Here is a 115,343-nt window from a genome sequence, read left to right on the forward strand (position 1 = left end):
CTACCTTTTATAGTATATGTATCGAAGTTGTTCCTCCCTAATTTATAAGACATTCCCCAGTGTCTTAAAGCAACTTCCATCCCTAATTAAATTGACATAAATTGTCCCCTTCCCTTGACCATCCTATGTGATGGTCTATTTTATTTTCCAAACACAAAATCAGTCTATCTACACTTAAACAAAAACGAAAAATTCAGAAAATATTGTCAAATTAGGTATTTTTTCGGTATAATTACTTTAGAAAGAAATTTCGCAAAAACAAAAGGGGGGATTTTATTGAAACAAACAAAAGCAATCTTAATCGCATTATTTCTAGGTCTAGTTGTTGGACTCACTCTAAATTTAGCTGCTCCATCTATCTTTGAGCCACTAAATCAATTTGTGTTCAACCCAATTGGTCAATTGTTTATTCGACTTATTAAAATGCTAGTTGTTCCTGTTGTGTTCATTTCTATCGTACTTGGTGCTGCCGGCCTTGGAGATCCGAAACAACTTGGAAGAATCGGTTTAAAATCAATTTCATTCTTTCTCGTAACAACTGCGGTTGCCATCTCTATAGCGGTTACATTTGCACTTATTATAAAACCAGGAGCTGGCGGTAATTTTAAAACAGAAGGTCTTAAGTATGAAGGTGCAAAAACTGAAACATCTTTCGTCGACACATTGCTAAATATCGTACCAGATAACCCAGCAAAAGCGATGGCTGACGGAAACATGTTACAAATCATTGCCTTTGCCGTATTGATTGGACTCGGTATAGCTATTTTAGGAAAACGAGTTCAAGGTATCCATTCATTACTTGAACAGGGCAACGAATTAATGATGTATCTTGTTAATCTCGTTATGAAATTAGCCCCAATTGGAACATTCGGTTTGCTCGCTTCATCCGTTGGTAAAATGGGGCTTGCAGGCGTCGCTGCGATGTTCAAGTATATGATTGTCGTTATGTTAGTACTCATTATTCACGGGGTCTTTGTATATGGCGGCTTATTAAAGGTATTAGCAAAAGAAAGTATTGTTCGTTTCTTTAAACATTTCGGACCAGTAATGGCAATTGGATTTAGTACATCTAGCTCTAATGCATCGCTTCCATTTGCAATGAAAACAGCACAAGATAAACTTGGCGTTCCAAAAGCGATAAGCTCATTTGTACAACCACTAGGGGCAACTATTAATATGGATGGTACTGCCATTATGCAAGGGGTAGCCACTGTATTTATCGCTCAAGTATACGGAGTTGAACTTACATTACCGCAATTAGCTATGGTCGTATTAACTGCTGTACTAGCTAGTATCGGTACTGCTGGTGTACCTGGTGTTGGACTTGTAATGCTTACAATGGTTTTAAATCAAGTAAATCTACCAGTAGAAGGTATCGCTTTAATTATCGGTATTGACCGTATTTTAGATATGTCTAGAACAGCTGTAAACATTTCTGGTGATGCAATTTGCGCAATGATTGTCGCAAAATCAGAAGAAAAATATAATACGGATCAATCGGCAGCATCTTAAATCAAAAAAAGGAGTGATGAATTTCACTCCTTTTTTGATTTACTCCCTTTTTTAGAACGATATTCTTTCCCTTTATTATTATTACCAGTTTCAAATTCAGTGCTAAATTCCTGATTAAACTGGCCGGACTTTGGTGATCCTTGATTACCGCTCCCTTTACTACCGTTACGATTCGTCATATTTCTCCCTCCCTTCCTTGTATTAGTAGTATGGCGCTCTATCTTTTTTCATACACATTTTATTTTTTAACATCTATTACACATGAAAGAAGACCTTCCATATATAAGGAAGATCTTCTCTTTCATCACGTAAGCGTTTTCTTGTTTATAATCACTTAAATAAGTTTTTTGGAAATCGAAATCATTACATTCATTTCATCTTCTGAAAGTGTAGAGAATCTTTCTTGTAAATATTGTTTTTTCGCATCTTCCATTTTCGCAACTAAATCTTTCCCTTGTTCTGTAATCTCTAAATACACAACTCGGCGATCTGATGTAGAACGTGAACGAGTTACAAAACCTTTATTAATTAATTTTTCTGTAACAGCTGTAATATGACTATTCGACACATTTAATTCATTTGCTACACGCGATACCATTTCTTTATTCGTACGATTTAATATTCTCAGGACGATGAATTCATTCCACGGTATGTAACCACCGAATATTTTTCCGATATCATTACGCAATGTGCGAAACATAGCAAACACATTTGTCGATAGTTCTTCCATTAATTGCTCTCGATTTTGAGACAACTTTGACAGCTCCTTTTATTTCATTTAGTTAAATAAAAACCTTATTAATAATTTTACATGAAATCTTACTTTTTGTCACCTTATTTTCCCATAATTCGTAGTTTTTTAATATGTATTTCATGATAAAATGAAGTTAACTTCCAGAAAAAGGGGGTATCTTAATGCATGAGGAGGAGAAATTCTCAAATCTCAGCCTAAAAGATAAAACGATTATCATTAGTATTATTGCTCTTTTTCTCATTATAATTTTTGCATTTATATTTTTTGTATATGTAGGAATCTTTCAAATTACAGGTATAGAGTATAGTTCACGTATTGCGTTACTTCTCTTTTTTTTATTAATCACTTTCTTAGACAGTATTACATTTTTCATCTTCAGTTTCTTCAAAGCGCTGCTATATCCACTGACACAAAACATGCCAAATTGGATTTCTATTACTCTTTTCTCATTCATTGAAATTACACTAGATTGGTTCGTCATTCATACTGCTGATGATTGGATAGAAAGCGTACAAATGTCCAACATAGCTGAATTATGTGTCGTACTATTCTTTTTCCTCTTAAATAAGTTATTAAGTGACGAGAAAGAGTAAGAATACAAGCTTTTCTATATAAAAATTGGTACAATGAAAGCAAATCTTACTAAAGAGGTGTTAATTATGAACTTACAACAATGGGCTGATAAAGGTATGTCCTTTGATACATATGTGAATGAAATGCAAGTAAACCAATACGAGCTACTACACATTTACAATAACTTTTTAATTCCAAATGAATTACTTCCTGTATTAGAAGAACGTCAAAATGACGGCTGGCGTGTTATCGTATTAACTGCTGATTGGTGTGGCGATGCTCTTTTATGCGTACCTGTTATGAAACGAATTTCTGAAGTTGCAAATATTGAAATGAGTTTATTAATTCGCGACGAAAACTTAGAATTAATGGATCAATATTTAACAAATGGAACAGCACGTGCGATTCCAATCTTTATTTTCATTGATAAAGATGGAAATGAACAAGCCGTCTTTGGACCACGCGCTCCAAAAGTACAAGAATTAGTAACTTCAATGCGCGCTACATTACCCGAAAAAGAAGATCCAACATTCGAAGAAAAACAAAAAGAAATGTATGCTAATTTCCGTGCTACATTAGCTGATGATACTTCTCTTTGGGAGCATGTAATGGAAAATATGGTGGAAAAAATAGTAAAATAAAAAAACCTGCCGAGCTCGGCAGGTTTTTTTATTACATAATGAAGAAATAGAATACCGCAGCTAAAATAAAACGATAATAAGCAAACGGTGTTAGTTTCACACGAGATAATAATTTCAAGAATGAAACAATTGCAAGCATCGCAACAACGAATGCAGTTACAAATCCTGTTACAAATAGCGTTATATCTGCTGAGCTTAATACATCCCAGCTTTTAATTAAATCTAATCCACTTGCAGCTACCATCATCGGTACCGCTAAAATGAACGTATATTCAGCTGCCGCTGTATGCGACACGCGAGCTAATAAACCACCACTGATTGTAGAACCAGAACGAGAAAATCCTGGCCAAAGAGCTAAACATTGAAACATTCCAATTGTAAATGCCTGTTTATATGTGATTTCATCTAACGTTCTTGCTGTACTTGGTTTCGAAAACTTCTCAGCAACAATCATTAAAATACCACCGGCTACTAAGCTAATAACAACTGGTCCTGGGCCAAATAAAACCTCTTTAATAGTGCTATGGAATAACACGCCAAGTATCCCAGCAGGAATCATCCCGATAATAATATGTAATAAATTTAACGATGGTCCGTCTGTTACTTTACCTATTCCAACTAACGACCATAGACGCTTCCAAAATATAACAACAACTGCTAAAATCGATCCCAATTGGATAACAACTTCAAAAACTTTCGCTCTCTCATCGTCAAATCCAATTAAATGTCCTGTTAAAATCATATGTCCTGTTGATGATACTGGTAGAAACTCTGTTAACCCTTCAACAGCACCCATGATTAAACCAATTAACCAATCAGCCACAAGTAGTGCCTCCTTAATAACAAATAATATGTAATTTTTTCACACCTTATCATAATACCTTATCCCTTTTCAAAGTGCATCCTTTTTTTATTGGTTTTATATGTTGTAGGCGCGTATTTCTTTTCTAATCTTTGATTAAATTGTATGATAGTAAGAGTTTGTTTTTTTATATGGAAAGGGGATTTTATGAAAGAAACTACTTCATTCTCACAAAAGTTAAAGCAATTTGTATTACTATTTTTTCCGATTTTCGTAACGCAAATGTCATTATTTGCGATGAGTTTTTTTGATACAACGATGTCAGGACATGCAAGTCCAACTGATTTAGCAGGTGTTGCAATTGGAACAAGTATATGGATTCCAGTTAGTACGGGGTTAACAGGAATTTTAATGGCTACTACTCCCATTGTTGCACAGCTCGTTGGATCCAAGAAAAAAGAGGACGTTCCCCACGTTGTCATACAAGCAGTTTATTTAGCAATTTGTGCTAGCTTCGTTGTTATCCTCATCGGTTTTTTCGTCGTTTCACCTATTTTAAATGGCATGCGCTTAGAAGAACCTGTGGAACGTATTGCAGCGCAATTTTTAAGTATTATCGCAATAGGAATTATACCTTTATTCACTTACACTGTTTTACGTGGATTTATTGATGCATTAGGAAAAACTCGAACAACGATGATTATTACATTATTATCATTACCAATTAACGTAATATTAAATTACCTATTAATTTTTGGTAACTTCGGTTTCCCAAAGCTTGGTGGTGTCGGAGCAGCAATTGCTTCCACTGCAACATATTGGTGCATTTTAATTATTACAGTCATTATTATTCAGACGAAAGAGCCTTTTGCCTCTTTCAACATTTTCAAACAATTATACCGACCTTCTCTTTCGAGTTGGAAAGCATTCTTAAAACTTGGCGTCCCTATCGGATTTGCTATCTTTTTTGAAACGAGTATTTTCGCTGCGGTAACGCTCATGATGAGTAATTTTAGTACGACAACTATTGCAGCTCACCAAGCAGCTATGAACTTTGCTTCCTTGTTATATATGACTCCGCTAAGTTTAGCAATGGCAATGACTATTGCGGTCGGATTCGAAGTTGGAGCAAAACGTTGCGATAATGCAAAACAATACGGATTGATTGGAATTGGATTAGCCCTTGCCTTTGCTTTATTATATTCGATTCTTCTCTACTTCTTTGATGATCAAATTGCTTCTATTTATACGACAGATGCAAAAGTTCATCATTTAGCAAAAGAATTTCTTATCTTTGCAATTTTATTTCAAATTTCAGATGCAATTGCAACCCCTGTACAAGGAGCTTTGCGTGGTTATAAAGATGTAAATGTTGCTCTAATTATGACTTTAATTGCTTATTGGATAATAGGTCTACCACTAGGTTACATATTAGCGACGTATACAGAATGGGCCGCGAAAGGCTATTGGATCGGCCTTATTATCGGTCTAGCATTTGGCGCTGCCTTCCTACTTATCCGTCTTTTTCAAGTACAACGAAAATATACAACACAAAACAGCCGCTAATAATAAAGCGGCTGTTTTCTTTATGCATATTTTTTCTTGTAACGTATAATATAATGAAAAAGAAAGGTGGGTACATATGGACGACAAAGAAAAAAAGCAATCATTCGATGAAGAATTTGCCCCTGAAATTTCACCTGGATATCGGCAAGATGTACATAAGCCACCTAAATATAAAAACACTTCGTTTTTAATGGGCATTACCATTTTCGCTGCTGTATTACTCATACTTATCATTTTCGTTTATTTTTGATGAAAGGTGGCCTATTATATGAAGAAACAAGATTCCAATCGTTCAAAAAGAACTATTAAAACACAAAAAGGATATGCAGGAGATTCTGTTCATACTCTTAAACAAGTCGAGCAAGGGAATTTATATATTGCTCAAAAAGAACTTGGTCAACAAAATGAAAATCTTTAAAGGCCCTTTATTCCTTGAGGGCCTTTTTATTCCGCATTAAGTAATACACCCTCAAATGTTCTATTGAGCAATGAATTTCCTTTATTGTACGCGCTGCTTTTGTTCTAGCACCATAAAAATATTATTAACCTTTACAATTTTCACTTCATAATTCAATTTCATTTCGCTTCTCTTACCATTTTCAGTACCCGCAACGTACGCTACAGCTTGATAAAGAAAACTCTCATCGGTCTCTTCACGTATCTCCTCGCTTGTAAATTTATACTCTAAATCTTGAAAACGATTTGGATAATAATTTTCCATTAATTGTTCATACCCTCTATTTAAAAATATTTCTTCACCTTTTCGTTTCACATCTTCTTTATTATTAAACTCAAACACTGATAGTTGTTCAGTCACAAAATGCTCTCCTACGTTTTTCATTTCATTATGAGTTAAATTTTCTATACTTTTGTTCTTTAACTCCTTATTTAACTCGTACTGATCAATCGGTTTAAAGGTAGCAAAAACCTCCTCTTTATATGACCAAAACAATACAAAAGCGATACATAGAGAAATGATTAACAGTCTTTTTTTCGTAATACTCCCGCCCTTCTTCATAATAATAGATATATTTTAACATATAGAAAGAAAATTCTGATATCATAAAATAGAATAACTTAACTCAGAAACGAGGAACAATTATGGACTCTTACAAACATTATATAAAAGAAGCTTTGCCTAATCTTTCTATACATTCATATAAACAAAATGAAGAAGGATGGGATAATGTAGCAGTTATAGTAAATGATGAGCTACTGTTTCGTTTCCCGCGAAAACAGGAATATGCGATGCGAATTCCGTTAGAAAAAGAACTATGCGCAATTCTCACTCAATCACTACAAGAAATCGAAGTTCCACAATATCACCTAATTTATAAAAATGAATCTGATGAGGTTCCTCTTTGTAGTTACTATACTCTCATTCATGGTGAACCATTAAAAACAGAAACAGTTGCCACGCTGGAGGATACAGAGCTGAAAGCAATTATTACACAATTAGCTACTTTCCTTGCTGCTCTACATAGTATTCCTCTAAAAAGTGTTACAGCGTTAGGATTCCCTATTGAAAAAACACTTACCTACTGGAAAGAGCTACAAACTAAATTAAATCAGTATGTTACTAACAATCTTACTTCGTTCCAGAAATCAGCCTTAAATCGTTTATTCGAGAATTTCTTTGCCTGTCTAGCTACATCTAAATTTCAAAATACAATCATTCACGCTGATTTTACACATCATCACATTTTATTTAACAAGCAGAACAAACGCATTTCAGGTGTTATCGATTTTGGTGATGCGCAAATTGGCGATCCTGCTTTTGATTTTGCAGGACTATATTATGATTTCGGAGATGAGTTTACTACATCTGTATATGAACAGTACAGTACACTTATTTCTCATCATGATCCATTACTCATTCATCGTATTACTACCTTTTATCAATACAGTCCTTTACTACATAATATTATTTATAACTTTGAGTCAGAGAATGAACTCGAATTCATTACAGGCACAGAACAGCTAAAAACGATATTACAGGGATGAGATTACATTCTCTCCCTATATACTCTCTCCTCATACATCATTAACTTTTTATCCATTTCAACAATAACTTTATACAATTGAAACGCCTGTAAAATTTGCAGTTGAATTTCAAAAGGAGCATTTTGTTCTTTTAACCATTGAAATACTTTTGTTTCATCTTTCATTGATTATTCCTCCCTTTATTCTGCTATTTGTGGGTAGCCCGATTAATGAGGGCTGATAATCAGTGGGTGATTGACAAAACCCCCACTGATTAAAGTTTCACTTTATTAAAATCTGCTACAAATATACCGTAAATGATGAAAAGCTTTTCATGTCAATAACAAAAAAGGATGCAAAGTTGCATCCTTTAATGAACTATATTTTTCTTCTGTTTCGCTTCTGTCTTTACTTCTTCCCCTTGGCATTCACTACGAAACGCACAACTTATACACTCAGAACGAAAATGACGCTCTGTATAATGCTCAGGTTGCTCTAACATTTCTTTCATTCTAGATAAATCAGCCATTCCAGTTATAATATCTTCCTGTTTCGGAATGTACTCATACTTAGTTCCTTCTATTAAATTAATAACTTCAATTTTTCCTGGAAGAACTCCGAAAGCTTTATAACTGAATACTGTCATTAGCTTCTGACAAAGAGCAAGCATTTCCTCATCTGCATCGACAACATACTTTTTAATTACAAACGACTCAGCACTCCACTCACCAACTTCAAATGTCAATGACATGTGGACACCTAACTCTTCCATATATGTTTGAAACTTCTCGTATAAAAACAATGGTGGTGTCTGACTATCATCCTTTTCAACGAACTGTAATAAGTGATCCGTTAGCTTCGCTAATACAATATAGTACTCCGTCTTCGAAGCAAACATATCAATCCTTACTTTTTTCCAATACTTTTCTATTAATATTAAAAGTACAATTTTCGTTTGTTGACCCGCAGGTAGCGTGTAATACTCGTTAATAATTTGATTGACAATCATTTGTGCTATTTGTTGCCATTCAAATGAAGAAGGTTCTCTTCTTTTTATGTGACGAAAATAAAATTTATGCGGACAACGCATAAAATCATACAAATGATAATCTGTCATCGTTTTGATTGAGATTTTCTCATGCACTTGCTCTTCATCTCCCTTCTGCCATTAAGAAAGGTGTTTTACAAATTCAGCTCCAAACTGTAAACATTTTTCTACATCTTCATCTTCTGGCGTTAATTCTACTTTTAGTCCTTCTAACACAACTGCTGCCCCGCGCTCTTGTAGCTTTTCTATTAAAATGTCAACTGCCACTCCGTATTTCGGATAAGCCGAATCACATGATCCGAATACTGCCGCTTTTTTCCCAGTTAAATCAATAGAATCCATTGCATCATAAAAATCTAAGAAATCATCAGGAAGATCGCCATCTCCCCAAGTGTATGCACCTAAAATAATTCCATCATACTGTTCTAATATAGAAGCTTCTGGTGAATCCATAATATCAATAACTTCAATTTCATTTTCTGTTTCACGAATTACGCCGGCAATATGGTCAGCCATTTCCTCTGTATTTCCACTCATACTTGCAAAAATCATTACTAACTTACTCAACTGAACCTCTCCCTTTACTTTGTATCTCTTTTTCTGTTTGAATGCTCTTCTTCTCATCTACATATTCAGACCGAATTACATTTCTTTGCCATTCCATATACTGATCAACATCTTTATTTTTATCTTTTAATCCCCTCCGCAGAAGGTGAAAATTCTTTCTCATTAACATGTCGCATCCATCCTATTGATAATAATTATCAATTCCAACTATATTTAGATTAATTGACATTGATTATCAATGTCAATAACTATTTTTAAAAAAATGATTAAAATGTACAAGCTTGTCCGTTAGCTATTCATATACTATGAATGAGCATAGTTCTTTCTCAGCCCTCTCTGACGGAAAGAAATAAAAGCAACTGCAATAGAGTGCAGTTGCCTTTTTTTGTTTTTCTATGATTTTAGTAATCTTATAGTCGTCTCTAAAAATAGCTCCACTCCACAAATTAATGCTGATTCATCCAAGTCAAATTTCGGATGATGATGTGGATAACAAGTATATATATTTTCATTACCTGTTCCTAATTTAATGAAACAACCAGGTGCTTTTCTTAAATATGCTGAAAAATCTTCTCCACCCATAGAAGGTTCAAGCTTCACAACACGCTCATTCCCAAACAAATGTAGTGCACTTTCTTCTACTATTTTCGTAATATATTCATCATTAATAACCGGATCATATCCATATCGATACGTATATGTATACGATCCTCCATGTGCTTCTGTAATTCCTTTCACAATTTTCTCGATTTTCCCTTCTGCTTCCACCCTCAATGCTTGATTAAATGAACGAACAGTTCCCATTAAAGTTGCTGTACTAGGAATAATATTGTCAGCCGTTCCCCCATGAAATTGTGTAACTGAAACAACCCTTTGCATAAAAGCACTTGTATTTCTTGATACGATATGTTGTAGATTTGTAATAATCTGTGCTCCGATAGCAATAGGATCTATCGTTTCTTCTGGTCGCGCCGCATGTCCTCCTTTGCCTTGAATCTCAACTGTAAATACGTCTGGAGCTGCCATCATCGGTCCATATGCAATTCCTATCTTTCCACTCTCAAGTCCTGACATAACATGTAAACCTATTACATAATCAACACCGTCCATTACACCTGCCTCAACCATTTCTTGTCCCCCGCCTGGATACACCTCTTCTGCGTGCTGAAAGAATAGACGAATCTCACCTGCAAAATCTTCCTTTATATTTGATAACACCTCTGCTGTGCTTAATAAAATAGCTGCGTGAGCATCGTGCCCACATGCATGCATCATTCCTTTATTCACAGATGTATAAGATTTACTTGTCTCCTCTTGAATTGGCAAAGCGTCTATATCAGCTCGAATCGCAATTACTTTCCCTTGCTTCACACCTCTTTTAATTGCTAGTACACTATATTTCGTCGGTCTCGTTACTTCAAAAGAAGAAAATGAGCATAATGTATCATATATAAATTGCGAAGTTTCTTTTTCATGAAATGATAATTCCGGATACTTATGGAAATGCCTTCTCCATTTCACAATATTTTCTTCCGAAATTAGATTCTTCCACACCCTATTCATGATAATTTCCTCCTTTTCAAAAGAACTAGAAATTTAAAAGTTTACTCCGTCTTAAATGATTAATAAAAACAAACACTGTATTTTTACGTATTCTTATAGTCCACTTTTATGTATTCACACAATCCACTTTCTATTTACATGTCAAACCCATTACAAATTCATGCTGAATGTAATATAATTGCTAAGTTAGGGATTTTCTTTTTTAGTATTTAGTGCTAATATCAGAAAAGAGCCTTTTGACTTATTTTTACCTAAAATGTGGGATTTTGTTTTTTTCACAATAATGTAGGACATGATACCTACAAAGAGCTATTATTTCATTAAGAGAGGGAAAGACATGGAAAGATTAAAAGAGATATGGTCTCGACCACTCACACAATGGGTTGCAAAGACGGTTTATTATCTTGCAATTTTATTTGCATTACTTTGGTTGTATGGATTCCATGATACAAACACAAGTACATTTATTTACAATGAATTCTAGGGTGGGAACGTTATGAAGTTATTAGAACAAATTGAAAAGTGGGCTGCAGAAACGCCTGATCAAACCGCTTTTGTTTGGCGAGATGCGAAAATTACGTACAAACAATTAAAGGAAGATTCTGATGCGTTAGCACATTGGATTTCTTCTGAGTATCCAGACGATCGTTCACCAATTATGGTGTATGGCCATATGCAACCTGAAATGATTATTAACTTTTTAGGATGTGTAAAAGCTGGACATGCTTACATTCCTGTAGATTTATCTATCCCAGCTGATCGTGTACAACGTATTGCTGAAAATTCTGGTGCGAAATTACTTTTATCGGCAACAGCAGTAACTGTAACTGATTTACCAGTTCGCATCGTAAGTGAAGACAACTTAAAAGATATTTTCTTTACTCATAAAGGGAACACTCCAAATCCTGAACATGCGGTAAAAGGTGATGAGAATTTCTACATTATTTACACATCAGGAAGCACAGGTAATCCGAAGGGGGTTCAGATTACTTATAACTGCCTTGTTAGCTTTACAAAATGGGCTGTAGAAGATTTCAACTTACAAACAGGGCAAGTATTCTTAAACCAAGCACCTTTCTCATTCGATTTATCTGTAATGGATATTTACCCATCATTAGTAACAGGTGGTACACTTTGGGCAATCGATAAAGATATGATTGCGCGTCCAAAAGACTTGTTTGCTTCTTTAGAGCAATCGGATATTCAAGTATGGACTTCCACACCTTCTTTCGCTGAAATGTGTTTAATGGAAGCATCTTTCTCTGAGAGTATGCTACCGAACATGAAAACATTCTTATTCTGCGGCGAAGTGTTACCAAATGAAGTGGCTAGAAAATTAATTGAACGTTTCCCTAAAGCAACAATTATGAATACGTATGGTCCAACAGAAGCTACTGTCGCTGTAACAGGTATTCACGTTACAGAAGAAGTGCTTGATCAATACAAATCACTTCCAGTTGGCTATTGTAAATCAGACTGTCGCCTTCTTATTATGAAAGAAGATGGCACGATCGCACCTGATGGTGAAAAAGGTGAAATCGTAATTGTCGGTCCAAGCGTAAGCGTTGGATATTTAGGAAGCCCTGAATTAACAGAAAAAGCATTTACTATGATTGACGGTGAGCGCGCCTATAAAACAGGCGATGCTGGCTATGTTGAAAATGGTCTTCTATTCTATAATGGTCGTCTTGATTTCCAAATTAAGCTGCATGGTTATCGAATGGAATTAGAAGAAATTGAGCATCACCTTCGTGCGTGTTCTTACGTAGAAGGAGCAGTTATCGTTCCAATTAAAAAAGGTGAGAAATACGATTATTTATTAGCGGTTGTTGTTCCTGGAGAACATTCATTTGAAAAAGAATTCAAATTAACATCTGCAATCAAAAAAGAACTCAATGAGCGATTACCAAACTACATGATTCCACGTAAATTCATGTATCAATCTTCTATTCCAATGACACCAAATGGAAAGGTAGATCGCAAAAAATTATTGAGTGAGGTTACAGCATGACCGCATATGGATCATTTTATTTTTTCGCTATAGTGGGCATTTTATTAATACCTACTATCATAGCTGGATTAAAAGGTAAAATGTTGCGCAAATATAATGCCGTTTTAACATTAGTCATGATTGCTATTATCTTCTCAGATAAACCAAAGCAAGCAATGATGCTAGCTGCATTTATTATTTGGCAATATGTCCTTATTAAAGGCTATTTAATTTTAAGAAAACAAAATAATAGTACATTCACATTTTGCATAGCTGTTATTTTATCGATTTTGCCTCTTATTTTGGCAAAAATCGCGCCGTTTGCATCGTTTTTACCTGAGTTAAAACTTGTTGTTTTCCTAGGTATATCTTACGTAACATTCAGAGCAGTTCAAATGGTATTTGAAGTTCGTGATGGTTTAATTAAAGAGCTTTCTTTCTTTAACTTCTGGGAATTCGTTTTATTCTTCCCTGCGATTTCAACAGGACCTATCGATCGTTACCGAAGATTCCAAAAAGATATTCAAAAGCCACCTAGCGCTGAAGAATATCAAAATTTACTATATACAGGACTAAATCGTATTTTCCAAGGTTTCTTGTATAAATTTATTATTGCTTACTTAATAAAGCAATATTGTATGGATCCAGCATTCGCTCAACACGATACAATATTTTCAAATATGATTTACATGTATAGCTATAGCTTATATCTATTCTTTGATTTTGCTGGTTATAGCTCTTTTGTAATTGGTGTAAGTTATATGATGGGAATTAAAACGCCAGAAAACTTCAATAAGCCATTCCTTAGTCGTAATATTAAAGACTTCTGGAACCGCTGGCACATGAGTTTATCATTCTGGTTCCGTGATTTTATTTACATGCGTTTCGTCTTTTTTGCAACGAAGAAAAAGTTAATTAAGAACCGTTACACTATTTCGTATATCGGTGCATTTTTAAACTTCTTCATTATGGGAATTTGGCACATCCAAGGAAGCGCTGTTGCGCAGTATGTTATTTATGGTCTATACCATGCCGCACTGTTTATTTTATTCGATATTTTTGAACGAAAAAACAAAAAGCATAAGTTTTGGCCAAACAATAAATTTACACACATCCTTGCGATTGTAATTACGTTCCACGTTGTATGTTTCGGTTTCCTAATCTTCTCTGGACACCTTAACAGATACTTTTAATGCACCCTTCTTATTCCATTAAGAAGTTGCACATATAATATATTTCGGATATAAAGGAGATTTTAAAAATGGCAGAATTCAAAGAGCAAGTATTAGATATTTTAGAAGAAGTATGTGAAAACGATATTGTGAAAGAAAACTTAGATGTTCAATTATTTGAAGAAGGTATCCTTGATTCTTTCGCTGTAGTATCTTTATTAGTTGAATTCCAAGAGCGTTTAGATATTGAAGTTTCTATTTCTGATTTTGACCGTGACGAGTGGGCTACACCAAACATGGTTATTAAAAAGTTGGAAGAAATCCGATGAACAAAGCAAAATTTGGTCCGATGCTTTTAGCATTGGCCCTTTTTGCTGTATTCTTACTTATTCCAACGCGCTTCCTACTTCCACTTTTAAGTGATGAAAAAGTAGAACAAGCTGCTACTTCTTTAAAAGAAGAAAAAATTCAAAGTATGATTTTACAGCAAAAGATGTTAGCAGATACAAAATATCTTCCGATGTACGGTTCATCGGAATTCGCACGTATGGATGCTTTCCATCCATCTAATTATTTTAAAGTAAAGCCTGAAGGATTTACGCCATTCCTTCTTGGACGCGGCGGAACACAAGACCTTGTACATGTATTAAACTTCGCATCTACAATGGATCAATTGAAAGATAAGAAAATGGTATTCGTTCTTTCTCCGCAATGGTTTGTACCACAAGGTATTGACGAAACGCACTTTGCACCTAACTTTTCAAAACAACAAGGTTACCACTTCATTTTCAACAATGATTTAAAACCTGAAATGAAAAAACAAATTGCAAAGCGTTTATTAAACTTTGAGATTGTAAAAAAAGAAACTTTATTAAAAATTTCGCTTGAAGGTATCGCTTATGATGATACGAAGTATAAAGTAAAAGCACTTGCTGCTAAACCTTTCGCTTATATTTATCGTAACATTTTAGATCGTAAAGATTTATTTACAGCTATGTTTAATATTAAACCGCACAAAGAGAAGCTCGATCCTTCATTAAAACAAATGAACTGGGAAGAGGCTCGTAAACATGCGGATCAAACAGGTGCAGCAGAATCTGGATCTAATGAATATGGTATCGAAGATGGTTACTTCAATAGCAAAATTAAGAAAAAATTAAAGCAACGTGAAGGTTACTTAAAAAATGATGCTTATGACCAATCGCCAGAATATGAAGATTTACAAATTGTACTTGATTTATTAAAACAATCTGGTGCAAAACCACTCTTCATTTCTGTTCCTGTCAAAGGTCCTTGGTACGACTACGCTGGCTTCCCGAAAGAACGCCGCGAAGCATACTATAAGAAAGTTCATGAGCAAATTGAAAAAGCTGGTTATCCAATTGCCGACTTCTCAAATCATGAATACGATAAATACTTCTTAAAAGATCATATGCACTTAGGTTGGAAAGGCTGGGTTTACATCGACGAAGCCATCCAACAATTTTATAAAGCAAACTAACGAAAAGACCGCTTGAATTACTCAAGTGGTCTTTTTGTATATATTTTGTAATTGCTCGATTGCATTCGCCGCTTCTTTCATAACTCGCTCCACTACATGCTGAGCTGATTCGATTCGTGCCAATGATGCTGCCTGTCCTGCCCAAAGTGACATATATTCTTCCTTATTTTGCTTCGCTGCCTCTTGGCGTATTTTAGAAGTTAATACGTTTTGCACTGGATATACCGGAAGCCCTTCTTCTTTTCCTTCATGTCTCTCTATAAATTCATTCCGAATACCGCGTGCATATTTCCCGGAAAACGCACGAGTTACAGTTGTGCTCGTATCTGTACTATGTAAAACCGCTTCTTTATACACATCGTGCGTAATACTCTCTTCACTTGTTAAAAAGGCTGATCCCATTTGAACACCTTCTGCTCCTAGTGCCAATGCCGCAACAAGCCCTTGTCCGTTCATTACACCACCTGCTGCGACAATTGGGATATGCGGAATAACCCCTACTAACTGAGGTATTAACGCAAAAGTACCAATCATAGCATCTCGTTCTTTCCCAATAAACGTTCCTCTATGCCCTCCTGCTTCGCTACCTTGCCCAATAATAATATCTACTCCTAGTTCAGCAAGTACTTTCGCTTCCTTCACATGGGTAGCTGTTCCGATAACTTTTATTCCACTTCTTTTTAAATCATTTATTTCTTCTTTTTCTAACGTTTGAAATGCAAAGCTAACGACCGGTACTTTTTCATCTAATAGCACTTGTAATTGTTCCTTATAGCTTTTTGGAAGCTTTAACGTTCCTTCTACTTCTATACCTAATTCTCTATTCACTCCGCTTAGTAATACTTTCGCCTCATTTACCTTCTCTTCTTCTATTTCTATCTCTTTCGTTACAAGTAAATTAACACCGAAAGGCTTATCTGTTAGTTCTCTTATTCTATAAATCGCTTCACGAATTTGTTCTGGGCTCATATAGCCGGCTCCAAGCGTCCCTAATCCTCCACTATTACTTACTGCTGCAACAAGTTCTGGCGTCGTAATCGCGCCTGCCATACCGGCTTGAACAACGGGATACTCAATTTTTAATATGTCTGTTACTCGACTTGTAAACATCATTTCCCCTCCTATTTCCTTTATATCTTCTTTATTTGATAAGCTTTCCCCTGTTTTTGCAAGGGTTGAACTTCATATAAAGCGAATATATTGAAAGAGAAGGAGGCTGAGCTTAATGATTTATCCAAATGCATTAAAACAAGGTGATACAGTAATGATTATTGCACCATCTGGTCCACCTACAATCGAAAGTGTATTAAAAGGTGTGAATGTATTACAAGAGATGGGGTTATCCGTAATAATCGGGAAGAGTGTTTACGAGAAATATGGATTTTTAGCCGGAAGTGATCAAGTTCGGCTTGACGATATACATGAAGCATTTACAAATAATGAAGTGAAGGCAATTTTTTGTGCACGAGGTGGTTATGGAAGTGCTCGTCTTCTTCCTCACATTCAATATGAAGTTATTAGGCAAAATCCAAAAATCTTTTGGGGATATAGCGATATTACAGCTTTACATACTGCTGTTTCACGTTATGCAAAGCTTATAACATTTCATGGTCCGATGATTGAAGAACTAGGAAAAGGTATTGATTCCCTATCTTTATCCTCTTTTAATCAGCTATTCCATCCGTATTCAACCATTTTATCTGCATCAGAATGTATCGTACCTAGCTCTCACAGTACAGTTACAAGTACGTTAGTTGGAGGAAATTTAGCTGTGTTAACAAGTATAATTGGCTCACCCTACGAGATAATTACGAACAATACACTTTTATTACTTGAAGACATTGGTGAAGAACCGTACCGCATTGACCGTATGTTAAATCAGCTACTTTTATCTGGAAAGTTTAATGAATGCAGGGGCGTTATTTTCACAAGTTGTCACGACTGCACTCCTTCAAAGCCCTCTCAATCATTGCAAACAATATTATATGAATATTTCGCGCCATATCATATACCTGTCCTATTCGATTTACCAATTGGACATATAAGTCCAAACATCGGTATTCCACTTGGAGCTACAGCGACAATAAACACGAATAATAAAACAGTCTCTATTTCTTCTGGTATAGCCACTTCATATTCAAATTAAAAAGTAAAAGGAAAAGCGATTACGCTTTTCCTTTTACTTATAATAATTAAAAATTCGTCCAGATGCGATATCTGCAATTTCTTCTGGAATAAATGTTTTACTTATATCAGTGCCAACATTTAATACAGCTGTAGCATCTTTCTCAATGCTACCAAATAACTCTTTCCCACGTATCGTAATAAGGGGCGTTCCTTCTGGCAACACATCTTTTACAAATTCCATTTGTGTAAAGAACGGAACGATCCATCTACCTTCTCCTTGGAAATGACGCAAACGAAGTATTCCTTCTGTTGCCCCGTTCTCTGCTTCTAGTGAACCAGCAACATAAAACTCAGTAGATAAGAGCAATTCATAAAATTCCTTTTGCTTCTGTTTATCATCCCCTGCTACAACAAGTACCTCTTCTAATTTCTTTACTGAAATTTGCTCCATATGATGCCACCCCTATTTTCAAAATGATTGTACTTAGATTATACGAAATATTCTTATTTTTTTCTACATAATTCGCAATTATTTTCTTAAAATAATTTTAACACTTCTTTTGTCGTCACAATCGTAGCAAACTCTTCATGTAAATTTACAAGTGTCATATTGTGAATATCTTCTGCACTATACTCTTTACCATCTAAACCTATACGGTTAAAAGTAGCCGTTGCATCACTCACTAAATATGTTGTAAATCCTAAATTCCCTGCCATTCGTGTCGTAGTTTCCACGCAATGATTTGTCGTTAATCCTACAACCACTACTGCATTACATTTGTTCTTTCTTAATTGCTCTTCTAAATTTGTCCCAATGAACGCGCTGTTAACGAATTTCTGAATAACCACTTCACCAAGTAGTGGTTGCACTTCTTCTTTAAAGTTTACCGTTTCCGCTCTCTCATAAAACATTGACTGAGCATTTTCTTTATTTACATGTTGAATATGAAAAACTGGTCGTTTCCTTTTTCTCCATTCTTCTAACAAAATTCTCATGTTTTCTTCAGCAAAAATATTATTTCTCTCGCCCCAATCTGGTAATTGAAATGCCTTTTGTACATCGATTATGATAAGTGCTATTTGATTTGTCATCATTTCCCCCTTAATTTGGCTGTAATTGAAATAGAAAACCAAGTTGTTGTGACGCAGTAATAAAGCAAACATAGGCGCAAAGCTCTACAATTTCTTTTTCTGTCCAATATTGTTTTAAAGCGTGAAACATAGTATCATCTATTGCTTTTCGGTCATGAACAAATGTATGCGCAAAAGTAACAGCTACACCAATCTCCTCTGCCTTTTGCACATCATCAGGTCTTCCCTTTGCCATACAGTACGGACATTCATTCCCATACGCTAATGTTCTTCTCACTTGCTCCTTCAACTCTGCTGAAAGAGTTCCTTTATTGTACAGTGTATCTTCTAACGTACTCCACGAGTGTAATATATCCGAATTATGCCCTAATAACTTTTGAAACTTTGTATCTCCTACATTTGATAATGAAATTCTCTCCATCATTTCCCCTCCTATTTCCTTCTGTTTTATTGTAAAATAAATAACGTTCACTTTACATTTCATATGAATCTTAATTTATATTTTCCCTTTACAAAAATCATTATTTTACTGGAGGTATATTTACAAATGCAACTAGACCGTGTTGATCGAAAAATTTTAAATGAATTATATAATGATAGTCGCCTTTCTATGCGTGAATTGGCGAAACGAGTAAACTTATCTGCTCCGTCTACTGCAGAACGTGTTCGTAAACTTGAAAGTGAAGGCGTTATTCAAAAATATACAATCGATATCGACTATAAAAAAGCAGGACTAGTTTTAGATTGTATTTTAGAAATCACTTTAAAAAATGGTGATACAACACGTATGCAACAGTTTATTCAGTCTTATCCATCTGCAAGTTTTTGTTACCGAGTAACAGGAAGCTTATGCTACATTGTAAAAATTTCTGTTCCTTCACTCGTTGAACTTGAAGAATTTATCAATGATGTTTCTTCATATGCAACGACAGTTTCTCATATCGTATTATCAGAAGTATCTCTTACTCCTGATATTGAACATATCTTCCCAGAAGATTAATTTATTTTTATTCATAAATTATAAAAAAACCCCTTACAATAAGAATAAAAATAATATATTATGTATTAAAATACATAATATTCGAGAAAGGGGCTTTACATTGAAAATCTGGTTTTATGAAAAAACGGCACAATTAGATGACTTGCTTGGTATTTGGGACAATGTTCCGACCATCCCGCGAATTGGTGAAAAAGTGGAGATTTTAAAGACAGTCCGCACTGTTACAGATATTAAATATGTAAAGAACGGTAATAATTTTCGTGTAGAAATTATTACAAATTAAAAAGTAGCTCCTAAGAGCTACTTTTTAATTATCTATTATGTGCTTTCTTTATAACGATTTTATCTTCTTCTACAGCTACTGTTACATAATCATTTTCTTCTAACCGAAGCTTATTTACAGCCTCATCTGGTAACTCTATGGCCATCAATCTATCGGTTACGATCACTTGACTATACACTTCATTTTCTTGTGATGAATTCACTACTTTTTGCTCATTTATAAAACGTACTGGTGGCACGCCAACTTCTTTTACTGTACGCCATTGTTTCCAAACATACGGAATTAACCATAGTAATCCAACAACTGTAAGACCGATACCAATCCATAAATTACTTTGCGCTTGTAATTCAGTAATTGAGATTGTACCACTTTCTTCTCCACCAAAAAATTGCATACTTGTTGCAATCAAATTATTTAGAGCGTGCACAGCTATATTCGTCCATATATTTTTTGTCGTTATGTATAAAAGACACATAACGACACCAAACATGAACGCACCAATAACATCAAAATGTCCTAGGCCAAAAATAATTGAAGATATAATTACAGCTTTTTTAATTCCCCATTTATGAGCCATTCGCTGTAAGAAAAATCCCCTAAAAATAACCTCTTCCATAATAGGTGCTAACACACATGCTGAAATGAAAGTAAATATCGTCATATATACGTTACTCGTATTAATAACATTTCCGTCTTCTAGCATAGTAACTAAGAAATTCGGTAACGTATGTGCTAATATGTAAAATTGAATCTGAGATATGCCAACTGAAAAAATCATCCCCATTATCGTTGCTAATACAATTAATCCCCAAGATAAACGTCCTGGCTTATCAAAAAAACTGTTAAATACAATATTATTTTTATTTGTTTTTACGTATAGCCAAAGTAACGGAAATACAAAAAATACAGTTATTTGTGAAATAACCTCCATCGTATTCTCAGAAACATTTGCTAGACCTAATGGTATCATTATAAGGAACACCCCTATAATCATCCATCCAAAAAAGCTACGTAGCCTTATACGTGAAAATGCATAGTGCATATAGAACACCTCCAAAGATAGTAAAAGTAAATGGTCGGATAACTACATTATAATATGAATATAGTTGAAACTCTTCCTATTTTTCTCAATTACTTTCAAACAACATAGCTCTTAAAATACCATATCGCTGTTCTTCAAGTTGCAATCCAAGTGAAATTTATGTAATAAAAATCCCCGTTTTTACAAGCGGGGATTTCTTTTATTATAATACGTCACGTTTTTGGAATAATGCACTTGATGCTACAAGTAACACAACAAAGTATGCAGCTACAAGTAATAATGAAGTTGTAAACGTAAATTCTGTAAATGTTGGTTCCATTCCACCATTGATTAATTTATTACTATCGTAAGCTCTTAAATCCAAATGGTTGAATACTACAAACTTCGCTACACCTTTTGCAAACATTATTAATACCATATTAATTGCACCTTGTAAGAAGAATAGGAACATCGTAATAATTAATGGTAATACAGATTTTCTAAAGACATTTGCTAGGAAAAATGCAAGTGTTGCAAAAAAGAACGGTGAAAGTAGTTGATATAAAGTGGACTTCATAACGATTCCTAATGTTAATTCTGTTTTACTACCATCCATTACAATACCGCCAATAATCATTGCAATTAGCATACCAGCTAATACGATAAATAACATTGCTAATAACACTGTAATATATTTAGAAAATAAAACTGCAAGTCTTTTTCTTGGACGGATTAACAATTGTTTAATTGTACCTTTTTGGAACTCATCAGTAAGAGTACGGGCAGCAAGTGTAATCCCAAAAATCGTTGTAAATAAAACAATTAAGCCAATCTCTGAGTTTGCATAATCTAAATATGATCCCTTAAACTCATCACCTTTTCCCCACTTCAACATTGCTAAAGTACCTAAAATTTCGAGTGCCGCAATGACACCCATTAAAATATACATACCTTTTTTCGCATGCAACTTTAAAAATTCATTTTGAATTAATTTAAACATTACGCTTTCACTCCCCCAGTAATCGCTAAGAACTCATCCTCTAACGTTTTATTTTGAACAGTAACCCCGTATACAAGCACATCAGCATGAACAAGTTTTTTTACAAGTTGCGGAATGTTGTCTTTTGTTACAGATGCTACAATTACATTCCCTTTTGTTTTACCTTTAATGATTTCATTTGCTTTCTGAACTTCATCTACTTCAAACGCTACAACGACTGCCTCATCATGTTTCACTTTTTCATGTAAGTTGTACTCTTGTACAAACTCACCTTGTTTAATAATAACGACGCGATCACACATTAATTCAATTTCACTCAATAAGTGACTTGATACGATTACAGCAATATTCTCTTCTTTCGCTAAACGTTGTAAATAATCACGAATTTGGCGAATACCAGCTGGATCTAATCCATTTGTCGGTTCATCTAAAATTAAGATTTTCGGCTGATGCAGTAATGCCTGTGCAATTCCTAAACGTTGTTTCATACCAAGTGAATATGTTTTCACCTTTTTATGAATCGCATGCTCTAACTCAACAAGCTTTACAATCTCAGCAATGCGCTCTTTACTAATTGGTGTAATGGCCATGTTCGCAAAATGCTTTAAGTTTTGCATTCCTGTCATATAATCATATAGTTCAGGATTTTCTACAATCGCTCCAATTTGCTCTAGTGCCTTTTCACGCTCCGAGCGAATACTATGTCCACAAATTGTAATATCGCCCTCTGTCATTGAAATAAGACCTGTCATCATACGGATCGTCGTCGTCTTACCGCTACCGTTCGGTCCAAGGAATCCGTATACTTCTCCTTCACGAACCTCAAATGATAAACCACGAATAATTTCCGTTCCACCAATCTTTTTTCGAACATTCTCTAACTTTACTACTACGTTTCCCAATGCTGATTCCTCCTTTAGACTTCTAGTTTTTTATCGACTATGTGACCTGTAACTACTAGTAATATAATTGTTAATAAACAATTAAAAAATAGATTTAAAATTGTAACCTCTGTACCAGAATAAAATGATGTATTTAAAAAACCATTTTGATCTATAAATCCAATATTATTTATAGCAAACACATACTTTTCTATTTGCTGAAAAATATACGTTATTCCTCCATTAAATGCGGTAAAAATGACGAATAAAACTAAACAAGCAACTTTATTCATAGATGATTTCACATTTAATAGTTTTACAATTACTATAATGAAATAAATAGAAACTAGCATATTAAGAAAATCTAGTCCCCATAAGAAAATAGATAACATATGATGTAATATTCCATAATTATATAAACTGTTTATTGCTTGCTGAATACCTAAATTAGTTTTTCCATTGTAAATATTTAAAGAAAAATAGTATAGAAAAATGATTCCTATTCCTAGCAAAATCATAAAGAGTAGTACACAGAATAAACTATTTGCACATATATACTTTTTTGCTGAAATAGAAGTATAACGTAGCATAGAGTTTTTTAACATTTTCCGAAAAGACGATATACCTGTTAAAAGAATTGCAAATCCATTTATACCTAGTACGATAAAGAATATAATAATAATTATATCTTGCCTACCTGAAATTCTAACTCCTGAAACTCCTTTCATATTAAATAAAAGAATTAATGAAACTGTAATAAAACCAAAGTAAATAATGGCTATCTTTCTCTTATTACAATTATATAGATAAAGAAAAAGCTGACTCATTTCTCATAGGCCTCCTTAAACAGCTCATGTACTGCTTTACCCTTTTGAAATCGTAGTTCTTCCACATTTTCATGCAATATTATTTCTCCATCTTTCAAAAAGATTACTTCATCGAATATATTTTCGATTTCTCTTATTAAATGAGTCGATATAAGTAGCGTACAATCTTCACGATAAAATTTAAGTATTAACTCAAGTACATGTTCTCTAGAAACAAGATCAATCCCGCCCAATGGCTCATCCAGTACATATAGCTTCGCTTTTCGAGAAAACGTTAAAATAATCTGCAGCTTCTCAACCATACCTTTTGACAATGCTGTAATTTTTTCTTCTAACGGTATTTTAAATTCTGCAATCGTATCTACCGCTTTTTGAATATCGAAGTCTTTATAAAAATCTCGGTAGAAAAATAAAGCGTCTTTTACAGTCATCCAATCATCAAAGATTGGCTTATCGGACATAAATGAAACAATTTCTTTCGTCTGTAACCCTACCTTTTTACCGTCTATTGTAATGCTACCTTCAGAAGGGTGTTGCAAGCCTGCAATCATTTTCAATAACGTCGTTTTCCCGCTCCCGTTATCTCCAACAAGCCCAACGATTTTCCCTTCCGTAATCTCTATGTTTAATTCACGGATCACTGCTTTTAATCCGTATCTCTTCCATAAGTTTTCTATTTTCAATAGCTCTGTCATTGGCTCTCCTCCCTCTTATCATGTAATGAAGAACGAAGAATTGTAAGAATTTCTTCTTCTGAAAAACCTAAATTGTCCATTCCATCTATAAAAGAATGAAGTAATTCTTTCGCCATCTCTTTTCGCAGCTCCATAATTTTCTCCCCTTCATTCGTTACATACCGTCCCATTCCTCTACGTGTGACAACAACTCCATCCCGTTCTAGCTCTTGAAATGTACGCTGAATCGTATTTGGATTCACTTGTAATTCACTCGCTAATTCACGGACAGAGGGAATTTTATCACCAGGTAATAAATGTCCTGTTACGATCTCTTTTTTTATGTATTCCATTACCTGAATGTAAATTGGTGTATTTGGAGAAAACTCTATTTTCATTTCTTCCCTCCTTTTGTATTAGTGTACTAGTTAAATAATACACCGATACAAAAAGTTTGTAAATACCCATTTAATTACAAAAAAGTTCTATCCGTTAAACGAATAGAACTTCCCAAATATAAATCGCTATACAAAAATAATAGTGTTATGTAAACAAAATTATAAAGAAAAACTGTCTTATCAATGAATAAGACAGTTTTTCTTTATAATCCTATATTAAAAGTTAAACACGAAATCATCGTCAGCTAACTTTTCAACGTTCGTTGCTTTTACGTAACCATTTCCTTTTACAGAGAAGAAATCATGGTTTTTCGTATCTGTACGTAAACCATTTAAAACAATTGGGTTAATTTCTTCTTCTTCAAACTTCGGCTCAAGTCCTAAGTTCATAAGCCCTTTATTCGCATTGTAACGAACGAAACGATTTACATCTTCTACAAGACCGATAGAAGTGTAAATTTCTTCTGTATAGGCCATTTCAATTTCATATAGTTCCATTAATAACTCTTGTGTTTCTTTTTGCACTTCTTGTTGCTCTTCTGCAGAAAGTTCTGCGAAGATTTGTTGTGCTAAAATACCGACGAATACGCCGTGAATTGACTCATCACGAATTATCAAGTTGATAATCTCACCACTTGCTGTTAGTTTTCCTTGACCAGCTAAGTAAAGTGGATAGAAGAATCCGCTATAGAATAAGTAACTTTCTAAGAACACACTTGCTACCATTGCCATGTATAACTCTTTTTTTGTTACTTCAGGCTTTAATAAACGACGATAGTAACTAGTAATAATACCAGCTTTTTTCTCAAGTAACGGATGATTGTCTACCCAGTCAAAAATATCATCAATCTCTTCTTCTGTAGCTAATGTTGTGAAAATGTGACTATAACTTTTCGCATGTACTTCTTCCATAGCTCCCATGAAAGCTAATACACTTTTCGCTTGTAAATTTTCAAGATGAACCAGTACAAGTGGCATTCCTTCGCCACCTTGTTTCGTATCTAAAAGTGTTAAACCACCTAATACACGCTTATAAGCAATTTGCTCTTCTTTCGATAATTGCACCCAAGTATTTTTGTCAGACGAAACCGCAATTTCTTCTTCTGTCCAAAACTGAGCGATGTTTTGCTTCCAAAACATTAAACTAAAATCATCTTCTTTTTTGTTCCAGTTTACCGCACGCATTAAATCGCCCCTTCTCTAAATATGATAACTAAGCATGAGCAGGGTTCAGAAAACCCTGCTCATCATGTCTCACTTTTTATATTAAACGGTACAAGCCACACACTCTTCCACGCTTAATTTACGTGTTCTCGTATAATACAGACTCTTTAAGCCTTTTTTATGTGCATAGATGTAGTAACGTGCTAATTCACGTGTTGAAATATCACTATTAACGTAAAGAATTGTACTAATTCCTTGGTCAATATGTTCTTGAATTTCTGCGATTAAATCAATTAATTTAAACTGATTCATATCGTAAGAAGATTTATAGTACCAGAACGTATCTTTTGATAAATACGGCATTGGATAATATGTTGTCGCATTCGCATATGTTCTTGATTCGATTTGACTTACGATCGGCATTACGCTTGAAGTTGCATTTTGAACGTAACTGATTGATTGTGTTGGAGCAATGGCAAGACGATATGAGTTGTATAAACCATTCTTCTGCACTTGCTCTTTTAAACTTGTCCAATCTTCTTTTGTTGGAATATGAATTCCTTCAAATAGTTGCTGAACTTTTTCAGTTACTGGGCTGTAATCTGTCGTTTCATACTTTTCGAAGTATGTGCCATTCGCATAATCAGATTTATCGAAGTCCTTAAATGTCTCGCCTTTTTCTGTAGCGATTTCCATACTTTTCTCAATAGAGTAGTAATTTAACATCATAAAGAATGTACGAGCGAATTCTTTCGCTTCTGCACTTTCATAAGCGATTTTATTTTTTGCTAAATATCCGTGTAAGTTCATTGCTCCAAGTCCAACTGAATGAAGCTCGTCATTTGCTTTTTTCACAGTTGGTGCATTCGGAATAATCGTCATATCAGAAACAGCTGTTAAAGCTTCCATTCCCGCATGAACTGCTTCACGAATTTCTTTATTTTCCATTACGTTTACGATATTTAACGATCCTAAGTTACAGTTAATATCACGACGGATAATGTCATCTGTACCGTAATCATTTATTTCTGAAGTTTCTTGAAGCTGGAAGATTTCTGTACATAAGTTCGACATCTTCACAGTTCCAATATCCTTCAATGGATGTTGATTATTTGCATTTGATTTAAACATTAAGTATGGGTAACCAGACTCAAGCTGAATCATAGCGATTTTAATAAGCATATCACGTGCACTAATATCTAGTGGCTTCTTCTTCACTTTCGGATTGCTCATTAATTCATCGTACATTTCATCGATATCAATGTCATCTAAATGCTTTCCGTATTCTTTATACACCGTGTAAGGCGCGAAAACATGGAAAGGTTCGTTTTTCTCAGCAAGCTCAAAGAACTTACTTGGAACGATAATTCCGATTGATAGAGACTGAATACGGCTCTTCTCATCGGCATTTATTTTTTTTGTATCAAGGAATTCAATAATATCCCAATGGAAAATGTTTAAATATACTGCACCGGCACCTTTTCGTTGGCCAAGCTGATTCGCATATGAAAACGAATCTTCAAGCAATTTCATAACAGGTACTACGCCACTTGCAGCGTTGTCGATACCTTTAATTTGCTCACCGCGTGCGCGTAGCTTAGATAAGTTTAAAGCTACTCCCCCGCCGATTTTCGATAATTGCATCGCAGTATTAATGTTAAAGCCGATCGAATTTAAGCTATCGTCCATCTCTAACAAGAAACAAGACACCATTTCTCCTCTTCTGCTTCTTCCCGCATTTAAAAAGGTTGGTGTCGCTGGTTGGTAGTTTTGTTTTACAATCATGCTTGCGAATTGTCTTGCCTTCGAAACATCACCGCGTCCTAAGTATAATGAAACAATTGCTACACGATCTTCATAGCTTTCTAAGTATTGTTTTTGATCATTCGTTTTTAACGCATAATCTTTGTAGAACTTAGATGCTGCCATATAAGATTGGAACTCGAAGTTTTCACCATAAGCGATGTTATATACTTCCTCTACTTCCTCCAAGCTATACTCGTCCAGAACGTTGTAATAGTAATCATGTTCTTTCATATACTCCATTCGCTCTGCCACGCTATTAAAAGGAACGGTATTCTCTCTAGCTTCTTCCATAAAGACTTCTAATGCCTCTTTATCTTTATGAAGCTGATAAAAACCGTCCTGCATTTGCGTGATTTCATTATTCAGTTCAATGTGTCGCAATCTCCCGCACCCTTTCCTTAAAATATTCTACATCGTTATTTGTTCCAGATAACTCAAATTTTGATACAATAGGCACTTCATATTTAGTAGAAATCTTGTCAGCACTTGCACCGAACATGTCTCCCCAGTTACGATTGCCGCTTGCAGATACGCCTTTTAATTTTTCATTATTGCGCTCTAAAAAGTCTAAAACACGTTCTGGTACATTGCCAAAACCTGTTGTATACGTAATAAGAATAAAGTCTTCATCTATTACTAGATCTTCATCAATTTGAACGGCCGGCATATTTAATTTGTGAATGAAACGCTTCACGTTTCCTGTCATAGAATCATATGCAACTAACATTTCCGACCCTCCCTCTCAAATCTATATTCTCTATATGTTGTTCTTGATTTCTCTATATATTGTATTACGTTTCAAAATAAGACACAAGATATATGTATAAATTCTTTCTTTTTTTAACTTTTACTTTTCGACATGATAGCCGTTTTTTTTCAATACAATGACTATGAAACAACATTCTAAAACTCATGTCAATAAAGTGCTTTTCAAAAAAGTTGTCAACGAATTTAACCTTATTTTTAAAAAAGTTAACAATATATTTTGTCATAAAACGTTAGATGCTGAAGAAATATATTTCTCCAGCATCACGCAAAAAAGAACAGATATGAAACTATAATCTGCTCTAAAAAACGATTACATTTATCAAATTTACCTTATTAAATATATTATACATATACTTTCGTTTCTCGTTACATACTAAAAGATAACTATTATAGAAAAAGATTATTATTATGGAACTTCAATTTATTTATGAAAAGTTTATTCAGAGTGCTCAATGCGCAAAATATCTTTTACAAATATATGATGCGGATTTTCATCTTTATCAATCATTGTACATACCGGAGCCTCTTCATCAAAGTATACAATCATTCCTTCTACGTACTGATATGTATGTCGAACTTGTACAGTTACTTTAATTTCTACTGCTTCTTCATATGCTCTTTTTATTTTCTGAAGCATTTTTGCTGAACATTTTCGTTTCTCTGGATACATAACCATTCCCATAAATCGATTGCCGGCTCTATCTTTCCACATATAATCCCAATGTGGTAAAATGCCTTGTTTAAAATCGCCCATAATTCCCCTCTCCTTTATCTTTTATTTATCCCGCATTAAACGTCCGATTGGTGAAAGGCTACTAATCAGTGAGAGATGCCCTGCTGATCAAAATTCCTCTTTATGAACGTGGCGTTTCTGAATATGTATAAATCACTTGCCCGCCTCGCTGTGCGTTACCAATGAAATGCTTAAAGTCTTCTCTATTTACAACAACTTCTCTGAACGTATAAAATACATCTTTCGTAACAACATACTCCTTTATTTCACCATTTTTTAGCTGATCTAAAATTGTATTTGCTAATTCTTTATCCATGTATTTCACCTCTCTGCAATATTTTATTTTATCGTATATTCTATAGGTCAACAACTGTAAATTTATCCCGCTATTTGCAGGTAGTGCGATTGGTGTTGACTACTAATCAGTCGTGGAATGAACAAAAAATCTTACTGATTAACGTTTCACTTTATCTCGTTGTTATGTCATGATTTTATTTTCGTTATTTCGCAAACAATATCGTTTTACTATATGTCCACTAAATATCATATACTAACATAGCTACTTCTCTATATCAAACATTTCGGCATTCAATTATGCAAAGTTCCATACCACTATGCTACAATATACAAATAGAACTAGGAGGGATACTATGATTCGGAAAGCAAAAAAGACAGATGCAATGGCAATAGCTCCTTTATTGTATAATGCTCTGCATGAAATTGCTGAAAAAATCACAGGTAGCACAGATGAAGCAGAAGTATTACTAGGACTTGAGACATGGTTCTCAAAAGAAAATAACCGTCTGAGCTACGAAAACTGTTTTGTCTATGAACAAGACGAGAGTGCAGTTGGAGTTATTGTCGCTTATCACGGTAGTGAAGCAACACAGCTTGACGCACCAATTGTACATCACTTAAGAGAATTACATAAAGATGAATCAATTACGTTAGAAAAAGAAGCTGAGCTTGATGAGTATTACATTGATACACTATCAGTTTCAAGTGCACACGGCGGAAAAGGTATCGGTTCTAAATTAATTGAAGCTGCCGAAATCTATGCAACTGAAAAAGGGCATGAAAAAATCGCTTTACTTGTTAATTTAGAAAACACACGCGCCTATTCACTATACGAAAAGTTAGGTTATAAAAAAGATGAAATTGTTATGCTAGTAGGCGAACCTTATGCTCATCTCGTAAAACCATTAAACGTCAAAATTTCTGTATCTTAAAAAGAAAGCACACGATTTATATAAATCGTGTGCTTTTATGTTAAATTCGTATTTAATATATTTCCATCCATCGCCTCGTGAAACGTATATGTTGTACATCCCCATGGCTTTCTATGCAAAATAGGCGAACCAAACCATCCCATTGCCCTCAGCTCCGTTCCAATCATCGAATTAAAATAATTATGACCTACAAGAGCAATACTTCCATGTACGAGAGCATAACGATGTAATACGTAAGCTGCTTGCCTTGCCCTCTCTCTTACTTCCTTATAAGATTCAACATTTTTATGGTAACCAAGTATCCATAATGCTCGTCCAATACACATCCATACGTTAAGTTTACACTTCAACCATTTTGGCGCATAAAAGCTCGCCGGAACTGCCGCTTCCCTAAAAAGAGAATTTTGTATAAAACATAAAGAATCCATTAATTCAGCTGCTGACTGTACAGCACACTTTTGATCACTCGTTACAATCAATTTCGCTACTTCAACCGCTTCTCTTGTTTCCAATGGTATAGGTTGTTTTTCTGTTATAGTATGTAAGTCATATCCTTTTATCCATTCATGAAAGGATGTAACCGTCATTGGTTCTATAGTACAATCTAAGCGACCATGACGAATAAAAGAAATCTTCATTCTTTTCACTCTCCATTCATCACTTATGAACTCTATTATGCACTAGTTCTAAACATCATACCACGCAAGAAAATAAAGTTATATACCTTTACATCTCCCCACCACTATCATGTGTTATCGAAGCATGGATACCATCCATCCCATCAAAATATGTACTCGTATCATATTGACGAATCTTTTTTAAATGCATATAAGAAAATAAAAATAAAATTAAAGCTATAACACTCCCCACAAATTCAAACATCATTTTACCGCCTCTAATTTCTCCCACTTCAGCAGGGTATTCTACTTTTTCATTATACCTCGATATAAAGATTCTCGCATTTTTGCTATTTTTTTCAAAAAACATGGATTTTCTACATATTTTCTTACAAAAAGTGAATATTTTTCGAATTTTTACTTTGGAAACATTTACAAAGTAGGAAATATGGTTCAAAATAGGAGGAAATAAAAAAACCCAAATTTATTCTTTTTTTGGGAAAACTGTAACAAGGAGAGTTGCTTATGCAGATCGCAGAAACTGGAGATATCATCGAATTTAAAGGTGGAATGCAAGGCCGTGTTCAAAAAGTAAATCAAAACTCTGTTATTGTTGATATAACAATTATGAAGAATTTTAGAGAACTAGATATGGAACCTCTTACAGTTGTAAGTCATAAAAACTATACTGTCATTAATCAAAATGCATAATATAATAGAAAGAAAGGGCCTGTATAGTATACAGGCCCTTTCTTTCTATTAACGATTATCAATTGTTTCCGGATATAGATCGTGGTTCATCATGCGGTAATCAGCCATTTGTTCATACTTCGTCCCTGGGCGCCCGTAGTTACAGTATGGATCAATTGAAATGCCACCACGTGGTGTGAATTTCCCCCATACCTCAATATAACGTGGATCCATTAATTTAATTAAATCGTTCATAATAACGTTCATGCAATCTTCATGGAAATCACCATGATTGCGGAAACTAAATAAATACAACTTTAAAGATTTACTCTCTACCATTTTTTGCTCTGGAATATAGCTAATATAAATTGTTGCAAAATCTGGTTGTCCTGTTTTCGGGCATAAACTTGTAAATTCAGGACAATTGAATTTTACAAAATAATCACGGTTTGGATGATTATTATCAAATACCTCTAATATTTCTGGGCTATATTCAAATAAATATTTTGTATTTTGATTCCCTAGTAATGTTACATCTTTTAAATCTTCATCTAATCTTCCTGTCATTTTAAACATCCCTTCTCGTTATACGCCGCGTTTATTTCCCCATACTAATGCATGAAGCTGAGGCAATACTTTTGCATCATTCATCTCTTTACAATTTACGGCTTTATCAATCAGCCATTCATACTTATCTAATAATTTTTTTATAAGCATCGCATCATCCACTGTTTTTGTATCATCGTTTCCTACTTGTAAGAAAAATGGTACCTTTGGATAACGTTCGTGCATCTTAACTGCATATTCAAAATCATGATCATCGAATACTACTACTTTTAAACTAATATCTTTTCCTGCTAGTTTCTGAATAATAGCATCTAACCTCTGAAAATCTGTTTTCATCGTTGAACTTGGTGGTTTTGGAGAAATTGTTATCTCATCAATTTGAAGTAACCAATCTTGCCATTTACTCCCTTGCGTTTCAATTGCCGTTCGCATTCCATTTTCTTTTAATATAGAAAGAAGAAACTCAATATTTTTCAATAATGCCGGATTTCCACCTGAAATCGTAACATGAGAAAAATTTTCTCCTCCAATTGCAACAAGCTCATCCCAAATATCTTCTGGTGTCATCTGTCTAATTTGATCTTTAGCTGATCCATCCCACGTAAAAGCAGAATCACACCAAGCACAGCTATAATCACAACCAGCTGTACGGATAAACATTGTCTTTTGCCCTACAACCATTCCTTCACCTTGAATAGTCGGACCGAATATTTCTAAGACAGGGATTTTACTCATCAAGCATCCACTCCCGTCTTACTTCCGCATAACTAGTCGGCGTCTCAAATAAACGAACAAATTCAACGCGAGCTCCTTTATATTCGTTCACTCGATTTTCTTTTGTTAGTGCTTCTGCCATCTTTTCATAAATCCAAACGACCATATTTTCAGCAGTCGTATTCATTGCAGGTAACGTTTCGTTTAAATAACGATGATCTAGATAAATTTCTATTTCATTCTTCCAAATTTCTTTTATATCTCCAAAGTCAATTGCAAGACCTATTTCATTTACATATCCACTAATTCCAAATACAACTTTATATGTGTGACCATGTAAGTTTTTACATTTCCCTTCATAACAGTGTAAATGGTGTGCTGCATCAAATGTAAATTCCTTGCTGACCATTACTCTTTTATTATGGTATTTGAGTTGTTTACGCTGAATATCCTTGTCCATTTTTTGCAAATTCTCTACGATGCGAAATCCAAAAAAGTTATCCATTAGTTGTTCGCTCCTTCGCGTTCTTGTAGGTACGTATCTAATCCTGCTTTACGAAGTTGACATGCTGGACATTCACCGCAACCATCACCAATGATTCCGTTATAACATGTTAATGTTTTTTCTCGAACAAACTCAAATGCTCCAAGTTCATCTGATAATTTCCATGTTTCAGCCTTATCAATCCACATAAGTGGCGTGTGAATGACAAACGGGTAATCCATAGATAAATTTAAAGTAACATTTAACGATTTCACAAACACGTCACGGCAGTCTGGATAACCACTGAAATCAGTTTCACATACACCCGTTACAATATGACGTGCTCCAACTTGTTTTGCTAATACAGCAGCAAATGATAAGAAGAGTAAATTTCGTCCATCTACAAATGTCGATGGCAATTCACCTTCTTCATGTGTAATCTCCATATCCGTTCTCGTTAACGCATTTGGAGCAAGTTGATTTAATAGACTCATATCTAGTACCGTATGCTTTATTCCTAGTTCTTTTGCAATTTCCGCTGCACAATCAATTTCTAGCTTATGACGTTGATTGTAATTAAACGTTACAGCTTCTACCTCTGCAAACTGCTCTATTGCCCAAAATAAACATGTCGTACTATCTTGTCCTCCACTAAAAACAACAACTGCTTTTTCTTTTTTCATTTCACTCATTCTCCTTCTCTACTATAAATAAGAAGAAAGAACGTTCTTGAACTGTCACAATAAAAAAACAAAACAATACCTAAGGATATTGTTGTTTCCATAGTTTTTTATAGAGGGAGTTCGCGAACCTCTCCCGCGCGGTGCACGGAATTTCTTCTTTCATTGACACAGCTTATTGTAACATATTGTATACTAGCGTAAAAATTTCTGATTTTTCAGCTATTTATTATTTCATTTCTTTCATTTTATAGTATGATTAATTTAATATAAGAAGAGAGGAGGCATCCCACTGAAATCCTTTATTATTTATCTCTTTTTAAATATATTATTCATCCTGATTACAATGCTCGTATATCATTTATTTTGGAATCAAAAAGGGAAACGCTCTCCTAAATTAAATTCAGCTATATTCATTGTACTCTGTTGCCTCGCTACCGTACTCTGTATTACATTTGCAGCAAAAACAAATAATGGTTTTCAATTTGATATGCGCCATATTGTATTAATTGTCGGTACATTAACGGGAGGGCCTATTGCTGGTGGTTCTATCTTAGTTGTATTAAACATATATCGCTTATTATTAGGTGGGGTAGGTGTTTTCCCATCTCTTATCGGTTCTGTTCTTCTATTTATTGTTCTATTATTAACATATAAATTTTTCAATCGAACTTCTAATCGTATAAAAATAACACTTGCTATTATCTACAGTCTCACATACGGATTTAGTTGGATACCATTCTTCCTTTCAAAGGTTACAAATAAGACTGATTATATACCGCATATTATTGTGTATGAATTATGTTCAATGCTTGGTACGATTCTAATTTTATATTTACTACACATATTACAAACTCAAGTTCGTCTCCAAAATGAACTTATAAATGCTGAAAAGTTTCATTTAATTGGTGAAATGGCAGCGTCTATCTCTCATGAAATTCGCAATCCATTAACTTCAACGAAAGGGTTTTTACAACTGTTACAATCAGATACATGCACTGAGCAGGAACGAAAATTATATATCGACATTGCCATTAATGGCATCGAACAAGCAAATCATGTTCTTACAGATTATTTAACCTTTGCTAAACCAAGCATTGAAAAAGAACAAATATTACAGTTAGAAGAAGAATTACTCCATGCATTGTCGCTAATTACACCGCTTGCTAATTTAACAAATGTACGTACTCATTATATAAAGCAAAGCACTTCTTTTTTTATCGCTGGAGAAAAGCAAAAACTAAATCAATGTTTATTAAATATTTTAAAAAATTGCATTGAGGCTATGCCAAAAGGCGGTGATCTTTATTTCACATTAGTTCCTGATCATAAGCATATTCAGTTATATATAAAAGATACAGGAGTCGGTATGGATTCAGAACAAGTAAAACGTCTTGGTTCGCCCTTTTATTCAACGAAAGAAAAAGGTACTGGACTTGGAATGATGGTCGTATTCAGTGTTGTTCAAGCTATGAATGGAAAAATTGATATTATAAGTGAAAAAGGAATCGGTACAACCTTTTTATTAACTTTTCCACTCATACAAAAAACGTGATGAAATACTCATCACGTTTTTTCTGTTCCTTCAACTAATTCAGCAAAAGCTTTCACTTTTCCGTGCGGTTGTTGATTTTCTTTACGTGCTTTCCAGGCGCGCTCTTCTTCTCGCTTCTTCTTAGACATGTTTTTTCAACTCCTTCTTTTCTTTCTTATTTCTCCATGTAGTATTCCAAAATAAGAAAGAAAACTATGCACGTATCAAAAAAGAAGTGGTTTCCCACTTCTTCCACTTTAGCGTTGCAAAATTGCATGTTTCGCCTCTTTTAACTGCGTAAGATGTCTTTGTTCATGCAAATCAAGAAATTGAACCCATTGATACAAATTCAGATCATTAAAAACAGGATGCTTTAATCCATTTTCAAATAAATCTTTTTCATCTATAACACTATGAAGCGCGTGTAATAGTTCTTGGCGTGAATGTTCTAGCAATTGAATTCCTTGCTGTTTTTTCATTAAAGTTTCTGTTGGTTGCATTTGCTGAGGAGCTTCTCGTTTATGTGTGCGATCAAGCGTAAGTTGGAGGTCTTTAAATGGAGTCATGTTTCTTTCATTTTTTTGTAAAGCATATACAAGGGCAGACGTGACAGATTGTTCAACTAAATGCAAGTGGTGTAAAATTTGAATAATACTCCATTTATCACGGCGTGGCTTTACATTCACTTCTGTGTCATTTAACATTTCAATTTCTGATAATAGCGTGCTTCGAGTAGCCTGTAATGAGTTTACTAAACTTTCTAAACTTACATCCATATTAGATTGAAGCATACTTGTTCCCCCCCTTTTGTTGGTGAAAAGAGGTGCTCCTTATTAGAAACACCCTTTAGTATTCTGAATTTTCTTTTATTATCTCATCATTTTCCCATTATGTCGATGTTAAACATGTGAAAAAAAGCGCATGTTTTTTACAATTTTGTGTCGTCAATCGCATGTAACCATGCTTCAATTTCTGTAATAACACTTTTCACACAGCCTTCAGCAAATGGTGATGTTAAATTTGCAACCTCTACTAATTCTAAGAACGATTTACTTCCACCTTGTTGGCACAGATTCACATAATCTTCCCACGCCTCTTGTCTATTATCTCTTGCACGTTTCCAAAATTGTAGCGCACAAATTTGAGCAAGCGTGTAATCAATATAATAGAACGGTGAGCTATAAATATGCCCTTGACGTTGCCAAAAACCACCGCGCTCTAAATAATCATTCTCCTCATAATCACGATGTGGTAAATATTTCTTCTCTATGTTACGCCATGCTGTCTTACGCTCTTCAGGTGATGCTTCAGGATTTTCATATACATAATGTTGATATTCATCAACAGATACACCATAAGGTAAAAACAGAAGTGCTGAACTTAAGTGAGAGAAGTAATATTTATCTGCATCTTCTTCAAAGAATAGCTTCATCCATGGCCATGTAAAGAATTCCATACTCATAGAGTGGATTTCACACGCCTCATATGTTGGCCAATTATATTCTGGAATTTCAAATTTACGACTTTCATATACTTGGAAAGCATGACCTGCTTCATGTGTTAATACATCAATGTCACCAGATGTTCCATTGAAGTTTGAGAAAATAAATGGCGCTTTATAATTCTCAATATATGTACAATATCCGCCACCAGCTTTTCCTTTTTTCGCAACTAAATCTAATAAATCATTATCTAGCATGAAATTGAAAAATTCATCTGTTTCAGCCGATAACTCTTTATACATTGTCTTTCCATGATCAACAATCCAATCCGCATCTCCTTTTGGAGTTGGGTTACCTGTAGCAAACTCAAAGTTTTCGTCGTAATAAGCTAACTTCTCTACACCGATACGTGCTTGTTGTCGCTTTCTTAATTCCGTTGTAACGGGAACGATATAATCTAGCACTTGCTGACGGTAATTAGCCACCATCTCCGCATTATAATCTGTACGGTACATTCTTGCATATCCAAGTTCAACAAAGTTTTTGAAACCTAAAGATTTTGCGATTTTCGTTCTCACTTTAACAAGCTCATCATAAATACGATCTAGTTCTTCCTCATTTCCAGCTAAAAATCCGTAGTATGCTTCACTTGCTGCTTTACGTTCGCTTCTTTCTTTTCCTTGCATAAACGGAATCAGTTGCGATAACGTTCTTTCTTCTCCAGCAAAGTCAATTTTTGCAGATGCTAATAACTGTGTATATTGCGATGATAATTTATTTTCTAATTGTAAATCTTTCACGACTTCATCTGAATATGTTTTTAAATCACATTCTGCTAGAGCAAATAATTGTTTTCCATAATACGCCTCTAATTCTTCACGAAATGGAGAATTAATGAGTGCCTTATAATATTTTGTACCATATCCTTGTACAACTGGAGAGAATTCATCAAAGAAATCCTGCTCCTCCTTATAAAAAGTATCCGTCGTATCAACAGAATGGCGAATGTAACAAAGGTTTCCCATTGTACCAAAATCGTTGCGAATCTCATTAATTGAATGAATGACTTGTTTTTGTTCTTCTACAGTTTTTGCGTTATCAAACTTCTCTAAAGCAACAGTAAATTTCTCTTTTAACTCTTCAATATTTGGGCGTTTATATTCATAGTCTTTAAATGACATGAACGAGCCTCCTCTCCATTACATACCTTTATTATAATTCAATACGTATTCTTGAATTCCCTCTTAATTTTCAACAAATTTCGGCAGTGATTGCCCTGAGCTCATTACAAATAAAAAAGCCTTGGATTTATTTATCCAAAGCTCCTTTGGAACATATTATTTTTCATACTTCCCAATTTTTTTTAATAAATCAAGTAATTCATCTTTTTCATCTTTCGTTAACATTTCAAAAGACTGATGTATAACTTTCTCATGCCCCGGAAAAATAGAAGCAATAAAGTTCTCGCCAGACTCAGTTAATTGCGCGTAAATAACACGTCTGTCATTCGGACATGGAATTCTCTTTACTAATCCCTTTTTCTCCAGCTTATCTACAACATATGTAATGCTGCCACTAGCTATTAAAATACGCTCACCAATTTGCTGAAGTGGTTGACCGCCTTTATGATATAGCAGTTCTAATACAGCAAATTCAGTTGGATTTAACCCGTTACTTTGTATAGATTTATTTGTAGTATCCATAACAGAACGATGTACACGAGATAATGCAATAAATACTTTTAAAGATTGAGAAATATCTTCTCGTTCATTATTTGATGTCATACAAATTTCAACCCTTCACTTAAATTCTCAGCAATAAAAAGAAAATGCCAGTTCATACTTCCTGTGAATTCCGAATGAGCATTCACTCATCCATTTCCTCTCCCCTAATATATTAAGAATCATTCTTGAATAAAAACATGACAATTTTAACATAGTTTATATATAATGATAATAAAAAAAGAAGGAGTACCACATTTGAAAGTCAAATTCCAAAGCATAATTGTATATATATTGCTTGTTATCCTACCGACAATAGGGATTGGTGCTACATTTTATTCGTATCATACATATAAAATGAAACAGGAAAACAAATTATCTGCTCATACAGTTCTCTTTTTATATAGAGATTATTTGGATCATCATCTTGGTGAAGCAATTTCTGCTTTAGACATGCTTGCAAAAGTTGTAGGCACCGAGACTGGTAATATAAATGGTATTAAACAAATTGTACATGATACAGATGGAAACGATGCACGCTTTTCTGGTCTATATTACGCTACACCAGAAGGAGTCATTACAATCGCATCTGAAGATGAATCAGAGCCTATAGATGTTTCAGACCGTAAATATATTCAAGACGCGCTCCAAACTAAAAAAACCACTGTATCATCAGTCATTACTGATCGCGTTCTTGGACATAAAGCTATTATGATTGCTGCCCCCATATTTAATAAACAGAAGGAGCTCTCAGGATTATTATTAGCTAGTTTACGCTTTGATTACATTTCATCTTCTTTAAATGCCATTAAACCACAATACCATTTTGAGGTAACTGATAAACATGATGTAGTTTTTCTAACCGATGATAATAACGACACAAGTGATACGCATTCTAATATGCTTACTACCCCACTCCAAAGATTAAATTGGAAGGTCTCTGTTTCTCCATTACCTATTCATCAAAAAACCTTATACCAGTGGGTTGCAATAGAGTGTATAGCTACTTTATTTTTAATGTCTATTTTATTTTTACTTGCTCAATATATGTTGTTAAAACGTCAAACAAAAATTGAAAGGCAACAAAATGAACTACAAAAAATTGAATTAGTTGGAACTTTTGCAGCGAGTACAGCACACGAAATCCGTAATCCTCTTACTGGAATTAAAGGACTCGTCGCTCTATTAAAAGAGAAATATAAAGATGAGCAAGATCAGTTCTACTTTTCCGTAATTGAACAAGAAATAGAGCGAATCAATGAAATTGTAAGTGAATTTCTTATTCTCGGAAAGCCAACCGCCATCATCGAACAAACGTATGATGTAAGAAAAATTCTAAATGAGGTAGCATTAATTATTCAATCTGAGGCGAATTTACATAACATTGTATTCCATTTACATTTGCCAGACCATCCTGTTCATATCCGTTGTTCGAAAGACCATATGAAACAAGTGGTTTTAAACATTACAAAAAATGCAATTGAGGCCATGACTTCTAGTGATACACTAACCATTGTAGTAAAAAACAATGAAACACACGCACAATTGCAGATTATAGATACTGGAAAAGGGATTCCGCAACATATTCAAAAACACCTCTTTCATCCGTTCTTTACTAATAAAGATACTGGAACAGGTCTTGGACTTGTCATATGTAAACGAATTGTAGAGATGTATAATGGGCATATTTTTATTGACAGTACAGAAAACGAAGGAACAACAGTTCATATCGAAATTCCGTTACACATAGTATAATTATCCTTATCCTATAAGGGTAATTATACTTATTTCATAAAACCAGCCACAAGCATTCGCCAAAAATTATTTGATTTTCCTTCATACCCGATTTGGAAAATAGGTATTTTTATAATTGAAAACCATTTCGGTGTTTGTTTTTCTTTATAACATTGATATTGTAAAATAAGCTTGTCCAATTCTTGACTAACTTGAATTGTCTCCCTGCTATTTAGCCCACTTGTTAATCCTAGTTGAATCATTTCTTCACGTTTCATATGAATATCACGTGAAAGCTTTTCTAATGTGTACTTCCTTTTTACAGTAAACATCCATATCCCCCTTATTATACTTCCATGCTCTTAACTTCACTTCTCCATTGACTTTTTTAACTACTTAATCATATGCAAATTTGAAGAATCAGAAATTTTAACATTTTCTCCCTGTAATTTACAAATCTTTACCCTCACTTTGAGAATTATTACAAATTATTCTATCTTTGTAAATACATTCGCAATAATAGACATTTTTTTCATCTTGTTTTTTTATAAATGCTACGTAAACCGTGGATTCTTAATTTTCCACCTACTTTTCTTCGACATTTTTTGTTTAATTTATATAAAAAAGCAAAACATAATGATGATTGATAAAGTGAAACTTTAATCAGTGTTTTTTGTTCAGCCCCCACTGATTATTAGCATTCACCAATCGGGTAGGCAGTGAATCTCCCACCTATCCAGCCCAATGTTGAGGTGGGAGTCTTACTCCCCACAAATAGCGGGATAACAATAGAAAGGAAATATTTATATGCGAAAATATACGATTGCATTATTCATCATTGTTTTGTTTTTACCGTCCTTCTTATTTCCTATTCAAGCAAATGCTCATACGAATAAAGTTGCTATTGTCATTGATGATTTCGGAAATAATATGAAGGGGACTAATCAAATGTTATCACTTCCCATTCCACTCACTGTTGCTGTTATGCCTTTTCTTCCTTCCACAAAAGAAGATGCAATAGCTGCCCATAAGAAAGGCCATGAAGTTATTATACATATGCCAATGGAACCTATAAAAGGTAAAAAAGAATGGCTTGGGCCGAAAGCAATTACAACTGATTTAAGCGATGAAGAAATAAACAACCGACTTGAACAAGCGATTCAAGAAGTACCGCATGCAATTGGAATGAACAATCATATGGGGTCAAAAGTAACAGCGGATGAAAGAATTGTTCGCCTTATACTTGCTGCTTGTAAAAAACACGGTTTATTTTACTTAGATAGTAAAACGAATCCTAATAGTGTCGTCCCAAAAATCGGAAAAGAATTAGGAGTTCCTATTATTGAAAACCAACTATTTTTTGATGATGTGTATACAGCAGGACATATTTCAAAACAAGCCCAATTACTCATCAAAAAAATTCAAGAAAAACCTATTATGGTAGCTATCGGGCATGTGGGCCCTCCAGGTGAAATTACATCACGCGTTATTGAAACTTCTATCCCTAAAATTCGTGAGCATGCAGACTTTATTTTCTTATCTGATCTAGCATTATCCCCGCCTCCTGTTTCAAAATAAAGTTCATTACTCACATAAAGTAAAACTTTAATCAGCCCTCACCAATTGGGCTTTTATGGGCAATCCGTCCCCCCACTTAACTTCTTTACTTGCGCTGAATTTTGAAGCGCGGATTTTACTGCCCACAAATGGCGGGACAAAAAAGTACCTATCTATATATAACAGATAGGTACTTTTTTTAACTTAAATATAATCTACATGACTCACTCTGAATCCTTTTTTCTCTATTTTTCCGATTAATTGCTTTAATCTTGTTTCATCTAACTCATCTGATATATTTACAATAACGCGGCGGATATATTGATCACCGTTATCTAACGTAAATAGGCCACCGATATTATATGCTTTTAACAATGTCCCAAGCTCTTTAATCGTTCCCTTACAATCTTGTGTTGCAATTGTTAATATATAACCACCTGTTCGCATACCAAATGAATCTTCAATAACATCAAATATATTCGAATGCGTTAACATACCGACAAATTCATTATAATCATTTAGCACGGCTAAAAACGGAAGCCGACGAATTACATAAAAAGCTCTGAAGAATGAATCCTTTTCAAAAATAAATGCATTGGAATCATCAAGCATATCCCCTGCACTTACATGCTCTAATCCGCTATTGCATTTTTTTTCTAATAAATCTACTTTATAAATAATCCCCGTGAATTTCTTCTCATCTTCTGCTAATACCGGGATGGCTCGAAATCCCGTTTCGTTCATCATTTGCAGTGCCTCTTCACCAGAATCATTTATCTTGCAAAATGTTACTTGCTGCTTTGGCAGAAAATGATATTTAACTCGCAAAATATGTTCCTCCTTACATGTCAACATGTAATCTATATATAATAAGGAGACCTATATTTTATGAGTGAAATTATTTTTAAAACGCTTTCATTTGTTTATTAACTTGTAGCCATATCACATCCATTTTTATATAACAGAGCTCCTTGCACCCTTAATCATTAATAACTTTACATGATAGTTCATTAAATATTCTATACCCTCTAGCCATTTTTTCGCTTCTTCTGGCGTTTTTCCCCACACAATCATGCCGTAATTATGAACAAGAACTACTCCTCCACCTTCAATGAAATTCGGAACATTGCTTTCTAATAAATCAGCGAATTTTTTTTCATCTTCTACAATTGGAATTGTCATTTCTGTTATACCTTCTTTTCCGAAAACACGCTCCACACTGCGTTTATCGAACGTTACTTCTCCTTCTTCCCCATATAACTCTGATATTAAATGACTATCTACAGTCTGCACTTGTAAAATACATCCTGCACTACTTTTTTTATAAATATCCGCATGCATAAATGACTCTGCAGCTGGTTTTTCTTCATTTTCAAATACTGACTCGCACATGCAATTTACGACAATAAAATCTTCTTCCGAAAATAGCCCTTTATCTCTTCCCTCAACATTTACTAAAAATGTTAACGGCTCTTTTGACGTACATAGCGATAAGCTAATTTTGGTACCATAAAACCAATCACGAAGTGCCAATTCAGATTTCACATCTTTTAATTCATTCCATTTCTTCAGAAAAAATAACATTTCGTCACCCCCGACATAATATTCATATAAGGTTCGAATCCTTTCTATGTAAAAGGAATATTTTTTGATTATTCTAAAAATTTAATTGAATTATCACATGAGAACGCTTTTTTGTCAATATAGTTTCGTGGTTCTTCTTTAAAATAGGCTATTCATATGTCTATACTCCTATCTATTTCATTTTGCACATAAAAAATACGCTATTCTTTAATTAAAGAATAGCGTATTTTCCTCATTTTTTATTCCGCATTAACGGGCAGCCCGATTGGTGAGGGCTACTAATCAGTAGGGAATGAACAAAACCCCCACTGAATAAAGTTTCACTTTATTTCTTTATTGCATTATACAAAAACTGTGCGTATTGTTCACGTGTTACGAAATTATCTCCTAAAAAATTCCCTTCCCCGTCGCCTTTTGATATTTTATTATCCACTAAAGCTTTCACATATCCTTTCGCCCAATGGCCATTTGGTACATCTTTAAAATTCTCTGCACTATTTTCATTTTCTTTTAACTGAAATACTCTTTGTAGTACTACTGACATTTCATATCGAGTTAATACTCCATCTGGACGGAACATACCATTTCCATAGCCTGTCATAATTCCAGCTTGAACCACTGCATCAATAGCCGTTTCATACATATTTCCTTTCGTATCTGTAAATGCCGTTTTTTGTTCTAGATTATTTTCTAATTTTAAATACCTTTGTATTAGAAGTGCTACTTGTCCACGAGTAATGTTATCACCAAATCCAAATTCACCATTTCCATAGCCTATAAATAATTTTTCTTTCGCTAAGTAATTAATTGCTTCTTCTGACCAATGTCCCTTTGGTACATCTTTAAATTCTACCACTTCTGTTTTCTCATCTTCTTTAGATGTATTACCGTCTTTACTTTCTACTACATTTTGAATAACAGATCCTGTAAAGAAGATTCCTGTATCCGCGAATGGATCTTTCACACCAAATTCATATACTTTCTCACCTGGTGTACTCCATTTCACTACACCATTACTATACGTACCATTATCGCTCTTCAGACGGATTTTCGTAGAAATCTCACCATCTTTTTCATATATAGGTACTTTTACTTCTTTATTTACTTCTGTTTCCTCTAAAAATACTTTTTGATTTTGGACATTAATATAAGCCGTCTTACTTAGTTCTATAACTGGTCGGACATCACGGATTTCATTTGCAACAAAACTTAGAAATACTAATTTTTTTAAATTACTAACTGGTGATAAGTCTGAAATATAATTCGCTTCTAAATCAAGCTTTTGTAAGTTTACTAAACTTGATAATGGAGTAATATCCTTTAACTCATTGTTAGGTAAGTGTAATTGTTTTAACTGTGTCATCTTACTTAGAGGAGTAACATCTTTTATTTCATTTTTCCCGATCCACAATTCTTCTAATTGCTTCATTTGCTCAATGCCAGATAAATCTTTAACTTTATTACGTGTTAATACTAAGTCTGTTAAAGGTAATGAATATAACGCTTTAATATCTTCAATTTGATTACCTGCTAAAGTTAAGTATGTTACATTTTTTAAAGCGCTTAATGGAGCAACGTTCTTAATTTTATTATTTGCTAAATTCAAGTAATCTAGTTGTTCCATTTTCGCTAATGCTGTTACATCTTCTATTTGGTTGCCTGATAGATATAAACTTTTTACATTTTTCATTTCAGTTAGTGGTGCAACGTTTGTAATTTTATTATTACTTAAATCAAGAGATTCTAAATTATCCATCTTAACAAGTGGCGTTACATCTGCAAATTCATTACCACGCAAAGCTAAATGATTTAATTGCTTTAAGTTCGCAAAGAACGACGGGTCTTTTATCTTCGCATTCGCAACTGTTAAAGATTTTAAATTTGGCATATATTTTAATGCACTATAATCAAGTATCTCATTTGTATTTAAAAACAAATCCTTTACTTGTAATAAATCTTCTTTCGTAATTGGTGTATTTAAATCTTTTCTATTAAATACTTTTTTATTAACAAGCTCTCTTAATTTGTTATCTGTTATCATATTTTGATTATCAACTGGATTATCCGTTTCCGTATTTCCTGAATTAGAGTTATCATCTGGTTTCTCTGTTTCTTTGTTACCTACAGTTGGATCTTTAATTTCAAATTGAACTTGATATTTGTGATCATATCCAATAGCTGGAATAAGTATATGCATTTGCATATTGTGCTTCTTCTCAAACTCGCCAATTTCAAATTGAACTACTTTCGTTCCATTCTTCCTCTTATCTTCTGACAAAACCTTCACATCATGAAATACACCAGGCTGGTTTTTATCTTCTATTCTAAGATATTGAAAATAATCGCTATCTTGCATTGTTACAGTGACAATTTTTTTGCCAGCTGCAATCGTTACTTTAGGATCTTTTATATATTGAGAAACCATAGATGGCTCGTCTTTTTGGTCCTTATATATTTTAATTTCAGTATCATACGTGCGATCACTCGCTGCTGCTACCGATTGATTTGCTTCAACTTTTAATGCCGCTAATGCTGGAGTAGAATACGTAGCAAATGGAATTGCTAATGTTGTCGCTACTACTAGCGCCTTCATATAATTTTTTTTCAAAATAATATCCCCTATCATATACAATTTTTTATAATTGATAACCCTTATCAATTACCCACAAATAAATGATAATGAATATCATTATCATTGTCAATGAGAATATTACATTAAATTTATATTTTTAAAGATAAAAAATAAAAAGCCCTTTATTCAAAGGGCTTTTTTACCTATCGTATGAAGAATTTCACTTTTTTCCTTCTCATTGATGACACCAATTTTTTGCAAAATATTCGCGTACAATACAAGTTTATTATATATTCGTTCTGACATGTTCTCCCTTCTTTCCTTCGACCAACTTTTTTTGTATTGGTAAATTATATGAAAGAGATGAGAAAATGTGTCCACTTTTTGCATAAATGCAAATCTTTTATTTTACGATTTGCAGACAATAAAACTCCCTCCTAAAAATTAGGCGGGAGTTTAGGCACTTTCACTTTATTTAACAAACTGTCCACTGAATATTATGCTTCATAAGTTCTTCTTCAAAACTATATGGCATTTTTTTATCACAAATTACATGTTGAATACGTGAAAATGCTGCTATACGATAATTCCCTTTCACGCCTACCTTCGTATGATCACATAAAATATATGTCTTCTCAGCTAATTTCATCATCGCCTCTGACAATTTCGCTTTCTCTAATTCAAAGCTGGAAACTCCAAAACTAGGTAATAACCCATCAATCGAAACGAACGCTTTATGAAAATGGAATTGCTGTATTACTTGCTGAGAAATAGACCCTGATACACGCGAATGCTTTGGAGATACTTTTCCACCTATAAATAAAACTTCACCGTGAAACATCTTTTTATTAATAGAAGAAATTAATTGTGTTGCGACTGGAAATGAACTTGTTACAATCGTTAAGTTTTTACGATGAACAAGGTATGGAACCATTTGAAGCGGTGTACTTCCATCATCAATTGCAATGACATCACCATCTTCTACAAATGTCGCTGCTTTATAACCAATTCTTTTCTTCTCTTCTATATGTAACATTTCTCTTTCTAACATTGGCGCCTCTACCCCAGCGCCTGGAAGTTGAACAGCTCCACCATACACTTTTTTCAGCTTCTTTTCACGATCTAATTCTTCTAAATATCGACGAATCGTTTCTGTTGATACAGCAAATTCTCTCGCCAATTCTGAAACCTTTACTTTTCCTTTAAATTCTACCTTTTCAAGAATGGTTCGCTTTCTTTCTTCTCCTACTACAGACATAGATTCACCTCATTTATATCTCCCTCATAAGCTTCCTTGCTTATACAAAGTTATAATTTTCTTTATAAGTAGAAACTTCTTCATGAATATGAATACCGCGCTTTGCTAGTTCATCAAAAATTAATTGTGGATTTTCAAAAGCTTCTTCAGGCGTAACAACACCCACCCTACTTACATTTCCAGTTGCAATTAACTCTGCAGCAATCCCAAATGGAATACCGACGTTTCTCGTATACGCCCTTAATTTTTCCCATCCTACAACAGAACCATCAGATAACGGATGTGTATGATATAACACATGTCTTTGCTTCTCATTATTTTTCATACCTATTACTTCTACATGAAGTGCATAACCATAAAGCTCTGTTTCTTGTCCTTCTTTCGATTGCAATAAATACTGCGAAATACAATCCATAATGCCTATTTCTTTCCCGTTTATTTCAATCTGATCATTACGCAATATGCCGTAATCATATAAAGCACGTACAAGTTGCATATTTTGCTTCGGCCAAGTTCCTCTCGTCTCTATCAGTTTGACACCTTTATTTTCTAGTGCCTTTGCTAACGTAATCGTTTCAGAATGCGGAATGATATACTGCGTTTCCTTACCATAAGGCGCTGGCAATTCTATTTCTCTCGGACGCGCAAACGGAAGTACTTGTTTAAATTCACCATCTTCATACACTGTACGCGATGGTAAATGTGGATCATATTCATATGTCGTTGTCTCTGTAATTGAAGCAGAAAAAGCAATCGGACGATACGAACCGTGACTTACGCGGACAGACTCTACAGTATCCAGTTGATTTGCTGCATGCATTGCCATCATTTGCGTTACACCTGGCGTCATGCCAAACCCAGGCAAACATGTTTTTTCATTTTGAACAAATATAGCATGCGATTCATTTTCTTCACCAAATCCATTTAAGTTCACACCGTGGCAGCCTGCTTCTGCAATACAGCGAGTCGACAATCTGTTTAGCTTTATCGTCGTACCATCCAATACAATGTCATAACCTTTCATTTTTGCAACCGTATCCTCGTGATTCGTTACATCTACTTTTACAAAATCAACACGAGGATCGTTGAGCCATTCTACTACTTTACGGCCTTCTTCCTCGTTAAAATCGGCTACAGTAATCGTCTCAAAAGATGAAAATTGAACTAAATCCAAAATAGCTTCACGACAAATTTTACCTGCTCCACCTAAGCAAAATACTTTCACCCAATAACAACTCCTTTAGCAATACTATCAACTAAGCGATTAATATCTTCTTCATGTACATCACCGATATTTCCAATGCGGAACGTATCTACTTTCGAAATTTTCCCAGGGTAAATAACAAATCCATAACGCTTTAATTCGTTATATAACTGTTGAAACTCAAACCCCTCTTTTGGATAAATGAAAGATGTAATAATAGGAGATTGATATTTCTTATCTACTAGTGGCTTAAATCCGATTTCTCCCATTCTATTCACTAGTAGTTTTTGATTGTTGTAATATCGATTGTAACGTGCTCTTACTCCACCTTCTTTTTCTAACTCAAGTAGCGCTTGATAAAAAGCATGTACAACATGTGTAGGTGAAGTAAAACGCCATTTCCCATTTTGTTTTTCCATCGTTTCCCACTGATCATATAAATCAAGAGATAAAGAGCGTCCTTGCCCTTTACACTTCAATAATTCATCACGTTTTGCGATTACAAATCCGAATCCAGGAACCCCTTGAATACACTTATTCGCACTACTAATTAAAAAATCAATTTGTAAATCAGCAATGTCTATTTCAATCCCGCCGAAACTACTCATCGCATCAACAATTGTAACCTTTCCATACTGCTTTCCTAATTTACATACATCTACAATTGGATTTATAATGCCTGTCGTTGTTTCACAATGAACAACTGCAATATGCGTAATCTCTTTATCTTCTTCCAATAACTTTTCTACTTCTACAATATTAGTAGGTTCCCACTCTTCTGTTTGGCTGACCACTACATCAATCTGTAACATCTCTGCCATTTGTACAATGCGCTTACCGTACGCACCATTTGTACAAACGAGAAGCTTCCCATTTCCCTGAATAACAGAGCCAATTACTGCTTCAACTGAAAACGTACCGCTTCCTTGCATTAACACTGTTGTATATTTCTCTTCTTCCTTCGTCGCTAACGATACAAGTTTAGCTCTTACTTCTTGCACCATCGTATTATATTCAACATCCCACGTACACCAATCGTATAGCATAACTTCTTTTACTGATTTTGTTGTCGTTAATGGTCCTGGTGTTAATAATAAGTAGTGATTTTCATTCATGATCCCGTACCCCTTTTATGAAATAATAAGTTCTTGTTTCTCGATATGTTCCATTACGTTTTCGAGCTCCTGCATCGTTTCAATCGTAAAATGAGCCCCATTTTCAACAAACCGATTACGAACTATTTCTATTTTTTCACGAAGCTCTACCGAATCCATACTCTCCACTTCCTCTTCCGTTAAACCGAGCTCACTACTTCCAAGAATTACACCAACTGTCCACATTCCAGCATTTCTACCTTCTTTCATATCTGATACTGTGTCCCCTACCTTTATCATATGGTTCATCGGATACACACCAAGTTCCATTGCATTTTTATAGCACATCCATGGGTATGGGCGGCCTGCTGGAACATCATCTGGCGTAACAAGAAAATCAGGTTTATATCCTTGTAACGCTGCTTCCTTTGCTACAATTTCCATCATTTCTCTCGTATAGCCCGTTGTTGAACCGATTTTAATGCCTCTCTCACGTAAAGAAGCGATTACTTCTTTTACCTCATCAATCGGCGTAGCATAACTTGGTAAAATAGAAAAGAGAATTTCTTCAAACTCTTCATACATCTCATGGATGTCTGCTTCTGTTGGTAATTGACCGAAGACACGCTTCCACTCATCCGCAATACGAGGCATTTCTGTTAGTGCCCTTACATGATCTATTTTTAATAATCCCATTGGCTTACGTGCTTCTGCTGCTGTAATTTCAACGCCACGTTTTTGAAAAATCTTCATGAATACTTCTAGCGGTGCAAAACATCCGTAATCAACCGTCGTACCTGCCCAATCAAAAATAACTGCTTCAATTTTCATTCTGTCCATCACCCTTCTTACTTATCTTTTTTGCCATTGTGAAGTTCGGTTACGAAGTGCTTTCGTTCCCCATTCATATACAACTCTCACTACAATATTTGTAACAACAATAAGTACACTCATTGCAGCTGCTGGTGCTACATTTCCTGCATCATCCATATTTACGATTGATACGGCAGCTAGTTTAAAATCAGCTGCATATAGGAATACAACTGCCGATACAGTTACCATTGAATTTACGAAGTAGTACATTACCATTTCTAAAATTGCTGGTAAACACATTGGTACTGTTACTCGGAAGAATGTTTTATAAAACGGAATACCCATCGACTGCGAAACAAGCTCAAACTCTCGGTCTAATTTCTTTAAAGCAGTCGTTGCCGTGACAAATGTTACAGAATAAAAATGAATGATATTTACTAGTACTAATACAGCGATTGTTCCGTATAAAGAATGAAACGGATTCGTTACTGATAGTCCAAGAATTTGAATCGTTGGTTGACTAAAGAAAAAGACATATCCTAATCCGAGTACTAAACCTGGTATCGCTAACGGCACTATAGAGAAAAAGTAACCTGTTTTTCTGAAAAATTGTAGCTGGTCTATTTTCTCAATTGCATATGCGAATACAAATGTTAAAATCGCCCCAATAACTGCTGTAACTGCTGAAACAATTACGCTATTTTTAAATGCTTCAAGTCCATCTCCTGTTAAACTTGAAAAATTAAAATGCTCAAATGTAAAACTCATATTATATGGCCATACTTTCACACTTGCAGCAATACCAACTGCAACAAATAATAGAATGATCATAAGTGTAATCACACTACAATATATGAATGAGATTACATCTCTTTTCTTATTAGCTATTATTCTGTATGGTACTGCTTTTGAAGATAAGAAATTCGCCTGCTTTCTTTGCGTAATACGATCAACTACAAATGCGAATATAGCTGGGATTAATAAAATCATTCCGACAGTTGCACCCATCGGCATATTTTGCTGTCCAATTACTTGTTTGTATACGTCAGTAGCAAGCACATTATATTGACCACCAACAATTTTTGGTGCCCCAAAATCAGTAAAACTAAGTGTAAACACAACAAACATTGCACTAATTAATCCGTACTTTACACTAGGTAAAGTAACCGTGAAAAATTGCTTTGTTTTACTCGCCCCTAACATATTAGAAGCTTCATATAAACGATAATCAGATCCTTGGAAGGCAATTAGCAATATAAGAAAGGCTTGTGGAAATGTATACATAACTTCAGCTATTACAATTCCTATTGGTCCATATAAAGGGATTTGTATACCTTCAAATAAACCAAACATTCCTTTCGTTACTAGCCCTTGATTACCAAATAAATATGTAAGTGCTATACCGTGCATCATCGTTGGTGCGAACAATGGTAATAACGCTACATACTGAAATACACGCTTTCCAAAAACATTCGTACGGGCAATTGCATATGCGTAAACGAATGCGATTGCAACTGAAATAATTGTTGTTGCGCCCGAAATCCATACTGTATTTTGTAAAGACTGAACTAAAGTTGGTGTTGTGAAATATTTACTGAAATTCGCTAAACCAACGAAAACTCCATCTTTATTATAAAAAGCTTGTGTAAATAGTTGTAATAGCGGTAATACAAGTATGATAAGGAAAGAAAAAATCATACCGATAATTACGAGCCGTTGGATCCATTCCTCTTTCCCTATACTTCTCTTAATCTTTTTTTTCGTACTTTCTACCTTATAGTTTTCTAACATCTCCATCTATACAATGACCTTCTTTCCATATGACAACATATGATTTTCTGAGAAAGAGATTTGAATCGGCTTTCCTTTTCTAATAGCCGTTGCTTCTACTTCTGATGCTAATATATCCACTACAATTTTCTCATTATAAAGGTGTGTGTTTTCTTCTAAGACTCGCACTTCCGTCCGATATACAGATCCGCGAAATTCCATACTTTCCACAACTGTTTTAATACCGTCCTTTTGTACAATTGTTACATGTTCAGGACGAATTGCATGTTCTTCGTTATTTTTCGAAAAGAAATTAATAGAACCAATAAAATCTGCCACAAACGGATTGGCTGGTCTTTGATAAATCTCCTCTGGTGTTCCAATCTGCATAATTTCCGCATGATTCATTACAACAATTTTATCAGCCATCGTTAATGCCTCTTCTTGATCATGCGTTACCATAATCGTCGTTACTCCTATTTTCTCTTGCAAATCACGCATTTCCCTACGTAATTTTTCACGCACTTTTGCATCTAAAGCTGATAACGGCTCATCGAGTAACAAAATATCTGGAGACAGAGCGAGCGCACGTGCAAGTGCTACTCGCTGCTGTTGTCCACCAGACATTTGAGCAGGATATTTATCTTTTACATTCAGCAAATCTACAAGTTTTAACGCATCTAGCGCTTTCTCTTTCACTTCTGCTTTCCCATATTTTTTTGTCTTTAAGCCGTATTCAATATTTTCAAGTGCTGTTAAATTCGGAAATAAAGCATACGATTGGAAAACCATTCCGAAGTTTCTCTTTCCAGGAGGCAATGCTGTAATATCTTTTCCATTCACAGCTATACTGCCAGTCGTTGGTTCCTCTAGTCCCGCTAAAATGCGAAGCAACGTCGTTTTCCCACAGCCACTCGGGCCTAATAAACAAACAAACTCATTTTTGTTCACAGTAAAAGAAATATCTTTTAACGCTGTAAATGCATCAAACTGTTTTTGAATGTGTTGAATTGATAAATATTCGCTCATTTTTCTCTCTCCCACTCACTTACTTTTTCGGTTCTGCTTTTTGGCCAAACTCTTTTTCCCATTTTTCTAAAATTTTGTCACGATTTTCTGCTGCCCATTTAAAGTCATTCTTTTTATATAATTTTTCAGTAACATCTTTCGGGAATCCCTCTGGAAGTTTATAATCATTTTTAATTGTCGCAAATCCATTTTTCTCAAAGTATAACTTCATTACATCATCAGTAATTGCCCAATCTAAAAATGCTTGTGCTAATTTATCATTTTTCGCATTATCTTTCTTAATAAGTGCGTTCGCTTCTACTTCCCACCCTAATCCTTCTTTCGGCAGTACAACTTCAACTGGTGCACCTTTTTGTTTCTCTTTTAAAGCACTATAAACCATTGATACACCGACTGGATATTCACCTGCTCCTGCTAATTTCGCTGGTTTTGATCCTGAATGCGTATAACTTGCCATATTATCATGAAGTTTCTTCATGTAATCCCAGCCTTTATCTTCACCCATGATTTGTAGCCATGCAGAAACTGTTAAAAATCCTGTTCCAGATGATGCTGGATGTGGCATAACAAGTGTTCCTTTATACTCTGGTTTCGTTAAATCTTCATATGATTCTGGCATCGGTAAATTTTTCTTCTTTAACTCTTCTTTATTTACAGCAATCCCCGTCATAAATGCAGTATTTCCTACCCATTTTTCAGGTTGCTTATCATCTTTAAATTGCGGAAGAACACGATCTGCTCCTTTTGGAGAGTATCCTTTTAACATATCTTTTTTATCTAAAGCTAATAGACTTGATGCCGCAGTTCCCCATACAACATCTGCTTGTGTATTTTTCCCTTCAGCTAGCAATTTCGCAGTAATAACTCCTGTTGAATCACGTACAATGTTCAATTTCACATCAGGATATTTCTTTTTAAAGGAATCAAGATAAATTGGTACAAGCTCTTCTTCAATTGCTGTGTAAACAGTTAATGATCCAGATAATTTGTCATCTTTCACTTTCGCTCCAGCACTTTCTTCCTTCTTTGCACCACACCCCATTAATAACGAAAATACCATTCCAGTCGCTACAGCTTTAAAGATTGTTTTTTTCACTGTTTCTCTCTCCTTTTACAAATCTTATGTACAACTCAAATATAAACAACTAGTGTAAAAGCAGTATTAAACCAACATTAATCTTTTGTTTGTTGTTTGTTTTTGTGTAATACGTTGCTACTTCTATGTTTTTTCGCATTTTTCTGCTAATAGAAAACACTAAATTTACAAATAATTAAAAAAACCTTTATAATCCCACAAAAAAATGAGGCGTTTGTAAAAAACGCCTCATTTTTGTTTCCCTTTTTTTGAATTACGATTAGCATACTTTGCGCTATTTTCTCCTTCATACTCTAATGCAAATTCTGCATCTGGTAAGCTTTCTTTCGGAGTTTTATTATTATTGATTGCCGCATTTTGTTTCACTTTTCTTTTTACCAATACATTCACCTGCTCTCAAGAAATCACTTTCTACTCTAGTTTGAAACAACTTAAAATAATTATTACTGGCAAGTGTTAACAAGTACATAAGAGGCGTTAGATGGAAATACTACGTATGAAGAAATCATTATAAAAAGGAGCGATAATTTTGAAGAAAAAAGAAAAGATTCAATCACCAATTTTAGACGAAACGCTCCCGCATCAAATGAATTTTCCATCTTTTAAAGGAACAGGAAAAACGATGCAACAACCTTTTGTGAATCAATATGATGTTGTAATTGGAGACAGTAAATATAATTCCGAGAACAGTCCACTTAACAATTGGAGTGATAAAATAGATCCTGCCATTATGGCTGGCGATGAGTGGATCCATCCTACAAATGATATTGGGTGGATTTCAGAAGAAAATCAAGAGTTGCTAAAAAACGAAGCGGATAATAAAAATGAAGCTTTTATGCATCCACAATTTGGAATTAACGACTAAAAAACCATTCTACCTAACGTAGGTAGAATGGTTTCATACTATCCAATAATAATCCGCTCTTTCGGGTATTTATAGCGAGGTGGTTGTTCCCTTCCACCACTAGCTAAAATAAATGTTAAAATACCAACGCGTCCGATAAACATAAGCACAATAAGTACAAGTTTCCCAACAGTTGTTAAATCAGGCGTAACACCTGTTGATAGTCCCGTCGTTCCGAAAGCAGAACAAACTTCAACAATTAAGCTCATAAGCGGTACATTTTCCGTAATAGATAAAATGAATAGCGCAGTAGCACATAACAAAATCCCCATCGTCATAACGACAGATGCTTTCAGTACATCCTCTTCATGTAGCTGACGTTTGAAGACTCTAACTGTTCTACCACCCCTTGCAAAGGTATATAGTGACAATATACTAACAGCAAATGTTGTTGTACGTATTCCGCCCCCAACCGAACTTGGAGATGCCCCTATAAACATTAATATACTCATAAATAAAAGCGTCGGTTGTGACAATTCACGTATATCCATCGTAGCAAGTCCACCACTTCGCGTCGTCACAGATTGGAATAATGTATAAAATACAGTTTCATGCCATGACTTTCCTACTAAAAAATGATTTCTCTCCAGTAAAAAAATCATAATTGTACCAACAACAACGAGTGCAAAAAATGTTGTTGTCGTCAATTTTGTAAATAATGAAAAACGGAATAATTGTTGTCTCCTTTTACTAAGGAATTGTTTCACTTCCATTAGCACAGGGAAACCAATCGCTCCTAAAATAATTAGTAACATATGAATCATTTGAACAATATAATCTTTTTTATAAGGAATTAATGATTGTCCTGTTAAATCAAATCCGCCGTTCGTAGTCGCACTAACAGCTGCAAAGAAACCGTGAAAATAAGCTTCTTTCCAAGTCGGAAAGTAAAGTAAAAATCTTGTACCTAATAGGATTGCTCCAATAAGTTCTATTGAAATAATTACAATCAAAATAGAACGCATCAATTCTACAAGACCCGATAAATTCCCTTGATTATGGTCTGCCATAATTAATCTTCTTCTTTGCAAACCAATCTTTTTCCCCGTAATGATCCAAACAAATGTACCAAGCGCCATAATTCCTAAGCCGCCTAATTGTAGAATAAGGGCTAAAACAATAATTCCTGCTGTAGTAAACGTATCTGAAATCGTAATAACAGACAGTCCCGTAACGCTTACCGCACTAACCGATGTAAAAAGCGCATCTATAAATGTCCATTTCACACCAGGCTTCGTAACAAACGGTAAACTAAGCAATATCACCGATACAACTACTGCTAACAAATAAAACAAAACGATGAGTTGTACAGGACGTAATTTTTGTAAAAACTTTTTTATATCTCTCATTCCATCACTTCGCTACCTTTTTTCTATCGATTAAATAAAGAAAAATCTTTACTTTCTTTATTTGTAAATAACTGCTCAAATAATTTGGCAAAGACCATTCCATATACAGTTCCATTACCTCCATACGGCAATGCGTAAAACAAATTATGTATCTTTTCGTCTTCTTTTAAAATGGGGAGACCATCATGAGTACCACCAAACGCGGCTGCCCAATAGTAGTCTGCCTGTATATTTTTATACTGCGGGAACATCTCTTTTACAATATTAATAAGGATATCACGCTTATGCAATAATTTCGTATCACCAATTGTTTGAATTTGCAGCGCTTCATCTAATCCGCCTACAATAATGCGGTTTCGATACGTTCGAAAATATAAGTAGGGCCGTGCCGTTTCCCAAATTAACGATCGCTCATGCCAGCCTTCAAACTGATCTATTTCATTTGTTACAATTGCATAAGAGGTGTCTACTGTTGTATTTTTTCTTTCTTTCTTTCCAAAAAGCGCTTCATAACCTGTCGCCATAATAATATTCTTTGCTACAATTTGATTTCCTGTTTTCGTGTAACAAATTAAATCATTTTTACGTTTTTTTATATGTATTGCCTCTGTATGTTCATATATATTAGCTCCCATTTGATTTGCTTTATGCAAAAGACTGTGCGCTAATAAATACGGATTCACCTCGGCATCACCGTGTGTATATAATGCCGCTTGTTTTATGAAAGGATAACGTTTCTTAATATCAGATTCTGTAAAATACTCAACAGGAAATCCATAATTCTGTAACGTATTGTACTCCTCTTGTAAAAATGAGACATCCTCACTTTTACTTGCATAATATAAACTACTTCTCGGAATAAAATAGGGATCAATATCGAGAGTAGGTACCACTTTCTCCATTGTCCGTAACGCTTCGTAACACAGTTTATATGCTCGTACCCCTGTTTCTTCACCAAATGTATGGATAAGTGAGGTTAACGATTTATCATGAAGAAACTGTAATACACCTACATTTGCAAATGTACTACCACATGCAATTTCTCTTTTTTCAATAAGCATTACACTCATACCTATTTTCGCTAAAGAATACGCTATATGGGCACCTGCTTCGCCACTTCCGACTACAAGCACATCACATATCATATCATTTCCTAACGGTGGATAACAAGGTACTGAAACTCCTGTATTCCAAAACAACTTACCTGTCATAAGTTTCATAATTATACTCCTAAAATATAAATTTCTCCTTTCTATGTTTTGTTATTTTTCATAAAAAAATCCAACTAACATAGGCTAGTTGGATTTTTTATTTTTAATTAGAACGCTCTTCAAGCCAATTTCCAATCGTCGGATATGTTTGTTTTACAGCTGTTCCACCGTAAACGATAGACATATGCCCTGTTGGTAAACATACATATTGTTTATCTGTGCTAGAAATATGGTCTAGTAATGCTTCTACTTGACATGGCAAAGCGATATGATCACGTTTCCCGGAAATATTTAAGACATTCGCCTTAATATTTGCAAGATCTACCTTTTGTCCGCGAATAACGAGTTCACCCTTAACCAATTTATTATTTTGATAAAAATCACGAATCCACTGTCTGTATGATTCACCTGGGAACGGAATACCATCACCAACCCACTTTTGAACCAATCTCCAGCTTTCGACGAAGCGTTCATTCTCTGAACGATCTACTAGAGCAACATATGGACCAACAAAGTTCGTAATTGGCTTTAACATTTTGTTTCCGAAATCAATCATTTCTGGCGGAATATTTCCAAATGTATCAACCGCTTTATCTAAATTGAAGTATTTCTCATCTAATAAAGGACCATACAATCCTGTTTCAGAGAAATCAAAAGGACTTGTCATGAAAATTAAATTACGAATTGGCATGTGCGGATGAAGCGCTGCATAAATAGAAGTTAGCGTTCCACCCATGCAATAACCAAGTAAAGAAATCTCGTCCGATTTTGCAGTTCGCATTACTTTTTTTACTGCTTTTGCAATATAATCAAACACGAAATCATCAAATTTCAAATGACTATCTTCTAAACCAAATGTGCCCCAATCAAGCATATATACATCAAAACCACGATCCACTAGATATTCCACTAAACTATTTCCAGGAGTTAAATCCATAATATATGGTTTATTAATAAGAGCATATATTAACAGAATTGGAACTCTTTGTGTTTTTTCTTGTTTTGGAATGTAGCGATAAAGCTTCGTCTTATTCTTCGTCCAAATAACCTCTTTCGGCGTTAATCCGACTTGCGGCTCTGGTTCACGTAATAAAATTTCACTCGCCCTTTTCACTCGGCGGTATGCTTTTCGGTACTCTTCTGGGTATAGCTCTAATTGCTTTTCCCATTCTGTTGCGAATGTAGTCATTTTTCTATCTCCTTTTTGGTCGATTTCCTTCTTAAAAAAAAGAAGTGCATTCCTGCTATGGATATGCACTTTTTTCTTACTTCATTACATATATAATCCGCCGTTAATGTTTAATTGTTGACCTGTGATATACGCACCGTCACGGCATAGGTATACTACACCTTTTGCAATTTCATCAGCTTGACCAAAACGTTTTTTCGGGATTTTTGCAACGATTTTTTGACGTACTTCTTCTGGTACTTCTGCTACCATTTCAGTATCAATAAATCCTGGGCAAATAGCATTTACAGTGACATTTGTTTTTGCAAGTTCTAACGCTAATGATTTTGTAAATCCTAACATACCCGCTTTTGCTGCTGAGTAGTTTGTTTGGCCAAATCCACCTGCTTGACCAATAATAGAAGAAATGCTAATAATTCTTCCTTCTTCTGCTTCCGTTATGTATGGAAGAACCGCACTTGTCGTATTAAATACGCTGCTTAAATTCACGTCAATTACGCGCTCCCAATCTTCACGATTTAACTTTTTGAATGTACGGTCTCTTGTAATACCAGCATTATTAACAAGAATATCAACTTTACCAAAATGATTCACAGTTTCTTCTACAAGTCGGTTTGCATCTTCTACTTTAGAAACATCCGCTTGCACTGCATAAACGTCATGTCCGTCTTTTCCTAATTCATTTACTAAATTTTCAGCTGCTTCTTTACTGCTATTATAGTTAATAACTACTTTCGCTCCCTCTTGTGCTAATGCTACTGTAATTGCTTTTCCAATTCCTTTTGCTCCACCTGTTACGATTGCTACTTTTCCATTTAATTGAACCATTTCTTTTCCCCCTTAAATGAATTTGTGAACGATTGTTATGAATCATTTTGGTACTCATACTATAGAGTCCATATATAATTATGTTTCGCTGTTTATACGTGAAAAGAGATTCTCCCTCTCTCTTTTATCTGTTATAAACAAGCGCTTTTATCATTTTTTATTTTCTGGTTTATTCGCAGGCTTTACCTCTTCTTTTACAGGTACTTGTAGTTTAGCTAGTACTGCATTTTGCTTTTCTAGCAATTCTAAAATTTGATCTACTTTTGTTTCAAGCGTACGAATATCTTGTTTTACTTTCGTTACATCACGCTTTAATGTAGGAGCTTGCCCTAAAGAATCTACTTTCTCCTCTAGAAACTCCTCAATGTTATCTACTTTATTTTCTAAGTTAATAACAAGCGTAGCCACTCTTGCGATATCCTCTTTCGTCGGCACATTTACTTGTTCTAAATAGTTTTTTGTCGTATCATTTAATGCTTTTTGATAAAACAAATTCAAATCTAGAACGCTGCCCATCCAAGCAGAATATTCTTCTGTTTTAATTGTTTCATTGAGCGCTTTTCCCCAAAATGTTTCGGTTTGTTCATAAGCATTTTTCCATGCTTGTAGTGGATCGAATTTTTGATCAATCACTTTACCTACACTCCCTTTTTCGTTTTTGAAACAATTCAACCTATTCACTATTTTCTAATATTCTGAATAAAACTTCAAGTCTATATTTTATTTTTTTCTATTTTCTAACAAATGTGTTGACTTTAAAAACAGATAGGTGTAAATTGCACTTATAAGCAAAAAATTCCATCTAACTGATTCATGAGGTGATGCACAATCATGCTACAAAATGAACCAGAACAACGCGAAAGTTTGGAGAGCAACCAAGCGAAACAACCAAACTCCATGCCAAAAAACTTCTTAGTTCCCTTCTTACTTCTCTGTCTAAAAGACTGGAGTCTTCATGGTTACAAACTTATTCAAATGCTAATGGATATCGGCTTTTCTTCTGTTGACCAAGGTAATGTTTATAGAACACTACGCAAATTAGAAAAAGAAAACCTTATTTCTTCTACTTGGGATACAAGCGATGGAGGGCCGGCAAAAAGAATTTATTCTTTAACTGAATATGGAGAGCAATATTTAACAACATGTGCGACTTCTTTTGAACATTATCAAAATATGTTGCGAACGTTTTTCACGTTATACACCAATGCATTCTTTCCATTTTCTACTTCTCCAGAAAAGGATGAAAAGGATTCTTCATCTTCACCTGGTGGTACAGCAGAGTAATCTGCGTTCACAATATGCAAAAAAACATTTGGGGGTCAAACAATGGAAACTAAACCATACGAATTAGTCGATGCATTTTGGAAAAACTGGTCTCAATCACTTTCCCTTTTCTCTTCAGCTGGGAAGCAATTAGAGCAACTTACTTTAGAAACATTAAAACAACAACAAGACGCTTTGCATAAATTAACATCAGGAGTAGATGAACTAGAAAAAGAACTACAACAACTCACTGCTCAGTTCAATAACCAATATACAGATTACGTGAAACAATTAACTGGAAACTCCTTAAATGATCAAATTAACGAGTGGCAGGACAAATGGAAGGAACTTTCTGCTCATATGCATCAGCTTACTGTTTCTCCTACAAAAACATCATTGTCAATTCTTACCCAAACAAGCGGCCAATTTGAAGAAACAACAAAACAATTTATTGAGCAACAACAATTACAACGTGAAGAGGCTCAAAAACAGTTAGAGGGTTTTTTGGAAGAGTTCAAGTCAAAACAGTTGGAACTCGCAAAAAAGTTCGAGGAAAACTCAAAAAATCTATTTACTTCCATCAAGTAAGAAAAATGTGGGAGCTAACCGCAGCACAAACAAAACTCTTTCTTCCTCCTACTACATCAAGATGGCTAACATTTTTCGATATGGAAAAGAAGGAGGACAAAATGAATCCATTTCAAGAAGCACAAACTGTTCCGGAGCTTCGCTATGATGAGATTCAAGTCGGTGATCAAGCATCCCTTACAAAAACAATTACAGATGAAGATGTTATCAATTTTGCAAAATTGACTGGGGATGTGAATCCTATTCACATTTTAGATTCTTTTGCAAAAACGACAATGTTTAAAGAACGTATTGCTCACGGTATGCTCGTTTCGAGTTTTATTTCTACCATCCTTGGAACGAAACTCCCAGGCAAAAATACGATTTATTTATCCCAAAATGTTTCATTCCGTGCCCCTGTCAAAATCGGTGATACACTTCGCGTTGTGGCAGAGGTTATTAAGAAGCGTGATGATAAAAAAATCATTACGCTGCAAACAAACATATATAATCAATCAGATGATATTGTCGTGGAAGGAACAGCGACAATACTAAAAAAAGAGTAGCAAATTTGCTACTCTTTTTTCTATCCAAGAACTTCTAATCGCACCGATTACTTCCGCGTATGAGTACGTCGTTTCCACATAAAATAACGTTACCAGTTTAGATAAGAACTTAGCTGAACTGGACTACTCATAAGGATGTGTATCAACATGGTAAAAACAAACAAATTATTAGTTCCAGGTGCAGAACAAGCACTTGAACAATTTAAATATGAAATTGCACAAGAATTTGGTGTAAGCTTAGGATCTAATACAGCATCTCGTTCTAACGGTTCAGTTGGCGGTGAAGTAACAAAACGTCTTGTTGCTTTAGCTCAACAACAATTACGTGGATAATAATATAACATATGGCTTAGAGGCAGATATTCTCTGCCTCTTTCTATTTTCAACATACATAATGGTGCTTTTTCACATACTAATCAAAACGAAAGGAGCGATCTGTAAAATGAAACGGATTAATATTAGCATGAGCCCTCCCCGCGTTCTTACTTTGTCTTTTCTTGTATTATCAGTTGTCGGCACATGTTTATTAAAACTACCCATTGCTACGACAACGTCCATTTCATGGCTCGATGCCTTATTTACAACCGTTTCCGCTTGTACTGTTACTGGGCTTGGTGTTGTAGATACTGGAAAAGTATTTACTTTGTTTGGACAATGTGTCATTTTAACGCTTATACAAGTTGGCGGGCTTGGCATTATGAGCTTTGCTGTCTTAATTGCGATTATGCTCGGAAGAAAAATCGGTCTTCAAAATCGGATTTTACTGCAACAAGCATTAAATCAAACGAATATCGGCGGCATCATCCGTCTTGCCAAAGCATTATTTTTATTCTCTTTTACAGTCGAATGTATCGCTACTATAATTCTTTCTTTTGAATGGGTACCAAAATATGGGGTTATGAAAGGGATCTATTATAGTTTTTTCCATTCAATCTCAGCGTTTAACAATGCTGGCTTTTCTGTGTGGAGCGATAATTTAATGTCCCATTCTCATAGCATTCTTGTCAATCTCGTCATTTCCTCTCTCATCATTTTAGGTGGAATTGGTTTTACAGTAATCGTAGACGTAAAAAGAAAGAAAAACTTTAAAAACCTTACACTACATTCAAAACTTATGCTCTCTTCTACTCTAATCGTCAACATTATTGCTACCCTTTTTATTTTTATATTCGAGTTCCATAACTCCCTTTCTATGAGAGGTTTTACCCCATTTGAAGAAGGATTGGCATCTTATTTTCAAGCAATTTCAACGCGAACTGCCGGGTTTAATACAGTTGATATTTCTACATTGTCAAAACCTTCTCTCCTATTAATGATGCTCCTTATGTTTATTGGTGCTGGTAGCGCTTCAACTGGTGGTGGGATTAAGTTAACAACATTTTTAATCATATTTTTTGGCGTATTTAAATTTTTACAACAACAAGAGGATATTGTCGTATTTAAAAAATCCATTAAAGATACTCTCATTGTCAAATCATTAACCATTACTATTATTTCAATTTCATTTATCTTTTTTGCTATTTTAATTTTGAGTATTACTGAGCGAGTTCCTCTATTGATGAGTGCTTTCGAAGTATTTTCAGCATTTGGGACTGTTGGCCTCAGTATGAATTTAACACCCCACTTAACTATAATCGGAAAAGCTATTATTATCTTTATGATGTTTTTCGGGAAAATGGGTCCTTTAACATTGGCTTTTTCATTTGCTCGTAAAAAGAACCTGAAAATAAAATATCCGAATGAAGATATTTTAACAGGTTGACAACCGTATAAATTATCCATATAATGAGAATACAATAGCATATCTCCAAAGGGGAGTAGCGTCCAAGAATATTTCTTGGAAACAAAGTCGTCATTACGTAGAACTTAGTTCTTCCGGCTTTGTTGGCATTTTTTATTACATATGTCTAGCAAGACCTTTGCCTATTAACGGCAGAGGTCTTTTTTGCATTCACTTCCAGATTCTTCCAAAGTTAATAGGCAGGAGTATGGGGAAACTAAATAGTGGGGAAATTCTTCACTTATTTAGAACTTATAGAAATGAGAGGAGAATGTACATGGATGTATCATTATTATTGGAGTATGGTTGGGTATTACTCATCCTAATTGCACTTGAAGGGATTTTAGCGGCTGATAACGCTCTTGTTCTTGCAATTATGGTAAAACATTTACCAGAAGAAAAAAGAAAGAAAGCACTATTTTATGGATTAGCGGGGGCATTTGTTTTCCGATTTGGATCGTTATTTATGATTTCGTTCTTAGTCGATGTATGGCAAGTGCAAGCAATCGGTGCCATCTACCTTATGTTTATCGCTGGTAATCACTTATTTAAAACATATGTTAAAAAGAACACAGATGAAGAAACAGAAGAAAAAGAAGCAAAGAAAAAACAAGAGAACTTTTGGTGGACTGTATTTAAAGTTGAGGTTGCTGATATCGCCTTCGCAGTTGATTCAATTTTAGCTGCTGTTGCACTAGCAATGACTTTACCAAAAACAGGATTAGGTACAATTGGTAGTCTTGATACTGGGCAATTCGTTGTTATCTTTGTAGGTGGACTTATCGGATTAATCATTATGCGATTTGCAGCAACTGCTTTCGTACAAATCTTAAAACGTAAACCAGGACTTGAAACCGCAGCATTCTTAATTGTAGGTTGGGTTGGTGTGAAGCTAGCAGTTTATACATTAGCACACCCTGCATTAAATGTAATTCCACATTCATTCCCAGAATCCACTCCGTGGAAGCTTACATTCTGGATTGTATTAGTCGGAATCGCAGTTGGTGGTTGGTTCTTCTCAAAAGAAGTAGAAGTAAAAGTAGAAAAGAATTTAGACGAAAAAGCGCTGTAATTACAGCGCTTTTTCTTTTTTCTTTCTTCCTCTCAATGTCCAGAAAAAATTCCATTATACTACCTTTTGTAAACGTTTTCTTGATGTATGTATGTCCTTTTTGTGAAACATTGCACAAATTTGTTGAAAGTGAGAACAATTCCATGTACTTTATTCATATAAGGAGTATTTATAGAAGATTTACTAAAGGAGCGTATTACTCATGCTAGAACAAGGACTAGATTATGTTGTCAAACTGGCTAAAAGCAAAAAGAAAATACTAGATACAAACCCAATGCAATATTTCATTCGTGCTGCACTTGCGGGTATTTATATCGGTTTTATTATTGTACTATGTTTTAAATTAGGTAACTTTTTTCACATTGCAGATTCACCAGCAACTTATTTAGCTGCTTCTATGTTTTTCGGGATTGCTCTCGTACTTATTATATATGGCGGTGCTGAATTGTTTACTGGGAACACAATGTACTTTACTGTAGCAACTTTAAGAAAAGAAACAACGATTTCTGATACACTACGTAACTGGGTTGCTTGTTATGCAGGTAACTTAGCCGGCGCATTATTCTTTGCCTTACTATTTTACGCAACTGGAATTTTTGAAGCAATTGATCACGGTCACTTAATGAATAAAGTCGTTGAAGGAAAGATGAACACACCTACAATGCAGTTATTCTTTAAAGCCATTTTATGTAACTGGCTCGTATGTCTTGCTTGTTTCTTACCTTCTCAGGTTAAAGGTGACACAGCAAAAATAATAGTCATGATGCTACTTGTTTTCACATTCTTCTTATCTGGTTACGAACATAGTATTGCAAACTTATCACTCTTTGCTTTATCTTTAGTTTCACCGCATCCTGAGACAATTTCTTTTTCAGGTGCTATTCATAACTTAATTCCTGTTACAATCGGTAACATTATTGGCGGATCAGTATTTGTCGGTATGGTATACCACTACTTAACAAAGAAAACACCTGAAGTTCAACAGGAAGAAACTGAAATCGCAGCAGCTCAACAAGAAGAGATTATTCCTTTACAAGCACATATGAAACATTAAAAACTCCAAAGTTTTACTTTGGAGTTTTTAGCTTCCCACGTATTTAACAACAAGGTGAGGATTAATTTCTCCTTCTTCTTTTCCCTTATCCATTCTCTGTTTCATCTTGTGCATACCGATGACATCATTCGTATGAAGGTGAATTTCATTCACATATAATCCCTCTGTACAAAAAGCTTCTACAAAATCTAGTCCATTTTTTGCTCTCCACCCCATATTAAAATCAAGGGAAAGAATATTCACATCATAATTCCGAACCATTTGCAAGGCACATTCTACCGTAGTTGCGGACACATACCCGAACGGGCAACTTCTTTGATCATCCATATATACGTTCATTTTTGACTCCCTCTCTAATTTGAATATGCGGCCAATACATAACACATTGCCCCAAGACTAATAAAAGGACCAAATGGAATTGGCTTTCCTACTTCTATACGTTTTAATACGATACCAATCCCGAAAAAACAAAGACTAAAACAAGATGCTAAAAATAAAACGATAAAAACTCCCTTCACTCCTACTATAAAACCAAGTAACGAAAGTAGTTTTATATCTCCTCCGCCAAGCCCTTCTGGATATATCTTTTGCATGCAATATAACAAAAGGAATATAACACCACTACCAACTATACTATCTGTCCAAGTAACTAATTGTACAAAAATACTTTCGAGAATGAGTAAAACGGCAAACGAAATTAAAATACAATCAGGAATTAACATATATAAGTAATCTGTAACTGAAATAATAAGAAGTAGCGAAAAAAGGGATAAAATGATAATAAGTTCTCGTTCTATTCCAATCATATACACGGTAAGAAGAAATATACTTCCTGTTATACATTCAAATGCTACATATATAATTGGAATTTTCCTCTTACAATTCGTACAACAGCCTCTTTGTATATAAAATGAAATGATGGGGATTAGTTCTTTTGGCCTTAGCACATATTTGCAATAATAACAATGTGAACGCGGGGTAATAATAGACGCACCTAATGGAACCCTCACCGCAACTAACATAAAAAAAGAACCAAACACCATCCCTGCTAACAGTGCATATAAATAAGTGAACATCCCTTCCTCTCCTTTCCAAAAAAACATAGCAAAAAAAGGAGAGAACTTCTACTTCATATTATCCTTTATTCTACTAAAAAAGCAGGCCATTTTCCGGCCTGCTTTCCCCTCTTTTATAAGATGAAATATACTGCTTTTAATGGTCCATGCACTCCGACAACAAGATTCATCTCAATGTCAGCCGAGTTACTTGGCCCTGTAATAAAGTTAATACAAGATGCCGCTGTCTCCCCATTTTCTACGCGTGAGTTCATATCCTGAACTGCTTGTGTAATACGAGGCACAAGTGTTTCACGTGGAATAATAGCAAAATATACAGTCGGTAAAAAGTGTAAAGAACGTCCCTGCCCTTTATGACTTTGTACAACAATTGTACCAGATTCGGCTAATGTATAATCACTAAATGCAATACCAATATTCGCTTTTTCAGCTAAACGCATATTTTCGTCTTTTCTCTCTGGATCCCATACGTTTACTTCAACGTCTCGCTTTGGAAGTTCTTCTTTAAATAAAGATGTTAAACCATATGCATCAAAACGATCATCTGCTGATAATAAAATAGGTCCCCCGCCGTTTTCCATGATTACTTTTTGAAGGTCTTCACCTAAACGGTCATTTGTCGTTTCTACTACAGTTGTATGAATGTTTGTACATTGCTTTTTAAACACTTCTAGTAATTCTTCTTGTGAATAATCTTTTAACGTTTCTATATTCACATTACTTTTCCATACTGGACGCTCTACACCTTCTGTTTTACGTGCGCGCCCAAGTTCTTTTGCAATGTTATCTAGAAAAGCATCACGGTTTTGAATTAATCCTGTCATTATTTATCCCCGCCTTTCTTATGATCTTTATACCAATCACGGAATCGTTCTTTACTTGGAGCTGGGAATTCACGAATATCCGTCCAGTTTTTAAGTGGTCCAACACCTTTTGATACACGATTACCAGATGTAAATGGACTCATTGCCGCTGGTGCCATTTTTGAACCCATTTTATATAAAGCAGCTGAAGAAGCACCCATACTAAACATTTTCATCGCTAGTTTTTCTGCAAGTGGTGCACGACCTTCTTGCTCAACGATGACTTGACGATGTTTTAATAATAAATCATGCAATGGAATTTTTACTGGACAAGCTTCTGTACATGCTCCGCATAAACTAGATGCATAAGGAAGCTCTTTGTAATCATCATATCCACCTAGAAGCGGTGTTAATACCGCACCGATTGGTCCTGAGTAAATCGATCCATATGAATGTCCACCAACGTGACGATATACAGGACATACGTTAACACAAGCAGCGCAACGAATACATTGTAATACGGAACGGAATTCAGATCCAAGAATTGGAGAGCGACCATTATCAACAACCACTAAATGGAATTCTTCAGGTCCATCAACTTCCTCTTCTTGAATTGGTCCTGCTACTGTTACATAACTTGTTAATTTTTGACCTACTGCACTACGACATAGTAAACCAACTAAAACATCTAATTCTTCCATTGTCGGAACCATACGTTCCATACCCATTACCGCAATTTGTGTTTTAGGAATTGACATAACAAGATCTGCATTACCTTCATTCGTTACTAAACAAAGAGATCCAGTATTTGCAACAGCAAAGTTACAACCAGTTACACCAATTTCTGCATCCATAAATTTCTCACGAAGTTGTTTACGAACAAACTTTGTCATTTCATATGGGTCATCAGAATTTTCATAGCCTAGCTTTTCTTTAAATACATCGCGAATTTGCGTTCTATTTTTATGAAGTGCAGGTGCAATAATATGTGAAGGTGGATCGTTATCTACTTGCAAGATATACTCTCCTAAGTCACTCTCTAACACTTCACAGCCAATCTCTTCAAGCGCATGGTTCATACTAATTTCTTCTGTTACCATCGACTTTGATTTTACTACTTTTTTCGCTTGTTTCTTTTTGGCAACGTCTTGAATATACTTTGCAGCTTCCTCTTTCGTCTTCGCAAAGTACACGTGTCCGCCTCTTTTTGATACATTTTCACTTAACTGCATTAAGTAATAATCCAGATTTTCTAACGTATGTTGACGAATTTGTTCACCTAGTTCACGCCACTCTTCCCAGTTTCCTAATTCATCTGCAGCTTTTAAGCGATTCGTATATAAACGCGTTTGTGCAGAAGATACTGCTCCGCGCATAAACGAATCTTGAATTCCATCACCAACGCGATCATTAAATTTTTTCTCACTGATTTTCATAGACATAGCTTATGTTCCCCCTTCATGAGCGACTATTCAGTACCTCAGCAATATGCATTACTTTTACTTCTTTTCCTAAACGCTCAATACGTCCGCCAATGTTTAACAAACACCCACAATCTGCACCGATTAAATAATCTGCACCTGTTTCCATGACACTATCTACTTTTTCGTCTACCATTTGCTCAGAAATTGGAGTCATCTTAACTGAAAACGTTCCCCCAAACCCGCAACAATTTTGCACGTTTGGCAAATCTCTCACAGTTAATCCTTTTACATTTGATAATAAAATTCCTGGTGCTTCTTTTACTCCAAGCATACGCGTCATATGACATGATTTATGAATAGTAGCTATCCCTGGTAAACTTGCACCAACATCTGTAACTTTTAAAACATCTACAATAAACTGTGTAAATTCATAAGTTTTATCAGCAACTTTTTGTGCACGTTTAGCCCACTTTGGATCATCTTTGAAAACATGCGGATACTCATGAAACATTGTCGCACAAGAACCAGATGGCGTAACGATATATTCTGCATCTTCGAAAGTTTCAATCATATGTTTCATCGCTTCTTTTGCTGCTTCTACATGGCCGCTATTATAAGCAGGCTGCCCACAACAAACTTGTGCTTCTGGAAATTCAATTTCACAACCTAAACGCTCCAACACTTCAACTGTTGCTTTGCCGACATTTGTTTCAAACATATCGACTAAACAAGTAACAAATAAAGTAACTTTCATAACTATTACTCCCCCTTTTTACAACTTCACCAACAAACATATGGTCATCAGATGACTTAGTAGAGAAGAAATAGGCTCAACCGTGGCCTATCCTCTCCCTCTTCTAAAGAAAACGCTTACTTAATCTTTCTCTATTTTATCAGAAAATTAAATTTTTAAAAGATTAAATTACGAATTTATATCGTTTTTACCTGTGACAATATGTTCTACATTTGTTAAATGATCTAGCATTGCTTGCTGCGCTAATTCTACATCTTGTTTTAACACCGCATCATATATAACTTGATGCTCTTCTATAAGTCGTTCTGATGTCGTTTGTTCACCATATAAAATAATGCGTCTTGATTCACCAATTGTTTCAGCAATCATCTCTGAAACATGATTCATGAGTTCAAGCAAAATGTTATTATGCGAAGACTCTGCAATTCCCATATGAAATTGAAAATCGGCTTTTTCGCCAGCCTTTTCATCTCCAATGCTCTTTGCCATTTCATCTAACCAATGTTTCATATTTTGTAAATTATCTTCCGTACGTTTTGCCGCCGCTACTCGAACTGCCCCCACTTCAAGCACCTTTCGTACTTCTAATAAATTCAAAATATCTTCTTTCTTCATTAATAATCTATTGTTTAATGATTTCGTTAATGAAGAAGAATCGAAGTTCTTCACATATGTACCTTCTCCTTGTTTCATCTCAATTAAGCCCATCGCTCTTAGCGCACTTAGCGCTTCACGAACAGCAGATCTGCCAACTTGAAACTGCTCAGCTAATTGATGCACAGGGAGTAGTTTGTCACCAGGTTTTAACGTACCATTTTTAATCATTGTTAAAATAGCTTCAGATACTTCTTCGTAAATTTTTTTCGGTTTAATAGATTTGTACTCCAGTTAAATCACCTCAGTATCTTCCAAACAACAATTGAAACGATTTATAAGAACTTTGCATCATAACTATTTTAGACCGAATTGATAAGAAGTACAAATGTTTTGTTCATAAAATAGTCAAATTTTCGATATTTATTACATATTAATTTATATTTTTACGTATAAAGTGAAACTTTAATCAGTGGAGGTTTTGTTCATCGCCCACTGATTATTAGCTCTCACCAATCGGGCTTTTACGGGCAGCAGGGCCTCCACCTAACTTCTTTGCTTCCGTTGAATTTTGAGGTGAGTGTCTTACTGCCCGGCGAATAGCGGGATAAATATTTTCTTCAATAAAAAGAACATGTCCTAAAAATTAGAACATGCTCCCCTCATCCTGTACATTCAGTTTAATAATAACCGTTGTTCCCTTATCTTTTTCACTTTCAATTTTCCACTGTCCACCATGTATATGAACAATTTGTTTCACAATAGCAAGGCCTAAACCTGTTCCACCGTGTTGACGACTTCTCGCTTTATCAACTCGGTAAAAGCGTTCTCCAAGATTCTCCAAATGTTCTATATCAATACCAATTCCTGTATCTTTTATTTTTAATTCACAGTAATCATCGATTTGCTCTAAAGTTATAACGATATTTCCTTTTTGATTTGTATACCGTATCGCATTATCTAACACATTATGAAGCACTTGTTGCATACGATCCTCATCAATCATGACAATGACCTCTGGATTTAAATTGGTTGAAATATGAATTTCCTTTTCTATAAACTTAATCTCATACGTATCTAATACGTCTTCAATCAGCTGTGAAAAAACGATAGGTTGCTTCTTTAACGGAAAGTGCTCACCTTCTAATTGTGCTAAGTCTAACAAGTCATGAACGAGACGCTGCATACGACCTGCTTCTTTATGAATTAGCTGCGTTACTTTTTCCTGCTGCGGTCCCTTTGCAACACCATCTAAAATAGCCTCGCTATACCCTTTTATATAACTAAGTGGTGTTCTAAGTTCATGCGAAACATTTGCTAAAAATTCCTTACGCTTTACATCTTCTGTTTCTAATGAATTTGCCATTTTATTAAATGCTTTTCCTAATCGTCCAATTTCATCCTCTGAAGAAACTGTAATCCGCTCCGAAAAATCTCCCGTAGCCAAATGATTTGCAACCCGCTCCATTTGCGAAAGTGGCTTCGTAATTGCAATTATAATTTTCCTTCCAACCCATATCGTAATTAAAATCATAGCAATTGCTAACGGTGCTAAAATAAGACCCATATCATAGATTAAATCTTTTATACTTTTTAAAGGAATATACGAATAGACAATTCCGACTAATTTTTTATTTTCCAATACAGGGATGACAACCCCCATAATATTACGGTCAAAATGTTCTTCATATCCTATTTTTGTCACAGTTTTCCCGTCTAATAGCGTTTGCCTATCTCCTTCACTTATAAGAGAATGATGATGCACATCAAAAGGCAAACATGCGCTTAAATCACGCGGATTAGACACGAAAATAACGTCTGAACTAGATATTTGATCAAACGATCTTACTTTCTCTTCAAAAGTTGATATTCCTTCACGCTTATCATATTGAGCAGCAAGACTTTTTCCTTCCATTACTAACGAAGCTTTTAAATTATCAACGTATAATTTTTCATACGAGTATAAAGATACGAAATAAAGAAAGGACACTGTTACACATACTGCACATACTACTGTAAGCCAAAGTTTTTGTACCATCGTAAACATACGTTACACCTCAAATTTATAGCCTACACCCCAAACAGTTTGAATGTAGTTTCCACTTTCTCCAAGCTTCAAGCGCATCGTTTTCACATGCGTATCTACCGTTCTTGTACTTCCGGCATAATCATATCCCCATACCTTTTCAAGTAATTGCTCCCGGCTAAATACTTGTCCTGTATGTTGGCAAAGAAAATATAATAAATCAAACTCTTTTACAGTAAGAGAAATCGGCTCACCACCCGCCTCTATTCGTCTACTTTTTTCATTGATAAGAATTGGTCCAAATTGAATCTCTTCTTGCTGTTCTTGCTTTGTATATCTTCTTAGCACGGCTTCCATACGGGCAACCAATTCACCAGGACTAAACGGTTTTACAATATAGTCATCTGCTCCCATACGTAAGCCGTTCACCCTATTCCACTCTTCACCTTTTGCCGTTAAAAATATAATCGGCACATCTGACGTTTTTCTAATTTCTTTACAAACTGAAAGTCCATCCATTTCTGGCATCATTATATCTAATACAACGAAATCATAATGATCCGTTTCTAGTTTTTTAAGAGCCTCTTTTCCATTCTCAGCTTCTCCCCACTCATATCCAAAGTTATCCAAATACATTCCAACAAGCTGTCTCATATCACTTTCATCATCTACAACTAGCACTCTATATTTATTCATTGTCCTTCCCTTCCCTCTCTATGAGTTGAAACGGTCCTTTTCCGACTTTAATTGTTTGTTTTATTTTCAAATTCTTCATATCTATAACGCACACTTCATCACTATCATAACTGGCTACATACCCTTCTGCTCCGCTCTCAAAAAATGCAAATGGATTCGACCCTACTTCTACAGAAGCTATTTCTTTATATGTGCTAATATCAAACTTTCTAAGTGTATTCGACCCATGACTGAGTGCATATACGTACTTACTATCCTTCGTTATATTCACAGGCATAAATGGAGCGTGTAAAGAACGCACCATTTCTCCACTCTGTAAAGAATACACTAACACTTTCTCATTTACTTGATTTCCATCACCATGTCCGCCAATCCATATTTCTTTCCCATCAGGACTAATCGTCGCTCCTGTTGATGCTGGCGGAATCATAAAGGATTGAATAACTTCTTTTTTCTTCGTATCAATTGTCGTTAGTTTCGTATCATAAAAGTTTAGTACAGATAACCGATTCTGATACTCTACCATCGTTATAGGCCCTTTTCCTGTTGAAACATTTCCTGTCTCTTTCCCATTTATCGTAAAGAACCTTACCTTTTGAACATTTTGATCAGCAGCAAATAATTGTTTTTTATCGGCTGATACGACCACATTTACAATGCCCTTTCCAGTTTTATATTTTCCCACTTGCCTTCCTTCCGCTAGTGAATATACATACATATATTCTAATTGCTTACCGTATACAAGTATTTCATCGCCATTTGGAAGCAGTGTGATTCCGGCCATTGGCTCATTTAGTTCCCATGTCGTAATTAACTTTTTATCTTTTTTATCAATAAAACTAATGCTGCCTTCTTTTATATTCGTAGTTATAATAACATTTTTATCTTTAGCAATTGGTGTATATGAACTTCCTTGACACCCTACTAGTAGAAATAAAAAACAGAGAAGAAAAACATACTTTCTCAAAAGATTCCCTCCATCTTCGGATGATTTCGTTATAATTGTAAAATAACAAATAAATGTGTGGAAAGTGTGAAATTTCCCTTTCTTACTCAATTTACATATATAATGTACAACAAATAGAATTTGAGGTGTGTCAATTATGCTATTTCCTGATTTAGCGAATAAAATTGTACGAGAAGTACGCAGACTAATTACAGAAAATATTATTATCATTAATATAGAAGGCGTTATTATCGCAAGTACAGATACAGAAAGAATTGGTCAATTTCATGAAGGTGCACTCCGCTGCGCCAAACAAAAGAAAACCGTCATCATTACAAAAGAAGATGAAAGGCGATTGCAAGGTGTAAAGGCTGGGATGAATCTTCCTTTATTATTTCATGATGAAGTAATTGGTGTCATTGGGATTACAGGAGAACCTGAAAATATTTCACGCTACGGAGAAATATTGCGTAAGATGACCGAATTATTAATTCATGAAAACTACTTTTTAGAGCAACTAGAACTTGAGCACCGTTCTTATGAAGCTTTTGTCTTTGATTGGCTTCAAAATACAGAGTGGTCCCCGAGTTTTCTTGATCGCGCCAAAACACTTGGCATTGATTTATATAAGAAAAAACAACTTATTTTGTTTTCTATTGGCAAAAATGACACGATGCTCCAGCGTAAAATATGGCAACACATACGTAATATTTTAACAAAAGAGCATCTATTTGTTCGTTGGGGAAATGATCGTTTTATTTTATTTACAGCAACGAGCTCAAAAGAGCAAACTTATCAATTTTTAAAACGGTTAAAACAAGACTGCGAAACTTTATTTTCTATTTCTTTATATATCGGGATTGGACAAACAGTTACCTCAAACAATATGAACATATGTTACGAACAAGCATTACGCGCTCTTTCTGTATCATTGGAAACGAAAAAAATTGTATTTAATGAAGATTTACGTTTAGAAATGTGTTTACAAGATATTTCTGCCGAAACGCGTGAACAATTTCTAGAGCGTACCATCGAAAACTTATTATCATTTCCTGAGCTTATACATACTTTGCGCTTATTTATCGATTATAACCAATCTTATAAACAGACGGCTAAACAATTACATATACACATTAACACATTACATTACAGGCTAAAAAAGATTGAAGAACATACAGGACTTGATCCAAAACAATTCAAAGACTTAAACGTTTTATACTTCGCACTCCTCCTATTAGATGATCATACAAAAAAGAACGATAAAACAGATTAATCTTTAGATGATTATACATAGAAAGAATCCCTCGACTTTTTTATCATTATAATGAAAGCACTGTTACCACGTTGTTTATTATAACTAAACACGTTAACAGTTTGAGGGGGATTTCCAATGTTAGAAAAACAAATTATTCATTCATTCGTATCTATTGTTGGCGAAGATAATGTAGATACATCCAATATGGGGCGTTTAACTTATAGTTATGATGCCACCCCAAACTTCCAAGCAATGCCTGATGCAGTCATTGCTCCTCGTAATACAAATGAAGTAGCTGAAGTGTTAAAAGTATGTAACACTCACAAAATTCCTGTGTATGTGCGCGGGTCTGGAACAAATCTTTGCGCAGGAACATGTCCACTTGAAGGCGGTATCGTCCTTATTTTCCGCCATATGAACAATATTTTAGAAATTGATGAAGAAAACTTAACAATTACTGTACAAGCTGGTGTCATTACACTTGATATTATTAAAGCGGTAGAAGAAAAAGGTTTATTTTATCCACCAGATCCAAGCTCGATGAAAATTTCTACAATCGGCGGTAATATTAATGAAAACTCAGGTGGATTACGCGGTTTGAAATACGGCGTAACACGTGATTATGTAATGGGGCTTGAACTTGTCTTACCAAATGGCGATATTATTCGCACTGGTGGTAAATTAGCAAAAGATGTAGCTGGTTACGATTTAACTCGTTTATTTATCGGTTCTGAAGGAACACTTGGCGTGGTAACAGAAGCTATATTAAAACTTGTTCCTATGCCTGAAACAAAGAAAACAATGCTTGCACTATATGAAGATATTAATGAAGCTGCACGTGCTGTTTCTTCTATTATTGCAAATAAAATCATTCCAGCAACACTGGAGTTCTTAGACCAACCGACAATTGAAGTAGTAGAAGAGTTTGCGCAAATCGGTTTACCTACAGATGTAAAAGCAATTTTATTAATTGAACAAGACGGCCCTCCCGAAGTAGTCAATCGAGATATTGAAAACATGGCTAATGTTTGCCGCTCTATGAATGCAGTTGATGTTCGTATTGCAAAAGACGAAACAGAAGCAGATGCGCTTCGTACCGCTCGCCGTAGTGCTCTATCAGCGCTCGCACGATTAAAACCTACTACAATATTAGAAGATGCGACTGTACCACGTTCACAAATCGCTCCGATGGTTGAAGCTATTAATGCCATTGCAAAAAAATATAATATTCCTATTTGTACGTTTGGACACGCTGGTGATGGTAATTTACATCCAACTTGTATGACAGACGCTCGTAATGCAGAAGAAATGCACCGAGCTGAACAAGCTTTTGCTGAAATATTTGCGAAAGCAATTGAACTTGGTGGCACAATTACTGGTGAACATGGTGTTGGTGCAATGAAAGCTCCATATTTAGAAATGAAATTAGGTAAAGAAGGTATTGCAGCTATGCAAGGAATAAAGCAAGCTTTCGATCCAAATAACATTATGAATTCTGGAAAAATGTTCGCGAAAGACACTCGAAAAAGAGTGGTGGTTGAGCAATGACCACATTAAATAAAGAAAATATTCAAAAAGAATTTAAAGAACGATTAAGTGAAGATGAATTACTAAACTGTATGCGATGCGGTTTTTGTTTACCTACTTGTCCTACCTACATTCAATCCGGATATAAAGAGTCACATTCACCACGCGGACGTATCGCATTAATGAAAGCAGTCGTTGATGGTTTAATCGAACCAGATGAAGATGTTGAACATACATTAAACGTTTGTCTTGGTTGCCGTGCTTGTGAACCTGTTTGTCCATCTGGTGTAAATTATGGACATTTATTAGAAGAAGCTCGTGATATTATTAATCAAAATAAAAAATTCTCAGTGCCAGTGAAAGCTGTTCGAAAAGTCGTTTTTGAAGGACTATTCCCCCATCAAAATCGAATGAGAACATTAACTGGACTAATCGGATTTTATCAACGTTCTGGTTTACAAACGCTAACACATAAAACAGGGATTATGAAGTTATTCCCTGAAACACTTGCAACGATGGATCTCGTTTTACCAAAAGTCCCTAAAATGAAAGCCATGAAAGATCGTCCTTCATTTTTACCTGCAGAAAGCACAAAGAAAAAACAAGTTGCATTCTTCACAGGCTGCTTAATGGATACGATGTTTTTAGAAACAAATAACGCAACGATGAAACTTCTTCAATTAGCTGGTTGTGATATCGTTATTCCAAAAACACAAAGTTGCTGCGGTGCATTGCATGGACATGCTGGTGAAAAGAGTGGAGCAAAAGAATTAGCAAAGCGAAATATAAAAGCATTCGAAGATTTAAACATCGACTATATTATTACGAATGCAGGTGGTTGCGGGGCTTATCTCGTAGACTATGATTATCTTTTAAAAGATGATCCGGATTGGGCTGAACGTGCTAAGCAGTTTGTTTCTAAAATTAAAGATATTACTGCTATACTAGTAGAACTAGACTTCCATAAGCGAACTGACTTACGACTCACGCCGCAAGTTATTACGTATCAAGACTCTTGTCATTTACGCAATGTTATGCGCACATCTTCTGAACCTCGTATGTTACTAGAGGCTATCCAAGGTGCAACATATCGAGAAATGAAAGATGCCGACCGCTGCTGTGGCTCTGCTGGTATTTACAATATTGTTCATTCAGAGTTATCAATGGAATTTCTAGATTACAAAATGGACCGTGTGCATGAAACAGAAGCAGCAACCATTGTTACTGCAAATCCAGGTTGTTTATTACAAATGAAATTGGGTATTGAGCGAGAAGGGCTTTCTCATAAAATGAGAGGAATTCACATTGTGGATTTATTATTAGAAGCAATTGAAACTAACTCGTAACATACGTAATAATAGGAAAACGGCTATCTCCTTCGTCTATGTAAAGAGATAGCCGCTTTTTTGTCTGCTACAACATTAAAAATATGTTACTTTATTATAAAAAAGAACAACAGAAACATTACAGTTTTGTAAAAATCAATCCATTATATTCCTCAAAAAAACGTTCAAACCATTGATACAATAGGATTCTTCATTTTCTATTTAGGTAACTTTATCCAAAAACCCCCTCTTAAAACCAAGTATAAAAACACTATAAATTCCTTTTATACTCTATATTTCTCTTATTTTTGCTCCCTTCTTCTCTTAGGATAAATTAGGTAATTTTAAAGTCTATGAATTTTTTTCCATCTTTTTTCTCGCAAATTGTATGCTACGATGAATTTGTCAGTCAGACAGGCTGTCAAAAACAAATCGTGTGAAAAACAAATTAAAACTTTATATAGGGGGACACACATCATGAAAAAGCGTGTTTTATTATCTGTAGCTGCTGCAACAGCTCTTACTTTAGGAGTATCTTCTCTAGATGCACAAGCTGCAACAGTACAACCATCTAACGTAAAGGTTCAAAATATTCAGCATTCAAAAGTAATGATGAAACAAATGAGCCAACAAGAATTACAAGCATTCTTACAATCTATGGGAGTTGAATCATTAGCACAATGGCAACAAGGAAACTTCCAACCAAACTGCTTCATTCCTGGTCAACAACCTACTGGAAATGTTGTAACTGAGCAACCAACAGCTAAGCCAGAAACTCAAAAGCCAGTTGAGCAAAAACCTGCCGAGCAAAAGCCTGCTGAAGAAGTTCAAAAACCAGAAGCTCAAAAGCCTGCTGAAAACAACAATACTCAAAAACCTGCTGAACAAAAACCAGCTGAGCAAAAGCCTGCTGAAGAAGCAAAATCTTTAAGCGAGTTTGAACAACGTGTTGTTGAATTAACAAACGCTGAGCGTGCAAAACAAGGCTTACCAGCACTAAAAATCGATACTGAATTAAGCAAAGTAGCACGTATTAAGTCTGAAGATATGCAAAAAAACAACTACTTTGATCATAACAGCCCTACATACGGGTCTCCGTTTGACATGATGAAGAAATTTGGTATTTCTTATACATCTGCAGGCGAAAACATCGCTCAAGGTCAACGTACACCTGAAGAAGTAGTACAAGCTTGGATGAACAGCGCTGGACACCGTGCAAACATCTTAAATAACGGCTTCACTCACATCGGTGTTGGTTATGTAGAAAGCGGCAACTACTGGACACAACAATTTATTACGAAGTAAATAGATTAAAAGAGTCTTCTCATAATGAGAAGACTCTTTTTTAAGTTTCATAGCTTTCTATTATGTATGAATAGAAAATATATAACATAAACAACATAGATCCACAGCTTATTACACTAAGCAATACATAAAATCCCCACTCTAAGTTCAAAAACAATGAAAACAATATGCCACATGCCATCACTTGAAAAATCCGTCTACTCACTAAACAAATTTTTTGTAATTTAATTGGATCTTTTTCTTTGCCTTTTATTTTCTTAAATTCTTTACTCAGCATAAAAAGAAACATACTAATCCCAATCGTTAATCCTGTTTGAAAGGATATCAAATCCCCAAAATTAATAAAGAGAATAAGCGTATGAATAAACAACATAAATAACGTAATTTTCTTTATAAATCCGCCTATAATACCATGCTCTCTTTCATTAAACTTAAATATATTATGTGAAATAATATACAAAAATCCATATGAAAAAATAATAAAACAGGGAATAAATGCTACAACGACTTGTTTACTCATAAACTCGTTTGGCTGACCATTTACATTCCAATGTACTGCCATACGATTTGGTAAATAGGGATAGAGAAATAGAGTAAGTAAAAGACAAGCGAAAAATATTCCCAGTACATACTTATATTTAATCAAGTGATTCTCACCTCTCTTTTCTCTTAACGGCTTCGCTTCTTTTAGAGAAATCCCTGCAAAAATCTACTTTTTTCAAGTTAAAACTTATACTTTACGCATTTTCTTTTTGAAATTCTTTTATTTTATTATTTAACTTTGTAGGAAACGGCACATCAACTTCAATCGCTTCTTTCGTAATTGGATGCAAGAAATGTATCTTCATCGCATGCAATGCTTGACTGGACATATATTTTGTTTGTCCACCATATAATACATCCCCAACTAATGGATTACCATTATGACTCATATGAACACGAATTTGATGTGTTCTACCCGTTTCTAATTGTAACGTTACGAAAGTCGTGTTTTGCTTCTTAAAATACTTTTCTACTTTATAATATGTGATAGCTTGGTCACCTTTTGGAGAAATACGACGCCTTGTAGCATGATGGCGATCCCTTCCGATAGCAGCATCAATCTTTCCTTGTTTCTTCTTTACTTTCCCTTCAACGAGCGCTGCGTACGTTCTTTTAATTTTTCTTTCCATTAATAAGCGATCCATAATTGAACCAGCAATTCTATGCTTAGCAAACACGACACCACCTGTCGTATCTTTATCTAAACGATGAATATGACGCACCTTCGTCTCTAAACCTTGCATTTGAAAATGAAAAGCAACAAGATTTGCAAGCGTCCCGGTTCCACCTTTTTCAGCAGGGTGTGTGTCCATTTGCTCTGGTTTATTTACGATAAGTACGTGATCATCTTCGTATACTACATGTAATTCACCATATTCTGGATCTACACCGTACTCTTCCTCCGCAAACATATGGACTTGTAACTTATCGTTCTCTTTTAAAAGCTCATTCCATCTTCTTTGTTCCCCGTTAACCGTAACACCTTTTTCCATACGAAGCTGATGTAATAGCTTTTTCGGTATTTCCCATTCTACTTTTAATACCGATTCAATACTTATACCATTCCATTTAGCTGGAACGGTAATTTCACACCATTCACCCTTTTTCTTTGTTTCCATACTGTTTATCACCTTATTTCTATTGATTCTCTCATTGTAACGGAAAACACACTTTGATGCACCGTCAAAAATAGAGGACAGTCTTATAATAGACTGCCCCTCAAGCTCTAAGTCTTTTCATTTCTAACAATACTTCTTCAGCTTTTTGTTCATACGATAAATCCTTAAAGAAATCCGCCAACCTTTTATAATCATTGTAAGCATCTAATAAATCGTCCATCTTTTCTATTTTCATCACTTGTTGTTTTTGTTTCATTTTTACTGGATAGCGATAACCTGATACTTCTTGTATTTTGTAATACTCATCCTCTACTTGAACGACCTTTACAAGTTCTTCCTCTTCTGCATCCATCGTATACCCGTCAAATTCTCTAAGTAGTTCATAAATGATATGAGTCCATTCATCTTTTGGATAAAATCCTTTTTCTAACCGATAACCGACAATGCGATACATATGCCCATCGTTCTCGGCAAACTGTACTGTATCATTTAACTTAAACTTAAAATAACGAAACATTGCCTTCACCTACTTATTATGTAATGTTCTTATCACATACTATTTGCAAAATGTAGGCTTTGCTATTCATAAAAAATGCTCATCATATTGATGAGCATTTTTTACGATGATTTTTCTCGTTTTTTTCGAAATGGTAACCACCAGTTCCAGTCTCCAAATAACTTCATTAAGCTTGGTACGAGCATAAGACGAATAATTGTTGCATCAAGAAATATTGCTAATGCAACGCCAAGACCCATCTGCTTTACTGGTAAAATATCAGTAAATGCGAATGCACCAGTTACAACAATCATTATTAAAGCAGCTGATGTAATGATTCTACTTGTTGAAACGAGCCCTTCTAACGTTGCTTGATCGTTATCTCCTGTTTCTTCATAGAGCTCATGAATACGTGAAATAAGAAATACTTCATAATCCATACTAAGCCCAAATACGAGGCCAAAAATGAAGATTGGTAAGACAAACAGAACCGGACTTGCTTCTAAACCGAAATGACCACCTTCAAATAACCAAACAACAATTCCAATGGTTGCACTTAAACTAAGTATATTCATAACAATTGCCTTAATTGGAATGAGTATAGATCGGAATGCAAATAATAATATAACAAAGGTCGATCCAAATATAACAGACATACCAATTACAACTTTATCTTTAATTTCATCTTCTAATTCTTGTTGAAACGTCGTCATTCCGCCTAGATAATACGTAACATCCGTTTCTTTATAGTTCTTTTTAAAGTCACGTACCCACTGTTTTGCAGTCTCTGTACGTGGTTTTGTTTTCAAAAATATTTCTATCGTCGTCTTATTCCCTTGCGTGTATGCTTCAAATACAGGAGCTAGTTTCGCTGATTCTGGCGACTGCAACATTCCAACAACTTGATCTGCTTTCATTCCAGTTAACCCGTCGTATAAACTTCTTACTTCATGTACTTTCTTATCACCTTTTAACTTTTGAACGACTTCTTCTATCTTTTGTAGACTTTCTTTTTCTTTCATATCTTTTTTCGTCTCTACAACTAACGTAACATCAGCGTGTGTTTTGACAGTTTCATTAAATGCTTCTTCATACTTTTCATATGCAATCCTTGTATCACTCTTTTCAGGTAAAGCTTCAACACCAGGGAACTGCAAATTAGCTGTACGTAACGGTAATAAGCAAATAACAATAAATGTTGTAACAACAATAATCATTGCAATTGGATGTTTCATCACAAATTTTGCAAATTTACGCCATGCTTTTGCCGGCGTATGTGCTACTTGATTCTTTTTTAATATTCTTTTACCGATTAACGATAATAGTGCTGGAAGAAGTGTGAGTGAGAATAAAATACTCATAATGACAACAATCATTCCGCTAATCGCGACAGATTGAATATAATCTATCTTAAAGAAAAACAAACCGGATAACCCAACAAATACGCATAATCCTGAAAATACAATCGCACGTCCTGCCGTTTGATATGTAATTGCTATCGCTTCTTTTACCGTTCGTTTAGCAACTTCCTCTCGAAAACGGTTCACAAATAATAGCGCAAAATCAATAGATAATGCAAGTCCAATCATCGGTGCAACGTTTAACACGAAAATAGATAGTTCTTTATCAACACCGATGAAATACAATATACCCATCGTACTAATAACACTAAGCGCCCCATTCAAAATCGGTAAAATTGATGCCAAAAGGCTACCAAACGAAAATAGTAATACAAGAAACGCAATTGGTAATCCAATCATCTCTGCTACTTTTAAATCATTTTGCGTTCTTTCATTAATCTCTTTATTAATTTTCGGAAACCCTGTAGGTGTTACTTTTAATGCTATATTACTTTCTTTCTCAATCTCATCAGCAAATTGTAATGTCTTTTCCATTCGTTCCTTATTTGTTTTCCCGGAAAATAAAATTGTCGCATAGCCGATGTCATCTTGTAGCATTTCTTTATTTTGGATTGGGTGATGGAAAGATTCATAGTTCTCTTTCTCTTGAACATTCTTTACAATTTCATTTATTCGCTTTTTAAATTCCTCATGCGAAGCATCTTTATTTTTCTCAAAAACGAGCAGCAGCGTATCTTGAGACTTCTTAAAATCTTTATCTAAAATTTCTTTCGTTTTTTGATAGTCGCCTTCCGTTTGGAAACCGTCACCACCTAATACTCCCGGTAGCTTTGGAGCAAAAATCCCAAGTGCGATTGCGAGCAACAGTAACGCTACAATTACTGTATAACGAAACTGATACAAAAAGGCTCCTAACTTCCCCCACTTATCAACTTTATGTACATTTGTCTTCACACATTTTCACCTACTTTACATAATTCAATTGTCACTTATACTGTATCACATCTTGATATAAACAAAAAACGTCTGGAAAAACTATAATAATAGTTTTTCCAGACGTTTTTCTATCTCTCTTTATTAAGCCCTAATCTCTCAGTAAGTAAACGATGGTAGTAAATCGCGATAATTAACAAAATACCACCTACGCAGTAACCAGCTAAAATATCAGTTGGGTAATGTACATTTAAAATGACTCTACTTAATCCAATCGATAGAATTACTATACCCATCAAAATCGTTGTGACACATTTCCCAGCTACGCTTTTCAAATTAGCAGCAATGATATAAGTAAGAAATCCAAATGTCATAATTGATAGCATTGCATGTCCACTAGGAAAACTATATCCAAGTGCATCTAACGCTTCATTTAATGACGGACGTTCTCTCTTTACAATCTCTTTTATCCCTTTATTCACAAGATGTGTTACTAAAATTCCCATTGGATATACAATCATCGCAGCATAATAACGCTTCTTCCAAAAAACAAGCAAACTTATAACGAGCGTAGCGACTATCCCAATTGCTGATCCCAATTTTGTAAAGTACGAGAAAAATGTAAGAGAACTTTCCGTTTGTAGCCCTCTTACTAATCCACGGACATATGTATCCATCACTGTAACGCCACCTGCATGTACGCGCCAAGCAACAATACCAAATACAGCAAATAACAAACCGATACACATTACCTCATACTGATGTAACTTCTTCTTCAAACGATTTCCTCCTACTATGAAAAAATGCGATTTCTACTTTAGAAACCGCATTTCCTTGCTTATTTACCTTTTGTTTTTAGCTCTGTCCAGTAACGATCATAGTCTTTTAACTTATCGTCTACATCAACAAGCCATTCTGTACGATCTAACTCTTCTTTCGTTAAGAAAATCATGTGATTATCACGGTATTCTTTACTATGAAGAGGATGAGCTTTTTCATTTGGATTACTGTAACCAATTGACTCGTAGTTTTTCACACTTACTTTTTCATCTAGTAAGTAGTTCATAAATTTCTCAGCAAGCTCTTTATGTTTTGCACCTTTTGGAATTGCTAACGTATCAGCCCAAATTGTGCCGCCTTCTTTTGGTACAACATATTCTACATCTTTATTATCTTTTGCGATAAATGCTGCATCTCCAGACCAAACTGTTCCGATCCAAGCATCTTCTGTAATGAATTTTTGTTTAATGTTATCTGTATCAAACGCTAATAAGTTTGGAAGCAGCTTCTTTAAATCATCTGCTGCTGTCTTTAATTGTGCATCGTCTTTCGTACTGTTTGAGAACCCGTGCTTCTTAAGACCCATTCCTAATACTTCACGAGAATCGTTTAGTAACGTTACATGTCCTTTATATTTCTCATTCCATAAGTCAGCCCAGCTTGTAGGTGCTTCTTTCACATACTTTTTATTGTATGCAATCCCTGTTACACCCCAAGTGTACACTAAAGAATATTTATTCTCTGGATCAAACGCAGGTGTTTTAAAATTAGAAACCATGTTTTCGATATTCGGGATATTCTTTTTATCTAACGGTGCTAATAAGTCCATTTTCGCCATTGTTTTAACCATGTAATCAGACGGCTGGATTAAGTCATACTTTGCGCCACCAGCTTGTAATTTCGCAAGCATTTCTTCATTACTTGCGTACTTGTCATAGTTAATTTTCACATTATACTTCTTTTCAAAATCTTTTAGCACTTGCTCATCAAAATTGTCAGCCCAACTATAAATATTTAATTCTTCTTTCTTTTCACCACAACCAGCAAGCACACCAGCAACAAGGCTAAAGCTAATTGCTGCGCCAGCTATTCTTTTCATTAATTTCATCGGTTTATTACCCCCTTGTACTTTCTATATCGTTCGTATTATAAAGGAAGGTGTCCTCCAGAGTTTTCTTCACCATCTGCACCTTTGTTTCGGAAGATTTCAGATAGAACCATTAATCCTACGATAGCAACAATTAAAATTGTAGAAAGAGCATTAATTTCTGGTGATACTCCGCGCTTAACCATACTGTAAATGTATAGTGGCAATGTTGTTGATCCTGGTCCTGATACGAAGAAACTAATTACAAAATCATCAATTGATAATGTGAATGTTAATAATGCTGCCGAAATAACTCCCGGTGCAATTGCTGGGAACGTTACATAACGAAACGTTTGCCAAGGCGTTGCTCCTAGATCATTTGCAGCTTCTTCTAAGTCACGTCCCATACTTGAAAGACGCGCAGCTAAAATAACAACAACAAACGAAATGCTAAATGTAATATGTGCAATAATAATCGTTGTTTGTCCAAGTTCCATTCCTAACTGACTGAAAAGAATTAGTAAAGATAATCCCATTAAAATATCAGGAATTAAAATTGGTAAATATACAAGGCCATTAATAGCCCCTTCGAAACGATATTTATAACGATGTAAAGCAATTGCAAAGAATACACCAAGTACCGTTGTCACAATCGTTGTTATAACTGCAATCGTAATACTATTTACAAATGCATCAATAACATCTTGTTTTTGAAATAAATCTGTATACCAATGGAATGTAAAACCTTCCCACTCCGCATTAATGCGAGAGTCGTTGAAAGAATAGACCATTAAAACCATCATTGGAAAATACAAGAATAACAAAATTAACCAAGAATAAGAAACTAAAAACTTCTTCATCTTTGCCTATTCCCCTCCGTTCTCATTATATTTATATACTTTCGTTGCACGATAATATAAGTAAATTAACAGAACAGAGAATAGAACAACGATAATCGATAACGCAGATCCAAACGGCCAGTCACGTGCACCTAAGAATTGATTTTGAATAACGTTTCCGATTAATGCTACTTTCGATCCGCCCATCACGTCTGATACAACAAACATTCCGATAGAAGAAACGAATACTAAAATAGAACCAGTCGCAATTCCTGACATCGTCATCGGCACTGTTATATTCCAAAATGCCTTTATTGGTGTTGCTCCTAAATCATAAGCCGCTTCTAGCTTACGCTTATCCAGCTGCTCAATTGCTGCATACACTGGTAAAATCATAAATGGTAATAAAGAATAGACCATTCCGAGTATTACAGAAGGAGTATTATATAATAAATTTAACGGTTCACTAATAATGCCAAGCTTTAATAACAACGTATTCACAAGACCTTGTGAACGTAAAATAACAATCCATGCGTATGAACGAACAAGAAAGTTAATCCAAAACGGGATCGTTGCCAATAATAAAAGAATAGAGCGGTATTTGCGGTCAACAATTGTAATTGTATACGCAAACGGATAACCAATTAATAAACATATTACTGTTGTAATAACTGCGATCTTAACAGTTTCCCATAACGTTCCTAAGTACAATGGATCAAATACACGGGATATATTCTCCAGCGTAAATTGCATTTCTACTGTCCCGTAAGCTCCGCGCTGCATGAAGGCGAATCCTAATACGAATACGAGCGGGATTAGGAAGAAAATTAGCAGCCACGCGACTGTAGGTAGTGCGAGTAATTTCCCTTTTTTCAATTTAAGGTCACCTCGTCCTCTTGCTCCCAGCCTACATATACATTATCTCCAATGCTCCACTGCGCTGCCTCTTCAGCAGTTTGATATGCCATTAGTAATTCTGATGTTTTCTCATCACGTACATAAAGCTTCTCCATATTTCCGACAAACTCAATATCTTCAATATGTCCAAGATGGTATTCTTTTAAAATTGGTTCTTCAACCGAACGTACTTTTACATTTTCAGGGCGAATTGCTACATAGCCTTCCCCGTTCTTCACAATATTATTTTCACCGATGAATGTCGCAACGAACAATGTTTTCGGCTTATTATAAATTTCTTTCGGCGTTCCGATTTGTTCGATATGTCCTTTATTCATAACGACAATACGATCGCTCATGCTCATTGCTTCTTCTTGATCGTGCGTTACGTATATGAACGTAATTCCTAAATTACGTTGTAAGTTTTTCAATTCACGTTGCAAGTCTTTTCGTAACTTAAAGTCAAGCGCTCCAAGTGGCTCATCTAATAGTAATACACGCGGATTATTTACAATCGCTCTTGCAATTGCAACACGCTGCTGTTGTCCACCAGAAAGCTTCGCAGGTTTACGATTACGGAACTCAAGTAACTGCGTTAAACGCATTGCCTCTTCAGCACGCTCTTTCTGCTCTGCTGCTGATACTTTCTGCATTTTCATACCAAAACAAATATTCTTCTCTACTGTCATATGTGGGAATAGTGCGTAATGTTGGAACACTAGGTTCATATGACGCTTATATGGCGGCAAATCGTTAATTCTTTCATCATCTAATAAAAGATTCCCTTTAGTTGGAGTTTCAAATCCTGCGATCATACGAAGTAAAGTCGTTTTCCCGCAGCCACTCGGCCCTAAAATTGTTAAAAACTCTCCCTCTTTAATATCTAAAGAAAGAGGTGGGATAATCACTTGATTTCCAAAATGTTTTTCAACTGCTTCAACTTTAATAATCTTTTTCATTTTCCCGTCCTATCTACCTTAAATTTTAAATTTTTATATTCATGAATAAATATTTATGTTCTATAGACTATTTTTTGTTTCGATCCAAACAAAAATGGTTATTTAACAAGCGTTCGTTTCTATTCTTTATGTAGTATGTTTGATTCATTTTCGCATGATACATAACGTCGAACAGAAAAACCCCTTCCATTGCGAAGGGGCTATTATCATACGGCTACGCCTACTGATAAACACCATCATCATTTTAACAACTTTCGTATGAATTTTAAAGCACTTTTTGTAGAAGAGTAACGAATTTTCATGTCGAATGCTGTAGATTGGGCTAAAATGCTTTTATAATGTGAAAAAGTCCGAAAACTTTCTTTCCCATGATAACCCCCTAATCCACTACTTCCAACACCCCCAAAAGGTAAATATGGCGTGGCAAGATGATAGACAACATCATTAATACAGCCTCCACCATATGAAATATTACTCGTCACTTTCTTTTGTACTTCTTTATCTTCAGAAAATACATATAACGCTAACGGCTTCGGATGTTGCTGGATTGTGCCAATTACATCTTCTATGTTGTCGTACTCTATGATTGGTAAAATCGGACCAAAAATTTCGTCTTCCATAACAGTATCTTTCCATGTAATATCCGCTAGTACTGTCGGTTCAATATGTAATGTATCTTTCTTATAGTTTCCACCAATTACGACTTGACCATCTTGTAAAAATCCACATAATCTTTCGAAATGACGCTCACTTACAATACGCACATAATTTTCATTTTGCAAAGGTTCTTTACTATACTGCTCTATAATTTCATGTCGCAGTGCCTCAATTAGCTTTTCTTTCACGGAAGAATGCACATACATATAATCAGGCGCTACACACGTCTGCCCTGCATTTAAAAACTTACCCCAAACAATTCTTCTTGCTGTCATCTCTATCTTTGCATCTTTATGTACAATACAAGGACTTTTCCCGCCAAGTTCTAAAGTGAGCGGCGTCAACTGTTTCGCTGCTGCTTCCATTACAACTTTTCCAACGCCAACACTACCAGTAAAGAAAATATAATCAAATGGTTCCCTCAGCAAAGATGTACTCTCTTCAACGCCACCTTCTACTACCGCTACAAGCTCTTCTGGGAATAATTCATCTAACATTCTCTTAAGCACTTTTGAAACGCTTGGTGTTAACTCTGACGGCTTTAAAACGATTGTATTTCCAGCTGCCAGTGCTCCTACAAGTGGTGCAATTGCTAATTGAAAAGGATAGTTCCACGGTGCAATAATAAGTGTCACACCATACGGTTCTGGCACTACTTTTCCTTTTGATCCAAAATGAGTAAGTGCTGTTCGAACTCGTTTCGGTTTACTCCACGATGACATATGTTTCAATTGAAAGGAAATTTCTTTTAATACATATCCAACTTCCGTTGTAAACGACTCGTGAACTGACTTATTTAAATCTAATTTCAATGCCTGAAATATTTCTTCTTCAAAATGCTGAATGCCTTCATAAAGCTTCTTCAAATTATTCTTTCGCATTTCGATGCTTCTCGTATGCCCTTTTAAAAAATATTCCTTTTGCCTACTTACAATAGAGGAAATACTCATTCACTCACCTTCTCCCACTATTTTTATCCAATTCTTTCATTATTTATATAGACTTCATATATAACAAATTTCTATTCTTAAGGTTACATTATATATGACTTTTTCAGCTATATAAAATTCATTGCTCACAAAAAAACTACCGAAAGAAAATCTCTCGGTAGTTTTACAGTATTAACGATATAAACGAACAGCACCTGCAGAATTATCATCAGCTTGTCCTACTACTTCAAACTTCAGACCAAGCTTCGGTAAAATACGTCCTGCATCTGGAATCTGTTGATTAATATACGTTTTAGAATCATCAAACTTCGGTACACCTGCTAAACCATCATACGTATACGTTCCACGCGTTGGAGATACAACTTTCCAAGCTGGCGTTTTATCGAATGAGAACGCCGCATCTGCGATTTGGAATCGCGTACTACTTTCCACTGTCGGTTTACCATTTAAAGTTCCTACAATTGCTTCTGGATGAGAATCAACTACACCTAGGAAACCGTGTCCTGGATGTACACCTACCCAGTTATCTGTGTAAGCTGAATCTGCATACCATACAACCATACCAGCGTTATATACTGGACCACGTGCAAATTTTAACGCGTTATCTGAACCAGCATAGTTTCTCCACTCAACATAGTAGTTATGGCTTTTCTTCTCTGTTCCGTTAGAAACAGCAAAACCATCTAATTTGAATTGTGGCGTACCTTCTGCGTCATCAGAGAATACTACTTTATCATCTACTGTTAATGAAGCATTATCAAGTAAGAAACCATTTAATGCTAAACCACCATCAGTAATGTAATCAAATGTTAATTTTACTTTCTTACCTTTGAACTGGCTTAAATCATATGATTTGTCAATCCATTTTCCATTTGTCGAATCTGCATTTCCACTATTTGCTTTCTCACCAAGTCTTTCAATTAACGTTTGTTGACCATCTTCCGTTACAGCGTGTACTTCAAGGAAATCATACTCTGCTTCAATTTCATATAATGATTTGAAGTCAAATTTTGCAGTCGTTGCATTTGTTAAATCGAACAGTGGTGTTTCCATCTTCGTATGAAGATCATCACCTTTTGTGCTGTAGTAATACTGTTTTCCGAATGCCGGCTCAATTGTTTTTATATCTTTGTCTGGTAAGTTAACACGAATCATACCTGGACGGTTAGATTTCGTAACACTTTGGTCTAAATATGTTGCTAGGCCGATACCTTTATTTAATTTCTCGTAATCTACTTCTACGATATTTGCCCAGTTACCACCGATTGTTTTTTGGAAAAACTCTTTATTTTGTGGTGATAAGCTCGTTGGTGTTGTACCTGCAATTTTACCAGCCCAGCTTCCGCCACTCATGATAGACCAAGCTTGAATTGGCTCACCAGCACCGCTATATTGTGTATCATACTCATCTGGTAAACCTAAATCATGACCATATTCATGCGCGAATACACCAACTGCTCCATCTTCTGGTTCAATTGTGTAGTCGAACGCTGCCATCTTTCCACCCCAATATGGAACTTTCGCTTGTGTACCTTCAATTGCGAATGGTTTTGGTCCAACTGTCCAGCGATGTGACCAAATTGCATCATCACCTAATTTACCACCACCTGCTTCTTGTCCAACACCTGCATGAATAATCATTAAGTGATCAATTAAACCATCCGGTTGATTTTTATTTCCATCACCATTTACATCATATTGATCAAATTGATCAAACTCTGATAGATCAAGACCGCTATCTACAGCTGCTTTTAATGCATCTTTTACTAAATCACGTGGGCCTTTTGGTCCTTTATTATCATGACCGCCGCTAGCAGCATCTGCACCGTAATCAGCAGCTTTACCAGGAACTGTTAACCATTTTGTAACTGTTCCGTCCACTGTGTAACTACCACCAGATTGCTCTTCGTAATATTGTTTAAACGTTTCAATTTTACTTCCATCATCTAATGTAAACGGCTCGTTGCCGAATAACATTTTTTCATAATGTTCTTTATTAAAATCGTTAGAATACATATATCCAGGCTCTTTGTCGATATTATTATGTTTAAAGTCAGCGTACTCTACAAGTAAAACGAGTACTTTATCTTTACGTACATCACCGTTATAGTCTTTTTGTTTCGCTGGAGAAGTTGGTACTTTACCATTTAGACCGCCTTTAACTGGGCCTGTCGCTGCAGGTGTTCCTGTTGCAGGGTTATCTAATTTTTCTTTCGTGTCTGCTTTCGCATCTTTCACTTTCTTTAAAAAATCAGATGCTTCTTTCGTAAGTTGATCCCCATTTGGTACTTCTTTCCCAGGATTTTCACCCTTTTTGTTCTCTACATACTTTTCGACAGCTTTCTTTGTTTCTTTCTCTGAAGCTGACGAATCAATTACCCCACGTTTTTTTAGCGCATCTGCTAAACGTTCTTCCGGAATTAAGTGATCATCAACTGGGCTCGTAGCTGTTTTATTCGCAGGCGTTTCAGCATATGCAGATTGAGTACCAGCTCCGAATGAAAGGCCTAATACAGCTGTTAAAGCGATTGATGACAAAACTTTGAACGGTTTCTTGTTCATCCCTTATTTCCTCCCCTAATAAATAATATGTATTACAAATTGAATTTTATTAAAAATTCAATATTTTTTCAATATTTAGTCATATTATGTAATATTTTTAATATATTTGTAAAAATTTCATAGTTAGCATACGAATATATCACAATTCAACAATGTTTTCTGAAAATATTGAAAGTTTTTATCGAACAATTTATAATTTCCATAGAGGGAGTTTAATGGGGATTTTATCTTTGTTTCATCTACACAATATTTGATAATTCACTATATAAAACACAAAATCCGATTGCATTATCATGTATTCTGTAGCAGCAATTATGACCGATAATTAGGGAGGAATTACATTTGTACAAAGATAAGACAGACGCACTGGATCAAGAATGGATTGATTTAATACTTGAAGCTCTAGATGCTGGTATCGCCATGCAAGACATCGAGCAATTTTTCCAACGTATGAAGCCATCCAGTCAGGCTCAATAGGTTTGTTCTTTTTAACGAAGTTTATGTTATAATAATGACATCATAAGACAACTACATATTGATAGAAAGGTGCGCAAATATGATTGGAGAACGTATAAAACGCCTTCGTTTACAAAAAGGGATTTCATTAACTGAACTTGCCGAAAAAGCTGGCGTTGCTAAATCTTACATTAGTTCTATAGAACGAAATTTACAAAAAAACCCTTCCATTCAGTTTCTTGAAAAGATCGCAGCAGTTCTACAAATTCCAGTTGATACTTTACTTCATGATGAAACAACAAAGGAAACTAACCTAGACTCCGAATGGACACAACTCGTTAAAGATGCAATGAACTCTGGTGTCTCCAAAGAACAATTTCGTGAATTTCTTGAATTTACAAAGTGGAAGCAAAATCAAAAATAATAATAGAAAGAAGTGCTTACAACCAGCACTTCTTTTTCTTTATAAAAAAAAGCGGGAATACCCGCTTTTTTATTATTTTTCTTCCCCAGCTTCTTGGTTGGCATTGAATGTCCATTCTAAATTCAATGTATCACCTTGGAAGATATTTTGGTCTTTTCCATCATCTACGAATTCAAATTGTACCCATAGATAATCCTCTGTACCAGCTGCTAATCCACCCTTTTCTCCCCACTCAGGAGCAAAGATATCTTTAGCTAAAAGATCTGGATCAACTTTTTGTAAGTCTGCTAAAGTTGTTTCATATACAGGCTCACTTTGTTTATCCCAGTTCCAAAGGAATTTTACTTTAACGTGCTTACCAAAGTCTTCACCAGCATTATCACCTTTTGCATCTTTAACAGTATACTTTGTTGCTAATTTAACGTCTTTAATAGTTAACGAACCGCTGTTTTGTAATAAGAACTCTTTCTTAACAGAATCCCCTGGTTTTAAATCTTTAATATCTACAAGCGTCTTAGGGTTTAATGTAAGATCTAACGTCCCAGCTGCAAATGTATTGTTTGATACTTCTTTATCGCTAAAGAATGCAAATGTTCCTCCACCAATTAAAGCTAACCCCAATGCTGCTGATGCAACTCCCATACCTAATTTCTTTTTCAGACTCACAATCAATTCCCCCTAGCTTTTTTTTATATTTTTATCACTTATTTTTCAATAAGAGATGTAAAGAAAACTATATTAGCTTAGCTAATATGCGTTCTTTTTTAAAAACCTTATGTTCATTATAACGAACAACTCTATATAAACACAACACATATTTATTAATATTTTCAGTTATTTTTATTTCTCAATATTTTTTAGACTTTTCAGAAAAATAATGATAATTTATAACTTTTTTCACACTCAAATCATTTAATACTATAAGAAAAAAGAAAAACAAAGAGGTGAGGGCTAACGTTCCCTCACACTCGTATAAATATTACTAGTCTTGCTTATTCGTTCACTCTCTCTTACACCACATTCTTGTTTTCTGGCTGTTTCACTAAAGCAGTTACTCCGCTTTCTTCTGCTCTTCTAGCTTTTTCTGTTCTTCCACTTTCTTTTGCTCTTCTACTTTTTTCTGTTCTTCTACTTTCTTCTGTTCTTCTACTTTCTTTTGTTCTTCGGCTTTCTTCTGTTCTTCTACTTTCTTTTGTTCTTCGGCTTTCTTTTGTTCCTCTGCTTTCTTTTGTTCTTCTACTTTCTTCTGTTCCTCTGCTTTCTTTTGTTCTTCTACTTTCTTTTGTCCTTCCGCTTCAATTGCAACGTTTAATTGTTGCTGAAGAGCCTGAATTTGCTCATCAATAGCTTTCAAGCTAATTTCTTTCTCAATATAGTCACGCTTCTCTTTGATACTGCGAAAGCCTTCATTTACATATACGGACACTTGCTGCATCGACTCATCTTTATTTACCTTTAATTCTTCTTGTATTTGATTGTAAGGAGCTTCTATTTCAGTATATACATTTTGCAGAGCTTCCTTCTCAGCAACAATTTTCTCACGCCCTTGTTGCCATACAGAAATCGCCTGTTTTATTTCTTCAATAGAAGTTGCTTTCAATTTCCCCTTCATCGTTCCATACTCACGCTCAATAAACTGTTTATGTTTCTCAGATTGCTCTTTTAACGTATTAACTGTTTTCGGAAATATAATTGCTGTAGAAAGCGTCGCTTCTACTTTCGTTTCATGAATGAACGCCGCTTCTGTATGCGTCATAATTTGAGATCCTAAATAAAACGTAATAGAACACATACACGGCAATATAAGCATCTTTTTAAAATTACGCGGTCTTTTCAGCATCTTAATCTCTCCCATCGAACATTACGTTCTTTATACAGAACATTATCTATATTATAGTAAAGAACTATTAAAATTGATAGACAAATACTAGAAAAATAGAAAAAGGGCTATCCATGTGATAGCCCTTTTTATTATTATCTTTCTTCACCTGCTGTTTGTTGTGCATCAAACGTCCAATTTAATTGTAACTTATCGCCTTGGAATTGATTTTGATCTTTTCCATTATCAACGAACTCAAATTTCACTTTGAATTTATCAGATTTACCTGCTGAAATACCTTTTTCATCCCAGAACCAAGCCGATAAATCATTATCTACAGCTGTAAGTGTGTCACCTTTTAATTTATCTAAAGTAGTTTGTTTCACAATTGTCTCATGCTTATCTACATTTTTTAAGAATGTTACTTTAATATGTTTACCAAAATCATCTTTATTATCTTTCTTTACATCTTCTACATTATAATCTGTTTTCAGTAGAACCTTTTTAATATCTAAAGAACCTTTATTTTCTAGTTTAAATTCTTTTTCAATTGTATCCCCAGGTTTTAAATTCGATACGTTAACAACTGTTGATGGATTTAATGCTAAATCCAGTGTTCCAGCCGCAAATGTATTGTTTGACACTTCTTTATCACTGAAAAATGCAAATGTTCCTCCACCAACTAAAGCTGCTCCTAATACTGCTGATGTAATACCCATTCCTAATTTTTTCTTTAAAGTCATGTCCATATCCCCTTAATATATATTTGTTAACTTCCTAAACGGAAAGTATAACCAAACGAACTAGACGGATTGTTCTACTTTTTTATCTTTCTTTTCTCCGTCAATGCTACGAATAGCACCAAAAATAGAAATAGCGGAATAACCAAGCAAAAAGACTCCTGGAATAATAAGAAGCAATGCTGCTCCCGCTTTTGAATTCGCATAATTCAGTAAATAACCAACATACGGAACTGTAATATCTGCATACTTTCCAACTACATTTTCTGCAAGTACTGGCTCTAAATCTGGTCCGTTGTTGTTATCCCCTTTTGTTTCATACATTACTTTTCCATTTGTATCTTTCACACCGATAATACGGTGAGTGATAATTTTTTGATCTTTCTCTTTAAAGGTAATAACATCACCTTTTTGATATTTAGAACCATCTTTGTTTGGTTCTATTGCAATGATTGATCCTGTTAAAAACGTCGGCTCCATTGATCCTGAAAGAACGCTCTTAAATTGATATCCCATCACTGTCGGATCACCACCGCTTGCTTTTGAAGAAATAACTACAAAAGCTAAAAAAACCATCAATGCAAATAAAACAAATGAGATCGCGTTGCTAATTATCTTCCATATTAATTTCATCGTCTCTCTCCCTCTCCGTTGTTTTATATTATTTGAAGTATGCAACATCCACTTTGTTCTTTAACAAGAACACAAGTAAATGATATAACGAACTTTAAGTTATTGCAATAAGAAAATTTACAATTATTAGTTATTTAAAATATAGAAAAAAGACTGCGCCAAAATTTTACACAGTCTTTTTATTAGTAATTTATTTATCTTCTGATTTCATTCCTTTTGTATTTCGGCGCAACACTACATATAAAATTGCTCCAAATAATATAATCGCACCTATCCCAACACTTATTACTTTCACATTTGAGTCTTTTACTTCAGGCATAGTTGTATCTTTTTTAGGCATCGTAAAAGTGACATCTTCTGTTGAAAGAACATTTACCGTCGCAATTGTTTGATTATTTTTCGTAATATCAACTGCACCAACTACCTCACCACGATGTATTCCTTTATGATATAAAGATTCTTTATCTAATGAAGCCGCCCGGAAAATAGTTTTCACATTTTTCCCTTCATCTTTCTTAAGCATAAGCTCCGCACTTTGTTCCAACTCAGAATTAACATCTTTATTTAAATATGTTGTTTTTTGATGCCAATTATGTTTATCAAGCACCATTTGCTTCGTAAATTGACCGAAAGAATATTCCGCCATCTGCTTTAAATCTTCATAAATTTCAGGTCTCTGAGAAGCCATTACTACGCTTATAATACGATTTCCATCTTTCTCATTTAATAAAACAAGTGTATTACGTGCTTCATTCGTAAACCCTGTCTTACCGCCAATGCTATATGGATTTTCAAAAAAATTAGATTTATTAAAAATAGACACCGTCTGCCTAGACGTCGTAACTGTCGTTCTTTTCGTATTCATCGCTTGTAAAATTTCAGGATACTTTTGCACACCCTTCGTAATCATAGCCATATCATACGGCGTCGTATAATGGTTCGGATCATGCAATCCATTCGGTGTTACAAAGTGGCTATCTTTCGCTCCTAATTGCTTCGCTTTCTCATTCATCATATTAGCGAAATTCTCAACACTCCCGCCAATCCGCTCCGCAATCGCATACGACACATCATTCGCACTCAGCACCATTAAAATCATAAGCGCAGTATTTCTATTAATTGTCTCTCCAGGTTGAAACTCAATTTGATAATTACTCTTCTCTTGATCTAATGCTAATTGTGAAAATGTAAATTGATCCTCTGGCTTTGTATGCTCCATGAGTAAAATCGCTGTTAACACCTTCGTCGTACTAGCAGGATATGCTCGGTGATATGCGTTTTTATCATACAAAACATCTCCTGTTTTCGCATCAATTGTCGTTGCAAACTGACTAAAAACATTCGGTCCTTCCGCAGGTGGTGGTGCAACTTGTTCTGGATTTACTCCAATATTCGTCTCAGCACGCAATGTTATGGGCGTCAAAAAAAACGAACAAATAACTGTAATAAAAACCAAAATTTTCTTAAAATTTACCATATGACTCTCCCTTTTCCATTTACTCCTTAACAAAATAATAAATCTACCAATCATATGTAATTTGTATTATATTGGAAGAAATTTCACTATTTTTTACTATATCATACTTTTACGATAAAGAACATAAATATACAATAAAAATAAGAAGGAATTACTCTTTCTTATCCTTCTCATCAATCAACGAATCTATTAACTTTTGACTAGCTTCCTCGGGCGTAATCTCATCTGTTATTCCCATAAACGACCAACCTTTAGAATCAACCCACTCAACAAACTCTTGTAAAAATTCATCATGTGTAACATCCACATCAAGAATCGATCCATTAATCGAAATCGTTCTATTTTTAGACACGCGCATCTTGAACGTTTTTCTTACCATTACAACTTTTCTCCCTCTACTTCTGAATATTTATAAAGTGAAACTTTCATCAACCCTCACGAATCGGACTTTTACGGGCATTCCGACCCGAACCTAACTTCTTTACTTTTGCTGAATTTCGAGGTAAGGGATCTTACTGCCCGCAAATAGCGAGATAAAATAATCATGTATCTCTGTTATACATGATTTTCAGTAAATTGTAAAAAGGATATATTGGCCAATTTAAATAGCAAAAATGAAAATCTCTTACCTACGTAAACGTAATACGGCATACAATTGCTCATAAATTATTAAATAAATCCATAAAAATATACACTTTAAAACATAATTGAGTAAGCCATTCTAGTCTTTTGGAAGATATTATCTAAAATAGTATACTAAACGGATAAAGGATATTTGAATAAAGAAACTGAGGCTTTCTATTTAGCTGGACTCTTAAGTTGTAGACTTAGAGACTGATGCCGGAATTCATATTTAATTTCTATTTCTGTACATCATATCGTAAGAAAGAAGGTAGTACTGTGAAAACAACAGAAAATTTTACTGACAGGGCCGATATATATGCAAAATATCGCCCTAGTTATCCTAATGAATATATTGATTACTTGCTTTCAGCTAACCAACTGAAAGGGAATCGGATTGTGGCTGATATTGGTTCAGGTACGGGGATATTTAGCCACCAGCTGCTTGAAAGTGGTTTACATGTTATTGGAGTTGAGCCAAATGATGCTATGAGAAAGATGGCTGAGCAATCATTAAAACTATATTCTCGTTTTCAATCCATAAAAGCAACTGCTGAAAATACCACTTTAAAAGAAAATAGTGTAGATTTAGTAACTGTTGCCCAAGCATTTCATTGGTTTGATAAAGAGGCTTTCAAAATCGAATGCCAACGAATTTTAAAACAAAAAGCAAATGTTGCACTTGTTTGGAATAGTAGAGATTTAACTAGTCCACTTATTAAAGAGAATGCAGAAATTTGCCAGAAAACCTGTCCAAACTTTAAAGGCTTTAGCGGTGGAATAGATGAAACTCCAGAAGTATTTAACAACTTTTTTAAAGATGGAAAGTATGATTTTAAAGAATATCAAAATGATTTACTTTTTGATTATGAAGGGTTTTTGGGAAGGAATTTATCAGCATCTTATGCTCCGAAAGAAAATGACGAACAGTATAAAAACTTTATTTTTCTCCTATCAGAGCTATTCGAAAAATACAGTAAAGATGGAAAAATTATTCTCCCGAATTTAACACGAAGCTATCTAGGCAATGTATAAACAGCCTGATACAAAGAGACATTGAACGGAATTAAAACAAGCCTAGCCCCTCCCTGAATGTAGAACGAGGTTAGGCTTGTTTTGCATTTTACCACATCAAATTCAAATGACTTTCGTACAATAAAGTAGAATATATTAGAAAACACCTTAAACTGAGGAGGAACTCAATGGCGCGTTGTACGTATTGTAAAACGAAATGGAAAGTAAAAGATGTATGGTCAATACTCGTGACATTTGAAAAAGATTGTCCGTATTGTTTTGGGAGGCAATATCTATCAAAGAAAACAGTGAACGCTATGCCAGAACTTATAAGCTTACCTTTACACTTCTTGTTCCCTTTTCTTGTTGATTTGAGTGATGAAGGTCCTTTGGATTGGTATCGGAAATAATATAACCTCTACATCCAAAGACTACTTTCTACTAAATTCGCTTCTCATCATTATCCCTTCATACATTACTCTCATAATCGCTTATACTTTCCCTTTTAAAGATCCCATAGCTCAACAGGAAGAGCGTCCCCTGAACAAATTTTATCAATTATGACTAAAAAAACAGTGATATATGTATACTGTTAAACATAAAAAATTAGCATTAGGTTCCAATTAAATATTAATTGAAACCCAACACTACTTGTATTCTGTAATTCAGAATACAAGTAGTGTTTTTTATTATGCATTTTTGCATACAGTATTGTTTTCTCTTGTAAATAGATAATAATGGTATATAATAAAACCAACGTTTTACCAATAAAAGGTAATAAAGAGTAGTGGGATAAGCAAATAACCAAAACGTATTAACAGATTTGTTCTATGTAAATCATGATACATATACGGAATCAAAACTATGAAATTTTATGTAGAGGTTAGATTACTACAAGATGAAAGATTCATAGCGAATACACTTAAGGAAAAAACGTTCCATTAGATTAATGTGATATCTATCGAATGAATTGAGAATATACTTAGGGGGAATTTCAAGTGAAAACATTTGGTAAAGTATTATTAACTGGCGCATTAGCTTTAGGCGGTTTAACGGTTATGAACATTGAAACACCAAAAGCACATGCTGACGAATGGGATGGTTGTCATTACATTTGTGGTCCTGGTGAAACGGTGAACGGTGTTACAGTTCAGGTACACTCTACACAAGTTACTTTTGGTAACAGCGTAATTGCAAGAATTACAAATGACCGAGCTGAAGAAATTCATTACAATGTCAGCCTTGAAAAGAAATATGGCGATAGATGGGGAGAATTTGAAACCAACTTCCGTTGGCAAAATCAATGGGTCCCAGCTGGAAGCAATGATGAAATTGCAACTTTCACAGGATATGGCGATGATATTTATGAGGATGGAACATATCGTTATAAAGTCGAAATAAAAGGCGCTGACGGTTCTATTGATACAATTTACACAGCAGGAATGACAGTTACAGGACGATAGCTTATGAACAAGCTCCATTATTTATGATTGTATTTTTGAAAATATCATTGATAATTGCGTTGATATTATTATTAAAATAAGCTCTTCGGGGCTTATTTTTTTATACAAAAATTAGAATATAAATATTCAGAAAATTACATCTTTACACCATTGAAGTTCGTTGCTATTATAGGAATACATCAAATGTTACAATACTCAACAAATTGTACAAATTCTCCGATTACACGGATGAAATGAAAATACATTGCTGATGGTAACATTTATAGTTGGGATCCCGTAGCTCAGCAGGGAGAGCGCCACCTTGACAGGGTGGAGGTCGCTGGTTCGAACCCAGTCGGGATCATATGAAAAACCCCTTGATAGTCAAGGGGTTTTCTTTATGTAGCAAATAAATGCTTATTATTAAAACTAAATTTTTTCCCTACTTCTTTTCTCCATTTTGGAGAAAGACATAAATTATATTAATCATCGCTCTGCGTTGTTCGCTAGAACTCGATTCTTTACTCTCTTTTGAGAGCTTTTTAAAATTCTCTTTGAAAAATAGCCTAATACGACAATTTTTATATTTATTTATATAAATTTCTCAACAAAAAAGATCTACACAGTTTAACTATGCAGATCTTTGTAAATTTAAGTTTAAAAATGAATAGACGAATCCTATTTTTGCCCTAACTTGATTGCCTTTTTGATATTACTAAATGCACCTTTACCATATATTAATACGCCACCGCGGTAAACACGACTCGTTAAACCAATCATTATACATATTGTTGCGATTAGAATCCCTAATGCTAGCGCAATCTCCCATACTGGGATATTAAGGAATCCAATTCGTACAAGCATAACTATAGGAGTAAAGAAAGGTACATAACTAGTAATGGTAACAACCATGCTGCTTGGATTTGACATTCCATAAATTGCGATATACAAAGCAGCAAGTAACATAAACATCAGCGGCATAACAGCTTGAGAAGATTCCTCTATACGCGTAATGATAGAGCCAAATAGACAAGATAATGAGCCATATAATAAGAATCCTAATGTGAAGAATAGAATCCCATAAAAGACTAGAGTTGGAGCAACAGAATTTAAATCAATACTATTTAAAATATCATTTTTCGAATCATTAATTGCTGTTTTATATCCAACAGTTGCGACCAAGCCCCAAATTATGATTTGCGTAATACCAGCCAATAATGTCGAGAATAGCTTCGCATATAAATGTTTGGTAGGCGAAATACTTGAAACAACTAACTCCATAACACGAGAAGATTTCTCTGTTGCAACATCTGTTGCTAATTGTGCAGCATACATTAATATCATTAGATAATTTAGCATGATAAAGACATTAATTAAAATTCCTACCCCCTCAGTATGTTCTCCATCTTTAACCTTATCTGAAACCGTTTTGGTATGAATTTCTACTGGCGTTGTTAACACCTTTAATTCATCTTGCGATAGATTCAAATGCTGGGCGAAGTTAGAAGATTGTATTTGAGATAAAATCGTTTGAACCTTGCTAACATCTTGCTGATTTACATCCGTCTCAGTTATATACGTAGCCTTTAATTGTTTATTATTCAATTCCTCTACAACGATTGCATATGTATAATCACCATTTTTAACACCTGATTCTGCTTTTTGTTTATCCGTGCTACGTTTAACTTGTATCTTACTATCAACATTTTTAAACACTTGATGAATGGTTGAATATAATTCTTCTTTTTCTGTAACAACAACAACTTGATCGTCCTCGTTACCTGCAAACAAGTTATAAATCTTGTCAAAATTCATCAATCCTATAATTAACATAGAAACTATTATTGTAATAGCAAAATATGATTTTGATTTCACTTTAGATTTATAGTTTTGTAAAAAAATTGTCCAGAAACTACTCATTTTGTGCACCTACTTTCGCAATAAAGATATCATTTAATGTAGGCTCTTCTACTGCAAACTTTTTAACATACCCTAATTTTGTTATCTCTTTAAATAAAACATGTGACACTTCTTCATATGAAATTTTAAGAGTAACTGCATTTTTACGTTTCTTCATACTTTCTACACCTTTTATTTCTTTCAAATGGTCAAAGTCATGATCGCCAACGATTACAACGTTCTTTTTACCAAAATCACTTTTAATTTTGGCAATGTCACCCTGAACAACAGGTACACCTTTGTGCATAATACAAATGTGTTGGCATAATTCTTCCACATGTTCCATACGATGTGAACTAAAAAGAATTGACGACCCTTGTTTTTGCATATCAAGAACAGCGTCTTTTAACATTTCAACATTTACTGGGTCTAAACCACTAAATGGTTCATCTAAAATTAAGAGTTCAGGCTTATGTATAATCGCTGTTATCAGCTGGATTTTTTGCTGATTCCCTTTAGAAAGTTCTCCTACCTTTTTGTTCAGATGCTCAGTAATATTAAAACGCTCCAGCCAATAGTGAAGTTCTTTTTCTGCATCTTTACTTTTCATGTTCTTTAGTTTTGCAAAAAAGTTAACTTGTTCTTTGACAGTCATTTTCGCATAAAGACCACGTTCTTCTGGTAAATACCCAATTTTATCTGTAACACCATAATTTATAGGTTTACCATTCCATGAAATGGTCCCACTTGATTTCGATAAAAGTCCAAGTATCATTCGAAATGTAGTCGTTTTACCTGCTCCATTCCCGCCCAAGAATCCAAATATTTCACCTTTTGGTATCTCGATATTCAAATTATTCACTGCAACATGCTCGTCAAATTTCTTTGTTAAATCTTTAATTAGTAAACTCATTATCCGCACCCTTAATTCCCAAGATGATTTATTTATACAATTGTATATCCATAGTCAACCACAATATTTTGCCCTCTAATGGCATCGCTTTTATCAGACATTAAAAATAAAATGACATTTGTTACATCTGAAATTCAAACAAATTCCATATATGTAATTTTTTCCAATAACTTATTTCCTTCAAAGGACTTCAAATAGCTTTCGTTATTATTGTTTATGCTATAGGACAGTGAATTGTATACCACTGTAATGATTAATTTTTTATCTTTCAAAAATTAATTATTACCAACAAATGTTATATTTCGCATTATAAGGTTAGCATAAGATTTAAAATATTTAATATGCAATTTTGCATATTTTAACACTCTCAATTATTTACATAGCGTTGACCATCTCTATTTAAAGCGGCCTCCAACATTCACAAAATTCACTTAAAACAAGAATTTGTTTATCCATACTTTTTCTTTAATTTTTCATGGAAGAACTGAAATTAATTAGTACCCCTGTTAAACACCTAAATCTGATACTTAAACTAACTAATCTTCCTCTAATAAATTGTTGTCTTATTTAACTTCACAATTAATAGTATTCAGCAGACATAGTCACAACATCTTCGTACACCTCCTCATTAAAACTGAAGGAAAACTAATTAAAATCTGGTCCAAAAATTTTACCTTTCTACGCTATAGGATCCGCATAAGAAAGCATAGAATACAGTACCTCCTCTGCTACAACTAGCTTTATGTCTTAAATTAAAAAATCATAATATCGAATTTATATAATTATTTTCGTGAGTTCAAACCTCTTCAGGTTCATAAAAAAAAGAGACACCATATCAACCTTCTACGTGATATAGTGTCTCTTTTTTATCTCATTCAATTACTTCCCACCAAACATCTTCTCCAAAGACTTTGCATTGGCAAACAATACTTCTTTCAAGTTATCGTCAGCAACGATTTTATAGTCACCATCTTTGTCTTTCTTTAAGTTCAAGGTAACTTCGCGAGTTGCCATTGCTGCATCTTTATCCGTTAAGTTTTTGATGATAGTTGAGGTCATTGTTTTTTCGATCGCTTTTTCAGATTGTTCTTTGTCTTCGCTAAATGCGCTAGCGAAGGCCATTGGCATAACTTCTCCCACTGCTTTTGTTACAGCAACGGATAGATCAGCAGATGTAATTTTCACTTTCACTTCTGCTTTGTCATCCTTTTTCGATACTTCTTCTATCTTTTCAAATTTAAAGTTCTTTGTAATTGCACTTAGCATTGCTTTTGCCTCAGTATCATCTGTTTTTTCATTTAGTTTATTAAATTCTTTGTCACTCTCAACAAATGTACGAGCCTTTTCTACATCACCTTTTTGTATCGCTGTTAAAAATTCTTCTGTAGTATCTTTCGGATTTGCACACCCTGCTAAAACACCTGCTGTTAATCCTACTACCATCATTAATAGCAATAATCTCTTTATCTTTTGCACGCTCATTCTCCTCTTATCTTTTCTAGTAAGTCAGCATCATACAATATTATGAAACTGACATTACAAACATTTTTTAGTATAGCATTTATATGATTCGTTTTCTATTAATTCCCAAAAGATAAAGGGCCTTGCAGCATTCCTACAAGGTCCCTCTTCTATCAATCTGTATCCGTAGCACAAATGAACCACATTTTCTGTTCCCTACTATCTAACACCATCCAAGTAACATCCCACGCAACATCGTAAAACCAATCTGTCCAAGGGCGATAGCTTTCGAACACTTTAATATCTTCGTATCGATCTTGGAACATATATTGACATACATTGACTGCTAATTGTTTTGCGATAACTGGTCGTTCCTTAAACCCTTCATATGCTCCGCCCCACAAAATTTGCGCAGCAATGCTACCATCAAGCATAACTGCCAGCTGCTCTTTAAAACGAAACTTATATTTGTCTGATGTATGTATTTTTAACTCTTCTAAGTTATTGATTATGTCTAAAGAGTTGAAGATTCTTCTAAAGAAGTGCTCATGTCCATCTTTCGAATGTGGTATTTCTTTAAAAAAATTTTCGTTATGCACTTTAAAACAGCTTATTATTGCTCCACCAATTAAGTTTTGTTCCTTAAACGTGTTTATAAGTTGCTCAACAGATGAGTTATTCGTGTCTATTTTTTCAAACGTTCCCTCTTTCCATCTCATAACGCCCACTACTCTCTATTAAAAATTTGTTTCTTCATTATAAATAGCAAAATAAAAACCAGCAACTTTAAGGTTGCTGGCTTAGCTCTTATTCATATTCGAAAAAACAATAACAACTGCTCCAAACAAATAATGCCCTACTACCATCCACATACTCCAATCAAAAATCATAAGCAATAACCAAAGTGATATATTCATAGCAGCAAATAATAAATATAAAATCTCTCTTTTGTATCGCTCCTCTATTCATCAAAATGTAAACAGCACCGATAAGAGGAAAAAGACAAATATTTTTCTTAACACCCACGGATACGAAATTACTGTCTGCATATGAATCTCCTTTTCATCATAATACTTGCTTCAACATCGGCCTCACTACCCTATATTCATCACTATAAGCTTCCTTTATGATTAAAGGCGGGTAATCACTTTTTTCTTCCTCAATCATTGTGAATACTTCTGTTTTCTCTTGTAATGTATTAGATTCTTTATTTTTAGTAGGTTTTTTACTTGTTTTAATTTTCTTTGTTACTTCGCCAAGTTTTTGCCCAACTTCTTCTACTTTGGCAGGTTCATTCGTAACATAGTATTCTTGTTCGTCCCATACTAATATAGGTGGCACTTGTTCTCTTTTTTTACATATTATATAAGTAGTACTAGCTACAAGTAGTAGACAAGTTAATAAATAGAAGATAGTTTTTTTATTCATATACTACACTCCTTATCTATCATTTCATTGGATTATATAATACAAGTCATTTATAGTAAATGGATTTAGTGGTAATTTTTAGGTTGAACAATAAAGAAAAAACCTTACCGAAGTAAGGTTCCGTTTTTACATTCTATAGTGACCGACTTATTAAAACGATCATTACAATAATCGCTATAAACATAACAACTAAACAGCCGATCATTTTATAAAATCCTCGTTTCGTTAACGTCCCGCCTTGAACGTCTTTACGAATAAATAAGAATACTGCTAAAAATAATACAAGCCCAATGCCAAAAGCATACATCATTTGCATATGTTAATCTTCCTTTCTCTCTTCCATCTTAATATCTTTTTGCCAAAACAACAAATGAGATAAAGACGGTACTCATCGTAAGTGCCATAAGTATATTCAATAATATAGAAGAAACTTTTTTTCAATTTCAGCACGTCTATTTTGAAGCGAAACACGGAACACTGTAAATAACTGTTACTATATCTCCTCACTTCTTTTTTTAAAATTTAATATCTCCATATTTGTTTTATCCTTTTAAAATATTTCATTTATTTCTTTATTTCACGAAATACGTTATTTGTTTTACGGTGTTTTTCGTCATATTTATAGAAACTAACTGTTTATGGAGCATTTTTTATGTTTAGCAACTTTTTTTGTAGAAATCCTTCACTTTCCTTTCAATATTTAACACTATCTAAATAAAGTTTACGATAAATTCATAATTTTTTATTTTTTATACTATATTCCGTTATATTGTTGTATAATATCTATGAAAGCGCTTATTATTTCAATATACATAATTCAAACTAATTTTATCGAAACATTCTAACTATTATACCTATATTTAAATGCAACAATTATAGCTATTAGTATAGGCATACCAAATATATCCACCCCATTTTTCTGTAAAATTACTTTATAACATGAAAGATTAACTTGGGTGATAAGTTATTGTGAATGTTTTTTTACAAAACAGATAAGTAATAGTGTTTGGTATTATGTAAATTATTGTAATAACATAAGAGTAAAGAAAACATTTACATTGATTATTGATTCATTACTTATTGAAAAAGAGCAAAATGCACCTTTGTATGGAAAAGGATTATATGCATTGGGAGGTTTAAACAAATGACGAGGAAGAATACAACGACAAACCCTTGGGCCAAGTTCCACGGTCCGAACCTTGGTTATGTTATTGAGCAGTATGATCTTTACGTAACTGGAGCAGGTTCTGTTGATCCGGAATTACAAGAGCTTTTTGAAATTTTTGGAGCTCCTTCGTTTCAAGATGATGTCGTAACAGGGGACAACACAGCAACACATTTTTCTCCTCAAAACACAGGTAACATTGAAAAAATTCTTAAAGTCGTTCAACTTGTTGAGCAGATTCGTTCTTTCGGGCACACGTTGGCTCACATCAACCCGATGGAAGATGCTGCAAATGGACAATCTCTTCTTGAGAAAGCATTGAACGAACTGAGCGATGCTGACTTGAAAGCGATTCCAGCGAAAACAGTATGGCCAGATGCACCAGAAGGTATTCACACTGCACTTGATGTAATTCATAGATTAAAAGACGTTTATACAAAATCTTTAGCTTATGAATTTTCTCATATACAAGATAGTGAAGAACGCGCGTGGTTGCATCAAATGGTGGAATCAAATTCATTGCGTCAACCACTATCAAATAAAAAACGAACTGCTCTTTTAAAACGTTTAACAGCTGTTGAAGGTTTCGAGCAATTCTTGCATAAAACATTCGTTGGGCAAAAACGTTTCTCTATCGAGGGCGTTGATATGCTTGTACCTGTTTTAGATGAAATTGTTCTAGAAGGTGCTAAGAACGGCGTAGAGGATGTCATGATTGGTATGGCTCACCGCGGTCGCCTAAGCGTACTTGCTCACGTATTAGAAAAACCATATAGCCACATGTTTGCTGAGTTCAAACATGCAAAAATAGAAGGCGCAGTGGCTAATTCTGGCTGGACTGGCGATGTGAAATATCACCTAGGTAGAGAACAAGTCATTAGTAACGAAGAAGTTAGCACTCGCGTGACATTAGCAAATAACCCGAGTCATCTTGAGTTCGTGAATCCTGTAGTAGAAGGTTTCGCACGTGCTGCTCAAGAGAATCGTAAAAAATCTGGTCTTCCAGATCAAGATACTTCAAAATCATTCGTAATTTTAGTTCATGGTGATGCTGCATTCCCTGGTCAAGGTATTGTATCTGAGACACTCAACTTAAGCAGATTGAACGCGTATCAAACAGGCGGAACGATTCATGTTATCGCAAACAATGCAGTTGGTTTTACAACTGATAGCTATGATTCTCGTTCTACGAAATATTCTAGTGACCTTGCAAAAGGTTTCGATATTCCGATTGTTCACGTGAACGCTGATGATCCGGAAGCTTGTCTTGCAGCTGCTAATCTTGCGATTCAATATCGCATGTTGTTCAAAAAAGATTTCTTAATCGATTTAATTGGTTACCGCCGCTACGGTCATAACGAAATGGATGATCCAGCAGTTACGCAACCACAAGTGTACAAAAAAATTAAAAACCATCCAACTGTAAGGGCAATTTATGCAGATCAATTACAAGCTGCTGGTGTTCTAAATGCAGATGAGGTTGAAACAATTACACAGTTTACACAAGAGCAATTAAAATCCGACTATGCACAAGTACCACCAGCTGATACGAGCGACGCAACAATTCACGTTAAAGTACCAGATGTTGTTGCAAAAGGTATTCAGTCAATTGATACTGGTGTTGAGATTGACTCACTTCGTGCAATTAATGAAGGTCTACTATCTTGGCCGGAAGGATTTAACGTATATCCGAAAGTGAAGAAAATTCTTGAGCGCCGTAAAGATGCTCTTGAAGAGAACGGTAAAATTGAATGGGCACTTGCTGAATCGTTAGCATTCGCTTCTATTTTACAAGAAGGTACGCCAATTCGTTTAACTGGTCAAGATTCACAGCGTGGTACATTCGCACACCGTCATATCGTATTACACGATACTGATACAAATGAAACATATTCACCGTTACATCGCTTACCAAACATTAATGCATCGTTCTCTGTTCATAACAGTCCGTTATCAGAGGCTGCTGTTGTTGGTTACGAATATGGTTATAACGTATTCGCTCCAGAAACTCTCGTTATGTGGGAAGCGCAATATGGTGACTTCTCAAATACTGCGCAAGCATTATTTGATCAATATGTTTCAGCTGGAAGAGCAAAATGGGGTCAAAAATCTGGCTTAGTTCTTCTATTACCACACGGTTATGAAGGTCAAGGACCAGAGCACTCTAGTGCACGTCCAGAGCGTTTCTTACAGTTAGCTGCTGAGAATAACTGGACAGTTGCAAACTTAACGAGCGCGGCTCAATACTTCCATATCCTGCGTCGTCAAGCATCTATCTTAGGAACAGAAGCTGTTCGACCATTAGTATTGATGACGCCGAAGAGTTTATTACGTCACCCACTTACGCTTTCAACTGCTAGTCAGTTAAGCGAAGGACGTTTCCAACCTGCTTTAGAACAAGAAAACCTTGGCATGAAACCAAATAAAGTAAAGCGTCTTGTTTTAAGCACAGGTAAAATGGCGATTGACTTAGCAGCAGAAATCGAGTCGGGTAAACATGAGTACAACTTAGACGAAGTTCATATCGTTCGTATTGAGCAATTGTACCCATTCCCTGCTGAGAAAGTTCAATCTATTATTAAACGCTTTAAAAACTTAGAAGAAATCATTTGGGTTCAAGAAGAACCTCGTAATATGGGCGCATGGCATTACATGGCTCCAATTCTGTTCGAACTTGCTGGAGATAAAGTGAAAACAGGCTACATTGGACGTCCTGATCGCTCTAGTCCATCTGGCGGCGATCCATTCGCTCACAAAGCTGAGCAAGAGCTAATTGTTGCACATGCTTTAGATGTGAAGTATAACTTCCGTCAAGATAAACAAGAAATTGAAGTTTACAGCAACTAAAAAGTAACAATGAAGGTTTCTAGCTTGTTCCTTGGGCAGAATATCTGCCCAAGGCCAGGCTAACAAATGGAGATTACCGAAGACAAAAGAAGAAAAAACACACCGTTAGGCAAATAAGGGGAGGACATTTAAAATGATCGAAATTAAAGTACCTGAGCTTGCAGAATCTATTACTGAAGGAACTATTTCACAATGGCTTATCAACGTAGGCGACAAAGTTGAGAAAGGTGGCAGCGTTGTTGAGCTTGAAACTGATAAAGTCAATGTAGAAATCATTGCAGAAGATTCAGGTATTGTATCGAAGTTACTAGGCGAACCTGGGGATACAGTTGAAGTTGGCGCAACTATCGCAATTTTAGATGCTAATGGAGCACCAGTTGCAGTAAGTACACCTGCACCGGCTGCTGAGCAACCAAAACAAGAAACAGCTGCTGAAGCACCGAAAGCTGCGGCACCAAGTGCTGAGCAAACTGCAACACTACAAGGGTTACCAAATACAAACCGTCCTATCGCATCACCAGCTGCTAGAAAGATGGCTCGTGAATTAGGAATCGACTTAAACGACGTACGTAGTACAGATCCACTTGGACGCGTGAGACCACATGATGTACAAGCTCATGCTGCAGCACCAAAAGAAGCACCAGCTGCTCCAAAGAGTCCAGCTCCTGCTCCAGTTGCAAAAACGGAATTTGAAAAACCAGTTGAGCGCGTGAAAATGTCCCGCCGCCGTCAAACAATTGCAAAACGTCTTGTAGAAGTTCAACAAACATCTGCAATGTTAACAACATTTAACGAAGTTGATATGAGTGCGATCATGGAATTACGTAAAGAACGCAAAGATGCTTTCGAGAAAAAACATGATGTACGTCTTGGCTTCATGTCATTCTTCACAAAAGCAGTTGTTGCAGCATTAAAACAATTCCCATTATTAAATGCTGAAATTCAAGGTGACGAGCTTATCATTAAAAAATTCTATGATATCGGTATTGCAGTAGCAGCTCCAGATGGATTAGTTGTTCCAGTTGTACGCGATGCTAACCAATTAAACTTCGCTGAAATCGAAAGCGAAATTCGTGAATTAGGTAAAAAAGCACGCGATAACAAACTTTCATTAAAAGAACTACAAGGTGGTACATTTACAATTACAAACGGTGGTGTATTCGGTTCTCTAATGTCAACACCGATCCTAAATAGCCCTCAAGTTGGTATTTTAGGAATGCATAAAATCCAAGTACGCCCAGTTGCAATTGATAACGAGCGTATGGAAAACCGCCCAATGATGTACATTGCTTTATCTTACGATCACCGTATTGTTGATGGTAAAGAAGCAGTTAGCTTCCTTGTTGCTGTTAAAGATATGCTTGAAGATCCAAAGTCATTATTATTAGAAGGTTGATAGATTAAAAATCTATTAAAGGCTGTAGAATGAATCATTCTACAGCCTTTTTTTATTGTGTTCATACGGGACAAATTTCATGACATAAAGTAATAATGTATGCCTAAACGTAAGGAGGATTAAAATGAATAACCTTCCAATTCATGCAAAACTTAAAGTAAATAAGGATACTTTCTTCCTCCCCGATTCAAACGGGGGTGTCTATTTTCGAAATAACGCCAGTTCATTTCGCATGGACGGTGATGGAATTTATGACTGGATTGAAAAATTAATGCCAATGTTTAACGGAAATTATTCTTTAGCAGAAATAACCGATGGCCTCCCTCTCCCCTATCAAAATCGGGTATTTGAAATTGGAGAGATTTTATATGAAAATGGTTTCGTTCGCGATGCAAATCAAGATGCACCTCATGAATTAAACAGTACATTACTCGACAGATATGCTTCGCAAATTGAATTTTTAGAAGCCGATTCTCATTCAGGTGCTTTAAAATTTGAAACGTACCGCGGAGCAAATGTCCTTGTACTTGGTTCTGGGGATATGCTCACTTCCTTAGTTTCTTCTTTATTAGAATCTGGTTTACCTACATTTCATTACCTCGTTACAGATCGAGATAAAACAAACTATGACAGAATACATGAGCTAATAGAACGTGCATATGAAGTTGATAACAGTGTACTCCTTCAAGAAATCGATACTACAATTGACCGTCCCTTACATGAAGTATTCGAACCTTTTGATTGGATTTTATATGTTTCTCAAAATGGAGACATTGACGGTTTAAAAACAGTTCACACTATTTGTAGAGAAACGAAAAAGAATTTTATACCAGCTATTTGTTTATCAACACTCGGTATAGCTGGACCTGTCGTAACGGAAAATCGTGATGAATGCTGGGAATCCGCATGGCATCGGCTACATGAAACGACTTTGCAAAATGAAAATTCATCGGATTCCTTCTCACCAATTACATCTGCCATGTTAGCAAATGTAATCGTTTTTGAATTATTTAAGCATGTCGCAGATGATTCTTATCGGGAAAAAGAAGCACAATTCTTTTTATTAAACTATGAAACACTTGAAGGAACGTGGCATTCTTTTATAAAACATCCTCTTGCAACTGATGAAAGTTTTACAATTGATACGATAGAAAATCTTTCTGAAAAACTTGAGCATCGGTATGGCCAACATACTTCAACTGATATATTCCGCTTTTTCGAATCATTAACTTCTAAAGAAGCCGGTATATTCCATGTATGGGATGAACAAGATTCATATCAATTACCGTTATCACAGTGCTATATTCAAGTAGCCACTCCACTATCAGATGGCCCAGCTCCCCTTCTGCCTCTTATGACTTGCAGTGGATTGACTCATAATGAAGCACGCCGAGAAGCCGGTTTAACAGGAATTGAAACATATGTAGCAGAAATCATTCACCGCCTTATTCCTGAACATAACGATATCGGTATCGGTGCTGGAGAAACGATGACAGAAGGATTTTACCGGGCACTACAACAACATTTAAACAATAAACTGTATGAGCGGCAGTCACATATGCTAGAAGAACTTACAACGATTGATTTAACTGATATTCACGATAAACATTGTAGATTTTATTACGATGCTCTTGCTACAATTCATGAAACACCTAAAATTGCAATGAGTGAAGAGATTCTCAGTTTTCCAGTCATTTGGGTTGGTGTAAATGATAGATGGTACGGTGCATCTAATATTAATATGACGTTAGCCTTACGGAACGCACTACAACTATCACTGCTCCACATTCAAAGTGAAGAGACTCCTTACAGAGCTAATATCTTGCCTGAATCATCTATTATTTTATATGACACGGATTCTTTTAGAGTGGAAATACAAGCGGAAGAAGAAATTCCAAGCGCACAATCTTTACAGCTTGCCTTACAGCATTTAGAAGAACATAATTTTTATCCCTTCGTGTTTGATTTAGCAATCGAATCATTTTTGAAAGAAAACTTAGACGGTGTGTATGGGGTATTAATTGCAAAGGAGGACGGTCTATGACTCAAAATATATTGCTTATAGGAGATGGCCTTC

125 protein-coding genes, 1 tRNA gene, 2 pseudogenes and 2 riboswitches (1 of these 130 cut by a window edge) are annotated in these 115,343 nt (G+C 34.9%); of the genes and pseudogenes, 42 read left to right on the top strand and 86 right to left on the bottom strand.

Features of this window, described 5'->3' with window-relative positions; translation table 11 throughout:
- The first annotated feature begins 276 nt into the window (after positions 1-276).
- Complete coding sequence (locus BLT20_RS00905) at positions 277-1,512, top strand: dicarboxylate/amino acid:cation symporter (RefSeq protein WP_000814802.1); 1,236 nt, start codon at positions 277-279, stop codon at positions 1,510-1,512.
- Positions 1,513-1,535: 23 nt separating this feature from the next.
- On the opposite strand, the gene BLT20_RS00910 is transcribed toward BLT20_RS00905, so the two are convergent.
- Entirely contained in the window at positions 1,536-1,691 is a 156-nt protein-coding gene (locus BLT20_RS00910) for an imidazoleglycerol-phosphate dehydratase (protein ID WP_073339333.1), read from the bottom strand.
- A 155-nt stretch (positions 1,692-1,846) separates the two neighbouring features.
- Positions 1,847-2,266 (bottom strand): MarR family winged helix-turn-helix transcriptional regulator, encoded by a 420-nt coding sequence (locus tag BLT20_RS00915; RefSeq protein ID WP_000081434.1) that lies wholly within the window; start codon positions 2,264-2,266, stop codon positions 1,847-1,849.
- Positions 2,267-2,427: 161 nt separating this feature from the next.
- On the opposite strand from BLT20_RS00915, the gene BLT20_RS00920 reads away from it, so the two are divergent.
- Together BLT20_RS00920 and BLT20_RS00925 are read left to right on the top strand one after the other, a co-directional pair.
- Positions 2,428-2,859: a YrvL family regulatory protein gene (locus tag BLT20_RS00920; protein ID WP_000544070.1), complete on the top strand. Its 432-nt coding sequence runs from the start codon at positions 2,428-2,430 to the stop codon at positions 2,857-2,859.
- Between the two features lie 33 nt (positions 2,860-2,892).
- Positions 2,893-3,480 carry a thioredoxin family protein gene (locus BLT20_RS00925; RefSeq protein ID WP_002040836.1) on the top strand — a complete coding sequence of 196 codons (588 nt, stop codon included), beginning with the start codon at positions 2,893-2,895 and terminating at the stop codon, positions 3,478-3,480.
- Between the two features lie 31 nt (positions 3,481-3,511).
- Here the strand turns inward: BLT20_RS00925 and uppP are convergent, their stop codons facing one another.
- Entirely contained in the window at positions 3,512-4,303 is a 792-nt protein-coding gene (gene uppP, locus BLT20_RS00930; RefSeq protein WP_000796253.1) for a bacitracin resistance undecaprenyl-diphosphatase, read from the bottom strand.
- A 186-nt stretch (positions 4,304-4,489) separates the two neighbouring features.
- On the opposite strand from uppP, the gene BLT20_RS00935 reads away from it, so the two are divergent.
- The 3 genes from BLT20_RS00935 to BLT20_RS30385 all read left to right on the top strand — a co-directional run bounded on the left by BLT20_RS00935 (position 4,490) and on the right by BLT20_RS30385 (position 6,266).
- A complete protein-coding gene (locus tag BLT20_RS00935) occupies positions 4,490-5,848 on the top strand; it encodes an MATE family efflux transporter (RefSeq protein WP_000665547.1) in 1,359 nt (452 codons plus the stop codon).
- Positions 5,849-5,924: 76 nt separating this feature from the next.
- Positions 5,925-6,098, top strand: a complete 174-nt coding sequence (locus BLT20_RS00945) for a hypothetical protein (protein WP_000341062.1) — start codon at positions 5,925-5,927, stop codon at positions 6,096-6,098.
- An 18-nt stretch (positions 6,099-6,116) separates the two neighbouring features.
- Entirely contained in the window at positions 6,117-6,266 is a 150-nt protein-coding gene (locus BLT20_RS30385; protein ID WP_000743734.1) for a hypothetical protein, read from the top strand.
- A gap of 81 nt (positions 6,267-6,347) precedes the next feature.
- Here BLT20_RS30385 and BLT20_RS00955 read toward each other — a convergent pair whose 3' ends face one another.
- Entirely contained in the window at positions 6,348-6,866 is a 519-nt protein-coding gene (locus BLT20_RS00955) for a hypothetical protein (protein WP_000715257.1), read from the bottom strand.
- Positions 6,867-6,949: 83 nt separating this feature from the next.
- Here BLT20_RS00955 and BLT20_RS00960 point away from each other — a divergent pair, with 83 nt between their 5' ends.
- On the top strand, positions 6,950-7,852 hold the full coding sequence (locus BLT20_RS00960) for an aminoglycoside phosphotransferase family protein (RefSeq protein ID WP_000378984.1): 903 nt from the start codon (positions 6,950-6,952) through the stop codon (positions 7,850-7,852).
- A 2-nt stretch (positions 7,853-7,854) separates the two neighbouring features.
- Here BLT20_RS00960 and BLT20_RS30390 read toward each other — a convergent pair whose 3' ends face one another.
- The 5 genes from BLT20_RS30390 to amaA form a co-directional block, all read right to left on the bottom strand.
- On the bottom strand, positions 7,855-8,016 hold the full coding sequence (locus BLT20_RS30390) for a hypothetical protein (RefSeq protein WP_000651086.1): 162 nt from the start codon (positions 8,014-8,016) through the stop codon (positions 7,855-7,857).
- Positions 8,017-8,201: 185 nt separating this feature from the next.
- Complete coding sequence (locus BLT20_RS00970) at positions 8,202-8,975, bottom strand: hypothetical protein (RefSeq protein ID WP_000544570.1); 774 nt, start codon at positions 8,973-8,975, stop codon at positions 8,202-8,204.
- Between the two features lie 24 nt (positions 8,976-8,999).
- Positions 9,000-9,446, bottom strand: coding sequence for a flavodoxin (locus tag BLT20_RS00975; protein WP_000041153.1), 447 nt, complete (start codon positions 9,444-9,446; stop codon positions 9,000-9,002).
- On the bottom strand, positions 9,439-9,615 hold the full coding sequence (locus BLT20_RS30395; protein ID WP_000929024.1) for a hypothetical protein: 177 nt from the start codon (positions 9,613-9,615) through the stop codon (positions 9,439-9,441). Before BLT20_RS30395 ends, BLT20_RS00975 begins: the two co-directional genes overlap by 8 nt.
- 224 nt (positions 9,616-9,839) lie before the next feature.
- Entirely contained in the window at positions 9,840-11,009 is a 1,170-nt protein-coding gene (gene amaA, locus BLT20_RS00985) for an N-acyl-aliphatic-L-amino acid amidohydrolase (RefSeq protein ID WP_001082783.1), read from the bottom strand.
- A 337-nt stretch (positions 11,010-11,346) separates the two neighbouring features.
- Between amaA and BLT20_RS00990 the strand changes: the two genes are divergently transcribed.
- From BLT20_RS00990 to dltD, 5 genes are all read left to right on the top strand, one after another.
- Positions 11,347-11,493 (top strand): teichoic acid D-Ala incorporation-associated protein DltX, encoded by a 147-nt coding sequence (locus tag BLT20_RS00990; RefSeq protein WP_000440293.1) that lies wholly within the window; start codon positions 11,347-11,349, stop codon positions 11,491-11,493.
- A 12-nt stretch (positions 11,494-11,505) separates the two neighbouring features.
- On the top strand, positions 11,506-13,020 hold the full coding sequence (gene dltA / locus BLT20_RS00995) for a D-alanine--poly(phosphoribitol) ligase subunit DltA (RefSeq protein WP_000770505.1): 1,515 nt from the start codon (positions 11,506-11,508) through the stop codon (positions 13,018-13,020).
- A complete protein-coding gene (gene dltB / locus BLT20_RS01000; protein WP_000127933.1) occupies positions 13,017-14,192 on the top strand; it encodes a D-alanyl-lipoteichoic acid biosynthesis protein DltB in 1,176 nt (391 codons plus the stop codon). Before dltA ends, dltB begins: the two co-directional genes overlap by 4 nt.
- Before the next feature lie 68 nt (positions 14,193-14,260).
- Entirely contained in the window at positions 14,261-14,500 is a 240-nt protein-coding gene (dltC, locus tag BLT20_RS01005; protein WP_000807310.1) for a D-alanine--poly(phosphoribitol) ligase subunit DltC, read from the top strand.
- Positions 14,497-15,672, top strand: a complete 1,176-nt coding sequence (gene dltD, locus BLT20_RS01010) for a D-alanyl-lipoteichoic acid biosynthesis protein DltD (RefSeq protein ID WP_001030286.1) — start codon at positions 14,497-14,499, stop codon at positions 15,670-15,672. Before dltC ends, dltD begins: the two co-directional genes overlap by 4 nt.
- A 21-nt stretch (positions 15,673-15,693) precedes the next feature.
- Here dltD and BLT20_RS01015 read toward each other — a convergent pair whose 3' ends face one another.
- Complete coding sequence (locus tag BLT20_RS01015; RefSeq protein ID WP_000495279.1) at positions 15,694-16,782, bottom strand: NAD(P)H-dependent flavin oxidoreductase; 1,089 nt, start codon at positions 16,780-16,782, stop codon at positions 15,694-15,696.
- A gap of 115 nt (positions 16,783-16,897) precedes the next feature.
- Here BLT20_RS01015 and BLT20_RS01020 point away from each other — a divergent pair, with 115 nt between their 5' ends.
- Entirely contained in the window at positions 16,898-17,818 is a 921-nt protein-coding gene (locus BLT20_RS01020) for a S66 peptidase family protein (RefSeq protein ID WP_000640079.1), read from the top strand.
- 33 nt (positions 17,819-17,851) lie between these two features.
- Here BLT20_RS01020 and BLT20_RS01025 read toward each other — a convergent pair whose 3' ends face one another.
- The 3 genes from BLT20_RS01025 to BLT20_RS01035 form a co-directional block, all read right to left on the bottom strand.
- Entirely contained in the window at positions 17,852-18,250 is a 399-nt protein-coding gene (locus tag BLT20_RS01025) for an SseB family protein (protein ID WP_000435267.1), read from the bottom strand.
- An 86-nt stretch (positions 18,251-18,336) separates the two neighbouring features.
- Positions 18,337-18,891, bottom strand: coding sequence for a cysteine hydrolase family protein (locus BLT20_RS01030; RefSeq protein ID WP_000184436.1), 555 nt, complete (start codon positions 18,889-18,891; stop codon positions 18,337-18,339).
- Positions 18,892-18,901: 10 nt separating this feature from the next.
- Positions 18,902-19,312: a carboxymuconolactone decarboxylase family protein gene (locus BLT20_RS01035; protein ID WP_000439756.1), complete on the bottom strand. Its 411-nt coding sequence runs from the start codon at positions 19,310-19,312 to the stop codon at positions 18,902-18,904.
- Positions 19,313-19,438: 126 nt separating this feature from the next.
- Here BLT20_RS01035 and BLT20_RS01040 point away from each other — a divergent pair, with 126 nt between their 5' ends.
- Together BLT20_RS01040 and BLT20_RS01045 are read left to right on the top strand one after the other, a co-directional pair.
- Positions 19,439-19,891 carry an Lrp/AsnC family transcriptional regulator gene (locus BLT20_RS01040; protein WP_001175498.1) on the top strand — a complete coding sequence of 151 codons (453 nt, stop codon included), beginning with the start codon at positions 19,439-19,441 and terminating at the stop codon, positions 19,889-19,891.
- A gap of 100 nt (positions 19,892-19,991) precedes the next feature.
- Positions 19,992-20,174, top strand: a complete 183-nt coding sequence (locus BLT20_RS01045) for a DUF3913 family protein (protein ID WP_000707107.1) — start codon at positions 19,992-19,994, stop codon at positions 20,172-20,174.
- Positions 20,175-20,202: 28 nt separating this feature from the next.
- Here BLT20_RS01045 and BLT20_RS01050 read toward each other — a convergent pair whose 3' ends face one another.
- From BLT20_RS01050 to BLT20_RS01105, 11 genes are all read right to left on the bottom strand, one after another.
- Positions 20,203-21,216 carry a CPBP family intramembrane glutamic endopeptidase gene (locus tag BLT20_RS01050; RefSeq protein ID WP_000558809.1) on the bottom strand — a complete coding sequence of 338 codons (1,014 nt, stop codon included), beginning with the start codon at positions 21,214-21,216 and terminating at the stop codon, positions 20,203-20,205.
- A 202-nt stretch (positions 21,217-21,418) separates the two neighbouring features.
- Positions 21,419-22,195 carry an ABC transporter permease gene (locus BLT20_RS01055; protein ID WP_000475456.1) on the bottom strand — a complete coding sequence of 259 codons (777 nt, stop codon included), beginning with the start codon at positions 22,193-22,195 and terminating at the stop codon, positions 21,419-21,421.
- Positions 22,195-23,097 (bottom strand): ABC transporter ATP-binding protein, encoded by a 903-nt coding sequence (locus tag BLT20_RS01060; protein ID WP_000528790.1) that lies wholly within the window; start codon positions 23,095-23,097, stop codon positions 22,195-22,197. The genes BLT20_RS01055 and BLT20_RS01060 overlap by 1 nt, the downstream gene beginning before the upstream one ends.
- Positions 23,098-23,111: 14 nt before the next feature.
- Positions 23,112-23,903, bottom strand: a complete 792-nt coding sequence (locus tag BLT20_RS01065) for a hypothetical protein (protein ID WP_000080433.1) — start codon at positions 23,901-23,903, stop codon at positions 23,112-23,114.
- Positions 23,900-24,598: an ABC transporter ATP-binding protein gene (locus BLT20_RS01070; RefSeq protein ID WP_000137738.1), complete on the bottom strand. Its 699-nt coding sequence runs from the start codon at positions 24,596-24,598 to the stop codon at positions 23,900-23,902. The genes BLT20_RS01065 and BLT20_RS01070 overlap by 4 nt, the downstream gene beginning before the upstream one ends.
- Complete coding sequence (locus BLT20_RS01075) at positions 24,595-24,975, bottom strand: GntR family transcriptional regulator (protein ID WP_000687512.1); 381 nt, start codon at positions 24,973-24,975, stop codon at positions 24,595-24,597. Before BLT20_RS01075 ends, BLT20_RS01070 begins: the two co-directional genes overlap by 4 nt.
- Positions 24,976-25,191: 216 nt before the next feature.
- Complete coding sequence (gene nrdF, locus BLT20_RS01080) at positions 25,192-26,160, bottom strand: class 1b ribonucleoside-diphosphate reductase subunit beta (RefSeq protein ID WP_001203029.1); 969 nt, start codon at positions 26,158-26,160, stop codon at positions 25,192-25,194.
- Positions 26,161-26,241: 81 nt separating this feature from the next.
- Complete coding sequence (gene nrdE / locus BLT20_RS01085; RefSeq protein WP_001215839.1) at positions 26,242-28,326, bottom strand: class 1b ribonucleoside-diphosphate reductase subunit alpha; 2,085 nt, start codon at positions 28,324-28,326, stop codon at positions 26,242-26,244.
- Positions 28,313-28,672, bottom strand: coding sequence for a class Ib ribonucleoside-diphosphate reductase assembly flavoprotein NrdI (gene nrdI, locus BLT20_RS01090; RefSeq protein ID WP_000959447.1), 360 nt, complete (start codon positions 28,670-28,672; stop codon positions 28,313-28,315). Before nrdI ends, nrdE begins: the two co-directional genes overlap by 14 nt.
- A 477-nt stretch (positions 28,673-29,149) precedes the next feature.
- Positions 29,150-29,467, bottom strand: a complete 318-nt coding sequence (locus BLT20_RS01100; protein ID WP_000502205.1) for a hypothetical protein — start codon at positions 29,465-29,467, stop codon at positions 29,150-29,152.
- Between the two features lie 100 nt (positions 29,468-29,567).
- Entirely contained in the window at positions 29,568-29,762 is a 195-nt protein-coding gene (locus BLT20_RS01105; protein WP_000356684.1) for a hypothetical protein, read from the bottom strand.
- A 334-nt stretch (positions 29,763-30,096) separates the two neighbouring features.
- Between BLT20_RS01105 and BLT20_RS01110 the strand changes: the two genes are divergently transcribed.
- Positions 30,097-30,675, top strand: a complete 579-nt coding sequence (locus BLT20_RS01110; RefSeq protein ID WP_000619542.1) for a GNAT family N-acetyltransferase — start codon at positions 30,097-30,099, stop codon at positions 30,673-30,675.
- Positions 30,676-30,710: 35 nt separating this feature from the next.
- Here BLT20_RS01110 and BLT20_RS01115 read toward each other — a convergent pair whose 3' ends face one another.
- Entirely contained in the window at positions 30,711-31,313 is a 603-nt protein-coding gene (locus tag BLT20_RS01115) for a hypothetical protein (protein WP_000703100.1), read from the bottom strand.
- 88 nt (positions 31,314-31,401) lie between these two features.
- Positions 31,402-31,662, bottom strand: a complete 261-nt coding sequence (locus BLT20_RS30400; RefSeq protein ID WP_000464657.1) for a hypothetical protein — start codon at positions 31,660-31,662, stop codon at positions 31,402-31,404.
- 155 nt (positions 31,663-31,817) lie between these two features.
- Between BLT20_RS30400 and BLT20_RS01125 the strand changes: the two genes are divergently transcribed.
- On the top strand, positions 31,818-32,003 hold the full coding sequence (locus BLT20_RS01125; protein WP_001165082.1) for a YkvS family protein: 186 nt from the start codon (positions 31,818-31,820) through the stop codon (positions 32,001-32,003).
- 48 nt (positions 32,004-32,051) lie between these two features.
- On the opposite strand, the gene queF is transcribed toward BLT20_RS01125, so the two are convergent.
- From queF to queC, 4 genes are read right to left on the bottom strand one after another with little or no spacing between them, the layout of a single operon-like run.
- A complete protein-coding gene (gene queF, locus BLT20_RS01130) occupies positions 32,052-32,549 on the bottom strand; it encodes a preQ(1) synthase (RefSeq protein ID WP_001986050.1) in 498 nt (165 codons plus the stop codon).
- 18 nt (positions 32,550-32,567) lie between these two features.
- Positions 32,568-33,284, bottom strand: a complete 717-nt coding sequence (gene queE / locus BLT20_RS01135; RefSeq protein WP_000036294.1) for a 7-carboxy-7-deazaguanine synthase QueE — start codon at positions 33,282-33,284, stop codon at positions 32,568-32,570.
- Entirely contained in the window at positions 33,277-33,768 is a 492-nt protein-coding gene (queD, locus tag BLT20_RS01140; protein ID WP_000368414.1) for a 6-carboxytetrahydropterin synthase QueD, read from the bottom strand. The genes queE and queD overlap by 8 nt, the downstream gene beginning before the upstream one ends.
- On the bottom strand, positions 33,768-34,430 hold the full coding sequence (gene queC / locus BLT20_RS01145; RefSeq protein WP_000711595.1) for a 7-cyano-7-deazaguanine synthase QueC: 663 nt from the start codon (positions 34,428-34,430) through the stop codon (positions 33,768-33,770). Before queC ends, queD begins: the two co-directional genes overlap by 1 nt.
- Before the next feature lie 93 nt (positions 34,431-34,523).
- A riboswitch (PreQ1 riboswitch) is annotated at positions 34,524-34,567 on the bottom strand.
- 206 nt (positions 34,568-34,773) lie between these two features.
- Between queC and kinB the strand changes: the two genes are divergently transcribed.
- A complete protein-coding gene (gene kinB / locus BLT20_RS01150; RefSeq protein WP_000964154.1) occupies positions 34,774-35,982 on the top strand; it encodes a sporulation sensor histidine kinase KinB in 1,209 nt (402 codons plus the stop codon).
- Between the two features lie 11 nt (positions 35,983-35,993).
- Here kinB and BLT20_RS30865 read toward each other — a convergent pair whose 3' ends face one another.
- The 4 genes from BLT20_RS30865 to BLT20_RS01170 form a co-directional block, all read right to left on the bottom strand.
- Complete coding sequence (locus tag BLT20_RS30865; protein WP_000038355.1) at positions 35,994-36,110, bottom strand: DUF6254 family protein; 117 nt, start codon at positions 36,108-36,110, stop codon at positions 35,994-35,996.
- Positions 36,111-36,218: 108 nt separating this feature from the next.
- A complete protein-coding gene (locus tag BLT20_RS01160; protein WP_000941961.1) occupies positions 36,219-36,752 on the bottom strand; it encodes a DinB family protein in 534 nt (177 codons plus the stop codon).
- Positions 36,753-36,889: 137 nt separating this feature from the next.
- Positions 36,890-38,584 carry a M3 family oligoendopeptidase gene (locus tag BLT20_RS01165; protein WP_000008577.1) on the bottom strand — a complete coding sequence of 565 codons (1,695 nt, stop codon included), beginning with the start codon at positions 38,582-38,584 and terminating at the stop codon, positions 36,890-36,892.
- A gap of 156 nt (positions 38,585-38,740) precedes the next feature.
- Positions 38,741-39,187 carry a MarR family winged helix-turn-helix transcriptional regulator gene (locus BLT20_RS01170; protein ID WP_000203336.1) on the bottom strand — a complete coding sequence of 149 codons (447 nt, stop codon included), beginning with the start codon at positions 39,185-39,187 and terminating at the stop codon, positions 38,741-38,743.
- A 195-nt stretch (positions 39,188-39,382) separates the two neighbouring features.
- Here BLT20_RS01170 and BLT20_RS01175 point away from each other — a divergent pair, with 195 nt between their 5' ends.
- Entirely contained in the window at positions 39,383-40,879 is a 1,497-nt protein-coding gene (locus BLT20_RS01175; RefSeq protein WP_000865065.1) for a DUF3149 domain-containing protein, read from the top strand.
- Positions 40,880-40,908: 29 nt separating this feature from the next.
- Here BLT20_RS01175 and BLT20_RS01180 read toward each other — a convergent pair whose 3' ends face one another.
- Positions 40,909-41,190, bottom strand: a complete 282-nt coding sequence (locus tag BLT20_RS01180; RefSeq protein ID WP_000495536.1) for an aspartyl-phosphate phosphatase Spo0E family protein — start codon at positions 41,188-41,190, stop codon at positions 40,909-40,911.
- 475 nt (positions 41,191-41,665) lie between these two features.
- Between BLT20_RS01180 and BLT20_RS01185 the strand changes: the two genes are divergently transcribed.
- The gene (locus tag BLT20_RS01185) at positions 41,666-42,436 is read left to right on the top strand and encodes a divergent polysaccharide deacetylase family protein (RefSeq protein ID WP_001234107.1); all 771 of its coding nucleotides are present in this window, start codon (positions 41,666-41,668) and stop codon (positions 42,434-42,436) included.
- A 183-nt stretch (positions 42,437-42,619) separates the two neighbouring features.
- On the opposite strand, the gene cbpA is transcribed toward BLT20_RS01185, so the two are convergent.
- The 11 genes from cbpA to BLT20_RS30405 form a co-directional block, all read right to left on the bottom strand.
- Positions 42,620-43,243 (bottom strand): cyclic di-AMP binding protein CbpA, encoded by a 624-nt coding sequence (gene cbpA / locus BLT20_RS01190; RefSeq protein ID WP_001264208.1) that lies wholly within the window; start codon positions 43,241-43,243, stop codon positions 42,620-42,622.
- Between the two features lie 126 nt (positions 43,244-43,369).
- Entirely contained in the window at positions 43,370-43,999 is a 630-nt protein-coding gene (locus BLT20_RS01195) for a class II aldolase/adducin family protein (RefSeq protein ID WP_000896006.1), read from the bottom strand.
- A gap of 325 nt (positions 44,000-44,324) precedes the next feature.
- Positions 44,325-46,625, bottom strand: a complete 2,301-nt coding sequence (locus BLT20_RS01200; RefSeq protein WP_025921764.1) for an NEAT domain-containing leucine-rich repeat protein — start codon at positions 46,623-46,625, stop codon at positions 44,325-44,327.
- Positions 46,626-47,046: 421 nt separating this feature from the next.
- Complete coding sequence (locus BLT20_RS01210; RefSeq protein ID WP_000117666.1) at positions 47,047-47,829, bottom strand: DeoR/GlpR family DNA-binding transcription regulator; 783 nt, start codon at positions 47,827-47,829, stop codon at positions 47,047-47,049.
- A gap of 40 nt (positions 47,830-47,869) precedes the next feature.
- The gene (locus BLT20_RS01215; protein WP_000862160.1) at positions 47,870-49,054 is read right to left on the bottom strand and encodes a saccharopine dehydrogenase family protein; all 1,185 of its coding nucleotides are present in this window, start codon (positions 49,052-49,054) and stop codon (positions 47,870-47,872) included.
- A complete protein-coding gene (phnW, locus tag BLT20_RS01220) occupies positions 49,051-50,148 on the bottom strand; it encodes a 2-aminoethylphosphonate--pyruvate transaminase (protein ID WP_001004786.1) in 1,098 nt (365 codons plus the stop codon). Before phnW ends, BLT20_RS01215 begins: the two co-directional genes overlap by 4 nt.
- A gap of 15 nt (positions 50,149-50,163) precedes the next feature.
- Complete coding sequence (gene phnX, locus BLT20_RS01225; protein WP_000687397.1) at positions 50,164-50,958, bottom strand: phosphonoacetaldehyde hydrolase; 795 nt, start codon at positions 50,956-50,958, stop codon at positions 50,164-50,166.
- A gap of 21 nt (positions 50,959-50,979) precedes the next feature.
- Positions 50,980-52,737: a putative 2-aminoethylphosphonate ABC transporter permease subunit gene (locus BLT20_RS01230; RefSeq protein ID WP_000425519.1), complete on the bottom strand. Its 1,758-nt coding sequence runs from the start codon at positions 52,735-52,737 to the stop codon at positions 50,980-50,982.
- Positions 52,738-53,739: a putative 2-aminoethylphosphonate ABC transporter ATP-binding protein gene (locus BLT20_RS01235; protein WP_000006197.1), complete on the bottom strand. Its 1,002-nt coding sequence runs from the start codon at positions 53,737-53,739 to the stop codon at positions 52,738-52,740. It lies immediately after the preceding gene.
- A 19-nt stretch (positions 53,740-53,758) separates the two neighbouring features.
- Entirely contained in the window at positions 53,759-54,835 is a 1,077-nt protein-coding gene (locus tag BLT20_RS01240; RefSeq protein WP_000750893.1) for a putative 2-aminoethylphosphonate ABC transporter substrate-binding protein, read from the bottom strand.
- A 228-nt stretch (positions 54,836-55,063) separates the two neighbouring features.
- Complete coding sequence (locus BLT20_RS30405) at positions 55,064-55,201, bottom strand: hypothetical protein (RefSeq protein ID WP_162200384.1); 138 nt, start codon at positions 55,199-55,201, stop codon at positions 55,064-55,066.
- Between the two features lie 163 nt (positions 55,202-55,364).
- Between BLT20_RS30405 and BLT20_RS01255 the strand changes: the two genes are divergently transcribed.
- The gene (locus BLT20_RS01255; protein ID WP_000726025.1) at positions 55,365-55,700 is read left to right on the top strand and encodes a DUF3905 domain-containing protein; all 336 of its coding nucleotides are present in this window, start codon (positions 55,365-55,367) and stop codon (positions 55,698-55,700) included.
- 38 nt (positions 55,701-55,738) lie between these two features.
- Here BLT20_RS01255 and BLT20_RS01260 read toward each other — a convergent pair whose 3' ends face one another.
- From BLT20_RS01260 to phaR, 5 genes are all read right to left on the bottom strand, one after another.
- Positions 55,739-57,088 (bottom strand): TrkH family potassium uptake protein, encoded by a 1,350-nt coding sequence (locus tag BLT20_RS01260; RefSeq protein WP_001204705.1) that lies wholly within the window; start codon positions 57,086-57,088, stop codon positions 55,739-55,741.
- A gap of 23 nt (positions 57,089-57,111) precedes the next feature.
- Entirely contained in the window at positions 57,112-58,308 is a 1,197-nt protein-coding gene (locus BLT20_RS01265; RefSeq protein WP_000772576.1) for an NAD(P)/FAD-dependent oxidoreductase, read from the bottom strand.
- A 94-nt stretch (positions 58,309-58,402) separates the two neighbouring features.
- Entirely contained in the window at positions 58,403-59,488 is a 1,086-nt protein-coding gene (gene phaC / locus BLT20_RS01270; protein WP_000206336.1) for a class III poly(R)-hydroxyalkanoic acid synthase subunit PhaC, read from the bottom strand.
- Positions 59,489-59,572: 84 nt separating this feature from the next.
- Positions 59,573-60,316, bottom strand: a complete 744-nt coding sequence (locus BLT20_RS01275) for an acetoacetyl-CoA reductase (protein WP_000250409.1) — start codon at positions 60,314-60,316, stop codon at positions 59,573-59,575.
- Positions 60,317-60,466: 150 nt separating this feature from the next.
- Entirely contained in the window at positions 60,467-60,949 is a 483-nt protein-coding gene (gene phaR, locus BLT20_RS01280; RefSeq protein ID WP_000566942.1) for a polyhydroxyalkanoic acid synthase subunit PhaR, read from the bottom strand.
- 198 nt (positions 60,950-61,147) lie between these two features.
- Between phaR and phaQ the strand changes: the two genes are divergently transcribed.
- The 7 genes from phaQ (at position 61,148) to BLT20_RS01315 (ending at position 66,618) form a co-directional block, all read left to right on the top strand.
- On the top strand, positions 61,148-61,600 hold the full coding sequence (gene phaQ / locus BLT20_RS01285) for a poly-beta-hydroxybutyrate-responsive repressor (protein ID WP_000939955.1): 453 nt from the start codon (positions 61,148-61,150) through the stop codon (positions 61,598-61,600).
- A gap of 42 nt (positions 61,601-61,642) precedes the next feature.
- Positions 61,643-62,167, top strand: coding sequence for a polyhydroxyalkanoic acid inclusion protein PhaP (phaP, locus tag BLT20_RS01290; RefSeq protein WP_000448594.1), 525 nt, complete (start codon positions 61,643-61,645; stop codon positions 62,165-62,167).
- 101 nt (positions 62,168-62,268) lie between these two features.
- Complete coding sequence (locus BLT20_RS01295; protein ID WP_001067916.1) at positions 62,269-62,712, top strand: MaoC family dehydratase; 444 nt, start codon at positions 62,269-62,271, stop codon at positions 62,710-62,712.
- Positions 62,713-62,859: 147 nt separating this feature from the next.
- Positions 62,860-63,045, top strand: a complete 186-nt coding sequence (locus tag BLT20_RS01300) for an alpha/beta-type small acid-soluble spore protein (RefSeq protein ID WP_000241212.1) — start codon at positions 62,860-62,862, stop codon at positions 63,043-63,045.
- A 109-nt stretch (positions 63,046-63,154) separates the two neighbouring features.
- On the top strand, positions 63,155-64,474 hold the full coding sequence (locus tag BLT20_RS01305) for a TrkH family potassium uptake protein (protein ID WP_000822363.1): 1,320 nt from the start codon (positions 63,155-63,157) through the stop codon (positions 64,472-64,474).
- A gap of 38 nt (positions 64,475-64,512) precedes the next feature.
- A riboswitch (yybP-ykoY riboswitch) is annotated at positions 64,513-64,687 on the top strand.
- 82 nt (positions 64,688-64,769) lie between these two features.
- Positions 64,770-65,564, top strand: coding sequence for a TerC family protein (locus BLT20_RS01310; RefSeq protein ID WP_000383326.1), 795 nt, complete (start codon positions 64,770-64,772; stop codon positions 65,562-65,564).
- Between the two features lie 202 nt (positions 65,565-65,766).
- Positions 65,767-66,618, top strand: coding sequence for a formate/nitrite transporter family protein (locus BLT20_RS01315; RefSeq protein WP_000893024.1), 852 nt, complete (start codon positions 65,767-65,769; stop codon positions 66,616-66,618).
- Positions 66,619-66,645: 27 nt separating this feature from the next.
- Here BLT20_RS01315 and BLT20_RS01320 read toward each other — a convergent pair whose 3' ends face one another.
- The 9 genes from BLT20_RS01320 to BLT20_RS01360 form a co-directional block, all read right to left on the bottom strand.
- On the bottom strand, positions 66,646-66,957 hold the full coding sequence (locus BLT20_RS01320) for a cyclic-phosphate processing receiver domain-containing protein (protein WP_001103771.1): 312 nt from the start codon (positions 66,955-66,957) through the stop codon (positions 66,646-66,648).
- 14 nt (positions 66,958-66,971) lie between these two features.
- Complete coding sequence (locus tag BLT20_RS01325) at positions 66,972-67,694, bottom strand: prepilin peptidase (RefSeq protein WP_000495725.1); 723 nt, start codon at positions 67,692-67,694, stop codon at positions 66,972-66,974.
- 113 nt (positions 67,695-67,807) lie between these two features.
- Entirely contained in the window at positions 67,808-68,518 is a 711-nt protein-coding gene (locus BLT20_RS01330) for a LutC/YkgG family protein (protein ID WP_000147186.1), read from the bottom strand.
- Positions 68,518-69,939 (bottom strand): LutB/LldF family L-lactate oxidation iron-sulfur protein, encoded by a 1,422-nt coding sequence (locus tag BLT20_RS01335; protein ID WP_000061926.1) that lies wholly within the window; start codon positions 69,937-69,939, stop codon positions 68,518-68,520. The genes BLT20_RS01330 and BLT20_RS01335 overlap by 1 nt, the downstream gene beginning before the upstream one ends.
- Before the next feature lie 16 nt (positions 69,940-69,955).
- A complete protein-coding gene (locus BLT20_RS01340; RefSeq protein ID WP_000869148.1) occupies positions 69,956-70,675 on the bottom strand; it encodes a (Fe-S)-binding protein in 720 nt (239 codons plus the stop codon).
- A 168-nt stretch (positions 70,676-70,843) separates the two neighbouring features.
- On the bottom strand, positions 70,844-71,533 hold the full coding sequence (locus BLT20_RS01345) for a FadR/GntR family transcriptional regulator (protein ID WP_254904515.1): 690 nt from the start codon (positions 71,531-71,533) through the stop codon (positions 70,844-70,846).
- Positions 71,534-71,915: 382 nt separating this feature from the next.
- Positions 71,916-73,316: a sensor histidine kinase gene (locus tag BLT20_RS01350; RefSeq protein WP_000494796.1), complete on the bottom strand. Its 1,401-nt coding sequence runs from the start codon at positions 73,314-73,316 to the stop codon at positions 71,916-71,918.
- Between the two features lie 3 nt (positions 73,317-73,319).
- Positions 73,320-73,991 carry a response regulator transcription factor gene (locus BLT20_RS01355; protein ID WP_001046398.1) on the bottom strand — a complete coding sequence of 224 codons (672 nt, stop codon included), beginning with the start codon at positions 73,989-73,991 and terminating at the stop codon, positions 73,320-73,322.
- Complete coding sequence (locus BLT20_RS01360; protein WP_001234151.1) at positions 73,984-74,958, bottom strand: YncE family protein; 975 nt, start codon at positions 74,956-74,958, stop codon at positions 73,984-73,986. Before BLT20_RS01360 ends, BLT20_RS01355 begins: the two co-directional genes overlap by 8 nt.
- A 136-nt stretch (positions 74,959-75,094) precedes the next feature.
- Between BLT20_RS01360 and BLT20_RS01365 the strand changes: the two genes are divergently transcribed.
- The 4 genes from BLT20_RS01365 (at position 75,095) to BLT20_RS01380 (ending at position 80,349) form a co-directional block, all read left to right on the top strand.
- Positions 75,095-76,210, top strand: a complete 1,116-nt coding sequence (locus BLT20_RS01365; protein ID WP_000898641.1) for a CdaR family transcriptional regulator — start codon at positions 75,095-75,097, stop codon at positions 76,208-76,210.
- A 117-nt stretch (positions 76,211-76,327) separates the two neighbouring features.
- Positions 76,328-77,740 carry a glycolate oxidase subunit GlcD gene (gene glcD / locus BLT20_RS01370; RefSeq protein WP_000890757.1) on the top strand — a complete coding sequence of 471 codons (1,413 nt, stop codon included), beginning with the start codon at positions 76,328-76,330 and terminating at the stop codon, positions 77,738-77,740.
- The gene (locus BLT20_RS01375) at positions 77,737-79,065 is read left to right on the top strand and encodes a (Fe-S)-binding protein (protein ID WP_000209620.1); all 1,329 of its coding nucleotides are present in this window, start codon (positions 77,737-77,739) and stop codon (positions 79,063-79,065) included. Before glcD ends, BLT20_RS01375 begins: the two co-directional genes overlap by 4 nt.
- A 456-nt stretch (positions 79,066-79,521) precedes the next feature.
- Positions 79,522-80,349 carry a CAP domain-containing protein gene (locus BLT20_RS01380; protein ID WP_000747603.1) on the top strand — a complete coding sequence of 276 codons (828 nt, stop codon included), beginning with the start codon at positions 79,522-79,524 and terminating at the stop codon, positions 80,347-80,349.
- Between the two features lie 40 nt (positions 80,350-80,389).
- Here BLT20_RS01380 and BLT20_RS01385 read toward each other — a convergent pair whose 3' ends face one another.
- The 11 genes from BLT20_RS01385 to inhA1 form a co-directional block, all read right to left on the bottom strand.
- On the bottom strand, positions 80,390-80,995 hold the full coding sequence (locus tag BLT20_RS01385) for a DUF1648 domain-containing protein (protein WP_000599001.1): 606 nt from the start codon (positions 80,993-80,995) through the stop codon (positions 80,390-80,392).
- A gap of 91 nt (positions 80,996-81,086) precedes the next feature.
- Entirely contained in the window at positions 81,087-82,010 is a 924-nt protein-coding gene (locus BLT20_RS01390; protein WP_000448350.1) for an RluA family pseudouridine synthase, read from the bottom strand.
- A gap of 100 nt (positions 82,011-82,110) precedes the next feature.
- Positions 82,111-82,527 (bottom strand): hypothetical protein, encoded by a 417-nt coding sequence (locus BLT20_RS01395; RefSeq protein ID WP_000490301.1) that lies wholly within the window; start codon positions 82,525-82,527, stop codon positions 82,111-82,113.
- A gap of 101 nt (positions 82,528-82,628) precedes the next feature.
- Positions 82,629-84,821 carry an MMPL family transporter gene (locus BLT20_RS01400; protein ID WP_000856405.1) on the bottom strand — a complete coding sequence of 731 codons (2,193 nt, stop codon included), beginning with the start codon at positions 84,819-84,821 and terminating at the stop codon, positions 82,629-82,631.
- A 110-nt stretch (positions 84,822-84,931) separates the two neighbouring features.
- A complete protein-coding gene (locus tag BLT20_RS01405) occupies positions 84,932-85,579 on the bottom strand; it encodes a phosphatase PAP2 family protein (RefSeq protein ID WP_000727797.1) in 648 nt (215 codons plus the stop codon).
- Positions 85,580-85,638: 59 nt separating this feature from the next.
- A complete protein-coding gene (gene potD / locus BLT20_RS01410) occupies positions 85,639-86,688 on the bottom strand; it encodes a spermidine/putrescine ABC transporter substrate-binding protein PotD (protein ID WP_000772484.1) in 1,050 nt (349 codons plus the stop codon).
- 38 nt (positions 86,689-86,726) lie between these two features.
- Complete coding sequence (gene potC / locus BLT20_RS01415) at positions 86,727-87,527, bottom strand: spermidine/putrescine ABC transporter permease PotC (protein ID WP_000714192.1); 801 nt, start codon at positions 87,525-87,527, stop codon at positions 86,727-86,729.
- Between the two features lie 6 nt (positions 87,528-87,533).
- Positions 87,534-88,382: a spermidine/putrescine ABC transporter permease PotB gene (gene potB / locus BLT20_RS01420; protein WP_000715500.1), complete on the bottom strand. Its 849-nt coding sequence runs from the start codon at positions 88,380-88,382 to the stop codon at positions 87,534-87,536.
- Positions 88,379-89,362 (bottom strand): spermidine/putrescine ABC transporter ATP-binding protein PotA, encoded by a 984-nt coding sequence (gene potA / locus BLT20_RS01425; protein ID WP_000720333.1) that lies wholly within the window; start codon positions 89,360-89,362, stop codon positions 88,379-88,381. Before potA ends, potB begins: the two co-directional genes overlap by 4 nt.
- A 239-nt stretch (positions 89,363-89,601) precedes the next feature.
- Positions 89,602-90,969, bottom strand: coding sequence for an aldehyde dehydrogenase (locus tag BLT20_RS01430; RefSeq protein WP_000028375.1), 1,368 nt, complete (start codon positions 90,967-90,969; stop codon positions 89,602-89,604).
- Between the two features lie 171 nt (positions 90,970-91,140).
- Entirely contained in the window at positions 91,141-93,531 is a 2,391-nt protein-coding gene (gene inhA1 / locus BLT20_RS01435; protein ID WP_001035936.1) for a M6 family metalloprotease immune inhibitor InhA1, read from the bottom strand.
- A gap of 342 nt (positions 93,532-93,873) precedes the next feature.
- Here inhA1 and BLT20_RS01440 point away from each other — a divergent pair, with 342 nt between their 5' ends.
- Both BLT20_RS01440 and BLT20_RS01445 read left to right on the top strand, forming a co-directional pair.
- Positions 93,874-94,008, top strand: a complete 135-nt coding sequence (locus BLT20_RS01440) for an anti-repressor SinI family protein (protein ID WP_000276219.1) — start codon at positions 93,874-93,876, stop codon at positions 94,006-94,008.
- A gap of 79 nt (positions 94,009-94,087) precedes the next feature.
- Positions 94,088-94,411: a helix-turn-helix domain-containing protein gene (locus BLT20_RS01445; protein WP_000578885.1), complete on the top strand. Its 324-nt coding sequence runs from the start codon at positions 94,088-94,090 to the stop codon at positions 94,409-94,411.
- Positions 94,412-94,483: 72 nt separating this feature from the next.
- Here the strand turns inward: BLT20_RS01445 and calY are convergent, their stop codons facing one another.
- The 6 genes from calY to BLT20_RS01475 form a co-directional block, all read right to left on the bottom strand.
- Positions 94,484-95,077, bottom strand: coding sequence for a biofilm matrix protein CalY (gene calY / locus BLT20_RS01450; RefSeq protein ID WP_000053713.1), 594 nt, complete (start codon positions 95,075-95,077; stop codon positions 94,484-94,486).
- A gap of 385 nt (positions 95,078-95,462) precedes the next feature.
- Complete coding sequence (locus tag BLT20_RS01455; RefSeq protein ID WP_371127980.1) at positions 95,463-96,251, bottom strand: DUF4047 domain-containing protein; 789 nt, start codon at positions 96,249-96,251, stop codon at positions 95,463-95,465.
- 134 nt (positions 96,252-96,385) lie between these two features.
- Positions 96,386-96,973 carry a CalY family protein gene (locus BLT20_RS01460; protein ID WP_000172852.1) on the bottom strand — a complete coding sequence of 196 codons (588 nt, stop codon included), beginning with the start codon at positions 96,971-96,973 and terminating at the stop codon, positions 96,386-96,388.
- 60 nt (positions 96,974-97,033) lie between these two features.
- Complete coding sequence (sipW, locus tag BLT20_RS01465) at positions 97,034-97,603, bottom strand: signal peptidase I SipW (protein ID WP_000767792.1); 570 nt, start codon at positions 97,601-97,603, stop codon at positions 97,034-97,036.
- A gap of 190 nt (positions 97,604-97,793) precedes the next feature.
- Positions 97,794-99,080, bottom strand: a complete 1,287-nt coding sequence (locus BLT20_RS01470; RefSeq protein ID WP_000247030.1) for a D-alanyl-D-alanine carboxypeptidase family protein — start codon at positions 99,078-99,080, stop codon at positions 97,794-97,796.
- A gap of 151 nt (positions 99,081-99,231) precedes the next feature.
- The gene (locus tag BLT20_RS01475) at positions 99,232-99,459 is read right to left on the bottom strand and encodes a hypothetical protein (RefSeq protein ID WP_000251856.1); all 228 of its coding nucleotides are present in this window, start codon (positions 99,457-99,459) and stop codon (positions 99,232-99,234) included.
- Between the two features lie 521 nt (positions 99,460-99,980).
- Here BLT20_RS01475 and BLT20_RS01480 point away from each other — a divergent pair.
- The 4 genes from BLT20_RS01480 to BLT20_RS01495 all read left to right on the top strand — a co-directional run bounded on the left by BLT20_RS01480 (position 99,981) and on the right by BLT20_RS01495 (position 102,521).
- Positions 99,981-100,736, top strand: a complete 756-nt coding sequence (locus tag BLT20_RS01480; RefSeq protein WP_000858655.1) for a class I SAM-dependent methyltransferase — start codon at positions 99,981-99,983, stop codon at positions 100,734-100,736.
- 167 nt (positions 100,737-100,903) lie between these two features.
- The gene (locus BLT20_RS01485) at positions 100,904-101,125 is read left to right on the top strand and encodes a hypothetical protein (RefSeq protein WP_000090221.1); all 222 of its coding nucleotides are present in this window, start codon (positions 100,904-100,906) and stop codon (positions 101,123-101,125) included.
- A 588-nt stretch (positions 101,126-101,713) separates the two neighbouring features.
- Positions 101,714-102,178, top strand: coding sequence for a hypothetical protein (locus BLT20_RS01490; protein WP_000846655.1), 465 nt, complete (start codon positions 101,714-101,716; stop codon positions 102,176-102,178).
- Positions 102,179-102,448: 270 nt separating this feature from the next.
- Positions 102,449-102,521, top strand: a tRNA-Val gene (locus BLT20_RS01495).
- 314 nt (positions 102,522-102,835) lie between these two features.
- On the opposite strand, the gene BLT20_RS01500 is transcribed toward BLT20_RS01495, so the two are convergent.
- The 9 genes and pseudogenes from BLT20_RS01500 to BLT20_RS31265 all read right to left on the bottom strand — a co-directional run.
- On the bottom strand, positions 102,836-104,077 hold the full coding sequence (locus tag BLT20_RS01500) for an ABC transporter permease (RefSeq protein WP_000094235.1): 1,242 nt from the start codon (positions 104,075-104,077) through the stop codon (positions 102,836-102,838).
- Positions 104,070-104,969, bottom strand: coding sequence for an ABC transporter ATP-binding protein (locus tag BLT20_RS01505; protein ID WP_000054722.1), 900 nt, complete (start codon positions 104,967-104,969; stop codon positions 104,070-104,072). Before BLT20_RS01505 ends, BLT20_RS01500 begins: the two co-directional genes overlap by 8 nt.
- A 32-nt stretch (positions 104,970-105,001) precedes the next feature.
- Positions 105,002-105,070, bottom strand: coding sequence for a hypothetical protein (locus tag BLT20_RS31240; protein WP_131232464.1), 69 nt, complete (start codon positions 105,068-105,070; stop codon positions 105,002-105,004).
- Positions 105,071-105,848: 778 nt separating this feature from the next.
- The gene (locus BLT20_RS01515; protein WP_001169499.1) at positions 105,849-106,445 is read right to left on the bottom strand and encodes a DUF4878 domain-containing protein; all 597 of its coding nucleotides are present in this window, start codon (positions 106,443-106,445) and stop codon (positions 105,849-105,851) included.
- A 158-nt stretch (positions 106,446-106,603) separates the two neighbouring features.
- On the bottom strand, positions 106,604-107,149 hold the full coding sequence (locus tag BLT20_RS01520) for a hypothetical protein (protein WP_001267334.1): 546 nt from the start codon (positions 107,147-107,149) through the stop codon (positions 106,604-106,606).
- 81 nt (positions 107,150-107,230) lie between these two features.
- A pseudogene (locus BLT20_RS30870) lies at positions 107,231-107,479 on the bottom strand (hypothetical protein).
- Positions 107,480-107,495: 16 nt separating this feature from the next.
- Positions 107,496-107,858, bottom strand: coding sequence for a hypothetical protein (locus BLT20_RS01525; RefSeq protein ID WP_001036580.1), 363 nt, complete (start codon positions 107,856-107,858; stop codon positions 107,496-107,498).
- A 133-nt stretch (positions 107,859-107,991) separates the two neighbouring features.
- Positions 107,992-108,174 carry a DUF3976 domain-containing protein gene (locus tag BLT20_RS01530; RefSeq protein WP_001178303.1) on the bottom strand — a complete coding sequence of 61 codons (183 nt, stop codon included), beginning with the start codon at positions 108,172-108,174 and terminating at the stop codon, positions 107,992-107,994.
- 28 nt (positions 108,175-108,202) lie between these two features.
- Positions 108,203-108,277 (bottom strand): annotated as a pseudogene (locus BLT20_RS31265) (permease); the annotation flags it as partial.
- Positions 108,278-109,002: 725 nt separating this feature from the next.
- Here BLT20_RS31265 and odhA point away from each other — a divergent pair.
- The 4 genes from odhA to BLT20_RS01550 all read left to right on the top strand — a co-directional run.
- A complete protein-coding gene (gene odhA, locus BLT20_RS01535) occupies positions 109,003-111,870 on the top strand; it encodes a 2-oxoglutarate dehydrogenase E1 component (RefSeq protein ID WP_073339324.1) in 2,868 nt (955 codons plus the stop codon).
- A gap of 133 nt (positions 111,871-112,003) precedes the next feature.
- Complete coding sequence (gene odhB, locus BLT20_RS01540) at positions 112,004-113,266, top strand: 2-oxoglutarate dehydrogenase complex dihydrolipoyllysine-residue succinyltransferase (protein WP_000569891.1); 1,263 nt, start codon at positions 112,004-112,006, stop codon at positions 113,264-113,266.
- 124 nt (positions 113,267-113,390) lie between these two features.
- Positions 113,391-115,310: a putative thiazole-containing bacteriocin maturation protein gene (locus BLT20_RS01545; protein WP_001061564.1), complete on the top strand. Its 1,920-nt coding sequence runs from the start codon at positions 113,391-113,393 to the stop codon at positions 115,308-115,310.
- Positions 115,307-115,343 carry the 5' portion of a TOMM precursor leader peptide-binding protein gene (locus BLT20_RS01550; RefSeq protein WP_000192982.1) on the top strand. Its footprint extends 1,913 nt past the window's final position, so the window shows 37 of its 1,950 coding nt (coding positions 1-37); the start codon lies at positions 115,307-115,309; the stop codon falls past the right edge of the window. The genes BLT20_RS01545 and BLT20_RS01550 overlap by 4 nt, the downstream gene beginning before the upstream one ends.

Origin of the sequence: Bacillus sp. cl96 (assembly GCF_900100505.1) — a bacterium.
In the GTDB taxonomy this organism is placed as follows: domain Bacteria; phylum Bacillota; class Bacilli; order Bacillales; family Bacillaceae_G; genus Bacillus_A; species Bacillus_A cereus.

Excerpts from the sequence above, each read along its gene's own strand:
- BLT20_RS01075 (WP_000687512.1), bottom strand. The coding sequence starts at position 24,975 with ATGAAAATAGAGTTTTCTCCAAATACACCAATTTACATTCAGGTAATG.
- BLT20_RS01365 (WP_000898641.1), top strand. The coding sequence starts at position 75,095 with ATGCTATTTCCTGATTTAGCGAATAAAATTGTACGAGAAGTACGCAGA.
- BLT20_RS30395 (WP_000929024.1), bottom strand. The coding sequence starts at position 9,615 with ATGTTAATGAGAAAGAATTTTCACCTTCTGCGGAGGGGATTAAAAGAT.
- queF (WP_001986050.1), bottom strand. The coding sequence starts at position 32,549 with ATGACAGGAAGATTAGATGAAGATTTAAAAGATGTAACATTACTAGGG.
- BLT20_RS01350 (WP_000494796.1), bottom strand. The coding sequence starts at position 73,316 with ATGTTTACGATGGTACAAAAACTTTGGCTTACAGTAGTATGTGCAGTA.
- BLT20_RS01355 (WP_001046398.1), bottom strand. The coding sequence starts at position 73,991 with ATGAATAAATATAGAGTGCTAGTTGTAGATGATGAAAGTGATATGAGA.
- BLT20_RS00910 (WP_073339333.1), bottom strand. The coding sequence starts at position 1,691 with ATGACGAATCGTAACGGTAGTAAAGGGAGCGGTAATCAAGGATCACCA.
- BLT20_RS01235 (WP_000006197.1), bottom strand. The coding sequence starts at position 53,739 with ATGAGCGAATATTTATCAATTCAACACATTCAAAAACAGTTTGATGCA.
- BLT20_RS01275 (WP_000250409.1), bottom strand. The coding sequence starts at position 60,316 with ATGGTTCAATTAAATGGAAAAGTAGCAATCGTAACAGGTGGAGCAAAA.
- BLT20_RS00945 (WP_000341062.1), top strand. The coding sequence starts at position 5,925 with ATGGACGACAAAGAAAAAAAGCAATCATTCGATGAAGAATTTGCCCCT.
- nrdF (WP_001203029.1), bottom strand. The coding sequence starts at position 26,160 with ATGCGTGCGGTAAACTGGAACAAAAAAGAAGATGATTTTAGTTTAATG.
- odhB (WP_000569891.1), top strand. The coding sequence starts at position 112,004 with ATGATCGAAATTAAAGTACCTGAGCTTGCAGAATCTATTACTGAAGGA.
- BLT20_RS01025 (WP_000435267.1), bottom strand. The coding sequence starts at position 18,250 with ATGGAGCAAATTTCAGTAAAGAAATTAGAAGAGGTACTTGTTGTAGCA.
- phnW (WP_001004786.1), bottom strand. The coding sequence starts at position 50,148 with ATGAATGAAAATCACTACTTATTATTAACACCAGGACCATTAACGACA.
- inhA1 (WP_001035936.1), bottom strand. The coding sequence starts at position 93,531 with ATGAACAAGAAACCGTTCAAAGTTTTGTCATCAATCGCTTTAACAGCT.
- BLT20_RS01380 (WP_000747603.1), top strand. The coding sequence starts at position 79,522 with ATGAAAAAGCGTGTTTTATTATCTGTAGCTGCTGCAACAGCTCTTACT.
- phaP (WP_000448594.1), top strand. The coding sequence starts at position 61,643 with ATGGAAACTAAACCATACGAATTAGTCGATGCATTTTGGAAAAACTGG.
- BLT20_RS01265 (WP_000772576.1), bottom strand. The coding sequence starts at position 58,308 with ATGAAACTTATGACAGGTAAGTTGTTTTGGAATACAGGAGTTTCAGTA.
- BLT20_RS01310 (WP_000383326.1), top strand. The coding sequence starts at position 64,770 with ATGGATGTATCATTATTATTGGAGTATGGTTGGGTATTACTCATCCTA.
- queC (WP_000711595.1), bottom strand. The coding sequence starts at position 34,430 with ATGAAAAAAGAAAAAGCAGTTGTTGTTTTTAGTGGAGGACAAGATAGT.
- BLT20_RS01055 (WP_000475456.1), bottom strand. The coding sequence starts at position 22,195 with ATGTTTAAATTAATTCAAAATGAATTTTTAAAGTTGCATGCGAAAAAA.
- BLT20_RS01325 (WP_000495725.1), bottom strand. The coding sequence starts at position 67,694 with ATGTTCACTTATTTATATGCACTGTTAGCAGGGATGGTGTTTGGTTCT.
- BLT20_RS30385 (WP_000743734.1), top strand. The coding sequence starts at position 6,117 with ATGAAGAAACAAGATTCCAATCGTTCAAAAAGAACTATTAAAACACAA.
- BLT20_RS01040 (WP_001175498.1), top strand. The coding sequence starts at position 19,439 with ATGCAACTAGACCGTGTTGATCGAAAAATTTTAAATGAATTATATAAT.
- BLT20_RS01305 (WP_000822363.1), top strand. The coding sequence starts at position 63,155 with ATGAAACGGATTAATATTAGCATGAGCCCTCCCCGCGTTCTTACTTTG.
- BLT20_RS01170 (WP_000203336.1), bottom strand. The coding sequence starts at position 39,187 with ATGACATCAAATAATGAACGAGAAGATATTTCTCAATCTTTAAAAGTA.
- BLT20_RS01320 (WP_001103771.1), bottom strand. The coding sequence starts at position 66,957 with ATGAACGTATATATGGATGATCAAAGAAGTTGCCCGTTCGGGTATGTG.
- dltD (WP_001030286.1), top strand. The coding sequence starts at position 14,497 with ATGAACAAAGCAAAATTTGGTCCGATGCTTTTAGCATTGGCCCTTTTT.
- BLT20_RS01295 (WP_001067916.1), top strand. The coding sequence starts at position 62,269 with ATGAATCCATTTCAAGAAGCACAAACTGTTCCGGAGCTTCGCTATGAT.
- BLT20_RS01100 (WP_000502205.1), bottom strand. The coding sequence starts at position 29,467 with ATGGGCGATTTTAAACAAGGCATTTTACCACATTGGGATTATATGTGG.
- glcD (WP_000890757.1), top strand. The coding sequence starts at position 76,328 with ATGTTAGAAAAACAAATTATTCATTCATTCGTATCTATTGTTGGCGAA.
- BLT20_RS01445 (WP_000578885.1), top strand. The coding sequence starts at position 94,088 with ATGATTGGAGAACGTATAAAACGCCTTCGTTTACAAAAAGGGATTTCA.
- BLT20_RS01230 (WP_000425519.1), bottom strand. The coding sequence starts at position 52,737 with ATGGAGATGTTAGAAAACTATAAGGTAGAAAGTACGAAAAAAAAGATT.
- BLT20_RS01460 (WP_000172852.1), bottom strand. The coding sequence starts at position 96,973 with ATGACTTTAAAGAAAAAATTAGGAATGGGTATTACATCAGCAGTATTA.
- BLT20_RS01050 (WP_000558809.1), bottom strand. The coding sequence starts at position 21,216 with ATGCACTATGCATTTTCACGTATAAGGCTACGTAGCTTTTTTGGATGG.
- BLT20_RS00960 (WP_000378984.1), top strand. The coding sequence starts at position 6,950 with ATGGACTCTTACAAACATTATATAAAAGAAGCTTTGCCTAATCTTTCT.
- BLT20_RS01200 (WP_025921764.1), bottom strand. The coding sequence starts at position 46,625 with ATGATAGGGGATATTATTTTGAAAAAAAATTATATGAAGGCGCTAGTA.
- BLT20_RS01065 (WP_000080433.1), bottom strand. The coding sequence starts at position 23,903 with ATGAGTCAGCTTTTTCTTTATCTATATAATTGTAATAAGAGAAAGATA.
- BLT20_RS01300 (WP_000241212.1), top strand. The coding sequence starts at position 62,860 with ATGGTAAAAACAAACAAATTATTAGTTCCAGGTGCAGAACAAGCACTT.
- potD (WP_000772484.1), bottom strand. The coding sequence starts at position 86,688 with ATGAAATTAATGAAAAGAATAGCTGGCGCAGCAATTAGCTTTAGCCTT.
- queD (WP_000368414.1), bottom strand. The coding sequence starts at position 33,768 with ATGGATAACTTTTTTGGATTTCGCATCGTAGAGAATTTGCAAAAAATG.
- BLT20_RS00925 (WP_002040836.1), top strand. The coding sequence starts at position 2,893 with ATGAAAGCAAATCTTACTAAAGAGGTGTTAATTATGAACTTACAACAA.
- BLT20_RS01455 (WP_371127980.1), bottom strand. The coding sequence starts at position 96,251 with ATGCTGAAAAGACCGCGTAATTTTAAAAAGATGCTTATATTGCCGTGT.
- BLT20_RS01335 (WP_000061926.1), bottom strand. The coding sequence starts at position 69,939 with ATGTCTATGAAAATCAGTGAGAAAAAATTTAATGATCGCGTTGGTGAT.
- phaC (WP_000206336.1), bottom strand. The coding sequence starts at position 59,488 with ATGACTACATTCGCAACAGAATGGGAAAAGCAATTAGAGCTATACCCA.
- BLT20_RS01505 (WP_000054722.1), bottom strand. The coding sequence starts at position 104,969 with ATGAGTTTACTAATTAAAGATTTAACAAAGAAATTTGACGAGCATGTT.
- BLT20_RS00920 (WP_000544070.1), top strand. The coding sequence starts at position 2,428 with ATGCATGAGGAGGAGAAATTCTCAAATCTCAGCCTAAAAGATAAAACG.
- dltA (WP_000770505.1), top strand. The coding sequence starts at position 11,506 with ATGAAGTTATTAGAACAAATTGAAAAGTGGGCTGCAGAAACGCCTGAT.
- BLT20_RS01015 (WP_000495279.1), bottom strand. The coding sequence starts at position 16,782 with ATGTTTACAAGTCGAGTAACAGACATATTAAAAATTGAGTATCCCGTT.
- phnX (WP_000687397.1), bottom strand. The coding sequence starts at position 50,958 with ATGAAAATTGAAGCAGTTATTTTTGATTGGGCAGGTACGACGGTTGAT.
- BLT20_RS01030 (WP_000184436.1), bottom strand. The coding sequence starts at position 18,891 with ATGACAAATCAAATAGCACTTATCATAATCGATGTACAAAAGGCATTT.
- BLT20_RS00935 (WP_000665547.1), top strand. The coding sequence starts at position 4,490 with ATGAAAGAAACTACTTCATTCTCACAAAAGTTAAAGCAATTTGTATTA.
- kinB (WP_000964154.1), top strand. The coding sequence starts at position 34,774 with ATGCTCGTATATCATTTATTTTGGAATCAAAAAGGGAAACGCTCTCCT.
- BLT20_RS01210 (WP_000117666.1), bottom strand. The coding sequence starts at position 47,829 with ATGTCTGTAGTAGGAGAAGAAAGAAAGCGAACCATTCTTGAAAAGGTA.
- BLT20_RS30390 (WP_000651086.1), bottom strand. The coding sequence starts at position 8,016 with ATGAAAGATGAAACAAAAGTATTTCAATGGTTAAAAGAACAAAATGCT.
- dltC (WP_000807310.1), top strand. The coding sequence starts at position 14,261 with ATGGCAGAATTCAAAGAGCAAGTATTAGATATTTTAGAAGAAGTATGT.
- BLT20_RS00990 (WP_000440293.1), top strand. The coding sequence starts at position 11,347 with ATGGAAAGATTAAAAGAGATATGGTCTCGACCACTCACACAATGGGTT.
- BLT20_RS01125 (WP_001165082.1), top strand. The coding sequence starts at position 31,818 with ATGCAGATCGCAGAAACTGGAGATATCATCGAATTTAAAGGTGGAATG.
- BLT20_RS01475 (WP_000251856.1), bottom strand. The coding sequence starts at position 99,459 with ATGGTAAGAAAAACGTTCAAGATGCGCGTGTCTAAAAATAGAACGATT.
- BLT20_RS01195 (WP_000896006.1), bottom strand. The coding sequence starts at position 43,999 with ATGTTATTTTTTCTGAAGAAATGGAATGAATTAAAAGATGTGAAATCT.
- BLT20_RS01070 (WP_000137738.1), bottom strand. The coding sequence starts at position 24,598 with ATGACAGAGCTATTGAAAATAGAAAACTTATGGAAGAGATACGGATTA.
- amaA (WP_001082783.1), bottom strand. The coding sequence starts at position 11,009 with ATGAATAGGGTGTGGAAGAATCTAATTTCGGAAGAAAATATTGTGAAA.
- BLT20_RS01340 (WP_000869148.1), bottom strand. The coding sequence starts at position 70,675 with ATGAAAGTTACTTTATTTGTTACTTGTTTAGTCGATATGTTTGAAACA.
- BLT20_RS01375 (WP_000209620.1), top strand. The coding sequence starts at position 77,737 with ATGACCACATTAAATAAAGAAAATATTCAAAAAGAATTTAAAGAACGA.
- BLT20_RS01525 (WP_001036580.1), bottom strand. The coding sequence starts at position 107,858 with ATGAATAAAAAAACTATCTTCTATTTATTAACTTGTCTACTACTTGTA.
- queE (WP_000036294.1), bottom strand. The coding sequence starts at position 33,284 with ATGAGTAAAATCCCTGTCTTAGAAATATTCGGTCCGACTATTCAAGGT.
- BLT20_RS01330 (WP_000147186.1), bottom strand. The coding sequence starts at position 68,518 with ATGACAGGATTAATTCAAAACCGTGATGCTTTTCTAGATAACATTGCA.
- potA (WP_000720333.1), bottom strand. The coding sequence starts at position 89,362 with ATGAAAAAGATTATTAAAGTTGAAGCAGTTGAAAAACATTTTGGAAAT.
- BLT20_RS01165 (WP_000008577.1), bottom strand. The coding sequence starts at position 38,584 with ATGTCATTTAAAGACTATGAATATAAACGCCCAAATATTGAAGAGTTA.
- BLT20_RS00955 (WP_000715257.1), bottom strand. The coding sequence starts at position 6,866 with ATGAAGAAGGGCGGGAGTATTACGAAAAAAAGACTGTTAATCATTTCT.
- BLT20_RS01160 (WP_000941961.1), bottom strand. The coding sequence starts at position 36,752 with ATGCTTCAATCTAATATGGATGTAAGTTTAGAAAGTTTAGTAAACTCA.
- BLT20_RS01395 (WP_000490301.1), bottom strand. The coding sequence starts at position 82,527 with ATGTTTCGTTATTTTAAGTTTAAGTTAAATGATACAGTACAGTTTGCC.
- potC (WP_000714192.1), bottom strand. The coding sequence starts at position 87,527 with ATGAAGAAGTTTTTAGTTTCTTATTCTTGGTTAATTTTGTTATTCTTG.
- nrdI (WP_000959447.1), bottom strand. The coding sequence starts at position 28,672 with ATGTTAGTTGCATATGATTCTATGACAGGAAACGTGAAGCGTTTCATT.
- BLT20_RS01545 (WP_001061564.1), top strand. The coding sequence starts at position 113,391 with ATGAATAACCTTCCAATTCATGCAAAACTTAAAGTAAATAAGGATACT.
- BLT20_RS01530 (WP_001178303.1), bottom strand. The coding sequence starts at position 108,174 with ATGCAAATGATGTATGCTTTTGGCATTGGGCTTGTATTATTTTTAGCA.
- BLT20_RS01185 (WP_001234107.1), top strand. The coding sequence starts at position 41,666 with ATGCGAAAATATACGATTGCATTATTCATCATTGTTTTGTTTTTACCG.
- BLT20_RS01105 (WP_000356684.1), bottom strand. The coding sequence starts at position 29,762 with ATGGATAAAGAATTAGCAAATACAATTTTAGATCAGCTAAAAAATGGT.
- BLT20_RS30400 (WP_000464657.1), bottom strand. The coding sequence starts at position 31,662 with ATGTTTTTTGAAAAAAATAGCAAAAATGCGAGAATCTTTATATCGAGG.
- BLT20_RS01520 (WP_001267334.1), bottom strand. The coding sequence starts at position 107,149 with ATGAGATGGAAAGAGGGAACGTTTGAAAAAATAGACACGAATAACTCA.
- BLT20_RS01115 (WP_000703100.1), bottom strand. The coding sequence starts at position 31,313 with ATGAAGATTTCTTTTATTCGTCATGGTCGCTTAGATTGTACTATAGAA.
- BLT20_RS01430 (WP_000028375.1), bottom strand. The coding sequence starts at position 90,969 with ATGAGTATTTCCTCTATTGTAAGTAGGCAAAAGGAATATTTTTTAAAA.
- dltB (WP_000127933.1), top strand. The coding sequence starts at position 13,017 with ATGACCGCATATGGATCATTTTATTTTTTCGCTATAGTGGGCATTTTA.
- BLT20_RS01485 (WP_000090221.1), top strand. The coding sequence starts at position 100,904 with ATGGCGCGTTGTACGTATTGTAAAACGAAATGGAAAGTAAAAGATGTA.
- BLT20_RS01260 (WP_001204705.1), bottom strand. The coding sequence starts at position 57,088 with ATGAGAGATATAAAAAAGTTTTTACAAAAATTACGTCCTGTACAACTC.
- BLT20_RS01315 (WP_000893024.1), top strand. The coding sequence starts at position 65,767 with ATGCTAGAACAAGGACTAGATTATGTTGTCAAACTGGCTAAAAGCAAA.
- BLT20_RS01035 (WP_000439756.1), bottom strand. The coding sequence starts at position 19,312 with ATGGAGAGAATTTCATTATCAAATGTAGGAGATACAAAGTTTCAAAAG.
- sipW (WP_000767792.1), bottom strand. The coding sequence starts at position 97,603 with ATGAAATTAATATGGAAGATAATTAGCAACGCGATCTCATTTGTTTTA.
- BLT20_RS01110 (WP_000619542.1), top strand. The coding sequence starts at position 30,097 with ATGATTCGGAAAGCAAAAAAGACAGATGCAATGGCAATAGCTCCTTTA.
- BLT20_RS01020 (WP_000640079.1), top strand. The coding sequence starts at position 16,898 with ATGATTTATCCAAATGCATTAAAACAAGGTGATACAGTAATGATTATT.
- BLT20_RS01500 (WP_000094235.1), bottom strand. The coding sequence starts at position 104,077 with ATGAGTAGTTTCTGGACAATTTTTTTACAAAACTATAAATCTAAAGTG.
- BLT20_RS01470 (WP_000247030.1), bottom strand. The coding sequence starts at position 99,080 with ATGGTAAATTTTAAGAAAATTTTGGTTTTTATTACAGTTATTTGTTCG.
- BLT20_RS30865 (WP_000038355.1), bottom strand. The coding sequence starts at position 36,110 with ATGTCTAAGAAGAAGCGAGAAGAAGAGCGCGCCTGGAAAGCACGTAAA.
- phaQ (WP_000939955.1), top strand. The coding sequence starts at position 61,148 with ATGCTACAAAATGAACCAGAACAACGCGAAAGTTTGGAGAGCAACCAA.
- BLT20_RS01180 (WP_000495536.1), bottom strand. The coding sequence starts at position 41,190 with ATGTTTACTGTAAAAAGGAAGTACACATTAGAAAAGCTTTCACGTGAT.
- odhA (WP_073339324.1), top strand. The coding sequence starts at position 109,003 with ATGACGAGGAAGAATACAACGACAAACCCTTGGGCCAAGTTCCACGGT.
- BLT20_RS01390 (WP_000448350.1), bottom strand. The coding sequence starts at position 82,010 with ATGGAAACAAAGAAAAAGGGTGAATGGTGTGAAATTACCGTTCCAGCT.